Annotated in this window: 101 protein-coding genes (2 of these 101 running past the window's edge); 44 read left to right on the forward strand and 57 right to left on the reverse strand. The window is 64.7% G+C overall.

Translation table 11 applies throughout. From position 1 onward, the window contains the following. The 3 genes in view from hutG to hutU are tightly spaced (at most 25 nt apart) and all read right to left on the reverse strand, a layout consistent with a single transcriptional unit that may run on beyond the window. Positions 1-114, reverse strand: the 5' end (the start) of a protein-coding gene (hutG, locus tag R2669_RS09740) for a formimidoylglutamase (protein WP_316899847.1). It extends 864 nt beyond the left edge of the window; the window shows 114 of its 978 coding nt (coding positions 1-114); its start codon is at positions 112-114; its stop codon lies beyond the left edge, outside the window. A 2-nt stretch (positions 115-116) separates the two neighbouring features. Further along, entirely contained in the window at positions 117-1,673 is a 1,557-nt protein-coding gene (gene hutH, locus R2669_RS09745) for a histidine ammonia-lyase (RefSeq protein ID WP_316899849.1), read from the reverse strand. Between the two features lie 25 nt (positions 1,674-1,698). Then, a complete protein-coding gene (gene hutU / locus R2669_RS09750; RefSeq protein ID WP_316870143.1) occupies positions 1,699-3,417 on the reverse strand; it encodes a urocanate hydratase in 1,719 nt (572 codons plus the stop codon). 154 nt (positions 3,418-3,571) lie between these two features. Between hutU and hutC the strand changes: the two genes are divergently transcribed. After that, a complete protein-coding gene (gene hutC / locus R2669_RS09755; RefSeq protein ID WP_027680619.1) occupies positions 3,572-4,285 on the forward strand; it encodes a histidine utilization transcriptional repressor HutC in 714 nt (237 codons plus the stop codon). Positions 4,286-4,292: 7 nt separating this feature from the next. On the opposite strand, the gene R2669_RS09760 is transcribed toward hutC, so the two are convergent. The 4 genes from R2669_RS09760 to hrcA form a co-directional block, all read right to left on the reverse strand. Further along, the gene (locus tag R2669_RS09760; protein ID WP_316899850.1) at positions 4,293-5,162 is read right to left on the reverse strand and encodes an ABC transporter permease subunit; all 870 of its coding nucleotides are present in this window, start codon (positions 5,160-5,162) and stop codon (positions 4,293-4,295) included. After that, positions 5,159-5,950, reverse strand: coding sequence for a taurine ABC transporter ATP-binding protein (locus R2669_RS09765; protein ID WP_316899852.1), 792 nt, complete (start codon positions 5,948-5,950; stop codon positions 5,159-5,161). Before R2669_RS09765 ends, R2669_RS09760 begins: the two co-directional genes overlap by 4 nt. After that, positions 5,947-7,011 carry a taurine ABC transporter substrate-binding protein gene (tauA, locus tag R2669_RS09770; protein WP_316899853.1) on the reverse strand — a complete coding sequence of 355 codons (1,065 nt, stop codon included), beginning with the start codon at positions 7,009-7,011 and terminating at the stop codon, positions 5,947-5,949. Before tauA ends, R2669_RS09765 begins: the two co-directional genes overlap by 4 nt. Positions 7,012-7,135: 124 nt before the next feature. Further along, positions 7,136-8,194, reverse strand: coding sequence for a heat-inducible transcriptional repressor HrcA (hrcA, locus tag R2669_RS09775; protein WP_147214257.1), 1,059 nt, complete (start codon positions 8,192-8,194; stop codon positions 7,136-7,138). Between the two features lie 111 nt (positions 8,195-8,305). Between hrcA and R2669_RS09780 the strand changes: the two genes are divergently transcribed. From R2669_RS09780 to R2669_RS09800, 5 genes are all read left to right on the forward strand, one after another. Next, a complete protein-coding gene (locus R2669_RS09780; protein WP_147214258.1) occupies positions 8,306-9,244 on the forward strand; it encodes an NAD kinase in 939 nt (312 codons plus the stop codon). Between the two features lie 146 nt (positions 9,245-9,390). Further along, a complete protein-coding gene (recN, locus tag R2669_RS09785) occupies positions 9,391-11,097 on the forward strand; it encodes a DNA repair protein RecN (RefSeq protein WP_316899855.1) in 1,707 nt (568 codons plus the stop codon). Between the two features lie 93 nt (positions 11,098-11,190). Beyond that, complete coding sequence (locus R2669_RS09790) at positions 11,191-11,649, forward strand: hypothetical protein (RefSeq protein WP_428984274.1); 459 nt, start codon at positions 11,191-11,193, stop codon at positions 11,647-11,649. Positions 11,650-11,912: 263 nt separating this feature from the next. Beyond that, positions 11,913-13,556 carry a S8 family peptidase gene (locus R2669_RS09795; protein ID WP_316889986.1) on the forward strand — a complete coding sequence of 548 codons (1,644 nt, stop codon included), beginning with the start codon at positions 11,913-11,915 and terminating at the stop codon, positions 13,554-13,556. 211 nt (positions 13,557-13,767) lie between these two features. Next, a complete protein-coding gene (locus tag R2669_RS09800; protein ID WP_316899857.1) occupies positions 13,768-15,732 on the forward strand; it encodes a S8 family serine peptidase in 1,965 nt (654 codons plus the stop codon). A gap of 76 nt (positions 15,733-15,808) precedes the next feature. On the opposite strand, the gene rrtA is transcribed toward R2669_RS09800, so the two are convergent. Continuing rightward, on the reverse strand, positions 15,809-16,426 hold the full coding sequence (rrtA, locus tag R2669_RS09805) for a rhombosortase (protein WP_316899859.1): 618 nt from the start codon (positions 16,424-16,426) through the stop codon (positions 15,809-15,811). Then, positions 16,423-19,266, reverse strand: coding sequence for a bifunctional [glutamate--ammonia ligase]-adenylyl-L-tyrosine phosphorylase/[glutamate--ammonia-ligase] adenylyltransferase (gene glnE / locus R2669_RS09810; protein WP_316899861.1), 2,844 nt, complete (start codon positions 19,264-19,266; stop codon positions 16,423-16,425). The genes rrtA and glnE overlap by 4 nt, the downstream gene beginning before the upstream one ends. Positions 19,267-19,442: 176 nt before the next feature. Here glnE and R2669_RS09815 point away from each other — a divergent pair, with 176 nt between their 5' ends. Genes R2669_RS09815 through tldD form a run of 3 tightly spaced genes read left to right on the forward strand, consistent with a single transcriptional unit; the run spans position 19,443 to position 26,092 of the window. Then, positions 19,443-23,723, forward strand: coding sequence for a YhdP family protein (locus tag R2669_RS09815; protein WP_316899863.1), 4,281 nt, complete (start codon positions 19,443-19,445; stop codon positions 23,721-23,723). 5 nt (positions 23,724-23,728) lie between these two features. Then, on the forward strand, positions 23,729-24,598 hold the full coding sequence (locus R2669_RS09820) for a carbon-nitrogen hydrolase family protein (protein WP_316872857.1): 870 nt from the start codon (positions 23,729-23,731) through the stop codon (positions 24,596-24,598). A gap of 30 nt (positions 24,599-24,628) precedes the next feature. After that, entirely contained in the window at positions 24,629-26,092 is a 1,464-nt protein-coding gene (tldD, locus tag R2669_RS09825) for a metalloprotease TldD (protein WP_316899865.1), read from the forward strand. A 105-nt stretch (positions 26,093-26,197) separates the two neighbouring features. Here tldD and R2669_RS09830 read toward each other — a convergent pair whose 3' ends face one another. Continuing rightward, positions 26,198-26,422 carry a hypothetical protein gene (locus R2669_RS09830; RefSeq protein ID WP_316899867.1) on the reverse strand — a complete coding sequence of 75 codons (225 nt, stop codon included), beginning with the start codon at positions 26,420-26,422 and terminating at the stop codon, positions 26,198-26,200. A 57-nt stretch (positions 26,423-26,479) separates the two neighbouring features. Here R2669_RS09830 and aroG point away from each other — a divergent pair, with 57 nt between their 5' ends. Next, positions 26,480-27,559 carry a 3-deoxy-7-phosphoheptulonate synthase AroG gene (aroG, locus tag R2669_RS09835; RefSeq protein WP_316899869.1) on the forward strand — a complete coding sequence of 360 codons (1,080 nt, stop codon included), beginning with the start codon at positions 26,480-26,482 and terminating at the stop codon, positions 27,557-27,559. A 170-nt stretch (positions 27,560-27,729) separates the two neighbouring features. Beyond that, the gene (locus tag R2669_RS09840) at positions 27,730-28,632 is read left to right on the forward strand and encodes a mechanosensitive ion channel family protein (RefSeq protein WP_316899871.1); all 903 of its coding nucleotides are present in this window, start codon (positions 27,730-27,732) and stop codon (positions 28,630-28,632) included. Positions 28,633-28,710: 78 nt separating this feature from the next. Here R2669_RS09840 and R2669_RS09845 read toward each other — a convergent pair whose 3' ends face one another. Continuing rightward, positions 28,711-29,268: a cob(I)yrinic acid a,c-diamide adenosyltransferase gene (locus R2669_RS09845; protein ID WP_316889995.1), complete on the reverse strand. Its 558-nt coding sequence runs from the start codon at positions 29,266-29,268 to the stop codon at positions 28,711-28,713. 118 nt (positions 29,269-29,386) lie between these two features. Here R2669_RS09845 and R2669_RS09850 point away from each other — a divergent pair, with 118 nt between their 5' ends. The 11 genes from R2669_RS09850 (at position 29,387) to R2669_RS09900 (ending at position 40,072) form a co-directional block, all read left to right on the forward strand. Continuing rightward, a complete protein-coding gene (locus R2669_RS09850; RefSeq protein WP_316899873.1) occupies positions 29,387-30,805 on the forward strand; it encodes an FAD-binding oxidoreductase in 1,419 nt (472 codons plus the stop codon). After that, positions 30,805-31,695: a LysR substrate-binding domain-containing protein gene (locus tag R2669_RS09855; RefSeq protein WP_147214270.1), complete on the forward strand. Its 891-nt coding sequence runs from the start codon at positions 30,805-30,807 to the stop codon at positions 31,693-31,695. Before R2669_RS09850 ends, R2669_RS09855 begins: the two co-directional genes overlap by 1 nt. A gap of 493 nt (positions 31,696-32,188) precedes the next feature. Further along, positions 32,189-33,682 carry an FAD-linked oxidase C-terminal domain-containing protein gene (locus R2669_RS09860; protein WP_316899875.1) on the forward strand — a complete coding sequence of 498 codons (1,494 nt, stop codon included), beginning with the start codon at positions 32,189-32,191 and terminating at the stop codon, positions 33,680-33,682. Positions 33,683-33,693: 11 nt separating this feature from the next. Next, positions 33,694-34,632: an ion transporter gene (locus tag R2669_RS09865; RefSeq protein WP_316899877.1), complete on the forward strand. Its 939-nt coding sequence runs from the start codon at positions 33,694-33,696 to the stop codon at positions 34,630-34,632. A 22-nt stretch (positions 34,633-34,654) separates the two neighbouring features. Further along, positions 34,655-35,788 (forward strand): glycolate oxidase subunit GlcE, encoded by a 1,134-nt coding sequence (gene glcE, locus R2669_RS09870; protein ID WP_316899879.1) that lies wholly within the window; start codon positions 34,655-34,657, stop codon positions 35,786-35,788. A 26-nt stretch (positions 35,789-35,814) separates the two neighbouring features. Next, the gene (gene glcF / locus R2669_RS09875) at positions 35,815-37,059 is read left to right on the forward strand and encodes a glycolate oxidase subunit GlcF (RefSeq protein WP_316899881.1); all 1,245 of its coding nucleotides are present in this window, start codon (positions 35,815-35,817) and stop codon (positions 37,057-37,059) included. Positions 37,060-37,111: 52 nt separating this feature from the next. Continuing rightward, complete coding sequence (locus tag R2669_RS09880) at positions 37,112-37,489, forward strand: CidA/LrgA family protein (RefSeq protein WP_027680596.1); 378 nt, start codon at positions 37,112-37,114, stop codon at positions 37,487-37,489. Continuing rightward, positions 37,486-38,217: an LrgB family protein gene (locus R2669_RS09885; RefSeq protein ID WP_092972481.1), complete on the forward strand. Its 732-nt coding sequence runs from the start codon at positions 37,486-37,488 to the stop codon at positions 38,215-38,217. The genes R2669_RS09880 and R2669_RS09885 overlap by 4 nt, the downstream gene beginning before the upstream one ends. A gap of 170 nt (positions 38,218-38,387) precedes the next feature. Beyond that, the gene (locus tag R2669_RS09890) at positions 38,388-38,783 is read left to right on the forward strand and encodes a VOC family protein (protein WP_102066760.1); all 396 of its coding nucleotides are present in this window, start codon (positions 38,388-38,390) and stop codon (positions 38,781-38,783) included. A gap of 67 nt (positions 38,784-38,850) precedes the next feature. Beyond that, positions 38,851-39,330: a cupin domain-containing protein gene (locus R2669_RS09895; RefSeq protein ID WP_027680593.1), complete on the forward strand. Its 480-nt coding sequence runs from the start codon at positions 38,851-38,853 to the stop codon at positions 39,328-39,330. Between the two features lie 43 nt (positions 39,331-39,373). Then, positions 39,374-40,072 carry a helix-turn-helix transcriptional regulator gene (locus R2669_RS09900; protein WP_316872842.1) on the forward strand — a complete coding sequence of 233 codons (699 nt, stop codon included), beginning with the start codon at positions 39,374-39,376 and terminating at the stop codon, positions 40,070-40,072. A gap of 24 nt (positions 40,073-40,096) precedes the next feature. Here the strand turns inward: R2669_RS09900 and R2669_RS09905 are convergent, their stop codons facing one another. The 9 genes from R2669_RS09905 to R2669_RS09945 all read right to left on the reverse strand — a co-directional run bounded on the left by R2669_RS09905 (position 40,097) and on the right by R2669_RS09945 (position 49,652). After that, on the reverse strand, positions 40,097-40,594 hold the full coding sequence (locus R2669_RS09905) for a glutathione peroxidase (protein WP_147214279.1): 498 nt from the start codon (positions 40,592-40,594) through the stop codon (positions 40,097-40,099). Between the two features lie 92 nt (positions 40,595-40,686). Continuing rightward, the gene (locus R2669_RS09910) at positions 40,687-44,046 is read right to left on the reverse strand and encodes a pilus assembly protein (protein ID WP_316890007.1); all 3,360 of its coding nucleotides are present in this window, start codon (positions 44,044-44,046) and stop codon (positions 40,687-40,689) included. A 29-nt stretch (positions 44,047-44,075) separates the two neighbouring features. After that, positions 44,076-44,645, reverse strand: coding sequence for a pilus assembly PilX family protein (locus R2669_RS09915; RefSeq protein ID WP_316872837.1), 570 nt, complete (start codon positions 44,643-44,645; stop codon positions 44,076-44,078). 2 nt (positions 44,646-44,647) lie between these two features. Continuing rightward, entirely contained in the window at positions 44,648-45,691 is a 1,044-nt protein-coding gene (locus tag R2669_RS09920) for a PilW family protein (RefSeq protein ID WP_316899883.1), read from the reverse strand. Continuing rightward, complete coding sequence (locus tag R2669_RS09925) at positions 45,688-46,290, reverse strand: type IV pilus modification PilV family protein (protein WP_316899885.1); 603 nt, start codon at positions 46,288-46,290, stop codon at positions 45,688-45,690. The genes R2669_RS09920 and R2669_RS09925 overlap by 4 nt, the downstream gene beginning before the upstream one ends. After that, entirely contained in the window at positions 46,287-46,760 is a 474-nt protein-coding gene (locus R2669_RS09930; RefSeq protein WP_430708782.1) for a GspH/FimT family pseudopilin, read from the reverse strand. The genes R2669_RS09925 and R2669_RS09930 overlap by 4 nt, the downstream gene beginning before the upstream one ends. Before the next feature lie 8 nt (positions 46,761-46,768). Further along, a complete protein-coding gene (locus R2669_RS09935; RefSeq protein ID WP_316890012.1) occupies positions 46,769-47,206 on the reverse strand; it encodes a type IV pilin protein in 438 nt (145 codons plus the stop codon). A 196-nt stretch (positions 47,207-47,402) separates the two neighbouring features. Beyond that, entirely contained in the window at positions 47,403-48,542 is a 1,140-nt protein-coding gene (locus R2669_RS09940; protein WP_012762832.1) for a PilT/PilU family type 4a pilus ATPase, read from the reverse strand. A gap of 66 nt (positions 48,543-48,608) precedes the next feature. Further along, on the reverse strand, positions 48,609-49,652 hold the full coding sequence (locus R2669_RS09945; protein WP_004631600.1) for a type IV pilus twitching motility protein PilT: 1,044 nt from the start codon (positions 49,650-49,652) through the stop codon (positions 48,609-48,611). Positions 49,653-49,774: 122 nt separating this feature from the next. Here R2669_RS09945 and R2669_RS09950 point away from each other — a divergent pair, with 122 nt between their 5' ends. Continuing rightward, positions 49,775-50,491 carry a YggS family pyridoxal phosphate-dependent enzyme gene (locus tag R2669_RS09950; protein ID WP_147214284.1) on the forward strand — a complete coding sequence of 239 codons (717 nt, stop codon included), beginning with the start codon at positions 49,775-49,777 and terminating at the stop codon, positions 50,489-50,491. Between the two features lie 30 nt (positions 50,492-50,521). Further along, a complete protein-coding gene (gene proC / locus R2669_RS09955) occupies positions 50,522-51,346 on the forward strand; it encodes a pyrroline-5-carboxylate reductase (protein ID WP_147214285.1) in 825 nt (274 codons plus the stop codon). 529 nt (positions 51,347-51,875) lie between these two features. Here proC and ubiA read toward each other — a convergent pair. From ubiA to R2669_RS09980, 5 genes are all read right to left on the reverse strand, one after another. Beyond that, positions 51,876-52,751, reverse strand: a complete 876-nt coding sequence (gene ubiA / locus R2669_RS09960) for a 4-hydroxybenzoate octaprenyltransferase (RefSeq protein WP_316899886.1) — start codon at positions 52,749-52,751, stop codon at positions 51,876-51,878. A 67-nt stretch (positions 52,752-52,818) separates the two neighbouring features. Next, complete coding sequence (katG, locus tag R2669_RS09965) at positions 52,819-54,984, reverse strand: catalase/peroxidase HPI (protein WP_316872828.1); 2,166 nt, start codon at positions 54,982-54,984, stop codon at positions 52,819-52,821. 127 nt (positions 54,985-55,111) lie between these two features. Then, positions 55,112-55,612, reverse strand: coding sequence for a Dps family protein (locus tag R2669_RS09970; protein WP_316872827.1), 501 nt, complete (start codon positions 55,610-55,612; stop codon positions 55,112-55,114). 174 nt (positions 55,613-55,786) lie between these two features. Then, on the reverse strand, positions 55,787-56,029 hold the full coding sequence (locus tag R2669_RS09975) for a hypothetical protein (RefSeq protein WP_147216074.1): 243 nt from the start codon (positions 56,027-56,029) through the stop codon (positions 55,787-55,789). A 305-nt stretch (positions 56,030-56,334) separates the two neighbouring features. Beyond that, a complete protein-coding gene (locus R2669_RS09980; RefSeq protein WP_027680578.1) occupies positions 56,335-57,282 on the reverse strand; it encodes a LysR substrate-binding domain-containing protein in 948 nt (315 codons plus the stop codon). Positions 57,283-57,434: 152 nt separating this feature from the next. On the opposite strand from R2669_RS09980, the gene R2669_RS09985 reads away from it, so the two are divergent. Further along, positions 57,435-58,598 carry a metallophosphoesterase gene (locus R2669_RS09985; protein WP_316899889.1) on the forward strand — a complete coding sequence of 388 codons (1,164 nt, stop codon included), beginning with the start codon at positions 57,435-57,437 and terminating at the stop codon, positions 58,596-58,598. Between the two features lie 146 nt (positions 58,599-58,744). Here R2669_RS09985 and recG read toward each other — a convergent pair whose 3' ends face one another. Then, positions 58,745-60,892, reverse strand: a complete 2,148-nt coding sequence (recG, locus tag R2669_RS09990) for an ATP-dependent DNA helicase RecG (RefSeq protein WP_316899891.1) — start codon at positions 60,890-60,892, stop codon at positions 58,745-58,747. 132 nt (positions 60,893-61,024) lie between these two features. Between recG and queA the strand changes: the two genes are divergently transcribed. The 5 genes from queA to secF all read left to right on the forward strand — a co-directional run bounded on the left by queA (position 61,025) and on the right by secF (position 66,722). Beyond that, positions 61,025-62,077 carry a tRNA preQ1(34) S-adenosylmethionine ribosyltransferase-isomerase QueA gene (gene queA / locus R2669_RS09995; protein ID WP_316890030.1) on the forward strand — a complete coding sequence of 351 codons (1,053 nt, stop codon included), beginning with the start codon at positions 61,025-61,027 and terminating at the stop codon, positions 62,075-62,077. Between the two features lie 2 nt (positions 62,078-62,079). Beyond that, positions 62,080-63,231: a tRNA guanosine(34) transglycosylase Tgt gene (gene tgt / locus R2669_RS10000; RefSeq protein WP_316899892.1), complete on the forward strand. Its 1,152-nt coding sequence runs from the start codon at positions 62,080-62,082 to the stop codon at positions 63,229-63,231. A 105-nt stretch (positions 63,232-63,336) separates the two neighbouring features. Then, positions 63,337-63,669 carry a preprotein translocase subunit YajC gene (yajC, locus tag R2669_RS10005; protein WP_004632835.1) on the forward strand — a complete coding sequence of 111 codons (333 nt, stop codon included), beginning with the start codon at positions 63,337-63,339 and terminating at the stop codon, positions 63,667-63,669. 113 nt (positions 63,670-63,782) lie between these two features. After that, positions 63,783-65,672 (forward strand): protein translocase subunit SecD, encoded by a 1,890-nt coding sequence (gene secD, locus R2669_RS10010; RefSeq protein WP_316899893.1) that lies wholly within the window; start codon positions 63,783-63,785, stop codon positions 65,670-65,672. 78 nt (positions 65,673-65,750) lie between these two features. After that, complete coding sequence (gene secF / locus R2669_RS10015) at positions 65,751-66,722, forward strand: protein translocase subunit SecF (RefSeq protein WP_147216132.1); 972 nt, start codon at positions 65,751-65,753, stop codon at positions 66,720-66,722. Between the two features lie 99 nt (positions 66,723-66,821). On the opposite strand, the gene R2669_RS10020 is transcribed toward secF, so the two are convergent. The 4 genes from R2669_RS10020 to purB form a co-directional block, all read right to left on the reverse strand. Next, on the reverse strand, positions 66,822-67,418 hold the full coding sequence (locus R2669_RS10020; protein ID WP_147215983.1) for a YceI family protein: 597 nt from the start codon (positions 67,416-67,418) through the stop codon (positions 66,822-66,824). A 62-nt stretch (positions 67,419-67,480) separates the two neighbouring features. Further along, positions 67,481-68,053 carry a YceI family protein gene (locus R2669_RS10025; protein ID WP_316873693.1) on the reverse strand — a complete coding sequence of 191 codons (573 nt, stop codon included), beginning with the start codon at positions 68,051-68,053 and terminating at the stop codon, positions 67,481-67,483. Between the two features lie 98 nt (positions 68,054-68,151). Beyond that, positions 68,152-68,733 (reverse strand): cytochrome b, encoded by a 582-nt coding sequence (locus tag R2669_RS10030; RefSeq protein ID WP_316899896.1) that lies wholly within the window; start codon positions 68,731-68,733, stop codon positions 68,152-68,154. Between the two features lie 263 nt (positions 68,734-68,996). Continuing rightward, positions 68,997-70,370, reverse strand: a complete 1,374-nt coding sequence (purB, locus tag R2669_RS10035; RefSeq protein ID WP_316890035.1) for an adenylosuccinate lyase — start codon at positions 70,368-70,370, stop codon at positions 68,997-68,999. A 239-nt stretch (positions 70,371-70,609) separates the two neighbouring features. Here purB and R2669_RS10040 point away from each other — a divergent pair, with 239 nt between their 5' ends. After that, positions 70,610-71,218, forward strand: a complete 609-nt coding sequence (locus R2669_RS10040; RefSeq protein ID WP_316899897.1) for a glutathione S-transferase — start codon at positions 70,610-70,612, stop codon at positions 71,216-71,218. 20 nt (positions 71,219-71,238) lie between these two features. Here R2669_RS10040 and R2669_RS10045 read toward each other — a convergent pair whose 3' ends face one another. The 6 genes from R2669_RS10045 to R2669_RS10070 form a co-directional block, all read right to left on the reverse strand. Next, a complete protein-coding gene (locus R2669_RS10045; RefSeq protein ID WP_316872816.1) occupies positions 71,239-72,837 on the reverse strand; it encodes an FMN-binding glutamate synthase family protein in 1,599 nt (532 codons plus the stop codon). Positions 72,838-72,928: 91 nt separating this feature from the next. Further along, positions 72,929-74,041, reverse strand: coding sequence for a tRNA 2-thiouridine(34) synthase MnmA (mnmA, locus tag R2669_RS10050; protein ID WP_316899899.1), 1,113 nt, complete (start codon positions 74,039-74,041; stop codon positions 72,929-72,931). Next, positions 74,038-74,532, reverse strand: coding sequence for an NUDIX hydrolase (locus tag R2669_RS10055; protein ID WP_316899900.1), 495 nt, complete (start codon positions 74,530-74,532; stop codon positions 74,038-74,040). Before R2669_RS10055 ends, mnmA begins: the two co-directional genes overlap by 4 nt. A gap of 72 nt (positions 74,533-74,604) precedes the next feature. Next, a complete protein-coding gene (locus tag R2669_RS10060) occupies positions 74,605-75,027 on the reverse strand; it encodes an acetyltransferase domain-containing protein (RefSeq protein ID WP_316899902.1) in 423 nt (140 codons plus the stop codon). After that, complete coding sequence (locus tag R2669_RS10065; protein WP_316899904.1) at positions 74,981-75,754, reverse strand: acetyltransferase domain-containing protein; 774 nt, start codon at positions 75,752-75,754, stop codon at positions 74,981-74,983. The genes R2669_RS10060 and R2669_RS10065 overlap by 47 nt, the downstream gene beginning before the upstream one ends. Before the next feature lie 2 nt (positions 75,755-75,756). Then, on the reverse strand, positions 75,757-77,883 hold the full coding sequence (locus R2669_RS10070; protein ID WP_316899906.1) for a TonB-dependent siderophore receptor: 2,127 nt from the start codon (positions 77,881-77,883) through the stop codon (positions 75,757-75,759). Positions 77,884-78,117: 234 nt separating this feature from the next. Here R2669_RS10070 and R2669_RS10075 point away from each other — a divergent pair, with 234 nt between their 5' ends. The 9 genes from R2669_RS10075 (at position 78,118) to R2669_RS10115 (ending at position 88,386) form a co-directional block, all read left to right on the forward strand. Next, positions 78,118-79,257 (forward strand): Re/Si-specific NAD(P)(+) transhydrogenase subunit alpha, encoded by a 1,140-nt coding sequence (locus tag R2669_RS10075; protein ID WP_316899908.1) that lies wholly within the window; start codon positions 78,118-78,120, stop codon positions 79,255-79,257. 81 nt (positions 79,258-79,338) lie between these two features. After that, complete coding sequence (gene panD / locus R2669_RS10080; RefSeq protein WP_009241493.1) at positions 79,339-79,701, forward strand: aspartate 1-decarboxylase; 363 nt, start codon at positions 79,339-79,341, stop codon at positions 79,699-79,701. A gap of 70 nt (positions 79,702-79,771) precedes the next feature. Continuing rightward, complete coding sequence (locus R2669_RS10085) at positions 79,772-80,101, forward strand: NAD(P) transhydrogenase subunit alpha part 2 (RefSeq protein ID WP_024979075.1); 330 nt, start codon at positions 79,772-79,774, stop codon at positions 80,099-80,101. After that, the gene (locus R2669_RS10090; RefSeq protein ID WP_147215962.1) at positions 80,098-81,558 is read left to right on the forward strand and encodes an NAD(P)(+) transhydrogenase (Re/Si-specific) subunit beta; all 1,461 of its coding nucleotides are present in this window, start codon (positions 80,098-80,100) and stop codon (positions 81,556-81,558) included. The genes R2669_RS10085 and R2669_RS10090 overlap by 4 nt, the downstream gene beginning before the upstream one ends. Positions 81,559-81,720: 162 nt before the next feature. After that, a complete protein-coding gene (locus tag R2669_RS10095; RefSeq protein WP_147215960.1) occupies positions 81,721-82,758 on the forward strand; it encodes a response regulator in 1,038 nt (345 codons plus the stop codon). Positions 82,759-83,420: 662 nt separating this feature from the next. Beyond that, positions 83,421-84,833: a class I SAM-dependent methyltransferase PhcB gene (gene phcB / locus R2669_RS10100; RefSeq protein WP_316890045.1), complete on the forward strand. Its 1,413-nt coding sequence runs from the start codon at positions 83,421-83,423 to the stop codon at positions 84,831-84,833. Between the two features lie 20 nt (positions 84,834-84,853). Then, on the forward strand, positions 84,854-86,182 hold the full coding sequence (locus tag R2669_RS10105) for a sensor histidine kinase (RefSeq protein ID WP_147215956.1): 1,329 nt from the start codon (positions 84,854-84,856) through the stop codon (positions 86,180-86,182). Positions 86,183-86,189: 7 nt separating this feature from the next. Beyond that, entirely contained in the window at positions 86,190-87,296 is a 1,107-nt protein-coding gene (phcR, locus tag R2669_RS10110) for a two-component system hybrid sensor histidine kinase/response regulator PhcR (protein ID WP_316872808.1), read from the forward strand. 82 nt (positions 87,297-87,378) lie between these two features. Then, positions 87,379-88,386 carry a response regulator gene (locus tag R2669_RS10115; protein WP_147215952.1) on the forward strand — a complete coding sequence of 336 codons (1,008 nt, stop codon included), beginning with the start codon at positions 87,379-87,381 and terminating at the stop codon, positions 88,384-88,386. Positions 88,387-88,419: 33 nt separating this feature from the next. On the opposite strand, the gene R2669_RS10120 is transcribed toward R2669_RS10115, so the two are convergent. From R2669_RS10120 to R2669_RS10155, 8 genes are all read right to left on the reverse strand, one after another. Next, entirely contained in the window at positions 88,420-89,829 is a 1,410-nt protein-coding gene (locus R2669_RS10120) for a THUMP domain-containing class I SAM-dependent RNA methyltransferase (RefSeq protein ID WP_316899911.1), read from the reverse strand. Between the two features lie 17 nt (positions 89,830-89,846). Beyond that, complete coding sequence (locus R2669_RS10125) at positions 89,847-90,269, reverse strand: CopD family protein (RefSeq protein WP_027680553.1); 423 nt, start codon at positions 90,267-90,269, stop codon at positions 89,847-89,849. Between the two features lie 85 nt (positions 90,270-90,354). Next, positions 90,355-91,635 carry a glutamate-5-semialdehyde dehydrogenase gene (locus R2669_RS10130; RefSeq protein WP_027680552.1) on the reverse strand — a complete coding sequence of 427 codons (1,281 nt, stop codon included), beginning with the start codon at positions 91,633-91,635 and terminating at the stop codon, positions 90,355-90,357. Between the two features lie 74 nt (positions 91,636-91,709). Beyond that, positions 91,710-92,786 carry a DNA polymerase III subunit delta gene (gene holA, locus R2669_RS10135; protein WP_147215950.1) on the reverse strand — a complete coding sequence of 359 codons (1,077 nt, stop codon included), beginning with the start codon at positions 92,784-92,786 and terminating at the stop codon, positions 91,710-91,712. Between the two features lie 25 nt (positions 92,787-92,811). Next, positions 92,812-93,336, reverse strand: coding sequence for an LPS-assembly lipoprotein LptE (locus R2669_RS10140; protein ID WP_147215948.1), 525 nt, complete (start codon positions 93,334-93,336; stop codon positions 92,812-92,814). A 30-nt stretch (positions 93,337-93,366) separates the two neighbouring features. Next, a complete protein-coding gene (leuS, locus tag R2669_RS10145; RefSeq protein ID WP_316899913.1) occupies positions 93,367-96,000 on the reverse strand; it encodes a leucine--tRNA ligase in 2,634 nt (877 codons plus the stop codon). A 175-nt stretch (positions 96,001-96,175) separates the two neighbouring features. After that, complete coding sequence (gene dapB, locus R2669_RS10150) at positions 96,176-96,967, reverse strand: 4-hydroxy-tetrahydrodipicolinate reductase (RefSeq protein WP_316899915.1); 792 nt, start codon at positions 96,965-96,967, stop codon at positions 96,176-96,178. Positions 96,968-97,090: 123 nt separating this feature from the next. Further along, positions 97,091-97,747, reverse strand: coding sequence for an outer membrane protein assembly factor BamE (locus R2669_RS10155; RefSeq protein ID WP_316899917.1), 657 nt, complete (start codon positions 97,745-97,747; stop codon positions 97,091-97,093). Positions 97,748-97,896: 149 nt separating this feature from the next. On the opposite strand from R2669_RS10155, the gene fur reads away from it, so the two are divergent. Continuing rightward, positions 97,897-98,328 carry a ferric iron uptake transcriptional regulator gene (gene fur, locus R2669_RS10160; RefSeq protein WP_147215943.1) on the forward strand — a complete coding sequence of 144 codons (432 nt, stop codon included), beginning with the start codon at positions 97,897-97,899 and terminating at the stop codon, positions 98,326-98,328. Positions 98,329-98,400: 72 nt separating this feature from the next. Here fur and R2669_RS10165 read toward each other — a convergent pair whose 3' ends face one another. The 13 genes from R2669_RS10165 to R2669_RS10225 all read right to left on the reverse strand — a co-directional run bounded on the left by R2669_RS10165 (position 98,401) and on the right by R2669_RS10225 (position 113,290). Next, a complete protein-coding gene (locus tag R2669_RS10165; protein ID WP_147215941.1) occupies positions 98,401-99,444 on the reverse strand; it encodes a LysR family transcriptional regulator in 1,044 nt (347 codons plus the stop codon). Between the two features lie 315 nt (positions 99,445-99,759). After that, on the reverse strand, positions 99,760-100,758 hold the full coding sequence (gene gap / locus R2669_RS10170) for a type I glyceraldehyde-3-phosphate dehydrogenase (protein WP_009241512.1): 999 nt from the start codon (positions 100,756-100,758) through the stop codon (positions 99,760-99,762). An 86-nt stretch (positions 100,759-100,844) separates the two neighbouring features. Continuing rightward, positions 100,845-102,872, reverse strand: a complete 2,028-nt coding sequence (gene tkt, locus R2669_RS10175; RefSeq protein ID WP_316899919.1) for a transketolase — start codon at positions 102,870-102,872, stop codon at positions 100,845-100,847. 115 nt (positions 102,873-102,987) lie between these two features. Further along, a complete protein-coding gene (gene dgoD, locus R2669_RS10180) occupies positions 102,988-104,136 on the reverse strand; it encodes a galactonate dehydratase (protein WP_012762895.1) in 1,149 nt (382 codons plus the stop codon). A 20-nt stretch (positions 104,137-104,156) separates the two neighbouring features. Continuing rightward, a complete protein-coding gene (locus R2669_RS10185) occupies positions 104,157-104,783 on the reverse strand; it encodes a 2-dehydro-3-deoxy-6-phosphogalactonate aldolase (RefSeq protein ID WP_102066812.1) in 627 nt (208 codons plus the stop codon). Further along, entirely contained in the window at positions 104,780-105,586 is an 807-nt protein-coding gene (locus tag R2669_RS10190; RefSeq protein WP_147215937.1) for an SDR family oxidoreductase, read from the reverse strand. The genes R2669_RS10185 and R2669_RS10190 overlap by 4 nt, the downstream gene beginning before the upstream one ends. Beyond that, the gene (locus R2669_RS10195; protein WP_316899921.1) at positions 105,583-106,467 is read right to left on the reverse strand and encodes an aldose 1-epimerase; all 885 of its coding nucleotides are present in this window, start codon (positions 106,465-106,467) and stop codon (positions 105,583-105,585) included. Before R2669_RS10195 ends, R2669_RS10190 begins: the two co-directional genes overlap by 4 nt. After that, complete coding sequence (locus R2669_RS10200; protein ID WP_316899923.1) at positions 106,448-107,362, reverse strand: SMP-30/gluconolactonase/LRE family protein; 915 nt, start codon at positions 107,360-107,362, stop codon at positions 106,448-106,450. The genes R2669_RS10195 and R2669_RS10200 overlap by 20 nt, the downstream gene beginning before the upstream one ends. A gap of 10 nt (positions 107,363-107,372) precedes the next feature. Then, positions 107,373-108,320: an L-arabinose ABC transporter permease AraH gene (gene araH / locus R2669_RS10205; RefSeq protein WP_249262918.1), complete on the reverse strand. Its 948-nt coding sequence runs from the start codon at positions 108,318-108,320 to the stop codon at positions 107,373-107,375. A 77-nt stretch (positions 108,321-108,397) separates the two neighbouring features. After that, the gene (araG, locus tag R2669_RS10210) at positions 108,398-109,933 is read right to left on the reverse strand and encodes an L-arabinose ABC transporter ATP-binding protein AraG (protein ID WP_316890065.1); all 1,536 of its coding nucleotides are present in this window, start codon (positions 109,931-109,933) and stop codon (positions 108,398-108,400) included. A 33-nt stretch (positions 109,934-109,966) separates the two neighbouring features. Continuing rightward, positions 109,967-110,971, reverse strand: coding sequence for an arabinose ABC transporter substrate-binding protein (locus R2669_RS10215; RefSeq protein WP_147215933.1), 1,005 nt, complete (start codon positions 110,969-110,971; stop codon positions 109,967-109,969). Positions 110,972-111,047: 76 nt separating this feature from the next. Continuing rightward, entirely contained in the window at positions 111,048-112,061 is a 1,014-nt protein-coding gene (locus tag R2669_RS10220; RefSeq protein ID WP_147215931.1) for a 2-dehydro-3-deoxygalactonokinase, read from the reverse strand. Between the two features lie 164 nt (positions 112,062-112,225). Next, a complete protein-coding gene (locus R2669_RS10225) occupies positions 112,226-113,290 on the reverse strand; it encodes a porin (RefSeq protein ID WP_316899925.1) in 1,065 nt (354 codons plus the stop codon). 175 nt (positions 113,291-113,465) lie between these two features. On the opposite strand from R2669_RS10225, the gene gcvA reads away from it, so the two are divergent. The 3 genes from gcvA to R2669_RS10240 all read left to right on the forward strand — a co-directional run. Next, positions 113,466-114,392, forward strand: a complete 927-nt coding sequence (gene gcvA, locus R2669_RS10230; protein WP_316899926.1) for a transcriptional regulator GcvA — start codon at positions 113,466-113,468, stop codon at positions 114,390-114,392. 77 nt (positions 114,393-114,469) lie between these two features. Beyond that, complete coding sequence (locus tag R2669_RS10235) at positions 114,470-114,889, forward strand: VOC family protein (RefSeq protein ID WP_316899928.1); 420 nt, start codon at positions 114,470-114,472, stop codon at positions 114,887-114,889. A gap of 48 nt (positions 114,890-114,937) precedes the next feature. Further along, positions 114,938-115,343 carry the 5' portion of a 16S rRNA (uracil(1498)-N(3))-methyltransferase gene (locus tag R2669_RS10240; RefSeq protein ID WP_316899930.1) on the forward strand. Its footprint extends 344 nt past the window's final position, so only the first 406 of its 750 coding nucleotides appear in the window; the start codon lies at positions 114,938-114,940; its stop codon lies beyond the right edge, outside the window.

Below are 115,343 nucleotides of genomic sequence, written 5' to 3' on the forward strand. Positions count from 1 at the left end.
CAACGGCGTCGCTGCATCGATGCGGCGCACCGTCTGGTGCCAACGCAAGCCCAGCGGGCCTTCTTCCGCATCGACGCGGCCTTGCCAGACGTTCGGTTCGGCTTGGGCGAGCATGGTCAGACGAGTGCGAGTTCGCCGACGTGCGCGCGGCACGAATCGCCAAGGTCGCCATCGAGCACGAGGCGGCGGGCGGCTTCGATGTCGGGGGCGAACAGCCGATCTTCACCGTAGTAGGCCACGCGCGCGCGGATGCAGCCATGTGCCTTCTGCAGCGTGTCGGACGTCGCCAATGGCTTGTGGAAGTCGATGCCCTGCGCCGCCGCCAGCGCTTCGATGCCGACGATGGTGGCGGTGTTCTCTGCCATGTCCTGCAAACGGCGGCCCGCGAAGGTCGCCATGCTGACGTGGTCTTCCTGGTTGGCGGACGTCGGCAGGCTGTCGACGCTGGCTGGGTGGGCGAACGTCTTGTTTTCCGAGGCCAGCGCCGCGGCCGTGACGTGCGCGATCATGAAGCCCGAGTTCAGGCCCGGCTGCTCGACCAGGAACGGCGGCAGGCCAGACAGCGTGGAGTCGATCAGCAGCGCGATGCGGCGCTCCGACAGCGCACCAATCTCGGCAATCGCCAGCGCAAGCATGTCGGCAGCAAACGCCACCGGTTCGGCGTGGAAGTTGCCGCCCGAGATCACTTCACCGGCGTCGGCGTAGACCAGCGGGTTGTCGGTGACTGCGTTGGCTTCGGTGAGCAGCGTGGCGCCGGCCTGACGGATCAGGTCGAAACATGCGCCCATGACTTGCGGCTGGCAGCGCAGGCTGTACGGGTCTTGTACGCGCTTGTCGCCCACGAGGTGCGACTGGCGGATGGCGCTGCCGGCCAGCAGGTTGCGGTACACCGCGGCGGTGGCGATCTGGCCGGGCTGGCCGCGCACCGTGTGCACGCGCGGGTCAAACGGCGCATCGCTGCCCTTGGCGGCATCCACCGACAACGCACCCGACACGGTAGCGGCTTGCAGCAGTCGCTCGGCCAGGAACAGGCCGTTGAGCGCCAGCGCGGTCGACACCTGCGTGCCGTTGATGAGTGCCAGCCCTTCCTTGGCGGCCAGCGCAATCGGCTCGATGCCGGCGGCGGCCAAGGCGGCACGCGCCGGCGTGCGCACGCCATTCACGCGCACGTCGCCCTCGCCCAGCAGGGCCAGCGTCATGTGCGCGAGCGGCGCCAGATCGCCCGACGCGCCCACCGAACCCTTGGACGGAATGCACGGCACGATGCCGGCGTTCAGCAGTGCCAGCAGCGTGTCGATCACGACACGGCGCACGCCCGAATAGCCGCGCGCCAGGCTGGCGGCCTTCATCAGCAGCACCAGACGCGCGACGTTGTCGCTCAGGTCTTCACCCGTGCCGACGGCGTGCGAGAGGATGAGGTTGCGTTGCAGGCGCTCCAGCTCGTGCGTGGGGATCTGCGTCTTGGCCAGCAGGCCGAACCCGGTGTTGATGCCGTAGGCCGGGTCGCCTTTGGCAACGATGGCCTGCACGGTGGCCGCAGACGCTTCGATGGCGGCCGCGCAATCGCCCGACAGCGCAACAGGCGTCGGGGCGAGCCAGACGCGGCGCAAGTCGGCGAAGGACATTTCGCCCGGCTGCAACGTGATGATGGGGGGCGTGGTCATGGTGTTCATAGCAATGCGAGAGGATGTCTTTAACTTAGCCGATCATCGGCAGGTTCAAACCGTTGCGCTTGGCGCAGGCGATGGCGGTTTCGTACCCGGCATCGGCATGGCGCATGACGCCCGAGCCCGAGTCGTTGACGAGCACACGGCCCAGGCGCTTGGCCGCAGCGTCGGTGCCGTCGGCGACGATCACCACGCCCGAGTGCTGCGAATAGCCCATGCCGACACCGCCGCCATGGTGCAGCGACACCCACGTGGCACCCCCGGCCGTGTTGAGCAGCGCGTTGAGCAGCGGCCAGTCCGACACGGCGTCGGTGCCGTCTCGCATGGCTTCGGTTTCGCGGTTGGGGCTGGCGACCGAGCCCGTGTCGAGGTGGTCGCGGCCGATCACGATCGGCGCCTTCAGCTCGCCATTCTTGACCATCTCGTTGAACGCCAGGCCGGCCAGGTGACGCTCACCCAGGCCCAGCCAGCAGATGCGCGCGGGCAGGCCCTGGAAGGCGATGCGATCACGCGCCATGTCGAGCCAGCGATGCACGTGCGTGTTGTGCGGGAAGAGTTCCTTGATCTTGGCGTCGGTCTTGTAGATGTCTTCCGGATCGCCCGACAGCGCCACCCAGCGGAACGGGCCCTTGCCCTCGCAGAACAGCGGACGGATGTAGGCCGGCACGAAGCCCGGGAAGTCGAAGGCGTTCTTCACGCCCTGATCGAACGCGACCTGGCGGATGTTGTTGCCGTAGTCGACGGTCGGGATGCCCATGGCCTGGAAATCCAGCATGGCCTGCACGTGCACGGCGCAGGACTTGGCGGCCTCGTCGGTCAGGCGGGCGTGCTGCGACGGGTCGCGTTGAGCAGCACGCCATTGCTCGACCGTCCAGCCAATCGGCAGATAGCCGTTGACCAGATCATGCGCCGAGGTCTGGTCGGTCACCAGATCCGGCTTCAGGCCACCGGCGCGGGCACGCTTGACCAGCTCCGGCAGGATTTCCGCCGCATTGCCGAGCAGACCGATGGACACGGCCTCGCCGCGCTCGCAATGGTGGCGAATCAGGTTGAATGCGTCGTCGATGTCCTTGGCTTGCTTGTCGAGGTAGCGCGTACGCAGGCGGAAATCGATGCTCGATTGCTGGCACTCGATGTTCAGCGACACGGCGCCGGCCAGCGTGGCGGCCAGCGGCTGGGCGCCGCCCATGCCGCCCAGGCCGGCGGTCAGGATCCACTTGCCGGCCAGTTTGCCGTCGTAATGCTGGCGGCCGGCTTCGGCAAACGTCTCGTACGTGCCTTGCACGATGCCCTGGCTGCCGATATAGATCCAACTGCCGGCCGTCATCTGGCCGTACATGAACAGGCCCTTGCGATCCAGCTCGTTGAAGTGTTCCCAGTTCGCCCACTTGGGCACGAGGTTGGAGTTGGCGATCAGGACGCGCGGCGCATCGGGGTGGGTCTTGAACACGCCCACCGGCTTGCCCGATTGCACGAGCAGCGATTCGTCGTCGTTCAGCTCGCGCAGCGTTTCCAGGATCTTGTCGAAGCAGGCCCAGTCGCGCGCGGCGCGGCCGATGCCGCCATACACGACGAGGTGCTTGGGGTTCTCGGCCACATCCGGGTCGAGGTTGTTCTGCAGCATCCGGTAAGCCGCTTCGGTCAGCCAGCTCTTGCAGTGCAGCTCGGTGCCACGGGGGGCCCGGATTTCACGCGAGGCGTCGTAGCGCGGATCGTTGGTCAGGTGGGCAGCGTTGGTCGGGGCGTTCATGTGAGGTCTCCTGCGAACTCCTTTGTCATGGAGCGCATCTTATGTTGTATATACAACTTAGGCAAGAAAACTTTACAAGCTAAGAGCAAACCCTGATGATGACCGCCATCCGCACATCACATCCGCGGCCACCGCCGCACTGCAAGCCACGCCCATGTCACACGACCCGTCCGCCAGCACCCCCGCCTTCCAGCGCATCAAGGAAGACATCCTCACGCGCATTCGCAGCGGGGAGTGGCAGGAAGGGGAAATGATTCCGGGGGAGACGACGCTCGCGCAGACCTTTGGCGTGTCGCGCATGACGGTCAATCGCGCGCTGCGTGAGTTGACCGCCGAGCAGATCCTCACGCGCGTGCAAGGCTTGGGAACGTTCGTCGCGCAGCAGAAATACCAGGCGACGCTGGTGGCGATCCGCAATATCGCCGAGGAGATTGCAGCGCGCGGCCATCGGCACCGCGCCGAACTGCACAAGCTGGAACGCGCCCGCGCCAACGAGGCGATGGCAGCTTCGTTTGGCGTGCCCGCCGGCCGCGTGCTGTTTCATTCACTGATCGTGCACTTCGAAAACGACCTGCCGATCCAGGTGGAAGACCGTTGGGTCAACGCGGCGTTGGCGCCGGAATACATGGAGCAGGATTTCACGCAGACCACGCCAAACGCCTACCTGATGCGTGCCGCCCCGTTGCAGGGCGTGGATTACGGCATCGAGGCGCGCCTGCCCACCCGTGAGATCGCCGAAATGCTGCACATGGACGTGCGCGAGCCCTGCCTGATGCTGCGGCGAAAAACGTTGTCGCAGGGTCAGGTCGCGTCCGTGGCGACCATGTGGCATCCGGGCGGGCGTTATCAGTTCACGGGCAGCTTCTGAGTCTCGGTCAGCTGCGGCCCTTCCAGGGCACCACGCGCGCTTCGATGGCGCGCATGGCCAAGTCGAACGCCCATGCAATCGCGCCGATCAGCACGATGCCCATCACCACGAGGTCGGTGCGCAGAAAGCTCGACGCATTGAGCACCATCTGCCCCACGCCCACGGTGGCCGCCACCATTTCCGCCGCCACCAGCGTGGTCCAGCCGAAGCCGATGGCGATGCGCAAGCCGGTCAGGATCTCGGGCAGCGCCGCCGGCAGGATCACATGTCGCACCACCTGCGTGAAGCTCGCGCCAAGCGCATACGCGGCGTTGATCTGCTCAAGCGTGGCGCCGCGCACGCCGGCACGCGCGGCCATGGCAATCGGTGCGAAGCAGGCAAGATAGATGACGACAATCTTGGCGCGCTCGTCAATGCCCAGCCAGATGACCACGAGCGGCAGGTACGCCAGCGGCGGCAGCGGGCGATAGAACTCGATGGGCGGATCCAGCAAGCCGCGCGCGGTGCGGGAAACGCCCATCGCAAGGCCGATCGGTATGGCCGTCACGGCAGCCAGCGCAAACGCACCGAACACGCGCAACGCGCTCCAGCCCAGATGCGACGCCAGCGGCTGGCCGCCTTGAATATCGCCATGCCAGGCATCGATGAATGCGCGACCGACGGCCTGCGGTGAAGGCAGGAACAACGGCGGCACCCAATGGAAGGTGGTCGCCGCCCACCAAAGCAGGAGCAACGCCGTCACCGACAACACGCTGAGCCCCAATGCGCTGCCCTCGCCTGGCAGACGATAGCCGCGCAGCCTGCGCGCCGGCCTGCTGGAAGGCGGCGCTGCATCGACGGAGGCGCGCTGCAGCACGGGAGTTTCGAGCGCGCTCATGCGAGCAGCTCCTCGGGGGCATGGTGGATCAGCGCCAGTACACGCTCGCGCCAGGCAATGAATTCCGGCGACGATTTCACCGCGCGGGCGTCGCCGCCTGCCAGCGACTGCCGCGAGAACGGCAGATCGAATGTCTGCACGATGCGACCCGGCGATGGCGACATCACGATCAGGCGCGTTGCCAGGAACAGGGCCTCCTCCACGTCGTGCGTGATGAAGAAAACGGTCGTGCCGGTGCGTTGCCAGACATCGAGCACCAGCGTCTGCATGGTCTCGCGCGTGAACGCGTCGAGCGCGCCCATCGGTTCATCCATCAACAGCACGCGGGGCTCGGTCGCCAGCGCACGGGCAATGCCAACACGCTGCTGCATGCCGCCGGACAGGGCATAGACGGGCGATGCGGCATGCGCTTCAAGGCCGACCAGCCGGAGCAACTCCAGCGCACGTGCATGCCGCGTCCTGCGGTCGACACCGCGCAGCTTGAGGCCAAGCGCCACGTTGTCGCGCACGTTCAGCCACGGCATGAGCCCATAGCGCTGGAACACCACGCCGCGGTCTGCGCCCGGCCCATCGATTTCGCGGCCGTCCAGGAGAATCTGCCCCGACGTGGGCGCCACAAAACCCGCAAGACAGTTCAGCAGCGTGGTCTTGCCGCAGCCGGAGGCACCCAGGGCCACGACGAACTCGCCGGCGTTGATCGACAAATCCACTCCGGCCAGGGCGCGGGTGGTGCGGCCGTGCGCGTCGATGTAGTCGACGCCCAGGCCGCGCACATCGATGCGGCTCATCGCGCTGCGGTGGCGACGGCCTTGTTGCCCGCGTTGGCCGCACGCTGGACAAAGCGCGAGTCGATGGTGGCACCGTAATCCGGCAGCACCGTCTGGATCGTGCCCTGCGTCTTCAGAAACTGCGCCGTGGCCAGCAGCGATTGCGCTGCGCCCGACTGCGCGCCGCCGCCCAGCCAGCGCTTGGAAGCCTGCTCCGCCGCATCCGGGAAGGCATACAGCGCAAGACTTGCCGGCACATCCGCCGCCGTCGCGCCCGACGTCTTGGCCACGGCTGCCACCTGCGGCGAGGTCGCCGTCCACGCGGCCTTGTTGTCGCGATAGGCCGCATCGGCCTTGGCCAGCACTTCGACAAACTTGGCGATGAACTCGGCATGGTCGCGCGCAAACTTGCGGTCCGCCACGAAGCCATCAAAGGTCGACTTGCCGGTGGCGGCGGCGATCTTGCCGGAGGTGGTCAGCACGGTGCCGTTCTTCTTCACCTTGGCGAGCACCGGATCCCAGATGAAGGCGGCATCGACATCGCCCCGGTCCCACGCGGCCGACAACTCCTGCGGCCGCAGGTTGACGACCTTCACGTCGCGCGGCTCGAGCCCGGCTTGCTGCAGCGCCACCAGCGCATGGAAATGCGAAGTCGACACATACGGCACGCCCAAGGTCTTGCCCTTCAGATCAGCCACGCGCGACACGCCGCTGCCGTTGCGGGCAACCAGCGCTTCCGCATCATTGATGTTGTCGAGAATCCAGAACAGCGACAGGTCCACGCCCTGCGACACGCCGGCCGCAATCGGACTGGAGCCCGCTTCGCCGATCTGCACGGAACCCGACGCGATGGCGCGCACCACGTCGGCGCCGCTGGCGAGTTGGCGGTACGTCACCTTATAGCCGGTGGCACGCTCGACCTCGCCCGTCGCCTGGGCGTAGCGCCAGGGCAGCACCATGTCCTGATAAGCGATGACGACCTCGCGGTCCGCTGCGCGCGCAGGCGCCGCCCCAAGCAACGCGAACGAAATGGCCGCAGACATCGCTGCAGCCAGCAAACGGGAAAAGGAAGAACCAGCCATGAAAGACTCCGGCAGAAAAGATCGCGCACATGCGCCGGAGTCGATTGTGAGAGACGGCAGCGTGGGCTGTCGTCGAAGAAAATCGGCTGAGCTTATGCAGCTCGCAGACAGAACAACCGGGAGATCAATATTGGCTGAGCGTGCTGGACAGCAGCTTGGCCGTGATATCCACAATCGGGATCACGCGCTCATACGCCATGCGCATCGGCCCGATCACGCCGAGCGTGCCGACGATCTTGCCGTCCACCTCGTACGGCGCGGTGATGACCGCCATGTCTTCGTGCGGCACAAGGCTGCTTTCGCCGCCGATGAAGATCTGCACGCCCTCGGCGCGGCTCGATACGTCGAGCAGTTGCAGCAGGCCGGTCTTCTGCTCGAACACGGCAAAGAGCCGGCGCAGCTTGTCCATGGACGAAGACAGGTCTTCCACATCCAGCAGCTTGCGCTCGCCCGAGATGACGACCGGATCTTCTTCCGAGACGGCGCTGCTGCCCGCCTCCACGGCCGCCTGCATCAGCGCCGTCATGTCGGCCTGCAGCGCAGAGAGTTCACCCCGCAGGCTTTCGCGCACCGCGTCGAACGTCTGGCCGCCGTAGTGCGCGTTGATGTAGTTGGCCGCCTCCACCAGCTGCGACGGCGTGTACGGCGTATCGGTATGGATGATGCGGTTCTGCACATCGCCTTCGGGCGTGACGACGATCAGCAGGATGCGCGACTCCGACAGCCGCAGGAATTCTATCTGCCGGAACGCATGCGTGCGGCGCGGCGTCATCACGATGCCGGCAAACTGCGAGAGGTTGGACAAGGTTTGCGCCGCCGCCGCAATCACCCGCTGCGACGATTCCGACCCATGCGAGGCCAGCTGCGTGCGGACCTGCTCGGCAATCGCGCCCACCATCTGCTGCGCCATGCGGTCTTGCGTGCTCAGCACATCCAGCGGACTGGCCGTCAGCATCGTATCGACAAAGAGGCGGTAGCCGCGCGGCGTCGGCACGCGGCCAGCCGAGGTGTGCGGGCTGGCGATGAAGCCCATCTCCTCCAGGTCGGACATCACATTGCGGATGGTGGCCGGCGACAGATCGAGCCCCGAATACTTCGACAAGGTGCGCGAGCCCACGGGCTGGCCCTCGGCGATATACCGTTCGATCAGAGTCTTGAGGAGGATGGTGGCGCGTTTGTCCATGATTCTTCAATTTTACGCAAAATCGGCGCCCGGCTACGGGTGATGTCGACGTTTCTCCACGAAACACGCGCTGACGTGGCGACGGTCATATCGATATGGTGTAATGCGCGCATGTCGATTCCCCCGTCCGCCGTGGCCCCGCAAGCTCCCGCCGCCTCGTCCGTTTCGCCTTTCAAGACCGTTGCGCTGGTCGGCCGGTATTCGGCCGCCAACATTGCCGGCCCGCTCATGGAGCTGGCATCGTGCATTGCGGGGCGCGGGCATGACATTGTGTTCGAGCGCGAAACGGCGCTCAACATCGGCGTCCAGGACTACCCCGCCCTGCCGCCCGAAGAGATGGCGCGCCACGCCGATGTGGCCGTCGTGCTCGGCGGCGACGGCACGCTGCTCGGCATCGGGCGCCACCTGGCCGGCGCCAGCGTCCCCGTCATCGGCGTCAACCACGGGCGGCTCGGCTTCATGACCGACATCCCGTTCGACGACGTGCACACCGTGCTGCCCGACATGTTGGCGGGCCGCTACGAGGCCGAAACCCGCACGCTGCTGCAGGCCCAGGTCGTGCGCGACGACGAAATCATCTTCTCCGCCCTCGCCTTCAACGACGTGGTGGTCAACCGCTCGGGCACCTCGGGGATGGTGGAACTGGCCGTGTCGGTCGACGGCTTCTTCATGTACAACCAGCGTTCGGACGGCTTGATCGTTTCCACGCCGACGGGCTCGACGGCGTATGCGCTGTCCGCCGGCGGGCCGATCCTGCATCCGGCGCTCTCGGGTCTGGTGCTGGTGCCCATCGCGCCGCACTCGCTGTCGAATCGGCCGATCGTCATTCCGCACGACGCCGAGGTGGTCATCCAGGTCACCAGCGGGCGTGATGCCAGCGTCAACTTCGACATGCAGTCGCTCACGTCCCTGCTGCCCGGCGACCGCATCGTGGTGCGCCGCTCCGAGCGCACGGTGCGACTGCTGCACCCGATCGGCTACAACTACTACGCCACGCTGCGCAAGAAGCTGCACTGGCACGAGTACCCGACCGAAGACAACCGGCTCTAAGAACCTGCCCATGATCCTGCTGCGCGGCCCGAACTTGAACCTGCGATGCCCGCCGTACGCGTGTACGGGTGCGCTTCTCGCTTCAACCTCGAGCCGCTCGCTACGAATCATGAGCAGGTTCTAAAAACTTTTCGCTCACCGCTTCCATGCTGCGCAGCCTCACCATCCGCGATTTCGTCATCGTTCACGCGCTGGATCTCGATCTGGCCGACGGCTTTACCGTATTCACGGGCGAAACCGGCGCGGGCAAATCCATCCTGATCGATGCGCTCGCGCTCACGCTGGGCGAGCGCGCCGATGCTGCCGTCGTGCGCGAAGGCGCGCCGCGCGCCGACATCACGGCCGAGTTCGACGTGCATCCGCATGTGGCCGCGTGGCTCGAGGCGCATGAACTGCACGACGACGAGGGCGTGATCCTGCTGCGCCGCACGGTGGATGCCGCCGGCCGCAGCAAAGCCTTCATCAACGGGGCGGCCGTTACGCTGGCGCAGCTGCGCGAAGTGGGCGAGCAACTCGTCGACATCCACGGTCAGCACGCGCACCAACTGCTGCTCAAGACGGATGCCCAGCGCAGCCTGCTCGACGCCCACGCGGGCCTGGAAGGCGCCGTACGCGTAGTCGGCGAGCACTTCCGGGAATGGCACGCCGCGGTGCGCGCACGCGAAGCTGCCGAGCAGCAGTCGCGCGAAGTCCAGCTCGAACGCGAGCGCATCGAATGGCAGGTCAACGAATTGCACAAGCTCGCTCCGCAACCCGGCGAGTGGGAAGAGATACAGGCCGAGCATCACCGCCTGTCGCACGCGGCCAGCCTGATCGAAGGCACGCGCGCGGCGCTGGACGGTTTGTCTGAATCGGAAGGCGCGGTGATCACGCAACTGGGCGCGACGCTCCATACGCTGCGCGAACTGGCCGAGATCGACCCGGCGCTTGCCGATGTGCTGGCTGCGCTTGAGCCGGCCGAGGTGCAAATCCAGGAAGCCGTGCACACGCTCGCGCGCTATGCCGACCGCGCGGAGCTGGATCCGGATCGGCTGGCCGAAGTCGACGCGCGCATGCAGGCGCTGCACACCATGGCGCGCAAATACCGCGTCGCCCCGGAAACGCTGCCTGCTGAACTGGCTGAACGCCAGGCGCAACTGGCAGCGCTGCAAGCGGCATCCGACCTCGATGCGCTGCAGGCCCGGGAAGAGCAAACCCACGCCGCCTATATGGCGGTCGCGCAATCGCTGTCGCGCGACCGCGCCAAGGCCGCACGCGAGCTGGCCGACGCGGTGACGGGCGCCATGCAGGGCCTGTCGATGGCCGGCGGGCGCTTCGACATCGCGCTGCACGCGTTGGAGCATGGCGGCGCGGCGGGACTGGAGCAGGTCGAATTCCTCGTTGCCGGGCACGCGGGCGTATCACCGCGGCCGTTGGCGAAGGTCGCTTCGGGCGGCGAACTGGCGCGGATCAGCCTGGCCATCTCGGTGATCGCCAGCGAGGCCAGCCCAACGCCCACGCTGATCTTCGACGAAGTGGATTCCGGCATCGGCGGTGCGGTGGCGGAAGTCGTGGGCCGACGCCTGCGTGAACTCGGCATGCGCCGCCAGGTGCTGTGCGTCACGCACCTGCCGCAAGTAGCCGCACTCGCCAACCACCACATTCAAGTCGCCAAGCAGACGGTGGCGGGCAGCACGCGGTCCGACCTCGTGGTGCTGGACGCCACCGGCCGCGTGGACGAGATCGCCCGCATGCTCGGCGGCGCGTCGCTGACCGATACCACGCGACGCCATGCAGACGAGATGCTCGCCGCGGGCCGTGCGCAATCGGCGCAGGGACCCTCTGCGCGGAAATCGCGCCGCGCGGCACAGTGATCGCCTATACCGGAACCACTGCTGCCGCGGTTGGCGCCGAGGTTCCGGCTGCACAAGTCTCAGATACCCTCTACCGAATCCAAGGAGAACTTCATGGTTCGCATGGCCCAATCATTGACTGCCCGCCCTCGATCCCTGCTGTCGTCCGGCAAGCCTGCGCTGGCGATGGCCCTCGGCCTGTGCCTGCTGGCCGCGTGCAAGTCCGTGCCGGCCGTTGATCCTGGCAAGCCACCCGCCATGGACCCCACCTCGACCAACACCCAGCCGCCGGCCGCCGTGTCGGCTGCACACAATCTCGGCGACGTCATCATCGGCCTGAGCACGCCGACCACCTCGTCTGCCACCGTGCAAGGTCTGCTGGATGCTGCAGGCGCGCGCGCAACGCCACGGCTGGCTTTTGCGGTAGTACGGCCGATGTCAGGTGGATTCTGGGTGGTGCGCGCCAGCTCGGGCGATGCATCGGCCACGCTGGATGGCGCGGTGACAGCGTTGCGCGGCACGCCCGGCATCGCTTCGGCCGACCCGGATCGCATCATGAAAATCCAGCGCTGAACCGCCGCAACGCCCTTCACACTGTGAATATCGGGCGCCGTCTGGCGTCCGGTTTCCCCCTCATATTCGCGCCCCGCAGGCCCGTATCCTGCTGTGGCCGCATCGCACAGACCGGCTTTTTTCCCTCGCAAACGTGATCGGCCATCGCCGCCACATCAAGCGGGCGAGTCGCGTGCTACCTTTGGTTTTTGTGTAACGGTCTGTCAACGATCACATCGTGACGACGTTTCTGATGACAACGAGACACCACGGAGCACGCGCTGATGACCCCCTCCCTCTTCCGGTTGAAGTCTTGGCTCCGCGCAGGCGCCAGCCTTGCCTGTCTTGCCTGGGTGATGGGCAGCCAAGCCGCCACCGCTGCCACGCCGCAGCCGCAATACACCGGTGACCTGATCATCAAATGGCGCGACGACACGAGCGGTACGCGCAAGACACTGTCGGCCAGCGAGGCGACCAACCGCTTGCTGTCGGTAGCGCAGGCGGCGGGCAGCACGCTGCAGGTCAAGCGCACGCTGGCCACCAATGCGCAGCTCTTGCGCACCGGCCTGACGGATGCCGCCAGCATCCAGGCCACCGTCGAAAAGATCGCCAAGGACGCCCGCGTGGCTTACGTGGTGCCCGATCGCATCCTGCGGCCCAACACCATTCCGAACGACCCGCTGTTCGCCACGCAAAACAACCTGGCTTCGCCGACACTGGTGCCGGGCGGCATCAACGCGGCTTCGGCGTGGAGCATCACGCAGGGCTCGACGGGCATCGTGGTGGCGGTGGTGGATACCGGCTATACCGATCATCCCGATCTGTCGGCCAAGATCCTGCCGGGCTACAACTTCATTTCGGACCCGGCTCGTGCCGGGAATACCTTTGGGCGCGGGACGGATGCACATGACCTGGGCGACGGCGTAACGAGCACGGATGTCGCCAACATTCCCGGCTGCACCAGCAGCGACATCGCAAATAGCAGTTGGCACGGCACCGAGGTCAGCAGCGTGCTCGCCGCCCAGACGAACAACGGCGTCGATATCGCAGGGGTCGGTTGGAATACGCCCATTGTGCCGGTACGCGTGTCCGGTAAATGCGGCGCGCTGCTGTCCGACACGGTGGACGGCATGTTGTGGGCAGGCGGCATCAACGTGTCTGGCGTGCCGACCAACGCCAACCCGGCACGTGTGGTGAACGTGAGCCTCGGCAGCACCACGCAGTGCTCCGCGGCAGAACAGGACGCGGTGAACCAGTTGGCCGCACGCGGCGCCATCGTGGTGGCAGCCGCCGGCAACGAAGCCGCACAGACCGTGGACGCGCCCGCCAATTGCACAGGCGCCATCGCCGTCACCGCGCACGTCGACAGCGGCGAGAACGCAAGCTACGCGAACGTCGGGCCGCAAGTGGCGCTGTCAGCGCCAGGCGGCGGCTGCGGCAACTCGAAGGTCATCACGACTACGACTCCGGCGACTTGCGCGGAGCCCGTCTCCGTTATCAGGGCCGACTCCAACGATGGCACGCAAACTGTCGGCAACCCCACGGTCAAGTCCGTGGCTGGTACGAGCTTCTCGACGCCGGAAACAGCGGCCACCGTCGCGCTGATGCTGAGCGTGCAACCGCAGTTGTCGAATGCGCAGGTATTGGCGGGCCTGAAACAGACCGCGCGGCCGCACCCGGGCGGCACATTTTGCGCGGTGAACACAGGCATCTGCGGCGCGGGCCTGCTGGATACCGCTGGTGCTGTCAGTTATGCACAGAACACGGCGCCGGCCGGCGCGGGCAGCGGCACGGGGTCGGGCGGATCCACCGGGGGCACTACCAGCAGCGGTGGTGGCGGCGGCGGCGGGGCCGTGCCGCTGGTTGGGGCGGCGTTGCTGCTGGCGGCTGGCATGTACAGCGGTCGCCGTCGCCTGAAGACGCATTGACCGCACGCACGCCTAAAAGGCCCTTCCGCTTTTCCCGTGCAACGCTGGGCGGGACGCGGCTCTGGGCTGGGGACGCCAATTGACCGTACCGTATGCGTGAGTTGAGCTGATATAAAAATTACTAAACAACGCTGTTAGCCTGTTTAACGGAGGAAACGCGCGATTCTTGTGATAATTGCGCCTCCGTTTCCTACAACAACAGGTTCATTACATGAAATTGATTGCCCAGGGGGGTATTGTCCGCGCGCTCGTCGCGCTCGGACTGGTCTCGTATCACGCTGTCCCGGCTCTAGCCGTAGGTCAACCAGCAAACGTTGGCGCTCAAGTGCAATGGGTATCGCAGTTGATCGTCAAGGAAAAGAGCGGCGGAAGCAGCACATCCCAGCTGCAGTCCGCCGAGACAGCAACGCACGTGAACGTTGCGACGGTGCAACGCTGGTCCGCCGCCGCCCAATTGCCGATGACGTACAAGCGCGCAATGTCAGGCGGTGCGCATGTGGTCATGTTGCCGCAAACCATGTCGGTAGCAGACGCGCAGGCCGTGGCCCAGCGCATGGAAGCCAGCGGTCAATTTGAATATGTCTCTCCAGACCGGATCTGGCACGCGGCTTCCACGCCGTCGGATCAGTACTTCCCGCTCCAATGGAACCTGCTGCCCAAGACCGGCACGGTCAGCAGTGTCGTAACGGTCAGCGGCCCTGCATCCGCCAATGGCGCGCCAACCGTCGGCGGTGCCAACGTGACCACCGCGTGGGACACGACCAAAGGGTCGAGCAGCGTCAGCGTTGCTGTGCTGGATACCGGCATTCTTCCCGGTCACCCCGACTTGTCTGGGGCGCACATCAACCAGGGTTACGACTTCATCACCAACCCCGTTGTGAGTAACAAGGGCGGCGCCGGCCGCAGCAGCGACCCGACCGATCCGGGCGACTGGGTCACCAGCACGGATATCAGCACCTATCCGACTATCTGCGGCGGCCTCACGCAGTCCGATAGTTCCTGGCACGGCACCTTTGTCACCGGGCAGCTCGTCGCGCAACACAACAGCATTGGCGTCGCCGGCATCGCCCCGGGCGTCAGCCTGTTGATGGCACGCGTGCTCGGCAAATGCGGCGGTTCAAGCTCTGACATCATCGATGCACTGACGTGGGCAACTGGCGGCACCGTCACCGGCGTCAGCACGGTCAATACGGCCCCGGCCAAGGTCGTCAACATGAGCTTGGGCGGCGTCGGTAGTTGCGATACCCCCACGCAAAACGCCATCTCGGCCGCACGCGCCCGCGGCGCTGCCATCGTGGTGGCAACTGGCAATGACGGCAACACGACGACCATTGGTACTCCCGCCAACTGCACGGGGACCATTGCTGTCACGGCGCATACCTTCGAAGGCGACAGGGCCAGTTATGCGAACGTGGGCACAGGCACGACGCTGAGTGCACCTGGCGGTGGCAATGGTTCGGTAGTCACCGGCCTAGGAGCGCTGGTAGCGTCGCTGACGAACACGGGCACGACCACGGCCACCACGGATACTTACACCGGGGAAGGCGGCACCTCGATGGCCACGCCGCACGTGGCAGGCGTCGCCGCGCTGATGCTCTCGGTCAACAGCTCGCTGACACCTGATCAGATTGCCACCGTCCTCCAGCAGTCGGCTCGACCGTTCCCGGCGGGCACATACTGCGCAACGCATACGGGCGTCTGCGGCGCCGGCATGCTGGATGCGGGTGCGGCCGTTGCGCTGGCGAAGGGCAATCCGACCGTGCACGCTTCAACGTCGGCAAGCACAGTGGTCGCAAACAATGCGGTCACGCTCACAGCGAGCGGCAATGCCGGCCTCGTCAATACCATCGCGAGTGTGCAATGGGCGCAGACTTCCGGGCCGTCCGTCAGCCTCACCACTGCCGGCCCCGATAGCAACGGCAATTACACCGCCACATTCACGCCGTCGGCCGAGGGCACCTACGCCTTCACGGTAACGCTGACGAACAACTCTGGCGCGACCGCCACCGATACCGCTAACGTGACAGTCACTGCTGCAGCAAGCACCGGAACCGGCACCACTACCCCGCCTGCGACGACGTCCAGCAGCGGCGGTGGCGGCGGCGCTATCGGTCTTGGCGGCGCAGCATTGTTGCTGGCTGCGGGCTTGGCCGGCCGTCGGCGGCGCGTGAAGTAAGTCTAGTAGGCCTTTTGGCCCGCGCCTTCATTGGCGCGGGCATTCCTCCCTCGCCCCTCCTCCCGCTTTTCGCTGCTCACCGATGCAGCCGATTTCCGCGGAGGCGCCACTCCCCCAGCACCCAAATCAGCAACCCGCTCGCCGCGCCAAAGGCGTGCGCAATGCGCACCACGCCAAACCCCCAGCGCGGGTCATAGGCGATCGGCGACAGCCACGATTGCTCGAGCCACACCTTCACCAGCACGCCCACACAGAGCGCCACGCCAATCCAGCGTGAGAAGCGATCCTCGGCGCCGTCGGCGGACGGCTTCAGCAGCCGCAGCCCGCCCCACGCCGCCAGGCCATGCAGCGCGCCGGACAGCCCGCCGTACCACTGCACCGCCGGCTGATTGAGCAGGGCGATCTGCACGAGCACCCCGCACACCACCAGCGCTCCAACAATGACCTGCGGCCGCAACACGCGCGCCAGCAGCAGGATGAGCCCAGCCGCTGCCATTGCATCGCCCAGCCAATGCCATGTGTCCAGATGCACCCACATGGCGGTCACGATGCGCCACCACTGCCCTGCGCGCACGGCGTCGCGTTGATACAGCCCAACCGCGTACAACCACGGCACGAACGAGAACGCCGCTGACAGCGCAGCCACACCGGCGCACGCGCCCCACGTGCGCAACGCCTCTCGATGCGCCGTCATTGCGCAGGCCCGAACACCTGCTCCCACAACGCACGCACCTGGGCTGCCTCGTGCGCGCAGGTTTCAATCGGTACGCGTGCGGTGGATTGCCCGTCGAGCCGCAACTTGTGCTGGCGCGCGCGGAAATCTCTGTAGGCGTCAGCGACCTGCGAGGCTGCCGTTGCGTCAATCAAGCCCAGTTCGCCGGCCATGTGCAGCAGTGCGATGTTGCCCTTGTTGCGGGTCAGCTCGGCGTGCGCCGCGCTATGCAAAAGCACCAGGAACTGCACGGTGAACTCGATGTCGACCATGCCACCGCGATCGTGCTTGAGATCAAACAGCCCAGTCGGGTTCGCATGGCCTTCGGCCACGCGCTCGCGCATCGCCACGATTTCGTCGCGCAGCGGGCCCGGCTCGCGCGGCTGTCGCAACACGGCGGTGCGCAGCGCCTCGAAGCGCTCGCCGATTTCGGCATCGCCCGCGCAGAAGCGCGCACGCGTGAGCGCCTGGTGCTCCCACACCCACGCCGCGTTGTCGCCCTCGCGCATCTGATAGCGGCGGAAGGCCTCGAAGTGCGTGACCATCAAGCCCGCCGCACCGTTCGGCCGCAAACGCGTATCAACGTCGAACAGCGTGCCGGCGGCGGTATGGCTGGTCAGCCAGGTAATGAGCTTGCGCGCGAATGACGCGTACACGTCCGGCGCGCGCTCGTCATCGTCGTCGTAGAGGAAGATGATGTCGAGGTCCGAGGCATAGCCGAGTTCCTTGCCGCCCAGCCGCCCGTAGGCAACCACGGCAAAGCGCGGCACCTCCCGGTGGCGCGTGGCGACCTGCTTCCAGACCGTTTCCAGCGTGAGGTCAAGCACGGCATCGGCCAGATCGGACAGCCGGTCGCTGATGTGCTCGACGCTCAGCATGCCCTGCAGGTCCTGCAGCAGCACGCGGAAGGTTTCCGCATGGTGCTCCTGGCGCAGGATGTCCATCTGCAACTCGACATGGTCGGACGCGGCCTCCAGGCGTTCGCGCACGCGCGCCCGGAACGCCGGCCAGTCGGGTTCGGCTGACAGCGCTTCCACGTCGAGCAGTTCGTCGAGCAGTTGCGGATGGCGCGTGAGGTAGTCCGCCGCCCAGCGCGATGCGTGCAGCGTGTGGGCCACGCGCTCCATGGCCTGCGGGTATTCGCTCAGCAGCGACAGGTACGAGGACCGCCGGCTGATCGCATCAAAGAAATCGAGAAACCGCGCGATGGTGACATCGGCATCGGTCTGCCGCGAAGCCTGATCCAGCGCGCGGTTGATCAACAGGTCGAAACGCTGGCGGCTGACTTCGGACAACGCCCGGTAACGCGGCGAATTGCGCGTCGCACGCAGGCGCTCCAGCACACTTTCGGGATTCGCATAGCCGAGTTCAGCCAGCTGTACGCGAGCGGTTTCCGTGTGCTCGTCGTCGAGCAGATCTGCGTGCCAGACGGCGGCGCACGGCGGCTGGCTGTCCTGCTTGTCGGAGAAGGTCTGTTCGAAATGCTGGGCGACTTCGTCCTGATACGCCTCCAGCTTGGTGACGAGCGCCGCATAGGTGTCAAAGCCCATCATGCGCGCCACGCGCAACTGGTCTTCCGGCGAGCCCGGCAGGTTGTGCGTCTGCGCATCTTCGATGTACTGCAGGCGATGTTCCAGCTGGCGCAGGAAGCGATAGGCCTCGGTCAGGCGTGCCACAGCCTCGGCCTCGATCAGGCCCCGCTCCGACGCCGCCCGAAGCACCTCCAGAGTCGGCCGCACGCGCAGCCCGAAATCCTGCCCGCCGCGAATGAGCTGAAACACCTGCGCGACGAATTCGATCTCGCGAATGCCGCCGCGCCCCAGCTTGATGTTGGGCGAGCGCGCCTGCACGTGGCCCGCGTCATCGCGCTGCTGGTTGGCGCCATTGCTGCGCTTGGCCGCCTCGTTGCGGATCTGCGCATGCAGCGCGCGAATGGCGGAGATCACGCCGTAATCGAGATAGCGCCGGAACACGAACGGCCCCGTCACGCGCTCCAGTTGCTGAATCACGCGGCCGGCATACGGACTGGTCGGGTCGGTGATGACGCGGCCCTTGATCCAGGCGTAGCGCTCCCACTCCCGGCCCTGCACGACGAAGTACTCTTCGAGCATGCCCAGGCTGCAGGCGAGCGGTCCCGCATCGCCGTTCGGGCGCAGGCGCATGTCGACGCGGAAGACGTAGCCGTCCTCCGTCACATCGGCCAGCGCGTTGATCAGCCGCTTGCCAAGCTTCGTGAAATATTCATGATTGGAGAGCGGGCGCGGGCCACCGTGGGTGTCGCCGTCGTCGTCGTACAGAAAGATCAGGTCGATGTCGGACGAGACGTTCAACTCGCGCCCGCCCAGCTTGCCCATGCCGACCACCACCAGTTCCTGCACCTCGCCGGTGGATTGCCCGATCGGCTGGCCATGCAGTGCGCTCAGCTCCTGGCCGATCACGGAAATGGCCGTGCGCACGGCAAACTCGGCCAGGTCGGTCATCGTGCCGGTTACCTCGTCGAGCGTCGCGACGCCGGACAGATCGCGCTCCGCCAATGCGCCGAAGACTTCCTTGCGCAACAGGCGCAACGCGCGCTTGAGCGCGGCTTCGACCTCCACGGCCTTCGCGTCGAACAGCTCAGTAAAGCGCGCCGACAGCCACGCCACGTCAACGGGACGGTCGACACTGGCTTGCACGCGCTCGGCCCAGCCTTCGCGCGCTTGCGCCTGTCGCTGGAGGTAGCGTGAATACGCGAGCGCAAAAGGCAGCGCAGCAGCGGGAGCGTCCGGCGCGCGGGCCGGAACTTGCAGAAATGGCTGGGCGGACAAGGCGGAGTCAGTCATGCGAACCCATCGGGCATTGGTGGAATGCATCCATTCTCGCTGAAATGCATGCAAAGCCGGCCAGCGGCCAGCAGCTTCGCGGGCATTGGGTGTGCTAGCCCGTGCTTGCCGCTCACCAGGCGCGGCGTCGGGCTCGAAATGTGGCGCCGCCTCCTGAATATCGGATAATCCGCATCATGCCCCGCCCGTCCCAGCCCCCAGAATCGCCGAAGTCCGATGGTGGACACGCCAGCACCCTGTCCACACGCGGGGTGGGCCGGCCCACGGCGTGGGCGTGGCTGGTACGACGCGTCAGCCGAGTCGGCGCGGGCATCGGGGCTGTTTTACGGGCCCCGATCTGGCGCAAGTTGTGGCGCGTGCTCTGGAAGACGGCGGCTGCGCTGGCCGTGCTGGCTGTCGTCGGCATGCTGGCGGTGCGCTTCATCCTGTGGCCGCGTGCGAGCGTCGCCCGCGAATGGATGGAGCGCGAGGCGTCCAGCGCACTGCACGCCACGGTCGCCATCGGCTCGCTCGAAACCTACTGGGAAGGTTGGCACCCGGCTTTCCGCGCGCAGCGCATCGACGCGCACGACCCCGCCGGCCGCCGCACCTTCGCGGTGCAGGACGTGCAGGCGCGACTGTCCTGGCGCTCGTTGCTGCGCATGCAGATCACGTTTGCCGCGCTGCACGCCAGCCAGGCCGACCTGCTGGTACGGCGCGATACGCGAGGCGCGCTCTTCGTCGCCGGCATGCCGCTCAGCCCCGACGCCGGCGGCGACAGCAATTTCCTTGACCAGTTGCTCTCGCAGGGCGACATCGATTTCCAGCAAGGTGCCGTCCGCTGGCTCGACGAACAGCAAAAGCTGCCTGAGGTGGCGCTGGGCAACGTGCGCGTGCAGCTGCGCAGCGGACCGACGCGCCACCGGCTGGAGGCCAGCGGCACCTCCCCCACGCTGTTCAGCGGCCCGATCAAGCTGCATGCCGATTTCCGTCATGACCTGCTCGCCCGCCCCGGCGACTGGCACCACTGGCATGGCCAGGCGTCCTGGCAGGTCGACACGCTGCAGTTGGCCTCCGCGCAACGCTACGTGCCGGTACTGGCCGCCGCCAAGAGCGGCACGCTCACGTCCGACGGCTCGGTGGAGTTTGCCGACGGCGTGTTCACGCGCAGCCAGGCACGCCTGACCGGGCAGCAGCTCGATGTGCAAGTCCGCAAGGATCTCGACCCGCTGCAACTGCGCAGCCTCCAGGCGCTGGCCACGCATCAGCGCAATGCGCGCGGCGAGCACACCTTGCGCGTCGACACGCTGCTCTGGCAGCCGTTGAACCCGCCTGCCCAACCGCCGTCCGTACCCGAGCTGGCAGGCCCCGGCATCCCGGCGCCTGCCAACCTGGCGGGCACGCCGCGCGGCTTGCGCAATGTCACCGTGGGCTGGGCGCTGGACTCGCGCGACGCCTTGCGCAGCCTGCAAGTCAAGGCCACGACACTGGATTTGGCCGACCTGCGCAACATCGCCACCGCGCTGCCGCTGCCCAGCGGCGTGCTGGAACCCCTGCGCACAAAGCAACCGTCAGGCCGCATCGACGATCTGGACATCAACTGGCAGCGCGATGTCTCCCGCTGGCGGCCCAATACGCCTGCGCCCGTGCACTTCACTGGCCGCGCCACGATGCGCCAGGTGTCGTTCGGCCCGGGCGCGTTGCCCGCGGTGCCGCCCGGCCAGCATCCCGAGCCGGCCGTGCCGGGCGTTGAGAACCTCTCCGGCAACGCCGTCTTCTCCAACGACAAGGGCACGCTGCGCATCGAGTCCAACGACTCCGCCCTGCTGCTGCCCGGCACCTTTGCCGACGCCCGCGTGCCGCTGGACCGGCTGCAGGGCACGTTCAACTGGACGTATCGCAAACAGGAACTGGTTGTCACCAGCGACAACCTTGCGTTCTCCAACGACGACCTGTCGGCGCGCATCACGGGCAGCTACCGTCACGCGCCAGATACCAGCCATCTCGGCACCATCGACTTGAAGGGCACGCTGGAACGCGCCAACGTTCCGCGTGTGCCCCGTTATCTGCCGCTCTCGATCGGACAGCATCTGCGCGACTACCTTGGCGGTGCGCTGCAAGCGGGCACGGCCAATAACGTCGATTTCGCACTGGCTGGCGATCTGCACGACTTTCCGTTCCGTCCGCCGCACAAGGGCGTCTTCCGCGTGGAAGTGCCGATCCAGGATGTGACATACCAAGCGGCGCCTCCGGAAGCCGCGCACAACCCGCCGGGGCGCGTGCCCACGCACCCGGGCGACTGGCCGGCGTTCACCAACATCGACGGCACGGTGATCTTCGATCGAGCATCCCTGGCGTTCAAGGTGGCGCGCGCCAAGGTGATGGGCGTGAATCTGCAGGACGTGAATGGCAGCCTGCCCGACATGGGCGACCACAACCCGCTGCTCACCATCGAGGGCCGGGGCGACGGGGCCACGCAAAACTTCCTGCAATACGTGGAGGCCAGCCCCATCGGCCAGTGGATCGGCCACTTCACCAAGGACGCGCGCGCCCAGGGCAACGCCACGCTGGCGCTGAAGCTGGACCTGCCGCTGCACGAGATGCACTCGACGCGCGCCCAGGGCAGCGTCACGTTCCTGCGCAATGACGTCACGCTGGTTCCGCAGGCGCCACCACTCACCGATGTCAATGGCGCGCTGACCTTCACGCAAAAGGGCATCGGTTTCGACAACTTGCGCGCGCGCTTTGCCGGCGGCGAGATCCGCCCCACGGGCGGCACCGCGCCCGACGGCACGATCCGCATCCAGGTCGCGGGCACCGCGTCGGCGCAAGGCTTGCGTGAGACGACGCCCGAGAACAGCCCGGTGGCCGCCGTCGCCCGCTCGCTGGAAGGGAGCGCGCCGTACAGCGCGACCATCAGCGTCAAGCAGCATCGCCCGCTCATCCAGGTGCAGTCGGATCTCACGCCGATGACGGTGCGTCTGCCGGCACCGCTGAACAAGGCGGCCGGGCAGCCGCTGCCGGTGCGTTTCGAGATGCAGCCGCTGGCCTCCAACACTGCCGTCGACGAAATCGTTTTGCAGGTCGGCAATGTCGTGAGCGCGCGCTACGAACAGCGCAACACGGGCAACGGCGTCGAGGTGCTGCGCGGCGGCATCGGCGTGCGGCAGCCGGTGCCGCAACCGCAGGAAGGCGTGCAGGCCAACCTGGCGCTGGATCAGCTGGACATCGACGCCTGGCGCCATGTCTTTGCCACGCCCGCTCCTGAGAAGAGCGCCAGCCAGATCGCTGCCGAACACGCGCCCAATGCCATCAACGCTGCCGACAGCCACAGTGCCTACCTGCCCAGCCGCCTGAGTGCCCGCGCGCAAACGCTGCGCATCCTGGGCCGCGACTTCAACGCCGTGCGCATCGACGCCACGCGCGACGGCGCCAACTGGCAATCGACGATCGATTCGCGCGAAATTGCCGGCAGTGCGCGCTGGCACGCCGAAAGCGCAGCCGTGCCCTTCGGCGAGCTGACGATGCGCCTGTCGCGCATGAGCATCCCAGACGCGAAGGAAGAGACGGCGCTCACCGAATCGCTGGCCAGCAGCTCGCAGGAAATTCCCTCCGTCGACCTCGTCGCCGACAAATTCGACCTGCGCGGCAAGGCGCTCGGCAAGCTGGAAATCAAGGCGCGCAGCCAGATCACCGAAGGCGCGCCGGTATGGACACTCGAAACGCTGAAGATCGAGCAGCCCGCCGCCACGCTGACGGCGCACGGCACGTGGCGCATCCCGCGACGCCTGCGCGGCGGCGGCGATGATCCGGAGCGCCGGACGCTGCTCGACTTCAACCTCGACCTGCGCGACACCGGCGACCTGCTGCAGAAGATGGGCTTCGCCAAGGTGATCGACGGTGCCAAGGGCAAGCTGGAAGGCCGCGTGGTGTGGCGCGGCTCGCCCATGTCGATCGACTACCCGACGCTCAATGGCCGCATGGCGCTGAACCTGGAGCGCGGCCAGTTCCTCCCGGTAGATCCGGGCCTGGCCAAACTGGCCGGTGTGCTGAGCCTGCAGGGGCTGCTGCATTTCGCGACCGACCTGCGCAGCGCCACCGGGCGCGGCACGCCGTTTGAGAGCGTGGCAGCCACCGGCACCATCGCCAGCGGCATCGCCCACACCGAAGATTTCGCCGTGAAAGGCCCGCAGTTCCAGGTGGCCATGCAGGGCTCGGCCAACATCCTCGATGAAACGCAGGACCTGCGCGTGAAGGTCACGCCCAAGGTGGACGCCACGTCGGCCTCGCTGGCGGCGGCGTTCATCAATCCGGCCATCGGGCTGGGCACGTTGGCCGCGCAACTGGTCCTGGGCGATCAGTTGTCGAAGGCCTTCGTCACGCAATACCACGTGACCGGCAGCTGGGCCGATCCGAAGATCGAGAAAGTCGCCTCCAACGGTAATTCGGGCAGCCAATCGCAAACCTCGGCAAAATAGGCGCCATGACTTCGACCACCGTTGCTCCGGCCCCCGTCGCATCCGGTATGGATGCGCCTTTCGATGCACCTTTTCGCGTCGCCGCCATCCAGACCGTGACGGCCATCGACGTGGACGCCAACCTGGCGCGGGCAGATGCCCTGCTCGCCGAGGCCGCCGCCCAAGGTGCCCAGCTCGCGTTGCTGCCCGAGTATTTCTGCATGATGGGCCGAAAGGACAGCGACAAGGTTGCCATCCGCGAGAGCGACGAAGACGGCCCGATCCAGACTTTCCTTGCCGATGCCGCGCGGCGCCACAAGCTGTGGCTCATCGGCGGCACGTTGCCGATGTGGTGCGAAGACGAACAGCGCGTGCGCAATACGTCGCTCGCATTCAACCCGGCCGGATTGCGCGTCGCGCGCTACGACAAGATCCACCTGTTCAACTTCGTGCGAGGCGAAGAACGCTACGATGAGGCCCGCACCATCGAACCCGGCGCCACGCCGGTCGCCTTCGATGCGCCTTGCGGCCGCGTGGGCATGTCGGTGTGCTACGACCTGCGCTTTCCAGAGCTGTACCGGGCGTTGGCGGCACAGGGCAACCTGAACTTGATTCTGATGCCGGCGGCCTTCACCTATGTGACGGGCGCCGCCCACTGGGAAATCCTGCTGCGCGCCCGCGCCATCGAAAACCAGTGCTACGTGCTCGCCGCCGCGCAGGGCGGGCGCCATGAAAACGGCCGCCGCACGTGGGGCCACTCCATGCTGGTCGATCCGTGGGGCGAGATCATTGCCTCCGTGCCCGAGGGCGAAGGCGTTGCCATCGGCGACATGGACCCCGCACGCATCGCACAAGTGCGCCGGGACCTGCCCGCGCTCAAGCACCGCGTGATGTAAGCCAACCGAATTTTTCTACGAGAACCGATCATGAACGCAGGCGACATCGCCATCCAGAATCTGTCCATCGCGCGCCGCGTGCTGCTCGATCCGTACGGCCTTGATGAAGCGCACCTGCAGCGCGCGCTGGCCGACATCTTCACGCACCGCGTGAACTACGCCGACCTCTACTTCCAGTACACCCGCAACGAGGCGTGGAGCCTGGAGGAAGGCATCGTCAAATCCGGCAGCTTCAGCATCGACCAGGGCGTGGGCGTGCGTGCCGTGTCGGGCGACCGCACGGCGTTCGCGTATTCCGACGACATCAGCCTGCCCGCGCTGATGCAGGCTGCCGGTGCCACGCGCACGATCGGCAAAGCAGGCGCCGGCCGCGTGAAGGTCGCCAGCAGCCTGGCGAGCACGCCGGGCAGCCACTCGCTGTATGCACCGAACGACCCGCTCGATTCGATGACGGCCTCCGAAAAGGTTGCCCTGCTCGAGCGGATCGAAAAGCTCTCCCGCGCCAAAGACCCGCGCGTGGTGCAGGTGATGGCCGGTCTGGCCGGCGAATACGACGTGATGCTCGTTGCGCGCAGCGACGGCGTGATCGCCGCGGACGTGCGCCCTCTGGTGCGGATCTCCGTCACGGTCATTGCCGAGCAGAACGGTCGCCGCGAAATGGGCAGCTCCGGCGGCGGCGGCCGCTATGCCTACGGCTATTTCACCGACGAACTGCTGCGCGAATACGTGGACGAGGCGGTCTCTTCCGCACTCGTCAACCTGGAAGCCAAGCCGGCACCGGCCGGCACGATGACGGTGGTGCTCGGGCCGGGCTGGCCCGGCGTGCTGCTGCACGAAGCCATCGGCCATGGCCTGGAGGGCGACTTCAACCGCAAGGGCTCGTCGGCGTTTTCCGGCCGCATGGGGGAGCGTGTGGCCGCCAAGGGCGTCACCGTGGTGGATGACGGCACGCTGGCCAACCGCCGCGGCTCGCTGAACCTCGACGACGAAGGCAACCCCACGCAGTGCAACACGCTCATCGAAGACGGCATCCTGACCGGCTACATGCAGGACACGCTCAACGCGCGCCTGATGAAGATGCCCGTGACCGGCAACGCCCGCCGCGAGAGCTACGCCGCCCTGCCGATGCCGCGCATGACCAACACGTACATGCTCGGCGGCGACAAAGACCCGCAAGAGATCATCGCCAGCGTCAAGAAAGGCCTGTATGCGGTCAACTTTGGCGGCGGCCAGGTGGACATCACCAACGGCAAGTTCGTGTTCTCCGCCAGCGAGGCCTACCTGATCGAAGACGGCAAGATCACCGCACCGGTCAAGGGCGCGACGCTGGTCGGCAGCGGCCCGGAATCGCTCAAGCACGTGACCATGATCGGCAACGACATGCGCCTCGACTCAGGTATCGGCGTATGTGGCAAGGAAGGCCAGAGCGTGCCGGTGGGCGTCGGCCAACCGACGCTGCGCATGGAGAACATGACGGTGGGCGGCACGGTTTGATTGCCCTGAAACCGTCGTTTTGACGCCGCAGGCCCGGAAAATCCGCGCTTGCGGCCCTCAAAAAAAGGGTTTATAAAGACGGTTCGATTGGTGCGGCGCAGTAGTTCAAGTCACCAGCGCGCCACAATTTTTACTGCATTGCCTGCTTTTCCTCTCATGTCCTTCGCCAAGTTTTTTTACTTTTACTTTTGGCATCTCGCACCGCTGGCGGAAGGAGAGGGGCGCTTGCAGCAAAAATAAAGCACCCAGCAGATACCGAAAACCGCCAGCGACCCTGGCGGTTTTTTTTCGCCCAGTCACCTGCCCCACCCCGGCACCGACGCGAAACATGATCCGAACACAGTAGACGTTTCCAATAGAACTCAAGACACATCCCCGGAGCTTTCCATGCCGAAGAACACCGACGACTTGCGCATTCGCGAACTCAAAGAGCTGACGCCGCCGTCGCATCTGATCCGCGAATTCCCGTGCAGCGACACCGTGTCCGATCTGATCTACCAGAGCCGCAACGCGATGCACCGCATCCTGCACGGCATGGACGACCGCCTGATCGTCATCATCGGCCCCTGCTCCATCCACGACACCAAGGCGGCCATGGACTACGCCCGCCGTCTGGTCGAGCAGCGCAAGCGCTTCAAGAACGAGCTGGAAATCGTGATGCGCGTGTACTTCGAGAAGCCGCGCACCACGGTCGGCTGGAAGGGCCTGATCAACGATCCGCACATGGACGGCAGCTTCAAGATCAACGACGGCCTGCGCACCGCGCGCGAGCTGCTGATGAACATCAACGAACTGGGCCTGCCCGCCGGCACCGAATACCTCGACGTGATCAGCCCGCAGTACATCGCCGACCTGGTGAGCTGGGGCGCCATCGGCGCGCGCACCACCGAAAGCCAGGTGCACCGCGAGCTGGCTTCCGGCCTGTCGTGCCCGGTCGGCTTCAAGAACGGCACCGACGGCAACGTGAAGATCGCCGTGGACGCCATCAAGGCCGCATCGCAGCCGCACCACTTCCTGTCGGTCACCAAGGGCGGCCACTCGGCCATCGTGTCGACGGCCGGCAACGAGGACTGCCACATCATCCTGCGCGGCGGCAAGGCGCCCAACTACGATGCGGCCAGCGTGCAGGAAGCCTGCGACGCCATCTCCAAGTCGGGCCTGGCCGCGCGCCTGATGATCGACGCCTCGCACGCCAACAGCAGCAAGAAGCACGAGAACCAGATTCCGGTGTGCGAAGACATCGCCCGCCAGATGGCTGCCGGCGACAACCGCATCGTCGGGGTGATGGTGGAATCGCACATCAACGCCGGCCGGCAGGATCACGTCCAAGGCACGCCGGTGTCCGACCTGGCCTACGGCCAAAGCGTGACCGACGCCTGCATCGGCTGGGACGATTCGGTGAAGGTGCTGGAAACGCTGGCCGACGCCGTGCGCAAGCGCCGTCTCGTGCCGGGCAGCGGCAACTAAGACGCCATCAGCGTGATTTGGGACGGACGCCTGCGGGCGTCCTTTTTCTTTGCGCGCGCATCAACGCGCAGATCTATAACAAATGTGAGCGAAACGTATCAAAGTCACACAAGTGCGTTGCCTTTGACATATCGTAGGTGGGTTCCCCCCCTGCTCTCCCGGAGGCATCCATGGCAGACAACCTGGCGGACACCGCCGTCAACACCGCAAGCAAGTACCAGGCAATCGTGGCGCAGTACGCCACCGACGTCGGCATGAAGATCCTCGCTGCCATCGTCTTCTGGGTGGTCGGCCGCTGGCTGATCCATCTGGCGGTGCGCATGGTGGAAGGCTCGCTAAGTCGACAGAAGGTCGATCCGACCGTGCTGCGCTATGTCGGCTCCATCATCACCGTCACGCTGAATGTGCTGCTGGTGATCGGCATCCTCGGCTATTTCGGCATCCAGACGACGACGTTCGCGGCGCTGATTGCCGCAGCCGGTGTGGCGATCGGCATGGCGTGGTCGGGCCTGCTGTCCAACTTTGCGGCAGGCGCATTCCTGATCGTGCTGCGGCCGTTCAAGGTGGGCGACTTCGTGACGGCCGGCGGTGTGACGGGCACGATCAAGGAGATCGGCCTGTTTGCCACGACCATCAATACGCCCGACAACGTGGTCACGATGGTCGGCAACGGCAAGATCTTCGCCGACACGATCCAGAACTACACCTCCAACCCTTACCGCCGCGTCGAGCTGAAGGCGCAACTGGCCGGCAGCACCGATCACCGCGCCGCCATCGCGCTGCTCAAGGAGAAGGTGGCCGCCATTCCGAACGTGCTGACCGATCCGGCGGTCGATGTTGAGATCCTGGAGTTCAACCTGGTCGGGCCTGTGCTGGCGGTACGCCCGTACACGCACAACGACAACTACTGGCAGGTCTATTTCGACACCAACCGGACGATCAAGGAAGCGCTGGCCGAGGGCGGCTTCCCGGCACCCACGCCATCGCAGGCGCTGACGATCACCACGCCGGGGCAATTGGCGGGGCTGGCCGCCGTGGCGCAAAGCACGACAACGCCGACCGTCGTGAACTGATCCAGCGCGCTGCAAAAACAAACGGCCCGACGAGGTAACGTCACCTCGCCGGGCCGTTTTGTTTGACGCGGATGGCGATTACGCCGGCTTGTGCTCGTCGCGTTTCCAGAGAACGTCCGTGCCGCCGTCTGCGCGATTCAGCACGCGCGCCAGCACGAACAGCAGGTCCGACAGGCGGTTGACGTATTGGCGCGGCGCCTCGCCGATGGCCTCTGCGCGGCCGAGTGCGACGATGCTGCGCTCGGCACGGCGCGCGACGGTGCGGCAGACATGCGCCTGTGCCGCGGCGCGGCTGCCGCCCGGCAGGATGAATTCGGCCAGCCGCGGAAGATCGGCGTTGTAATCGGCCAGCCATTGGTCGAGCCGCAGCACGTGCGCGGTCGTCACCATCGTGTAGCCGGGAATGCAGAGTTCGCCACCCAGATCGAACAGGTCGTGCTGGATGGCGGTGAGCGCCGCGCGCACGCCGTCGGGCAGCGTTTCCGTCAGCAGCACGCCGATGTGCGAGTTCAACTCGTCGACGTCGCCGATGGCAGCGATGCGCAGGCTGTCCTTGGCCGTGCGGCTGCCGTCGCCGAGGCCGGTGGTGCCGTCGTCGCCGGTGCGGGTGGCGATTTTGGATAGGCGATTGCCCACGGTGCGTCTCCCTGTATCGCGTCAATATTGGTGGCGCCATTATCGCAAGGGCGGCAAGACCCCGGCGTTAGAATGACAGCCCGAGCCGGCTTCAGACCGCCGCCCCACGCGAGACGCCATGAACCATCCAGCCCTGCCCTCCCAGATCATCCGCAAGCCGATTCCGCCGGCCATGCTCGACGCGCTGCGCGCGCGCTTCGGCGACCGCGTCTCCACCACCGAAGCCGTGCGCGCCCACCACGGCCGCGATGAATCCGCCTACGACCCGATGCTGCCCGACGCCGTCGTCTTCGCGCAGACCACCGAGGAAGTCGCCGCCGTGGCCAAGCTGTGCTTCGAGCACGAGATTCCGCTGATCCCGTATGGCGCCGGCTCGTCGCTCGAAGGCCATCTGCTGGCCGTGGCCGGCGGCGTGAGCCTCGATCTCTCGCAGATGAACCACGTGCTGTCGGTGCACCCGGAAGACCTGACGGTGACGGTGGAGCCGGGCGTCACGCGCAAGCAGCTCAATATCGAGATCCGCGATACCGGTCTGTTCTTCCCGATCGACCCCGGCGCGGATGCGTCCATCGGCGGCATGTGCGCGACGCGCGCGTCCGGCACCAACGCCGTGCGCTACGGCACGATGCGGGAGAACGTGCTGAACCTGACGGTCGTCACCGCCGACGGCCGCATCATCAAGACGGCCAACCGTGCGCGCAAATCGTCGGCGGGGTATGACCTCACGCGCCTCTTCATCGGCAGCGAAGGCACGCTGGGCATCATCACCGAGATCACGCTGAAGCTGTATCCGCAGCCGGAAGCCGTGTCGGCCGCGGTGTGCGCCTTCCCGAGCATGGGCGACGCGGTGTCCGCCGTGATCGACACCATCCAGATGGGCGTGCCGATTGCGCGCGTGGAGTTTGTCGACGCGCTGGCCATCCGCGCGATCAACCAATACGACAAGCTGACGCTGCCCGAGATGCCGACGCTGTTCTTCGAGTTTCACGGCTCCGAGCACGGCGTGCAGGAGCAGGCCGAGACCGTCCAGCAGATCGCTGCCGAACATAAAGGCCAAGGCTTCGAATGGGCGACGCGCCCCGAAGACCGCAGCCGCCTGTGGAACGCCCGCCACAACGCCTACTTCGCCTTCCTGCAGCTCAAGCCGGGCTGCCGCGCCGTCACCACCGACGTGTGCGTGCCGATCTCGCGCCTGGCCGAGTGCGTGGTGGAAACGGAAAAGGACCTGCTGGCCAGCGCGCTGCAACTGCCCGCCCCCATCGTCGGCCACGTGGGCGACGGCAACTTCCACGTCGCGCTGCTGATCGACCCGAACAAGCCGGAAGAACTGGAAGAAGCCGAGCGCATCAACCAGCGCATCGTCGCGCGGGCGATTGCCATGGATGGCACTTGCACGGGCGAGCATGGCGTTGGGCTGCACAAGATGGACTTCCTCATCGCCGAACACGGCAACGATGCGATCGACCTGATGCGCAGCGTCAAGCAGGCGCTGGACCCGAAGCACATCCTCAACCCCGGCAAGATCTTCCACCTGTAATGGCCTCCGTCTTCAAGCGCGTTCCTCCGCTGCATCTGCTGATTGCCTTCGAGGCGGGGGCACGCCATGCGAGCTTCGCGCGCGCGGCCGAAGAACTGTCCGTCACGCCCAGCGCGGTATCGCACCGCATCAAGAACCTCGAAGAGCTGTGGGGCGAAGACCTCTTCGTGCGCACCGGCACGGCGCTGCGGCTGACGGCTGCCGGCACGCGCTACCTGCGCAGCGTGCAAGTCGCGCTCGACACGCTGCACGAACTGGCGCGGCCCGAGTTCAGCAAGCAGCGCGCGCGGCTGCGCGTGGCGATTCCGCCGACGTTCGGGCGCCAGCACCTGGTGCCGCGACTGCCGGAGTTCAACGCGCTGTACCCGCACATCGACCTGGAACTGCATCTGTCCATCCCGTTCCTCGACGTGAAGGCCGAAGACACCGACGTCGAAATCCGCTACGGCACTGGCCGCTATCCGGACCTGAAGACCACGCTGCTGCTCAACGAGCCGGTCTTTCCGGCGTGCGGGCGTGGCTACTTCGAGCAGATCAGCGGCAACACGATCACCGAAGCGTCGCAGTTGCTGAACCTCACGCTGCTGCGCAGCCCGCTGGAGCCGTGGCGCCCGTGGTTCGAGGCGGCCGGGCTGGACGCAGTGGAGCCCGCGACCGGTTCGCTGTTCAACGACATCGGCCTGATGCTGGAAGCGGTGGCCTCCAACCAGGGCGTGGCGCTGGTGCGGCAAGCCATGGCGCGCAACTGGCTCGCTTCAGGTCAGATCGTCCGGCTGCTGGACATCGAATCGGCGTCGCCACATGCTTACTACATCGTCCAGCGTGAGCAGGCGCCGATGAAGCCCGAGGCGCGCCAGTTTGTGGACTGGTTGCTTGGGCTGGATTGGTAAACCGGTCAGCCGTGGGCCGCCAAGCCTCGTAACCGGACCTCAAACCACCGGATTCGAAACTTTTAGTATCGACGTTGAGGCTCCGAAGCCTCAGCGTTGATGAAAAAAGCAGCAACGTCGGAGCAAAAAGGGTCATGCGCCGAGCCTCCGGGCCTCGAAGTCGACGTTCTGAACCGCATCGATGCTGCTTTTTTCATCAACGCTGACTGTATTTGCCTCACGCGTGAGGTACCGGAACTCCGGATTCGAAACTTTTAGTGTGAAGCTCGGTGATCGGAGGTCCATCGTCGACGGTCGGAGGCTCGATCATGAAGGTCTGACCTCCACGAACGAGCGGTAAAACCTTGCCGCAACGCGATGAACCGCATTGGCCACCTCGGCGAGCCAAATTCATCGCCGCAAAAGTCCTTAACACGCCGCATGGCGCGGCGGCCGGGCTATAGTGCCTCCCACCCCGGCCACCGCTGCCGGGCACAACGATGAGAGACACCTCATGAACGCGCCGCTGCCCGCCACCGCCCGCGATCAATCTGCCCTGCAGGCCGAGTTGACCGCCGCGCTGTCCCAGATCGTGTCCGACGACGCGCTGCTCTGGGAGCGCGAAGACACCACCCCGTATGAATGCGATGGCCTTGCCGCCTACCGGCAGGTGCCGCTGGCCGTGGTGCTGCCGGATACCGAAGCGCAGGTCGTCGACATCCTGCGGGTGTGCCACCGCATGGGCGTGCCCGTGGTGCCGCGCGGCGCGGGAACGAGCCTGTCGGGCGGCGCGATGCCGACGCCGGGCGGGCTGGTGCTGTCGCTGGCCAAGTTCAAACGCATCATCAAGGTCGACCCCTACACGCGCACGGCCGTGGTCCAGCCTGGCGTGCGCAACCTCGCCATTTCGGAAGCCGCCAACCCGCACGGGCTGTACTACGCGCCCGATCCGTCGTCGCAGATCGCCTGCACCATCGGCGGCAACGTCAATGAAAACTCGGGCGGCGTGCACTGCCTGAAATACGGCCTGACCGTGCACAACGTGCTGCGCGTGCGTGCCGTGATGATGGACGGCGAGGTCGTCGAATTCGGCAGTGAAGCGCCCGACGCCCCCGGCCTCGACCTGCTGGCCACGGTGATCGGCTCCGAAGGCATGCTGGCCGTGGTGACCGAAGTGACCGTGCGCCTGATCCCCAAGCCGCAACTGGCGCAGGTGATCATGGCGAGCTTCGACGATGTGGAATCGGGCGGCAACGCCGTCGCCGATGTGATTGCCGCGGGCATCATCCCGGCCGGGCTGGAGATGATGGACAAGCCCGCCACCGCCGCCGTGGAGGAATTCGTCTGCGCCGGCTACGACCTGGACGCGGCCGCCATCCTGCTGTGCGAATCCGACGGCACGCCCGAAGAAGTGGCCGAAGAAATCGCGCGAATGAGCGAAGTGCTGCGCGCCTCGGGTGCCACGCGGATCCAGGTCTCGCAAAGCGAGGCCGAGCGCCTGAAGTTCTGGAGCGGACGCAAGAACGCGTTCCCCGCAGCCGGCCGCATCTCGCCGGACTACTACTGCATGGACGGCACCATCCCCCGCAAGCACATCGGCACGCTGCTGCGACGCATCCAGCAAATGGAGCAGAAGTACGCCCTGCGCTGCATCAACGTGTTCCACGCCGGCGACGGCAACATGCACCCGCTCATCCTCTTCAACGGCGAAGACCAGGACGAATGGCACCGCGCCGAACTGTTCGGCTCCGACATCCTCGAGACCTGCGTGGAGTTGGGCGGCACCGTGACGGGCGAACACGGCGTGGGCGTGGAAAAGCTCAGTTCGATGTGCGTGCAGTTCTCGGCCGAAGAACGTGACGCCTTTCTGCGCGTCAAGGCGGCCTTTGACCCGGCACGGTTGCTGAACCCCGACAAGGCCATCCCCACGCTCGCGCGCTGCGCCGAATACGGCAAGCTCCACGTGCGCAACGGCCTGCTGCCGCATCCGGATCTCCCGCGCTTCTGAAGCCCGCAGCCATGAAGAATCCGCCCCGTACCGCCCGGAACCGCTGGCACGCCCACAACGCGCGCCTTGGCGAATATCTCGGCAAACCCGAGAGCGGCTGGCGCGCGCGTTGGTACACCATCATCTTTGAAGCCGAGACGCGCGCCGGCAGGCTGTTCGACCTGACCCTGCTGGGGGCCATCCTGGCCAGCGTGCTGGTGGTGATGCTCGACAGCCTGCCCAGCGTAAGCGGCCGCGCGGGCACGCTCTTCACGGTGCTCGAGTGGCTCTTCACGCTGCTGTTTACGGCGGAATACGTCATGCGCATCCTCGTGGTGCGCAAGCCCTGGCGCTATGTGCTGAGCTTTTACGGCGTCATCGATTTCATCTCAATCCTGCCGACGTGGCTGGCCATCTTTGTGCCCGAACTGGCCTACCTGCTCGATGTGCGGCTGCTGCGCCTGCTGCGGATCTTCCGGATCCTGAAGATCACGGTGTACTTTGAAGAAGCGCAGATTCTGCTGCGTGCGCTGCTGAACGCGCGGCACAAGATCTTCGTGTTCCTGGGCACCGTCTTCATCATCACCATCATCCTGGGCACGGTGATGTACGTGGTGGAGGGGCCGCAGCATGGCTTCACCAGCATTCCGGTCAGCATGTACTGGGCGGTCGTCACGCTCACCACCACGGGCTTCGGTGACTTGGTGCCCCGCACGCCGCTGGGCCAGTTCATCACGTCGATGACCATCCTGCTCGGCTACAGCATCATCGCGTTTCCCACCGGCATCATCGGCGCGGAACTGGTGAACACCATGCGCGACGGGTCCTCCCCCACGCCGAATTCAACCCCGCCATCGACGCGCGCCTGCACAGGCTGCACATTCGACCGTCACGACATCGACGCCGCATTCTGCAAGCGCTGCGGCACCCGGCTTCCGCTTCACCCCACCGAGACCGCGCCCAGCCAGTGAGCTGCGCACCCGAAGGTTCGCCATGCCAAGCACGCCAGACACCGCCCTTTCGCCCACGCTCGCACGTTTTCGCGACGCCATCGCGCACGCGGCCGACAGCCACACGCCGCTGACCTTGCGCGGCGGCGGCACGAAAGATTTCTACGGCCGCGCGCCGCAGCCCAACGGCGCCGTGCTGGACACACGCGAATGGTCCGGCATCGTCGACTACGACTGTGCTGAACTCGTCGTCACCGCGCGCAGCGGTACGCCGCTCGTCGAGATCGAAGCCGCACTGGCCGAGCACAAGCAGATGCTGGCGTTCGAGCCGCCGCACTTTGCTGCGAATGGCCAACAGGCGACCGTGGGCGGTGCGTTTGCATCGGGCCTGTCCGGGCCGCGCCGGCAATCGGTGGGCGCATTGCGCGACTTCGTGCTCGGCGCCGTCGTCATGGATGGCCGCGGCGACATGCTCAACTTTGGCGGCCAGGTCATGAAGAACGTGGCCGGCTACGACGTTTCGCGCCTGATGGCCGGCGCGCTCGGCACGCTGGGCCTGATCGTGCAGGTGTCGCTGAAGGTGCTGCCGATGCCGTTCTGCGATGCGACGCTGCGCTTTGCCATGGCGCAAGGCGAGGCCATCGATACCCTCAACCGCTGGGGCGGTCAGCCGCTGCCGATTGCGGCGTCTGCGTGGATCGACGGTGCGCTGTGGGTGCGCCTGAGCGGTGCCGATGCAGCCGTGCGTGCGGCCATCGCCAAGCTTGGCGGCGAGCGTGTTGACGACGCAGAAGCGGCGGCGTTCTGGCGCGACCTGCGCGAGCAATCGCATGCGTTTTTCGCGCGCGCCGTGCAAGGCAGCCTCCCGCTGTGGCGCATCGCCCTGCCGCCGGCCACGCCGCCGCTGGCACTTGGGGCAGCGTCGGCCGATGAGCAACTCGTCGAATGGGGCGGCGGACAGCGCTGGTGGATCGACACCGCCAACACCTCCGCCGACGTCATCCGCGATGCCGCACGCAAGGCCGGCGGCCACGCCACGCTGTTCCGCAACGGCGACCGCGGCAGCGACGTCTTCACGCCCGTAGCCGCGCCATTGATGGCGGTGCACAAACGCCTGAAAGACAGCTTCGATCCGCACGGCGTCTTCAACCCGGGCCGCCTGTATTCAGCGTTCTGACTGCCGACTTCTAACGCAAGCCCATCATGCAAATCACGCTCGCGGCGTTCCTGCGCAACACCCCACAGGGCGAAGAAGCCCAAAGCATCGTGCAGAAGTGCGTGCACTGCGGTTTCTGCACGGCCACCTGTCCGACCTACCAACTGCTCGGCGACGAGCTGGACGGCCCGCGCGGACGCATCTACCTGATGAAGCAGGTGCTGGAGGGCCAGCCCGCTGGCGAGGCCACGCGCCTGCACCTGGACCGCTGCCTGACCTGCCGCAACTGCGAATCGACCTGCCCGTCCGGCGTGACCTACGGGCGCCTGGTCGAGATCGGCCGCAAGATCGTCGATGACCAGCTCGACGCGAAAGGAGAGTCGCGCCCCCTTGGCGAACGCGCCATACGCTGGGCGCTGCGGGAGGGCCTGACGCGGCCGGCGCTGTTCGGCTCCGCGCTCAGGCTCGGGCAGGCGGTGCGGCCGATGTTGCCGCCGGTGCTGCGCAACAAGGTTCCGGCGAAGCAACCCCACGCCGGCGTGCGGCCAAACAACGCGCACGCACGCAAGATGCTGCTGCTCGAAGGCTGCGTGCAACCCGCCATGTCGCCCAACATCAACGCGGCCACGGCGCGTGTCTTCGACAAGCTGGGCGTGCAACTCATCAGCGCAGACCGCGCGGGCTGCTGCGGGGCCATCCGCTATCACATGAACGACCATGCCGGCGGCCTCGGCAACATGCGCGCCAACATCGACGCATGGTGGCCGCATATCGAGGCCGGCGCCGAGGCTATCGTCATGACGGCGTCCGGCTGTGGCGCGATGGTCAAGGAATACGGCCACCTGCTGCGCGATGACCCGGCCTATGCCGAGCGTGCGGCGCGCGTGTCCGCCATGACGCGCGATCTGTGCGAGGTGCTGCCTGCGTTTTCGCAGCAGCTTCTGCAGAAGGCCAAACCCGAAGCGCAACGCCCGCGCGTGGCGTGGCACCCGCCCTGCACGCTGCAACACGGTCAGCAGATCCGCGGCGCGGTGGAAACACTGCTCGGCTCGCTGGGTGTGGACGTCAAGCTCTGCGCCGACAGCCATCTGTGCTGCGGCTCGGCGGGGACGTATTCGGTGCTGCAACCGGAACTCGCCTATCGGCTGCGCGACGACAAGCTCGCCAAGCTGCAGGCAACGCAGCCCGAGCGCATCGTCACCGCCAACATCGGCTGCGTCACGCATCTGCAAAGCGGCACCGACACGCCGGTCGAACACTGGATCGAGCTGGTCGACCGCATGCTGGCCTGAAACGAACGCAGCCCGGTTCTATACTTGGCGCTTCGTTTTACCCGGAGGCCCCATGCTGCAAACCTTCGCGATCCTGCTGACGTTCCAGTCGGTGGGTGAGCTGCTGACGTATTCGATGCACCTGCCGGTGCCCGGTCCGGTGATCGGCATGGTGCTGCTGGTCATCTACCTGCTGGTGGACAAGGGCCGCGTGCTCGAAGTCATGCAGGGCACCGTCAGCGAATTGCTGCGGCACCTGACCATCCTGTTCGTACCGGCCGGCGTGGGCGTCATGACGCAACTGAACCGCATCGGGCAGGAATGGCTGCCGATCGTGGTGGCGACCGTCGTGTCGACGTGGCTGTCCATTGCCGCCGGTGCGCTCGTCACCCGCGCGCTGATGCGCCGGATGGGTGACCACGGCGAAGCCCACGAGGAGCTGGCCCCATGAACGCAATGGCTCCGAACCTGCATCAACTCTGGGTCTACCTGGCCGCCAGCCCGCTGCTGGGCCTGACCGCCACGCTCATCGCCTACCTGATCGGCGTGCGCCTGCATGAGCGCAGCCGCTTCAACCCGATGGTCAATCCGCTGCTGATTGCGGTCGTCATCCTCGGCACGCTCCTGACGCTCACGGGCACGCCGTACAAGACGTACTTCGACGGCGCGCAGTTCGTGCACTTCCTGTTGGGGCCGGCCACGGTGGCGCTGGCGGTACCGCTGTTTCAGCAATGGGCGAAGCTGCGCCGCCACGCGCTGCCGCTGATGGGCGGGCTCCTTGCGGGGTCCGTCGTGGCGGTGGTGTCGGCGGTGGGCATCGCGTGGCTGTTGGGCGCATCGCCGGAAACGCTGCGCTCGATGGCGCCGAAATCGGTGACGATTCCGATCGCCATGGGCATCTCGGAGAAGATCGGCGGCGCGCCGACCATCACGGCGGTGCTGGTGCTCATTACCGGCATTGTCGGTGCGACCACCACGACGCGGCTGCTGAACCTGCTGCGCGTGCGCGAGTACAGCGTGCGTGGTTTTGCCACCGGCATTGCGGCGCACGGCATTGGCACCGCGCGCGCGTTTCAGGTCAATCCGGAAGCCGGCGCATTCTCGGCGCTGGGCATGGGCCTGAACGGCGTGCTGACAGCGGTGCTGGTGCCGCTGCTGGCGGGCTGGATTCCACACTGAACTGCTTTTCCCTCCGCCCGGCATTCACTGCCTGGGCAACCTGCAACACGCTCGGCCATCCTCCTGAATGCTCCTGACAGAACGCTGTCAGGAGCCCCCCGCCAGAATCGCTCCACCTCAACCGGCAACGGCACTCCCAACCGCCTGAGCCACCTACCGGAGCGAACACCATGGCAAGCGTCATCAACTGGTTTGAAATCCCCGCCAACGATTTCCCGCGCGCGGTGAAGTTTTACGAGAACGTCTTCGACACGCAGCTCAAGCAGGAAGACATGGGCGACATGACCATGGGCGTGTTTCCGGCGGGTGAGACGACCATCCACGGCGCGCTGGTCAAGGGCGAGGGCTTTGCGCCGTCCGACAAGGGCAGCGTGGTCTACCTGAACGCGCCCAACCTGGATGCCGTGCTCGAGCGCGTGAACGGCAGCGGTGGTCAATGCGTATTCGGCCCGATGACGCTGCCCGACCACATGGGTCGCATCGCCCACATCGTCGACACCGAAGGCAACCGCGTCGGCCTGCACGAGCCGGATGCCAAGACGCAGGCGTACCTGCTGCAGCAGTAACGGCAGCAACGCTCCCCAAGGCCGGTGCGCGGGCGCCGGCCTTCACCATGAGACAGAGAAGAACACCATGCCGAGCCAATCCCCGTATCTCATGCGTGCCGCGGATGTCACCGCGCGCACGCAGTCGTTTTCGCACCCCTGGAACAGCCTGTCGGAAATTCACGGCACGATGATGGGCCGGCTGCTCGGGCTCAAGCGCACCGGCGTGAACTTCGCGCGCGTGCCGCCGGGCAAGGAGTCGTTCGTCTATCACTCGCACCAGCGCGAAGAGGAATGGATCTACATCCTTTCCGGCGAAGCGCAGGCCGAGATCGACGACAACATCTTCACCGTGCGCAGCGGCGATTTCATGGCCTTCCCCACAGGCGTCGCGCACCACCTGCGCAACTGCGGCAAGGAAGATCTCGTCTACCTGTGCGGCGGCGAACATCTCAACATCGAGATTGCCGATTTCCCGCGACTGGGCAAGCGCATGCTGCGCCGTGGCGAGCAGGTCGACATCGTCGATATCCACCCGCAGCGCGAGCTGACGCCCTTCGGCGCGTAGGGGAAAGATTGTGCGGATTGCGCGCGGCAAGAAGCCCACTACAATGCCGCGCATGACCCGTCGCGCCGACCGCCTGTTCCAGATTGCCCAGATCCTGCGAGGCCGCCGTTTGACCACGGCGGCGATGCTGGCCGACCGCCTCGGCGTATCGGAGCGCACGGTGTATCGCGATATCCGCGATCTGTCTGTCTCGGGCGTGCCGATCGAGGGAGAAGCCGGCATCGGCTACCGCATGCGCGCGGGGTTCGACCTGGCGCCGCTCATGTTCACCGCCGATGAAGTCGAAGCGCTGGTGGCCGGCGCGCGGATGATCAAGGCGTGGAGCGGCGGCACCATGGCCGACTCGGTGGAAGCGGCGCTGGAAAAGCTGATGGGCGCCCTGCCCGCCGAGCGCCGCGCCGAAGCCGAGACCACACGCATCTTCGCGCCCGGCTACGGCATGGGCAGCGAGGTCAAGCAGGTCTTTGACACGCTGCATGCCGCGCTGGGCCGCCACGCCGTTGCGCGGCTGTCTTACCGCGACGCGCAGGGCCAGTTGACCGAACGCTGCATCCAGCCGCTCGGCCTGTTCTTCTGGGGGCAAGTCTGGCTGGTGGCCGCCTGGTGCGAGCACCGTCAGGACTACCGCACCTTCCGCCTCGACCGCTGCGTCAAGGTCGAGATTCTGGAGCGCCACTTTGCCGAATCCGCCGAGCGCTCGCTGGCGGACTTCATGCGCAAGGTGCGAGGCTCGTCGGATTAACGACCGTAACCGACGAATGCAACGTCAGGCGGGATCCGGCTCCGCAAGCAGCCGCTCGATATCGCCGGCAATCTCTTCCGGCTTGGTCATCGGCGCGTAGCGCTTGTACACCGTGCCGTCGCGGCGCAGCAGGAACTTGGTGAAGTTCCATTTGATGGCTCCGATGCCGAGCACGCCGGGCTTTTCCGAGGTCAGCCACTTGTAGAGCGGATGCGCGTTGGAGCCGTTCACGTCGATCTTGCCGAACATCGGGAAGGAAACGCCGTAGTTTTTTTCGCAGAACGCGCCGATTTCGTCTTCGCCGCCCGGTTCCTGCTTGCCGAACTGGTTGCACGGAAAGCCGAGCACTTCCAGCCCCTTGTCGTGCAGCCGCTTGTACACCGCCTCCAGCCCCGCGTATTGCGGCGTGAATCCGCACTTGCTGGCCGTGTTCACGATCAGCAGGACCTTGCCCTTGTACTGCGACAGCGGCACGCGCTGGCCGGTCAGCGAATCGGCCTCGAATGCATAAACGTCAGTCATGGCTACTCTCCGGATGGTTGCGGGAACGGGAATGTTCCGGCATCTGGCCGGAATTTTAACGGCCCGCGCTGGGGGGGCCGTTGGGGCAGAAGTTAGGGCTTCTTGTCGGTTTCGGAGAACCAGAATGTGCGCTTGCGTTTGCCGAGGCCTTTAGGTGTCACCTGGACGGGGGCCAGCGCGGAGCCGCCTCCACCGGTGCCCGTCTGGTTGCCACAGCCGAAGCACACCGGCACCGGCGTCGTACCCCCATTGCCGTTATTCACCAGCACCACGCCATAGACTGAAGAGGGCGGGAAACCGCCACCATCCAGCACCACCGAACGATTCGGGTTCTGTCCAGCGCCCGTCAGGAAGCTGACCGAATACGTGCGCGCCCTGCCGAGGTTGGGGTAGCACATGCCGGCGGTAGGAATGGCCGGGGTATTGGTGCCGAAGGTTGTGTACCCGGCTACCGTCAACGGTGCGTTCACGACCTTTTCACCGGGGTTGGGAAGCGTGATGTAAAAACCTGAGCCCGAACCGTTGTAGGCCACCGAAGTTGCATCGACAAGATTGGCCTCAGTCAGCGGCGTCCAGCCTGCCGGCATGGCACCGATATTCGGGTCCTTGAGCATGTAGAAGCGGTTGACCACGTTGTATGCCGTACCCGGAGTAACGGATGCCGAATACAGCGGGTGCTCGCGGTCTCCGGTGCCAGCCATGACAGCATTGAAGCTGGCGGTGGGCACTACATCAGGCGCATAGAAGAACTTGCGTGCGTTATTGGTGTTGCTCGCACCACCCAGCTTGGCGAACAGCGTCAAGGTCCAGTTAGCTGGCGAACTGCCTCCAGTGGGTTGGAAATCCACGCGCCAGATGTTGCCTCCCACATCACCCACATAGGCCATCTGGATATAGCCGCTGCCGGTGCGGTCCACCGCGGTGACGTCCGAGGCGATCGAACGCGTCAGGCTGGTGTTCGTCATACATACGCCAGCGACGCCGGAGCAATTGGCTAGTGCACTCCACACTGGTACGCCTGTGTAAGCGTCCAGCACGACGATGCCCCGGCCCATGGTATCGGTGCCCGGCGCGGGATCAGCGTCTTCGGAGGCGGCATCGTAGCCTGCACCCATAATCAGCACCGGATTGGAGTAACCGGTCACACGCATCAGGCGTGGCTTGGACCACGTCTGGCCAAGTTCCGGAATATCACTATTGCTTCGAGACCATACGTAGCGGGGGTTCACCGGGTCGGTCACGTCCAGCGCATAGATCAGGTTGCCGCCGCGCCGCGCCGTTAGATAAAGAATCGTGCGCGGACTTGAACTGTTGCGCTGGTCCTGCATCACGGTGGTGCTGCCATCGAAGAAGTCATCGCGCGGCGTCGGTGTGGGTGTGATACCGCTAGGTGTGGACGAAAGCTTCACTTCTGGAGAGTTTGCATACAGACGACTCAGCTTGCCGATGAACTCTGGCGGGATAAAACCCCACAGCTCGCCGCCCGGGCGTACACCGTTGATCCCCGCCGTCTGGTTGCCATTGATGGCGTGGAAGACCCCATCGTTGGTACCGTAGTACACGACAACATTGGGCGTGGTTGACGTGCCATAGTTGACGACCACTGGCCGCGAGTGCAGTACGTCGCCATGAATCGACGGACGGATCGTGACCGGCGATCCCGGCCCGGTCTCAGCCTCCTGGCCGGCACCGGTGGTGGAAACACCTGCGGTAACCGAGCCATCGAACGCGTAGACATCACGACCGCGCACCCAGTTGATGAAGTAGTTTTGCTGGCTCGCGGTAATAGCGGGGGCACCATTAGTGCCTTTGTAGGAGTTGATGGCGCTCAGTCCTTGCGTGCCCGTCAGCCAGCTATTTGACGTATCGAAAGTCGGCATAGCCTTGTTGCTGGGACAACTGCCAATGCCGTTGCATGTCAGCAGAATGCGCTTACTCTGATCGGTCAGAAATTGGGCGCGCAGCATCTCGCCGGCACCACCTTTTTCAACGATCTCGCCGTCCGGAGAATCGAGCTTCCACCCCTTGCTAGACGGGCTGTTCTTCCAAAAACCGTTAGTAGGCCAATTCGCTACGCTACTGGTCCCATAACCGCCCACGCCGTAGGTCAATGGTGGCTCCGCGGTCCAGAAGCTAACGGCATTGGGGGAGATAAAGCCGGTACCCGCACTGCTCAGCGCAGGCTGACCAACTGAATCCAGAAGTTGAAGGTTACCGTTGGCGTCATAGCCGACTTGATATTGCTTGAGGTTGCCCATCCACCGCGGCGCAGCGCTGGCATCCGGCCTGAACATGCCGATGTACACCTGGTTCAAGAACTGGCCCTGCGCATTGACAGCAGCCGGCAAGCTGACCGAAGCAAACACGCTGTTGACCGCCTGGATCTCGTTCAGGATCGAAAGCAATGCATCTTGCAAACCTTGCACATCGCCCAGTTGAACGGTGTAGTTTTTACCACCGCCATTGGTGGCCATGCTGTTATTGAACGCGATGTAATCGGGGTTTGCGTAGATGACATTGGTGGGCGTGCTCTTCCTATCGAGCGCAGCCACCGATATCGTGTAGGTGATGATGTTCTGGGGATTGCCGTTGTTGTTGCCGTTGCTGGCGTTCGCACCATTCGACAAGTCGGTCTGATACATGTATCGCGCCCACTCATCTCCGTAGTCGTTGATGGTGGACTGCGTTGCCCCGGGAATCGGAATCTCCGTCACCGTCGGTCCCGGCGGGGTTGGCCAGGTGGCCCAAGTCGCCTTTGGCGCGGCGGGGTCGTTCGTGTTGGTCAATGCATCCCCTGCGGCACCGCCCTGATCTCCAGGGTGGCCGCTCGTGGTCGCATTGCCGATATAGATGACGTAGTTGCGCTGACAAGGGTTAGCAATCGGTGAGGTGTAATTGGCGTTGGGGTACGGCTTGACGAAAGACAGACCCTGATGCCCACTGTAAAAAGCCCACGCCTCTTGCATTGCGCCGGCAACCTGCACGCCGTTCCCATTGAGTTGCGTAGGGAAAGTGTTTTGTATGTACGACAAGAAGCTGTTGACACCCGCGCTATCCATCAGCATGAGCGTCTGATTGGGTGGCGTGGACGCGTAAGGAAACCTGAACACGCCGCCCGGGCTGTTGGGGTCGAACATCATGAACCCCAGGTTGAGATTGCCCAGCAGCGCAGGGTTTTGCGCGATCGACTGTGCAGCTCCATACAACGCGCATTGTTCGGCACCAGAACTTTTGTTGGGATTGGCGACCGTCAAGACATTGCAGTTGAATGTTGCGGCCGCATCAGAATTCGAGCCGTCGTCAAAGATGATCACCACATTCGGTTTGCCGGCCTGAGGTGTGAAACCAGTATAGAGATCAATGTCTTCTGCGCCGGCCGGCCGAGCACCTAGGAGAGCAAGTGCCAGGGCAGCTGAGATAGTCAGAGCAAATCGTTGGGCAAATGAGCGCATATGGGTTCTTCCTGGCTTTGCGCGTTGGCTTACGGACACGCCGCGCCGGTCAGCACGCGAACCGCAACGCCTTGATGCAGCGTGGTGTTCACGGCCGTGCCGTTGGCATCGTTGACGGTGGCGGCAACATCCCACTGCGTCGCACTGCAATTCGACATGCCGCCCGGTGTACCGGCGGCAGTCAGGATGCCGGTGTCGGAGTTGTTGTTCACGCCGCTGAAGCAGGACGAGTCAGCGGCAAAGTTGGGGCTGGTCGTATCTGTCGTCAGCTGTGTATTGGCGATGGGCTTGGTTGCCACGCAAGCGGGTGCAGCAACCTGCGCGGTGTAGTCGGCCTTGCCATCGCCGTTCACATCGACCGGCACGCTGGTGGCGACCGGGTTGGAGGTGAAATCCACGCTGATGACCTGTTCGATGCCCTGCTGCGCCGCGCTGCGTGCTTCGAGGCCGTACTGCTGGTTGGCAGCGATCTTGGTGTTGATCACGCCCGAATTCATCATCATCACGACGATGCCCATGAAGATCGCCAGGAAGATCAGCGTGACGACAAGCGTCACGCCCGACTGACGTGCCGATTGGCGAACCGAAAAGCGCCGCATGGCTACTCCCGAGGGCCGGCTACATTGGCGACGCGCGCGAGCTCTGCGTAGACGTGCCGTTTGTAGCCATCGTTGAAAGGGGCGGTGAGCGTGCTGCGGCCCATGTCGTAAGACCGCGTGTCGATCCAGCCGGGTGACACGCCCAGGGTGCGCGCAAGCACGTTGATGCGCACGGCGGTCACGTTGCTCCAGTTGGTCGCGGCGGACGCGAGCCAGTTGTAGCCGCTCACGGTGGTGCACGCGGCGCTGTTATCGATGCCTGGATTGGCGACGTAGCAATCGGGCGAACCGTTGCCGTCCATATCGACGCCATAGATGAAATGCACGTCGTCGATGCCCTGGGCGATCGAGTTGGGCGGTTGCATTGCACCGCTGGAAAACTCGACCATCTTGAGCGTCGGAATGCTGTCGCCGCCCGTGCCGCAACGGTCGCACGTGGCGAGGTAGAACGCTCGCACGCTGACCTGGCGAAGGTCGGCGAAATTGGTGCAGGTCTTGTCCTTGAGGGTGAAGTCCGTTGCGGTGGCGCTGAACACAAAGGGCGACGTGTCAGTGCTGCAGAACGAGTCCTGCAGATAGGCCTGCCCTGCCGCGACGGCACTCGCCGAGGTGACGGTGCTGGACACGCGCCGCACCACCAGGATCTCGGAGTTGGGCGACAGGTTCGGCAGGCATGGCGCCGCATTTGCACCGGGCACGTAACCGTAGATGGCCACCGGCACGGTCGCCGGGCTGTTGCTGAAGCCGAGCGCATTCGTGGCGGCGGCGCAGACATCGGGCGTAGCGATGGCAGAGGTGCCCAGCAGATTCAGGTCACCCAGAAAGCCGCCCAGTCCGACTTCCTGGCTGATGATGTCGAGCGCATAGCGGCCGTTCTCGATCTGCGTAGCGCTGTTGCCCAGCTGCACGCGCGATTGCGACGTCGATGCATACAAGCTCGCCAGCGCGGTCAGCAGCAGCAACCCCAGTGCCATGCCGACCATCAGTTCGATCAGCGACATCCCGCGCTGCAGACGCCGCGTGCGATGTGTACGAGGCATCGTCATGACAGCACCCCCATGCGCACCTGCACGCTGATGGCGCGCCGATAGGCGTCGTTACCGTAATTGCCGCTGCCGCTGCCACAGGGCAACGCCGGCGCCACGGTCTGCACCAGGCCTTGCCATGCGACGGTTACGCGATAGATCTGGTTGACCGTGTCGATGGCTTCGATACAGCCGCGCGCACCGATCATGGCGCCCAGGGCAACGGTGCCGCTGGCGGCAGTCTCCGTATTGCCGAGCAGCGCATTGTTCCAAGCCGCGAGATCGGTTGTGACGGTGGCTTGCTGTGCGGCCGTGCCGGTCGTGCAACTGGGCGCCGAGACACCGCCCGTGCCTACCGTGGTGATGGCACCGGCCACCGCGTAGCAGGACGCCACCTGGCGATTGGCATTGAGCCGCGCGGCCATGTCCTGCAACAGCGTCAGGGCCTGCACGCGCTGGTAAGACTCCATCTCGGTCTGGTTCGAGCGGACCATCATTCCGGCCGCGCCCAGCAGCGCGACCAGCAAAATCACGACCGAAATCAGGATCTCGATCAGCGTCGTGCCACGCTGCGCGCGCTTGCCGAGCCGGCGATGGGACAAACGTGCAATGGCGCTCATGAGCACGTCCCCGAAACCACGGCGACGCGGCCGCTGCCGCCCACCTGCACGCAGCTGGGCGAGACCGATTGCGACGCGCTCGTCGGCGATACCTGGAACGTGACGCCACCTGCAGTCGGCCGTCCATCGTTGCCGAAGGAGAGCGTGTTGCCGCTGCTCGCCGCAATGGTGACGCCGCTGTACGGCCCGAACGTGCGCACCACCGTGGCAGGTGTGCCCACCGTCAGCGTCCAGCCACTCGCCCAGGTGCTCGTGGTCGAAACGGTGGCGATGGCGTTCTGCTTGACCGCCTCCGCACGCGCCAACGACACGGCGGACGACAGGTCGAACGATGCGTTGCGTGTGGCCTGGGTCGCGATCATGCCCGAGAACGACGGCACCGCAATCGTGACGAGGATGGCGAGCACGGCCAGCGTGACCATCAGCTCGGTCAGCGTGAAACCTTGGGTGGGCTTGCGCAGGATATTCACGGCTCGCCTCACTTCCAGCAGTTCGAGGCGCCCGTGGACGCCGTCTTGGCACCGGTGTTCGTCAGCGTCAGCGTGCCGCACGCGCTGTCGTTCACCCGCTGCGAACCCTGCGGAGTCGCCGCCAGTTGGTAAGACGGCGGCACGCTGCTGGCGCTCAGCGTGAAGGTGTAGTTTGGCGAAACGTTGGCCGGCACGTTGCTGGCGTATTGCAACGCGGCCAGATTCGGCGCATAGGCGCGGTTGTCGAGCAGGAAGCGCTCCTGCGCGCCCGCCACCTCCTGCATGAAGGATTCCGCCGCTGCCCGATTGGAGCGGACGATGTACTGGACGTAGCTGGGATACGCAATGATCGCCAGGATGCCGACAATGGCCACTGTGATCATGAGCTCAATCAGCGTAAAACCCCGCGCCGCCCGCGCGCGCTGACACCTCGGCTTGCTTGCCACGTTTTCACCCACCCGGATTTGCTGTTGCTTTTATCGTTTTGATGCGTGCCCGCCGATGACTGGCAGCCCCGCTCACCGCTTAAACGGCAATTCTCAGCAAATATTAAGGAAAGATCATGAGGACCGGGTGGACTTCGGGGCGGCGCAAACGTTATGCGCCGCAAATTACCTCAAATGATGTAGCTCCGAAGCCACATCAAACGACGTTCAGATGCTCAGTGCCGGCAGACAGATCGGTTTGCCCGCCGCGCTTGCTGTGCAGCTTGATCTGCAGGCGCAGATCGTTGAGCGAGTCCGCGTTGCGCAGCGCATCTTCGTACGTGATCTTGTTTTGTTCGTACAACTCGAACAGCGCCTGGTCGAACGAGATCATCCCCTGCTCGCGGGATTTCTTCATGACCTCCTTCAGTTCGTGCACCTCGCCCTTGAAGATGAGGTCTTGCACCAGCGGGGTCGCCAGCATGATTTCGACGGCCGGCACGCGCCCCTTCTTGCCCTGACGCGGCAGCAGGCGCTGCGCGATCATTGCGCGCAGGTTCAGCGACAGGTCGATCAGCAGCTGCTGGCGCTTCTCTTCCGGGAAGAAGTTGATGATCCGGTCGATGGCCTGGTTCGAGCTGTTGGCGTGCAGCGTGGCGAGGCACAGGTGGCCCGTTTCCGCGTACTGGATCGCGTATTCCATCGTGTCGCGATCCCGGATTTCGCCGATCAGGATCACGTCCGGCGCCTGGCGCAGCGTGTTCTTCAGCGCCACGTGCCACGACTCGGTATCCACACCCACCTCGCGCTGCGTCACCACGCAGTTCTGGTGCGCATGCACGTATTCCACCGGGTCTTCAATGGTGATGATGTGGCCGTACGAATTCGCATTGCGATAGCCCACCATCGCCGCGAGCGAGGTCGACTTGCCCGAGCCCGTGGCGCCCACGACGATCACGAGGCCGCGCTTGCTCATCACAATCTCGTTGAGGATCGGCGGCAGGTCCAGCTCGCCCAGCGTCGGGATCTTCGTATTGATGGTCCGCAGCACCATGCCGGCACGGCCCTGCTGCATGAACGCCGACACGCGGAAACGCCCGGCACCCGGCGCCGTGATGGCGAAGTTGCATTCCGAGCTGTCTTCGTACTCGCGCAGCTGCTTCTCGTTCATGATCGACTTGACCAGACCGAGGGCCTGCTGGGCATTCAGCGGCTGCTGGGAGATCGGCGTGACCTTGCCGTCCACTTTGATCGCGGGCGGAAATTCTGCCGTGATGAACAAGTCCGAGCCACGGCTGTTCACCATCAACTGCAAGAGTTCGTGGATGTATTTGGTGGCGGCTTCGCGGTCCAGCATGGCGTGCCCCTCCTGGAAAGAATTGGAAAGCGCGCTGACGTATCGGTCAGCGCATCAGTTGGCGCATCAGCTGACGAACGCGTCGGGGTTCTTGGCGATGGCGCGCGCGTCTGCGTAGTTGATCGCCGAGCGCTTGATCAGCTCCGACAGGCACTGGTCGAGCGTCTGCATGCCCATGCCGCTGCTGGTCTGCATCATCGAGTACATCTGCGAGATCTTGTTCTCGCGGATCAAGTGACGGATGGCCGGCGTGGCAATCATGATTTCGTGCGCCGCAATCCGGCCCGAACCGTCGCGCGTCTTGAGCAGCGTCTGCGAGATCACCGCCTCCAGCGATTCGGAAAGCATGGTCCGGACCATCTCCTTTTCGTCGGACGGAAACACGTCGACGACCCGGTCGATGGTCTTGGCTGCGGAGCTGGTGTGCAGCGTGCCGAACACCAAGTGGCCGGTTTCTGCAGCGGTCAGCGCCAGGCGAATGGTTTCAAGGTCACGCAATTCGCCGACGAGCACCACGTCGGGATCTTCACGCAGTGCCGACTTCAACGCATTGGCGAACGAGTGCGTATGGGGCCCGAGTTCACGCTGGTTGATCAGGCTCTTCTTCGATTCGTGCACGAATTCGATCGGGTCCTCCACCGTGAGGATGTGGCCCATGTCGTTTTCGTTGCGGTGGTTGACCATCGCGGCCAGGGTGGTCGACTTGCCCGAGCCGGTCGGGCCCGTGACGAGCACCAGGCCGCGCGGTTTCATCGCCAGGTCGGCAAACACGGCCGGCGCCTTGAGGTCATCCAGCGAGAGCACCTTCGAAGGAATCGTCCGGAACACCGCCGAAGCGCCGCGGTTCTGGTTGAACGCGTTGACCCGGAAACGCGAGAGGCCGGGGATCTCGAACGAGAAGTCGACTTCCAGGTTTTCTTCGTAGACCTTGCGCTGCCCGTCGCTCATGATGTCGTACACCATGGAGTGCACGTCCTGATGCGTGAGCGGAGGCACGTTGATCCGGCGCATGTCGCCGTGGATCCGGATCATCGGCGGCAGTCCGGCCGACAGGTGCAAGTCCGACGCCTTGTTCTTGGCGGAAAACGCCAAAAGCTGCGCGATGTCCATCTTATAATGACCCCCGACTTTTTTATGTCGCCCGGGCGTCGCAAAGGCGCCTCCAGACGCGCTCCGAGCCGTTGTTTTGACGTGCCGGAACCTTGTTTATTTGTAACAAACGTCGCCGGATTATGTCTGTAATCGCCGCCAACTTGCAAGCCGTGCGTCAACGGATCACAACGGCCTGCACACTGGCTTCGCGCGATGCTGCGGGTGTCACATTGCTGGCAGTTTCCAAGACGTTCGACGCCGATGCGGTGCGCGCCGCGCATGCCGCCGGGCAACGCCTCTTCGGCGAAAACTACGTGCAGGAAGGCATCGCCAAGATCGACGCGCTGGCCGACCTGCGCACGGGCCCCGATCCCATCCATTGGCACTTCATCGGCCCCCTGCAGAGCAACAAGACGCGCGCCGTGGCCGAACAATTCGACTGGGTGCACAGCGTCGATCGCCTGAAGATCGCCGAGCGCCTGTCGGCCCAGCGTCCGGACACCTTGCCGCCGCTGCAGGTCTGTCTCGAGGTCAACATCAGCCGCCAGGCCAGCAAACATGGCCTGTTGCCCGATTTCGATGACGTGCTTGCCGTGGCACAAGCCGTCTCGTCCCTGCCCCGCCTGCAGCTGCGCGGCCTGATGGCCGTGCCCGAACCGAGCGATGACCCCGTGGCGCAGCGCAAGCCGTTTGCTGATCTGCGTGCCCTGGCCGCTCAACTGCGCGAGGCCGGCATCCCGCTTGATACCTTGTCGATGGGCATGTCCGCCGACCTGGAAGATGCGATTGCCGAAGGCGCCACGATTGTGCGCGTCGGCAGCGCCATCTTCGGCGCGCGGCATTACGCCAACGCCTGAATTCCTGTTTTCTTTCACACCACCACTCTCATGCTCGACACTCTGAAACTCGGCTTCATCGGCGGCGGCAACATGGCGGCGGCCCTCATCGGCGGCCTGATCGCCAAGGGCGCGCACGGCGGCAACATCGTGGTGGTAGACCCGACCGAACCCGCCCGCAGCCGCGCCGAGCAGACCTGGGGCGCCCGCACAGCCGCTGCTCCGGGCGCAGAACTGGCTGACCGCGACGTGATCGTCCTGGCGGTCAAGCCGCAGCAGATGCGCGAGGTCTGTGCGCAACTGGCACCGCATCTGCGCGACAGCCTGGTGCTGTCGGTGGCGGCGGGCATCCGGATCCAGGATCTGTCGCGCTGGCTGAATGGCCACGCGCGTGTGGTTCGGGCGATGCCGAATACGCCTGCGCTCTCCGGTCTGGGTATGACGGGCCTGGCCGCCAACGCTGGCTTGTCCGACGCCGACCGAGCGACCGCCAGCGCCATCGCCAATGCCGTCGGCAAGAGCGTTTGGGTGCCCGCCGAAGCGCAGATTGATGCGGTGACCGCCATCTCGGGCAGCGGCCCTGCCTACGTGTTCTATTTCATCGAAGCGATGCAGCAGGCGGCGCAGGAGCTGGGTCTTTCGGCGGAGGATGGGCGCACGTTGGCGGTCGAGACGTTTATCGGCGCGGCCACGCTGGCGGGCCAATCGACTGAGCCGGTTGAGGTGTTGCGCGAGCGTGTGACTTCCAAAGGTGGGACGACCTATGCGGCGCTGACTTCAATGGAAGGGGCCGATATCAAGGCTGCTTTTGTGCGGGCGATGCATGCTGCGGCGGCTCGGGGGAAGGAGATGGGGGAGGAGTTTGGGAGGGATTGAAGCCTTGGTGGTCCATCCCTTTTTCGTTCCCTGCCGGGACCGACTTACTTTTCTTTGTCTTGCCAAAGAAAAGTAAGCAAAAGAAAGGCGCGCCCGAGATGGCGACCCATCCCTTGAATTTGTGTGACCGTGCGGGGAACGAGGCAAACTCGCTGCGCTCAGACAGCCTCCTTCCTTGATCCGCCCGCTCACAAAAATTCAAGGCGCCATCAAGGGCTCAACGTCAAAAGAAAAAGGCCAACCCATCGTGCGGTTGGCCTTTGTCGTTTGGGCTGGCGCCGCGGAGGTTTGGCTGTTGTCCTTTGACTTGCCCTGCCCTATGCGGCGCCTTGAATTTCTGTTGCAAGGAGGAAAAAGGAAGGGAAACTGTCTGAGCGAAGCGAGTTTTTCCCTTCCCCTCCTTGCGACATAAATTCAAGGAGTCTTTCGCCGCATCGGGCGCGCCTTTCTTTGCTTACTTTCTTTGGCAAGACAAAGAAAGTGAGTCGCCCCCGGCAGGGGGTGAAACAAGGGATGCACCACCAAGCCCTTAGCGCAGCAAATACCCCGCAACCACTCCAGCAAACAAACAAGCCCCCAACCAATTGTTATGCCGGAAAACAAAAAAACACTTCATCCGATCCCGCGTCTGCAGCATCGGGTAATACCAAAGCGACAACGCCACGGCGGCGGCAAATCCAATCCAGTACGCCACGCCTAGCGCCATCACATGGCCAGCCCAGGCCATGATCCCGAAGAAGCCGACGTAGCACAGCATGATCGCCGCGACGTCGTAGCGTCCGAACGTAATGGCCGACGTTTTGATGCCGATGAGCAAATCGTCATCGCGGTCGACCATCGCATACGCGGTGTCGTAGGCAACGGCCCAGAACACATTGCCGGCCAGCATCAGCCACGCCAGCATCGGCGCCTGATCCTGCACCGCCGCGTACGCCATCGGAATCCCGAACCCGAACGCAATGCCGAGGTACGCCTGCGGAATCGCGAAGAACCGCTTGAAGAACGGATACGTGCCGGCAATCACGATGGCGGCCACCGACATCCACTTCGTCAGCGCGTTGAGCGGCAGGATCAGTGCGAAGGCGATGAGCGACAGGACCGCCGCAACCGCCAGCGCCTCCCACGGGGCGATCAGGCCCGCGGTGATCGGCCGCTCCTTGGTGCGTTTGACGTGCTTGTCGAAGTCGCGATCGGCCCAGTCGTTGACCGCGCAGCCGGCCGAGCGCATCAGGAACGTGCCGACCGTGAAAATCACCACCAGCGACAGCGGCGGATGGCCGTCAGCCGCCATCCACAGCGCCCACAGCGTCGGCCACAGCAGCAGCAGCGTGCCGATCGGTTTGTCCATCCGCATCAGGCGCGCATAGAGCACGAGGCGGCTGGGTTGGGCAGCGGAGGATTGCATGGAAATCACCAAAGAAAAATGGCGCCTGCACGAGGCAAGGCGCCATTTTAGTCCCGCCGAAAGCAGCTTAGGCGGCGGCCAGATCGAAGCGGTCGAGATTCATCACCTTGACCCACGCGGCCACGAACTCGCTGATGAAGCGCTCCTTACCGTCGGCACTGCCGAACACCTCGGCCAGCGCACGCAGGATCGAATTGGAGCCGAACACCAGATCGACGCGCGTGCCGGTCCACTTGCGCTCGCCCGTCTTGCGGTCATAGCCCTCGTAGATGTCGCCGGCAGGCTTCCACTCGGTGTTCATGTCGAGCAGGTTGACGAAGAAGTCGTTCGTCAGCGCGCCGGGCCTGCTGGTAAAGACGCCGTGCTGGCTGCCATCTGCGTTGATGTTGATGGCGCGCAGGCCACCGATCAGCACGGTCAGCTCCGGCGCCGTCAGCGTCAGCAGTTGAGCCTTGTCCAGGAGCAGCACTTCGGCCGGCACCGCAAACTGCGTCTTCTGGTAATTGCGGAAGCCGTCGGCCACGGGCTCGAGCACCGAGAAGGACGCGGCATCGGTCTGCTCGGCCGTCGCATCGACGCGGCCCGGCGTGAACGGCACGGTGATCGTCGTGCCGGCTGCCTTGGCAGCCAGCTCGATACCGACGCTGCCTGCCAGCACAATCACATCCGCCAGCGAAGCCTTGCCCGAGGCGCGTTGAATTTCCTCCAGCTTGGCCAGCGTGCCGGCCACCGGCTGGTTGACCGCCCAATCGTTCTGCGGCGCCAGGCGAATGCGCGCGCCGTTGGCGCCGCCGCGCTTGTCGGACCCGCGGAAGGTCGAGGCAGACGCCCACGCCACGGCAACCAGTTCGGATGCCGACAGGCCAGAAGCGGCAATCTTTGCCTTGAGGTCGGCGATATCGGCTTCGGTCGGCTTGTGCGTGGCCGCCGGCAGCGGGTCTTGCCAGATCAGGTCTTCACGCGGCACTTCGGGGCCGAGGTAACGCGACTTCGGGCCGAGGTCACGGTGCGTGAGCTTGAACCACGCACGGGCAAAGGCTTCGGCAAACGCCTGCGGGTTGTCCAGGAAGCGGCGCGAAATCTTTTCGTATGCCGGATCGAAACGCAGCGACAGGTCGGTCGTCAGCATCGTCGGCTTACGCTTGGGCGAGTCGGGCGTCGGGCCCGGAATGATCGCCTCGGCGTCTTTGGCGACCCATTGCAGCGCGCCGGCGGGGCTCTTTTCCTGCACCCATTCGTACTTGAACAGGTTCTCGAAGAAGTAGTTGCTCCATTGCGCGGGCGTCTGCGTCCAGGTGACTTCAAGCCCGCTGGTGATCGCATCCGCGCCCTTGCCGGTGCCAAAGGTACTGGCCCAGCCCAGGCCTTGCGCTTCCAGCGGCGCGGCTTCGACATCGGCGCCAACGTGGCTTGCCGCACCGGCACCGTGGGTCTTGCCGAAGGTGTGACCACCGGCGATCAGCGCGACGGTTTCTTCGTCGTCCATCGCCATGCGGGCGAAGGTTTCGCGGATGTCCTTGGCAGCAGCCAGCGGATCGCCATGGGCGTGTTCCGGGCCTTCCGGGTTCACGTAGATCAGGCCCATCTGTACGGCGGCGAGCGGGTTCGCGAGGTTGCGTTCGCCCGAATAGCGCGTGGCTTCCAGCCACTTGGTCTCGTTGCCCCAATAGACGTCGTTGTCCGGTTCCCACGTGTCTTCACGGCCCGCGGCAAAGCCGAACGTGCGGAAGCCCATGGTTTCAAGCGCAACGTTGCCGGTCAGGATCAGCAGGTCGGCCCAGGAGATGGCCTGGCCGTATTTCTGCTTGATCGGCCACAGCAGGCGGCGCGACTTGTCGATGTTGACGTTGTCAGGCCAGGAGTTAAGGGGGGCAAAACGTTGCTGGCCACGCCCGGCACCGCCACGGCCATCGCCGGTGCGGTATGTGCCGGCGGCGTGCCATGCCATGCGGATGAACTGCGGGCCGTAGTGGCCGAAGTCTGCCGGCCACCAGTCTTGCGAATCCGTCATCAGACGGCGCAGATCGGCCTTGAGCGCGTCGTAGTCGATCGCATTGAACGACTTGCGGTAGTTGAAGCTCGACCCGAGCGGATCGGACTTTTCGGAATGCTGGTTCAGCAGATCAACGCGCAGTTGATTGGGCCACCAGTCCTTGTTGGACGTACCGCCACCGAAGGCGTGGGAAGCAGCGGGAGCATGGCCGGAAAACGGGCATTTAGCTTCAGTCGTCATGATTCTCTCGTTTAGGTCATGGGGTTGATGCCGCCCCACCCGCAACGCAACGGGCTCGCGGGAGGGGCGCAATTCGCTGCTGTCGAAACGCCTGTCGCAAACGTGGCGAACGGCCGTCAAGCCAGCCTTAAGCCAGGAGCGATCGCAGCATCCACGCGGTCTTTTCGTGAATGTCCATACGTTGCGTCAGCAGATCGGCGGTCGGTTCGTCGGCGGCCTTGTCGACGTCGGGGAACAGGCTGCGGGCGGTGCGCGTCACGGCTTCGTGGCCGGCCACCAGCTCACGCACCATGTCCATCGCCTCGGGAATGCCCTTCGATTCCGGAATCGACGACAGCTTGGCGAACTCCGAATACGAGCCCGGTGCCGGATAGCCCAGGGCGCGGATGCGTTCGGCCACGGGGTCAACGGCATTCCACAGTTCGTTGTACTGCGTCTCGAACATCAGATGCAGCGTGTTGAACATCGGGCCGGTGACGTTCCAGTGGAAGTAATGCGTCTTCAGATAGAGCGAGTAGGTATCGGCCAGCAGGCGCGACAGGCCGTCGGCGATCTTCTTGCGGTCCTTGTCAGCAATGCCGATGTTGATCTGGGCTGCGGCAGGCGCGCCGTTGTTCTTCTTTGCCATCTAGATTCCCCTATGAAGTGGTGTGCAAAAACGCGATGCCGTTCCGCTCATTCAGCGTCGGGCCACGCGTGGTTCGAGCCTTCTTTCGGTTGCCGTTCGCACAGCAAGTTCCGATCGTCGCATCGTCCTGTGACGAAACGCAGAACGGATGACAACCGAAGATCAGGCCGATCATCAGACCATGAGCTGCACCATACCGTGCAGGAGCACGATCATAGCGCCGGCTGTCACGATGGTTAGACCGATCTGCTTGCGCACCCACTTCCGTTGCAGGCGGGCGGATTCTGCGACACGCGCAACGCGGCCGCCGGCTGCACTACCTGGCATGCCCGACAGCATCGGGACCTCTGCCTGCGAGGCGCGCACCGTGCCCGCAAATCCCTGCCACTCCGAAACGAACATCCGCACCATTGCCATGTTTTCTTCTCCTTGCGACCCTGCGCCTTCCTGATGCCCACACCATTCGCGCGAGCGACTTCGTGCATCCGTCAGGTCAGTGCGATTCACCATAGGCAGCCAGCCATTCCAGCACGGTCGCAACGGTGTTCGAGGCAAGCGACAAGGACATGACGGGCTCCACGGTGATCGGCAGTGAGCGATGCGCTCACCATGGAACACAGTCTACCTTTACGCTATTGAATCGTATATTTGATTGTTTTTATCTATCAATTAGACGTGCGCTATGGCCGTCATGGGGTGACGGCCTGCTCAGAGTTCGGGGATCAGTGAATCAGCGGCGTGGGCGGCAACAGCTTGATGCCGGGCAGGTCGCATTGCGCGACCGCCTTGGCCACCGCTTCGATCGCGGCGATGCGGGTGAAACTCTTGCGCCAGGCCAGCACAACGCGGCGGTCGGGCACCGGCTCCTGAAATGGCACGTACGTCAGCAGATCATTGGCGGCGGGCTGCATGTTCGGCACCGACGTACGCGGCAGCACGGTAATGCCCACGCCGCTGGCCACCATATGCCGGATCGTTTCCAGCGACGAACCCTCGAAGGTTTTCTGGATGCCGTCTGCGTTCTGCGAGAAGCGCGACAGCTCCGGGCACACGCCCAGCACGTGGTCGCGGAAGCAATGGCCGTTGCCGAGCAGCAGCATGGTCTGCTGCTTGAGCGCCTCCGGGTCTACCGACGACGCCTTCGCCAGCTCGTGGCCGCGCGGCACCGCCACGACAAAGGGTTCGTCGTACAGCGGCACCGTCATCAGGCCGGCTTCGGGAAACGGCTCGGCCATGATGGCGCAGTCGATCTCGCCCTGCTTGAGCAGCTCCACCAGCCGCACAGTGAAGTTCTCCTGCAGCATCAGCGGCATCTGCGGGACGGTGTCGATCATCTGCTTGACCAGCGCGGGCAGCAAGTACGGGCCGATCGTATAAATCACCCCGAGCCGCAGCGGCCCGGCCAGCGGGTCCATCCCCTGCTTGGCGATCTCGCGGATCGCCATCGTCTGCTCGAGCACGCGCTGCGCCTGCGTGACGATCTGCTCGCCGACGGGCGTGACGCTCACTTCCGACGCGCCGCGCTCGAAGATCTGCACGGCCAGTTCGTCTTCCAGCTTCTTGATGGCGACCGACAGCGTCGGTTGCGAGACGAAGCAGGCCTCGGCGGCACGCCCAAAGTGGCGTTCCCGCGCGACGGCGACGATGTATTTGAGTTCGGTGAGCGTCATGGCGATCAATCGGCTTGGGGATATCGATAGATTTTACCAAGGGACGTGCGATGTTGCTTGCGCTTTGAACGGGTGCCCGGCATTGACAACGCTGCCAGTCACCCCATCTTCCGTGGACACGTCTCACCAAGACCCAAAGGAGCCGCCCCAGCATGCGTGACGAACCTAACGGCAGCCGATCCCTGCCCCGCGGCAGGCGCCGCTTTCTGACGACGGTCGTGGCGCTGATGGCAGCGCTGCATCTCTACATCGGATGGCGGCTGCTGCCGGATCTGGGCTGGAATGGCGCGGGCTGGGCTGCGAGCATCATCTTCCTGCTCGTATCGACGGTGATGATTCCCACCGGGATGGCGGCGCGCTTCGTGATCCGGCCCATCTCGCTGGCGGATCGCGTGACGTGGTTCGGGGCGTTGCTGATGGGCCTGTTCTCATCGCTGCTGGTGCTGACGCTGCTGCGCGACATCGCGCTGATCGTGCTTCCACACGCCTATCGCCACGATTCGGCCCTGCTTGTCGTCGGCCTCACCGTGCTGGTGACCGTGATCGGCTATATCAACGCGCGCCGCATTCCGCGCGTGGCGCGGGTGACGGTGCCCATCGCAGGCCTGCCGGCGGCGCTGCACGGTTTCACCATCGCGCAGATCACCGATCTGCACGTCGGGCCGACCATCAAACGCGCCTATGTGGCTGGCGTGGTCGAACGGCTCAATGCATTGCAGCCCGATGTGATTGCCGTGACGGGCGACCTGGTGGACGGCGAGGTGGAGGTGCTGCGTCCACACATCGCGCCGCTTGCCGGCATGTCGGCAAGGCACGGCGTTTTTGCGGTGACCGGCAATCACGAGTACTACTCCGGCGTCGGACCCTGGGTGTCGGAGTTCGAGCGGCTCGGCATGCGGGTCTTGATGAACGAGCATGCGGTGCTGGAACACGACGGCGCGCCGCTGGTGATTGCGGGCGTGACCGATTTCAGCGCAGGCAAGTTCGACGCTGCGCACACGAGCGATCCGGCCCGGGCGCTGGCCGGGTCGCCGCCTGGGGTGACCCCGACCGTCCTGCTCGCGCATCAACCACGCACCGCTCCCGCCGCTGCGGAGGCCGGCTTCGACCTGCAGCTTTCTGGGCACACGCATGGCGGCCAGTTCTGGCCGTGGAGCCTCTTTGTCCCGCTGCAGCAGCCTTTTACGGCGGGATTGCACAGGCTGGGACGCCTGTGGATCTACACCAGCCGCGGCACCGGATATTGGGGCCCGCCCAAGCGATTCGGTGCGCCGTCGGAAATCACGCTGCTGCGTCTGGAGCCGGCCGTCGGCTAAACCTGAGAACTGATATCCGACGAAGAAAACGTTCAGTTGACGGAGGTCCCCGCACTGATGGACCAGGCCGATCGTGCGATGTATACCGCCAAGCGCTTACGCAAGCAGGCTCGGCTAGCGGACTAAAAAGCCGTGCGCCGCCGGGCTTAGACGCGCAGGTAGTGCTCGCGCTCGCCCAACCAGCGCTTGAGGTGGGTGTCCACGGCTTCAGGAAAGCGCGCGAGCATCTCGTCCGCAGCGCCCTGCGCAAATTCGACGAGCCACGCATCGTGATTCAGATCGGCAAAACGCAGCATCGCTTCGCCTGATTGCCGCGCGCCGAGGAATTCACCGGGCCCGCGGATCTCCAGGTCGCGCCGGGCGATTTCGAAACCATCGGTGGTCTCGCGCATGGTTTGCAGGCGCTGCTTGGCCGTCGGCGACAGCGGCGCCTGATACAGCAGCACACAGACCGATTCCGCAGTGCCGCGTCCCACCCGCCCGCGTAGCTGGTGCAGCTGCGCAAGGCCAAAGCGCTCGGCGTGCTCGATCACCATCAGCGAGGCATTGGGCACATCCACACCCACTTCGATGACGGTGGTGGCGACCAGCACGTGCAGGTCGCCGCCGGCGAAGGCGCTCATCACGGCGGCCTTCTCGGCGGATGGCAGGCGTCCGTGTACAAGGCCCACTTTTAGGCCTTGCAGACTTTGCGAAAGCGTCTCGAAGGTTTCAACGGCGGTCTGCAGTTGCAGCGCTTCGCTTTCCTCGATCAGCGGGCAAACCCAGTAGACCTGTCGCCCCTCGCGTGCGGCGGCGTAGATGCGTTCAATCACCTCGTCGCGGCGCGCATCGTTGACCAAGCGCGTCACGATGGGCGTGCGGCCGGGCGGCAACTCGTCGATGGCGGAGACGTCGAGGTCGGCGTAGTACGTCATTGCGAGCGTGCGCGGGATCGGCGTGGCGGACATCATCAGCTGGTGCGGCACCTGGGCGTTGGCGGCAGGTGCATCGCCGTTGCTTGCCTTGCCGCGCAAAGCCAGCCGCTGCGCGACGCCAAAGCGATGCTGCTCATCCACCACCGCCAGGCCTAGCCGCGCGAACGTGACCGCATCCTGGATCAGCGCGTGCGTGCCGATCACGAGTTGCGCGGTGCCGGCGGCCACGCGCGCGGCCGCCTCGTCCTTCTGCTTGCGCTTGAGGCTGCCGGCCAGCCAGACGATGTCCACGCCCAGCGGTTCGAGCCACGCAGAAAGCTTGCGATAGTGCTGCTCGGCCAGCAGTTCCGTCGGCGCCATCAGCGCAGCCTGCCAGCCGGCATCGATGGCCTGGCAGGCGGCCAGCGCGGCGATGACGGTCTTGCCGCTACCAACGTCGCCCTGCAGCAACCGCTGCATCGGGTACGGGTGCGCGAGGTCGGCGCGAATCTCTTCCCACACGCGGGCCTGGGCGCCGGTCAGCTTGAACGGCAGCGCTTTCATGAAGCGGGCGAGCAGCCCATCCTTGCCGCTGTCGCGCAGGACGGGCGCGTTGCGCATGCGGCGCGCGGCCTGCGCACGCTTGAGCGAGAGCTGCTGGGAGAGCAGCTCATCAAACTTGATGCGCAGCCACGCCGGGTGCGTGCGTTCGACGAGGCTGTGTTCGTCGACATCGGGCGTCGGCTGATGCAGCAGGCGCACGGCATCGGCCGGCGTCATCAGCTTGAGCGGCGCGAGCGGGCCGGTGATGAGGCTGTTCGGCAGCGTTTCCGGCAGCGGCGTGCGCGTGAGCGCGTTCAGGATCGCTTTGCGCAGATAAGCCTGTGCGACGCCCGCCGTGCTCGGATAGACCGGCGTCAGGCGATCGGGCAGCGGTTCGTCGTCCGCCACGGCGCGCACGGTCGGGTGCACCATCTCGGCGCCAAAGAAGCCGCCGCGCACTTCGCCGCGCACGCGCAGGCGCACGCCTTCGGCCATCTGCTTGACCTGGCTGCCGTAAAAGTTGAGAAAGCGCAGAACCAGTTCGCCCGAGTCATCGGCGATATGCACGACCAGCTGCCGGCGCGGCCGGAACGCCACTTCATTGCGCGTGACCGTGCCCTCGACCTGCGCAGCCCAGCCGGTGTTGGCGCGGGCCGTGGCCTCGGCAATGGTCAGCAGCGTGGTTTCATCCTCGTAGCGCATCGGCAGATGCAGGACGAGATCGACGTCGCGGTGCAGGCCAAGCTTGGCGAGTTTGTCTGCGGGGCGGGCCGTCTTGGCCGCTGCCTTGGCAGGCTGGTCCGTCGCGGTTGCGCGTTTTGGCTTCGGCGCCGGCGCAGTATCAGCGTCGGGCATAGGAGCAGCATCAGTGGCGGAACGGGCGCGAGGCGGCACAGGGCGTTTACAATGGCGAACTTTGCGGTTTCGCCCGATTGTACCGGCGCCCGCGACCATCACTTGGCGCAATCCACGTCTGCGCCACTTTTCATGCTGACGCTGTCCGATTTCGATTTCGATCTGCCGCCCGAGCTGATCGCGCAAACCGCCCTGCCCGACCGCACCGCGAGCCGCCTGCTGGCCGTACGTCGTGCGGAAGATGGCGTGCATTTTGAAGACCGCCAATTTGCCGACCTGGTCGACTACCTGCGCCCCGGCGACCTGCTGGTCTTCAACGACACGCGCGTCATCAAGGCACGCTTTTTTGGTCACAAAGCCAGCGGCGGCAAGGTGGAAGTGCTCGTCGAGCGCCTGCTGGACGAACACACGGTGCTGGCACAGATCCGCTCCAGCAAGTCGCCCGTCGAGGGCACCACGCTGCGCCTGGCCGACGCCTTTGACGTGACGGTCGGACCGCGTGCCGAGCCGTTCTTCACGCTGCGCTTCCCGCAGCCAGCGCTGGATCTGATCGAGCAATACGGCCGCCTGCCGCTGCCGCCCTACATCGAGCACGACCCGGACAGCTTTGACGAGACGCGCTACCAGACTGTCTATGCGCGCAACCCGGGCGCCGTCGCGGCACCCACAGCGGGCCTGCACTTCGACGATGCGCTGTTCGCAAAGCTTGACGCCATGGGCATTCGGCGCGGCTTTCTCACGCTGCACGTCGGTGCGGGCACGTTCCAGCCGGTGCGCGTGGAAAACATCGCCGAGCACCGCATGCACAGCGAGTGGTACGAAATTACGGCTGAACTGGCCGAAGCCATCCGCGCCACGCGCGCGGCCGGCGGCCGCATCATCGCGGTCGGCACCACATCGATGCGGGCGCTGGAGTCGGCCGCGCAGCCGGACGGCACGCTCAATGCCTGCAGCGGCGAGACCGACATCTTCATCACCCCCGGCTACCGTTTCCGCGCCGTCGACCTGCTGGTGACGAACTTCCACCTGCCCAAGTCGACCTTGCTGATGCTGGTATCGGCGTTTGCCGGCATGAGCGCCATCCGTGAGGCGTATCGGCACGCCATCGCCCAGCGCTACCGCTTCTTCAGTTACGGCGACGCCATGCTGCTCACCCGCGCTGAACCAGACTCCATTTCCGCCTGACCATGCTCAAGTACGAACTGCTCACCACCGATGGCCTCGCCCGACGCGGCCGCATGACCCTGAACCACGGCGTGGTTGAAACGCCCATCTTCATGCCGGTGGGCACCTATGGTGCGGTCAAGGCGATGTCGCCGGCGGAGCTGAAGGACATCGGCGCACAGATCATCCTGGGCAACACGTTCCACCTGTGGCTGCGCCCGGGTCTGGAAGTGATGGACGCGCACAAGGGCCTGCACGGTTTCAATGGCTGGGATAAGCCCATCCTGACCGATTCCGGCGGCTTTCAGGTGTTTTCGTTGGGCGATCTGCGCAAGATCACCGAAGAAGGCGTGACGTTTGCATCGCCCATCAATGGCGACAAGCTGTTCCTCTCGCCCGAAATCTCGATGCAGATCCAGCGCCGGCTGAATTCCGACATCGTCATGCAGTTCGACGAATGCACGCCGTACAAAATCGGCGATCGCCCGGCCACCGAGGCGGAAGCCGCGGCCTCCATGCGCATGAGCCTGCGCTGGGCGCAACGCTCCCGCAACGAGTTCGAGCGTGAGAACAACCCGAACGCGCTGTTCGCCATCGTCCAGGGCGGCATGTTCGAGAACCTGCGCGATGAATCGCTGGCCGGCTTGCAAGCCATTGACGCCGATGCGGGCGGCGAGGGTTTCGGCGGCTATGCCATCGGCGGCCTGTCGGTCGGCGAGCCGAAGGAAGACATGATGCGCGTGCTGCAGCACGTGGCGCCGCGCCTGCCGGCCAACAAGCCGCATTACCTGATGGGCGTCGGTACGCCGGAAGATCTGGTGGCGGGCGTCGCGGCTGGCGTCGACATGTTCGACTGCGTGATGCCGACCCGCAACGCGCGCAACGGCTGGCTCTTCACCCGCTTTGGCGACATCAAGATCAAGAACGCGGTACACCGCAACGATCCGCGCCCGCTGGACGAGACCTGCGGCTGCTACACCTGTAGCAATTTCTCGCGCGCCTACCTGCACCACCTGCAGCGCGTCGGCGAGATCCTGGGTGCCCGCCTGAACACCATCCACAATCTCTATTACTACCTGGAATTGATGGCCGAAATGCGCGCTGCCATTGAATCCCACGGTTTTGCCGCCTTCCAGGTGCGCTTCGCCGCAGACCGCGCGCGCGGGGCCCTGTAAGCCGCCTTCGCAGGGCGCCGGGCGCGCCCATTTGCCGCAGCATCGCAATGGTAGAATGTCCGGTCCGATTTTTGACCGATTGACGAACCATTACGGAGTTCTGACGTGTTCCTGATTTCCGACGCTTACGCGCAAACTGCACCGGCAGCTGGTGGTGCCGCGGGTGGCCTGATGAGCTTCCTGCCGATCATCCTGATGTTCGTGGTGCTGTGGTTCATCATGATCCGCCCGCAAATGAAGCGCCAGAAAGAAACCAAGGCGATGCTCGAAGCCTTGGCGAAGGGCGACGAAGTCGTCACCGCCGGCGGCATTCTCGGCAAGGTCAGCAAGGTGGCTGAGCAGTACGTCACCGTGGAAATCGCTGCCAACACCGAAATCACTGTCCAGAAGAGCGCCGTGACCACCGTGCTGCCCAAGGGCACGCTCAAGGCGCTGTAATCGGCCCCTCCCGGCGCCGCCGCGCACAATTGCGCCGGCGCCGGAACCCCAGGCAGCGCCTATTCTAAGAATCCGCGCCCGCGCCCCTAGGCGTCGCCTCTCTGCATTCCAAGATGAATCGCTATCCGCTCTGGAAATACATTGTGATCCTGGTGGCGCTTGCCATTGGGTTCCTCTATACGCTGCCGAACTTCTTCGGCGAGGCGCCTGCCGTGCAGGTGTCTTCCGGCAAGGCCACCGTCAAGGTCGATCTGAACGTGCAAAAGCAGGTCGAGAGCCTGCTGGCTGCGGCCAGCATTCGCCCCGACGGCGTGTTCTTCGACAACAACGGCACCTCCGCCAGCGTGCGCGTGCGCTTTGCCGACACCGACACGCAGCTCAAGGCCAAGGACGTGCTGGCCCGGGGCCTGAACACCGATCAGGCCGACCCGACCTACATCGTGGCGCTGAACCTGCTTCCCGGTTCGCCGCGCTGGTTGAGCGGCGCACCGTTCTTTGCCAAACCGATGTTCCTGGGCCTGGATTTGCGCGGTGGCGTGCACTTCCTGCTGCAGGTCGACATGAACGGCGCCGTGACGAAAAAGCTCGACTCGCTGGCTGGCGACATCCGCACGCAGTTGCGTGACAAGGGCATCCGCCACAGCGGCATCGACCGTAACAACAACACAATCACGATCAAGTTCGCCAACCCGGACGACGCCGATCGCGCACGCGGGCTGCTGGCCGACTCCACGCGCGAACTGGCCTACACCGTGGACAAGAGCGCGGACGGCGCCACGCTCACCGGCACCTTCACCGCGGCTGCGATGAAGGAAGTGCAGGACAACGCGGTGAAGCAGAACATCGTTACGCTGCACAACCGCGTGAACGAACTGGGCGTGGCTGAGCCGGTGATCCAGCAACAGGGCCCGGACCGCATCGTCGTGCAATTGCCGGGCGTGCAGGACACGGCCAAGGCGAAGGACATCATCGGCCGCACGGCAACGCTGGAAGCGCGCTTGGCCGATCCGAACGCGCCGCTCGTGCCGCGTGCCGGCGATCCGGTACCGCTGGGCGACGAGCTGTTCACGCAAGGGCGCAGCGCGCCCGTCCTGCTGCAGAAGCAGGTGATCTTCACGGGTGACCGCATCACCAGCGCCTCGGCGGGCTTCGACCAGAACCACAATTCGTCGGTCGACATCACGCTCGACGGCCAGGGTGGCCGCATGCTGCGCGATGTCTCGCGTGACAACATCGGCAAACGCATGGGCATCGTGCTCTTTGAAAAGGGCAAGGGCGAAGTGCTGACGGTGGCGACCATCCAGTCCGAATTGGGCTCGCGCTTCCAGATCACCGGCATGGGCTCCACCGAGGCAGCTTCCGACCTGGCGCTGCTGCTGCGTGCGGGCTCGCTGGCCGCGCCGATGGAGATCATCGAAGAACGCACCATCGGCCCGTCGCTGGGTGCCGACAACATCAGGAAGGGCTTCGATTCGGCGCTGTACGGCTTCCTCGCCATCTCGGTGTTCATGGTGCTGTACTACATGCTGTTCGGCGCGTTCTCGGTGGCAGCGCTGGGCGTCAACGTGTTCCTGCTGATCGCGCTGCTCTCCATGCTGCAGGCCACGCTCACGCTGCCCGGTATTGCAGCTATCGCACTGGCGCTCGGTATGGCCATTGACGCGAACGTGCTGATCAACGAGCGCGTGCGTGAAGAGCTGCGCAACGGCGCATCGGCACAGATGGCCATCTCCGCCGGCTTTGACCGCGCCTGGGCGACCATCCTCGATTCGAACGTGACGACGCTCATCGCCGGTCTGGCGCTGATTGCCTTCGGCTCGGGCCCCGTGCGCGGCTTTGCAATCGTGCACTGCCTGGGGATCGGCACGTCCATGTTCTCGGCGGTGTTCTTCAACCGCGGTCTCGTGAACCTCTGGTACGGCCGCAAGAAGAAGCTGCAGAGCGTCGCCATCGGCCAAGTGTGGAAGCCGGGCAATACGAACACGGAATCGCCCGCCAAGTAATCACGCCTCCCACAACGAATCTCGCATAGAACCGGCGCTGCCCCGACACGAAGGGGCGGTCGCCACAAAGGGCAGACCATGGAGTTTTTCCGCATCCGCCGCGACATTCCGTTCATGAAGCACGCGTTGATCCTCAACGCGCTGTCGTTCCTGACGTTTATCGCTGCTGTCTTCTTCCTGTTCCACAAGGGGCTGCACCTGTCGGTGGAGTTCACCGGCGGTACGGTGATGGAAGTCGCTTACACCCAGGCCGCCGATCTGCCGAAGATCCGCGGCGACGTTGAGAAGCTCGGCTATGCCGACGCCCAGGTGCAGAACTTCGGCACCTCGCGCGACGTGATGATCCGCCTGCCGCTCAAGAACGGTCCGGACGGCAAACCCATCGCCTCGGCAGTCCAGAGCCAACAGGTGATGACGGCGCTGACCGCCGTGAACCCCGACGCCAAGCTCCAGCGCGTTGAGTTCGTCGGCCCGCAGGTCGGCAAGGAACTGGCCACGGATGGCCTGCTGGCGCTGCTGTTCGTGGTGATCGGCATCGTGATCTACCTGTCGATCCGCTTCGAATGGAAGTTTGCCGTGGCCGGCGTGATCGCCAACCTGCACGACGTCGTGATCATCCTGGGCTTCTTCGCCTTCTTCCAGTGGGAGTTCTCGCTGTCGGTGCTGGCAGGGGTGCTCGCGGTGCTGGGCTATTCGGTCAACGAATCCGTGGTGATTTTCGACCGGATCCGCGAAGCGTTCCGCAAGTACCGCAAGATGAACACGCACGAGGTGATTGATCACGCGATTACCAGCACCATCTCGCGCACGATCATCACCCACGGCTCGACCGAAATGATGGTGGTGTCGATGCTGGTGTTCGGCGGTCCGACGCTGCACTACTTCGCCCTGGCGCTGACGATCGGTATTCTGTTCGGCATCTACTCGTCGGTGTTCGTGGCCGCTGCGCTGTGCATGTGGCTGGGCGTCAAACGCGAAGATCTGGTCAAGGCCGACAAAAAGGCCGGTGGCCCGAAGGAAGACGACCCGAACTTCGGCGCGCAGGTCTAAAGATCCTGCTCCGCGCTGCCCGGACGACTCCGTTCTTCGGGCAACAAAAAAGCCCCGCAATTGCGGGGCTTTTTCTTTGGCAGAGGCGTGCCGCCTGGCTTACTGCTGTGCGACGTTGGCGTCTTGCTTGACACCTTCCACCTGAATCTTCAGCTTGGTTTCCATGTTGAAACCGTAGGCCTTGCCGTAGTCGACACCGAAGTCATCGCGCTTGAACTTCATCTCGGCGTCCGCGCCACAGACTTCACGCTTGAGCATCGGGTGCTGCATGCACTTGAACGCGTCGATTTCCAGCTTGGCCGGCTTGGTCACGCCGTGCAGCGTCAACTGGCCCTCGGCCTCGGTCGGCACGTCGCCCTTGAACTTCGTGAAGTTGCCCTTGAACGTGGCGGTCGGGTACTTGGCCACGTCGAAAATTTCGGCGCTCTTGGCGTGCTCGTTCATCTTGGCGTGACCGAAGTCGATGCTGTCGGTCTGCACGGTCACATCGATGCTGCCGGTCTTGGCGGCGCGATCCAGCGTCACGGTGCCGCTGGACTTTTCAAACTTGCCGCGCCACTTCGACAGGCCACCCATGTGGTCGGCTTCGAAGCTCGGGTAAGTGTGGTTCGGATCGAGCTGGTACGTGACCGGTGCAGCGAAAGCGGCAGTGGCAGCAATGGCCGACAGTGCGGCAACGAGGGTACGCAATTTCATGAGAACTCCTGCGGATAAAAGCGGCACACGAGGGCCGAAAAACGTTGGGGTGAGACTTCCGATTACTTCTTGGCGATGACGACGCGGAACTTGATCGTCACGTCATCCGAGACGACCGACGTATCCTTCCACTCGCCGTCACCCACCTTGAATGCGTTGCGCTTGACCGGCAAAGCGCCTTCAAAGACCTGATTGGCACCTTCCTGCTTGAACGTGACGGGTGCAGTCACATCCTGCGTGATGCCCTTGATGGTCAGCTTGCCGACCACGTCCACCTTGCCGCCCGCGCCCGGCTTGAACGCCGACGAGACGAACGTTGCCTTCGGATACTTGGCCGTGTCGAACCAGTCCTTCTTCTTCAGTTCGTCGTTGTATTCCTTGCTGCCAACGTCGACGCTGGTGACATCGATGTCCACCTTGGCAGTCGATGCAGCCACGTTGGCCGGGTTGTAATTGACGACGGCGTCGAACTTGCCGAACTTGATGTCCATCGGCACGCCGAGCTGCTTGCCGGTGGCGGTGACGCTGCTCTTGGCGGCGTCCACCTGGGCGATGGCCGATACCGATACGGCAGCAATCGACAGCGCGCCGGCGGCGACCAGGGCAATGGCACGGGGGCGCACAAAACGTTTCATCATCAGACTCCTTCGGTCAGGCCGGTCGTGCCGGCAGTCTTGGTGAAGATGGCGAGGCAGGAGCGCCGACACGCCATGTGCATCGGCGCGTTTGGAAATCAGCGGAGGAAAGGCACCATGCGGCGCAGCGTGCCGTCTCGATCGACGACGTGGTGCTTGAGCGCTGCCAGGATGTGCACCACAACGATGGCCGCCATGGTCCAGTTGAGCCATTCGTGCGCCATGCTGAAGACGTCTTTCAGCGCGTCGCTCTTGTCGAACGGCATCGGCAGCTCCCACAGGCCAAGGTAGACGACCTTGACGCCGGCCGCGACGCTCAGGAGATAGCCGGTGAGCGGCACCGCCAGAATCAGCAGATACAGCCCGACGTGTGCGGCTTCCGCGGCGGCGTGCTGCCACTTCGGCATGCCCGGCACGGGCGCCGGCGCCGGATGCGTCAGGCGCCACAGCACACGCAGCACGGCAAAGATCAGCACCGTGATGCCAATCCACTTGTGATACGAGAACAGTTTCAGCTTGGTCGGCGTAAAGCCTGGGATATCGGTCATGTACAGACCAAGCCCGAAGGCCGCGAAGATCAGCAGCGCGACGATCCAGTGCATCGCAATCGCAGGCTTGGCATAGGCGCCGTGGTCAGCGGCGCCGCGCATGGCGAGATTCGAGTGGGCGGCTTGTGACATCGGTTCCCTCGGTATGTTGTAGCGCTCGGTAGGCGGCGCCTGTGGGTAAGACCACGACGCCAAACGATTGTGCATTATTTGCGCGATCCGACCTGCCAAGGCAAGCTGAAGTTCACCAAGCGATTCAAATTTTTTGATTGACTAGGCATGCTCATATCAGCGGCGCGTAGAACGGTTCTACAGCGCACACCAAGCAAAACGGCCCGCCCTCGGATTCGAGAACGGGCCGTTCTTCAGACGGCACCACCAAATTTTTGCAACAATCAGGCGATACGGCGCGCCAGTTCTTCAGCCTTGCCGATGTAGCTGCCGGGCGTCATGTCGAGCAGCAGCTTGCGGGCATCCTCCGGAATGGCAAGCGTGCCGATGAACTCACGCAGCGCCTCGCGCGAAATGCCCTTGCCGCGCGTCAGTTCCTTGAGCTGCTCGTACGGATTGGCAATGCCATAGCGGCGCATCACGGTCTGGACCGGCTCGGCCAGCACTTCCCAGCAGTTGTCCAAGTCTTCGGCCAGGCGGGCCGGGTTGGTTTCGAGCTTGCCCAGGCCGCGCAAGCAGGCGTCGTACGCCAGCAGGCTGTAGCCGAACGCCACGCCGATGTTGCGCAGCACGGTCGAATCCGTCAGGTCACGCTGCCAGCGCGACACGGGCAGCTTTTCCGACAGATGGCGCAGCACCGCGTTGGCCAGACCGACGTTGCCTTCCGAATTTTCAAAGTCGATCGGGTTGACCTTGTGCGGCATGGTCGACGAGCCGATCTCGCCGGCCTTGGTCTTCTGCTTGAAGTAGCCCTGCGAGATGTAGCCCCAGACATCGCGGTCCAGATCCAGGATGATCGTGTTGGCGCGCGCCACGGCGTCGAACAGCTCGGCCATGTAGTCGTGCGGCTCAATCTGGATGGTGTACGGATTGAACGTCAGGCCCAGGCGCGTCTCGATCACGTTCTTCGAGAAGGCCTCCCAGTCCAGCGACGGATACGCTGACAGGTGCGCGTTGTAGTTGCCCACCGCACCGTTCATCTTGCCCAGCAGCTCAACGGCTTCGATGCGGCGGATGGCGCGATCCAGGCGGGCGGCCACGTTGGCCATTTCCTTGCCCAGCGTCGTCGGGCTGGCCGGCTGGCCGTGCGTGCGCGAAAGCATCGGGACGTCGGCGTTGGCATGGGCCAGCTCCACCAGGCGCGCCTGAACGCGGCGCAGCGTCGGCACGATGACCGTGTCGCGCGCGCCCTTGAGCATCATCCCGTGCGAGGTGTTGTTGATGTCTTCCGACGTGCAGGCGAAGTGAATGAATTCGCTGGCGGCTTCCAGCTCGGCGTTGCCCTTCACGCGCTCCTTCATCCAGTATTCGACGGCCTTCACGTCGTGGTTGGTGACGGCTTCGATCTCTTTGATGCGGGCGGCGTCTGCCTCGGCAAAGTTCTCGACCAGCGTCAGTAGTGCGCCTTCGGCGGCGGCCGAGAAACGCGGGATCTCCGCCAGCCCGGCCTGCGACAGCGCGATCAGCCAATGCACCTCCACCTTCACGCGATTGCGCATGAAAGCGGCTTCCGACAGCCACTCGCGCAGCGGATCGGCCTTGGCAGCGTAGCGGCCATCGATGGGAGACAGAGCGGTCAGGGCAGAAAGCGACGACATGGCAGGCGGGAAAAAATGTGAAGGGAATCTCAATCCGGACAACCCGGACGCGGCGTTGCGCGTTGAACCAAGGTGCATACGCGCACCCAGGCGAGCCCGCGATTTTACCACCCGGCACCTGTCTTTCACGGCCAATCCGGCCTAAAGCAAGCCTCCGTTTGGTTGAGTTGGGTTCAGGCGCCGCCCAGCGCACTCGAGAAAGTGCGCAGCTATACTTCCGCCTCCAACATGACATGCCTATGAAACTGATCGGATCGCACGCCAGCCCGTACACCCGCAAGGTGCGCGTGGTCCTGGCTGAAAAGAAAATCGACTACCAGTTCGTGCTGGAAGACGTGTGGAGCGCAGACACGCAGATCCACCAGTTCAACCCGCTGGGCAAGGTGCCCTGCCTGGTGATGGACGACGGCGGCGCCCTGTTCGACTCGCGCGTGATTGCCGAATACGCCGATACGCTGTCGCCGGTGGCGCGCCTCATTCCGCCATCGAGCCGGGAGCGCGTGGAAGTGCGCTGCTGGGAAGCGCTGGCCGACGGCCTGCTCGACGCCGCGCTCATGCTGCGCATCGAACATACGCAGCGCACACCGGAGCAGCGCAGCGAAACGTGGCTCGCGCGCCAGAGCCACAAGATCGACCAAGCGCTGCAAGCCATGTCGCAAGGCCTGGCCGACAAGACCTGGTGCAACGGCAACCACCTCACGCTGGCGGACATTGCCGTCGGCTGCGCGCTTGCCTATCTGGATTTCCGCCAGCCGCAGATCGACTGGCGCGAACGTCACGCGAACCTCGCCACGTTCTACGCGCGCATGGAAAAGCGGCCGAGCTTCATGGAAACCCAGCCGCAGTAATCCATGGCAATGGTCGAGCGTTACACGGCCACCGGATCAAACCGTTCGGCCTGGGCCATCGGCCAGTAGCGTTCATACAGTTGGTAACGGTACCGCCCGGCCAGCAGATCGCCGGGTTCCAGGTACTTGAGCAGCGTCGAGAGCAACTGCACCTCGTTGCCCGACACGCGCCGCACGATGTGGTGCGCGCGGAAATCCGCCGGATGCTGCAGGCCCGCGGCCTGCGTCAGCTCCAGCAGCGCATGCAGCGTGTGCGCGTGATATTGATGCACTCGCTCGGCCTTGTCCGGCACCACCAGCGCCTTCTGACGAGACGGGTCCTGTGTCGCTACGCCGGTCGGGCAGCGGTCGGTGTGGCACTTCTGCGCCTGGATGCAGCCCAGCGCAAACATGAAGCCACGCGCAGCGTTGCACCAGTCGGCACCCATGGCCAGCGTGCGAGCGACGTCGAACGCCGTGACGATCTTGCCCGACGCGCCAATCTTGATCTTGTCGCGCAGGTTGGTCCCGACCAGCGTGTTATGCACCAGCAGCAGCCCTTCCTGCAGCGGCGTGCCGACGTGGTCGGTAAATTCCAGCGGCGCGGCGCCGGTGCCGCCTTCCGCGCCGTCAACGACGATAAAGTCCGGGAGGATGCCGGACTCGAGCATCGCCTTGACGATGCCAAAGAACTCCCACGGATGCCCGATGCAGAGCTTGAAGCCGGTCGGCTTGCCGCCCGACAGCGTACGCAGGCGATCCACAAACTGCAGCAAACCCAGCGGCGAGTTGAATTCCGAATGCGCGGCCGGCGAGATGCAATCCTTGCCGATCTGGATGCCGCGCGTGGCGGCAATCTCGGGCGTCACCTTGGCCGCAGGCAAGACGCCACCGTGCCCCGGCTTGGCACCCTGCGACAACTTCACCTCGATCATCTTCACCTGCGGGCTGCGCGCCTGTTCGGCAAAGCGGTCCGGATCAAAGCGGCCATTGGCATCGCGGCAGCCGAAGTAGCCTGAGGCGATTTCCCAGATCAGGTCACCACCCTCTTCGCGGTGGTACGGCGAGATCGAACCCTCGCCCGTGTCATGGATGAAGTTGCCGAGCTTGGCACCGCGGTTGAGTGCGCGAATGGCATTGCCCGACAGCGCCCCGAAGCTCATCGCCGAGATGTTGAACACCGACATCGAATACGGCTTGGCGCGCCCCTCGCCCACCATCACGCGAAAGTCCGAGGAGGCAATGCGCGACGGTGCCAGCGAGTGGCCGATCCATTCGTGCCCGGCCACCTTCACATCGACTTCGGTGCCGAACGGACGGCTGTCGACTTCACCTTTGGCACGCTGATAAACGATGCTGCGCTGGGCGCGCGAGAAGGGCTTTTCGTCGGTGTCGTCTTCAACGAAATACTGGCGGATTTCCGGACGAATGAACTCGAACAGGAAGCGGAAATGGCCCCAGAGCGGGTAGTTGCGCAACACCGAGTGGCGCGTCTGCGTGATGTCGTGCACGCCGAGGATGACGAACATGCCCGGAATGACCGCGCACACCCAATGCAGACGCCCCGCTACCGCAAACCCCGCGGTAACGGCAAACAACAGCACAACGCCCGCAAAGGCCCAGTAGCGACGTGGCAGCATGACCAACCCTGTTTGAAGACAAATCAGGGCGCAAGCTTAAACGAGTGCAGCAGCAGTCGCAGCCGACACAACGCAGTGTTGCAAAAACCGATTAGGCGACCGCCTTTTCAACGATAGCCGGCTCAGCTGCGGAAATAATGCCGCCGCCCAGGCAGATCTCACCGTCGTACAGCACAGCGGATTGACCCGGCGTAACCGCCCACTGCGCCTCCGGAAAAGTCAGCGTGAGCGCGCCGTCGGCCGCGCGTGCGACCGTGCAAGGCGCATCGGCCTGGCGATAACGCGTCTTGGCGCCAAGGTGCGTGCCTTCGGCGGGTGCGTGGCCGGCAACCCAGCTCAGATCGTCGGCGTGCACGGTGTGCGCCAGCAGCCACGGGTGGTCGTGCCCCTGCACCACGTACAACGTGTTGGCCGCCATGTCCTTGCGGGCCACGTACCAGGCATCGCCGTTGCCATCGCGGCTGCCGCCGATGCCGATGCCCTTGCGCTGTCCCAACGTGTAGAACGCCAGGCCGATGTGCTCGCCGATGGTCTTGCCGTCCGGCGTCTTGATCGGGCCGGGCTTGGTCGGCAGGTAGCGATTCAGGAAATCGCGAAACGGCCGCTCGCCGATAAAGCAGATGCCGGTGGAATCCTTCTTCTTGGCGTTGGGCAGACCGATCTCGGCGGCGATTTCACGCACCTTCGTCTTCGGCATTTCGCCCAGCGGGAAGAGCGTGCGCGACAGCTGCGCCTGGTTCAGCCGGTGCAGGAAGTAGCTCTGATCCTTCGTGTGGTCGAACGCCTTGAGCAGTTCGAATCGGCCATCGACCTCGCGCACGCGGGCGTAGTGCCCGGTCGCGATCGTGTCGGCGCCAAGCGCCATCGCGTGGTCGAGGAAGGCCTTGAACTTGATCTCGGCGTTGCACAGCACGTCGGGATTGGGCGTGCGGCCGGCGGAGTATTCGCGCAGGAAATCCGCAAACACGCGGTCTTTGTACTCGGCGGCAAAGTTGACAGCTTCCACGTCGACGCCGATCAGATCGGCCACCGACACCACGTCAATCCAGTCCTGCCGGGTCGAGCAGTATTCGCTGTCGTCATCGTCTTCCCAGTTCTTCATGAACAGGCCGACGACGTCGTAGCCTTGCTGTTTGAGCAGCCAGGCAGTGACGGACGAATCCACGCCGCCAGACATCCCGACGACAATGCGCTTCTTGCTCATGACTGCGCTCCCAGGCCGTACACGCTCGCATGTGTGTGGATGACATCGAGCGGATACCGCTTGCCGGCCAGGTAGTCCTCCACGCAGGCGAGCAGCAGCGGGCTGCGATGGCGCTCGCGGCTGGCGCGGATTTCATCTGCCGTCATCCAGACAGTGCGGACAATGCCGTCGTCCAGCGTGCGGCGCGGATCTTGGGGGCCAAGCTCGCCGGTAAATGCCATCCGCACATAGGTGACCGGATCCCCTTGCGGCGGCTGGAACTGCGCCATGTAGCAGCCGAGAAAGGCAGTCGGTACAAAGCTGTGCGCGGTTTCTTCCAGCGCCTCGCGCGCGACGGCGTCGACCAGGCTTTCGTCCGGGTCGAGATGGCCGGCGGGCTGGTTCAGGCGCAAGCCGACATCGGTGTGCTCCTCCACCAGCAGAAAGCGCCCGTCCTGTTCAATGACGGCGGCAACGGTAACGCTGGGTTTCCAGCGGACAGCTTGGCTCATGGCAAAAAGGCAACAAAAACAAGGCGTTATTGTAGCCCCGCAAGGCAACATCCGCTTGTGATCGCGGCCGCTTCACAAATAGCGCATCCACCGATGGCGCCCGGTGGAGCGCTGTCTTGCAAACCAGCGTGTCGGCCAATACAGCAACGCGATCGTGACTGGCCACGCCGCCCACAGTTGCCATACCGCGTTGAAGCCGAAGCGCTCGCCATGGTTTGCGCCCAACGCCTGTAACGCCGCCAGATACGCGACGTGCAGCGCATATAAATGCAGCAGATAGAAGAACATCGGCGCGGTGCCCAGCGTCTGGAGCATGTCGGCTGCGCGTGCGGGCAGGCGGTCCAGCCACGCCAGCGCGCACAGCCCCAAGCCCAGTGTCATCAGCAGAAAATCGAGCGACGGCGGGTATTTGGTGAGATTGACGAACGACACGGCGGTGGTCAGCGCATCAGGATCGAGCACCCAGGGTTGCGGCTCGCCATAGCCGTTGAGCATGCGCAGCACCGCCAAGCCGGTCAGGCTTGCAGCGCCGAGCCGCCAGCACAACGCACCCCGGGCCCCGGGCCCCGGGCGAACGCCGCGCATACGCCGGCGCAAAGGCATAACCCAGACCGATCACGCCGATCCACGCAAGCACCGGATACGACGTGCGCAGCCGCAGCCCATCGGCCAACACAATCCAGTCACGCTGATGCAGCACCGCCCACAGTGCATGCCACGATGAATCCGGCGCCACCTGCGCATCCGTGAGCAGGTTATGCCCCGCCACGATCATCAGCGAGACCGCCAGCAGACCGCCACGCGGCAGCCAGATCAGCCCCGCCAGCGCGATCATCGATAACCCGATCGCCCAGATGACTTGCAGATAGACCGTTGTGGGCGGAAACGTGAACGTCCAGGCAAAGTTCACGACGGTCAGTTCCAGAGCCACGAGAAACAGCCCGCGCTTGAAGAGATGTGCCGACACTCCGCGCCGATCCCCGCCCTGCTTTTGCCCGGACAGCCATGCCGACATGCCCGCCAAAAACACGAACACCGGCGCGCAGGGGTGGCTTGCGAAGCGCGTGAGCGCCAGTGCCGTCGGCGTAACGGCCAGATTGACAGGATCGGCCACCTGCGCGTGCAGGAAGAAGAACTCCCGCAGATGGTCGACCACCATCAGCATCATGACCAGGCCGCGCAACGCATCCACTGCGGCAAGCCGCGAAGAAGTGGGCGCCATCGTCAGAATTTGTAGTTGGCGGCCAGTGTGATTTGCCGCTCTGCACCGGGGGCCACCCACAGCTCGTTGTACGAACTGGCGTAATAGCGCTTGTCGAACAGGTTGTCGATCGTGAGCGAGAGACGCAGCGCGCGCGTCGGCTGCACATAGCCATGCAGGCGCACGGTGGTGTAGGCGGGAAGCTTGAAGCCGTTGTTGACGCTGTTGCCGGCGCGCTCGCCTACGTAGACCACGCCGCCACCCGCGCCGGCCCTGCCCAACGCGCCCGCGCCAAACTCATACAGGCCGAGCACGCTGGCGCTATGACGCGGAATGTTCGACAGCGGCGCGCCCGGCGGCAGCACCGTATCGGCGGTGACATGGGCATCGGTATAGGCATACGTGGCCAGCATCTTGACGTTCTTCGTTACCTGCCCCGACACATCGAGCTCGACACCGCGGCTTCGCACCGCACCCGCCGTGCGCTGAAATGTCGGATCGCGCGGATCGCCCGTCAGTACATTCGTCGTGTCGATGGAGTACAGCGCCAGCGTGCCGCCGAGCCGCCCATCGGCGGTTTCCAGCTTGGCGCCCACTTCGTAGCCGCGCCCCCGCTCCGGCGCGAACGCGTTGCCCTGCGCGCCCACTCCCGTGTTGGGCCGGAACGACCGCGATGTATTGGCATACAGCGACAGCGTCTGCACGGGCTGATACACGATGCCGATGCGCGGGCTATAGGCGGTCTGCTGCTGCGCCACGCGCGTGCCGGTCAGGCGGTTGTCGGCGTGCTGCAGGAAGCGGTCCATGCGCACGCCGGCCAGCAGCTTCCATTGCGGGGACAGCGTCACCTGGTCCTGCACGAAGGTGCCGAAACCGCGCTGGAACTCGCGCGTGCTGATGCTCGGCCGCATGCTCGGGCGCGGTTGGCCGTAGACGGGATCAAAGATGTCGATGGCATACGGCGCGCCGGCGCTCGGGTTGGCGCGATACAGCACCGGGTCGTAGCGGAAGTTGTAGAAATCCGCACCCGCGACGAGCGTATGTTTGACCGCTCCGGTATGCACGTCGCCCTGCACGTCGACACGGCCGGCGAGGTCATTGGCGTGGTAGTCGCGTTCACGGGCCTGGCGCCACAGGGTGCGGCCGTCCGCCTGCAGGCTCGCGGCGTCCGACGACTTGCCGAACAATTGCGATGATCGATACTGCAACCCGCCATTGAGTTTCCAGCCTCTGTTCAATTGGTGCTCGACGGTTAACTGATGGCTTTGCGTGCGCACAGTCGTATCGCCATCGCCAGGCTCACCCAGAAAGCGCGAAGGCGGCAACGCGCCCAGCTGCTTGTTAATGGCGACGATGCCCCGGTCGAACGGCGTGTTCAGCTGCGCCGCTTCAAACGCATAGGTGACCACGGTGTCGTCCGCCGCCAACCACGTGAGCGACGGCGCGACGACGTATCGCCGAGTCGACGAGAAATCGCGAAAGCTCTGGTTGCTTTCCGCCGCCACGCCCAGTCGATAGGCAAAGCGCTCGGACAGCGGGCCGGTCATCTCTGTCGCGAGCCGGTATCGATCGGGGTTGCCCACCGCCAGCGTCACCTCGCGCGACGGTTTGAACTGCGGCGTACGCGTGACGATGTTGACGATGCCGCCCGGGTCGCTGCGCCCATACAGCGCCGCCGATGGCCCCTTGAGCACATCGATGCGCCCAATGTTGATGGCGTCCACCGGCACGCTGTTGGCGCGATTGGCCGAAAAGCCATTGACGAGGTAATCCGCGCCCGTGTTGAGGTCGCCCGCAAAGCCGCGGATGGCGAAGTTGTCGGCCATGCCGCCCAGATTGTTCTGCCGACTGATCCCGCTGACCCAGTCAAGCGCAGTGTCCAAACGTGTTGCGCCAAAGTCATCGAGCGCGCCGCGCGTCACGACGCCCACCGCCTGCGGCACGTCTTTGAGCGGCGTGTCGGTCAGCGTGGCGGAACTCGCGCGCCGCACACGCAAACGTTCGTCGCCCGCCGAGCCCCTGACAATGGATTCATCCAGCGCAAACGTTGGGACCGGCTCGGCGTTGCATATATTTGATGCGCTGCACAAAACCGCTCCAAGAAGGCTCCATCTGGTTTGCGAGGGGATGGACCGTCGTCTACGCTGCATGGCAATAATTGGCACATGGAAAACAGCCACGCTAACGTAATTGCAATTCAGTTGCAATAAAAGGAGAGCCGCGCGCGACATTCCGGCGCGTGTCGCTAAGCCAATGCTCATGTTCGAGCAGCGTTTCAGGAGCGGTCCGCCTGCCAAAAAGTTCGGGTAAGCTCCACATCGTTCAACAAAAACCGACCCAGCGCGCCATTCCGCACGCGCGGGCACCATGACGAGGAGAACACGATGCACATCGGCATCCCGCAGGAGACGCGGGCGGACGAGACGCGCGTTGCCGCGACCCCGGAAACGGTGAAGAAGTACGTGGCGCTTGGCCATCAGGTGACGGTGCAATCGGGTGCCGGTGTCGCCGCTGCCCAGCCAGACGACGCATATGTCGCGGCCGGAGCCAAGATCGGCACCGCGGCCGAGGCGCTGGGCGCGCAGATCGTGCTGAAGGTGCGCTCGCCGGAAGCGGCCGAACTGGCGCAGATGCAGCCGGGCGCCGTGCTGGTCGGCATGCTCAACCCGTTCGATGACGAGAACACGGCCCGCCTCGCCGCCGCCAACGTCACCGCGTTCGCACTGGAAGCCGCGCCGCGCACCACGCGCGCGCAAAGCATGGACGTGCTCTCCTCCCAGGCCAACATCGCCGGGTATAAGGCGGTGATGGTCGCTGCCAACCATTACCAGCGCTTCATGCCGATGCTGATGACCGCAGCCGGCACCGTGAAAGCCGCGCGCGTGCTGATCCTCGGCGCCGGTGTGGCCGGCCTACAGGCCATCGCCACGGCCAAGCGCCTGGGTGCCGTCATTGAGGCATCCGACGTGCGGCCGGCGGTGAAAGAGCAGATCGAATCGCTGGGTGCCAAATTTCTCGACGTGCCGTTCCTGACCGACGAAGAGCGCGAAATCGCCCAGGGCGTCGGCGGCTATGCCCGCCCGATGCCGCCCGACTGGATGCGCCGCCAGGCTGAACTCGTGCACGCGCGCGCAACCCAGGCCGACATCGTCATCACGACGGCGCTGATCCCGGGCCGCCGCGCGCCGACGCTGCTGTCGGAAGCCACCGTGCAGGCCATGAAGCCCGGCTCGGTGGTCGTCGATCTGGCGGCGGCGCAAGGCGGCAACTGCCCGCTGACCGAAGCCGACCGCGTGGTCGTCAAGCACGGCGTCACGCTGGTGGGCTACACCAACCTCGCGTCGATGGTGGCGGCCGATGCCTCTGCCCTCTACGCCCGCAACGTGCTCGATTTCCTCAAGCTGATCATCGACAAGGATGGCGGCCTGAACATCAACCGCGAAGACGACATCGTGGCCGCCTGCCTGCTCAGCCAGGCCGGCCAGGTGGTGCGCGCTCCCGCAGCCACGAGCGCCGCCAAATAAGAACGGAGACGGCGGCCTGCCGGGCGTCACAACCCGGCGCGGTCGCCAGTGGCGATTTCATTTCTGTTTCAAGGAAGCTTCATGCAACGCAACATGCTTCGCGCCAAGCTGCACCGCGCGACGGTCACCCAGGCCGATCTGGACTACGAAGGTTCGTGCGGCATCGACGAGGACCTTCTCGACGCCGCCGACATGCGCGAATACGAAAAGATCGAGCTGTACAACGTCAACAACGGCGAGCGTTTCTCCACCTACATCATCAAGGGCAAGCGCGGCTCGGGCGAAATCTCGCTCAACGGTGCCGCAGCGCGCCGTGCGCACGTGGGTGATCTGCTGATCATCTGCACCTATGCCCCGATGAACGAAGAAGAAGTCGCCAGCTACAAGCCCAAGGTCGTGCTGCTGGGCGAGGGCAACAAGATCAAGGCCATCAAGGAAACCTGACGCGCCGGGCGGCCAGGCCTGAACGGTCTGGCCGCTTCGCACATCGACCAAGAAGCGAGGAGGAGCACTCATGGAGCTGGTCAATCACACGGTGATCAACCTGATCATCTTCGTGCTGGCGATCTACGTCGGCTACCACGTGGTGTGGACGGTCACGCCGGCGCTGCATACGCCGCTGATGGCCGTGACGAATGCCATCTCGGCCATCATCATCGTCGGCGCCATGCTGGCGGCCGGCCTCACGCAAACGGGCCTGGGCCGCACCATGGGTGTGGTGGCGGTGGCACTGGCGGCGGTGAATGTGTTTGGCGGCTTCCTGGTCACCCAGCGCATGCTGGAGATGTTCAAGAAGAAAGAGCCGAAGGCCAAGGGCGGCCAGAGCGAGGGAGCCAAGCAATGAGCATGAACCTCGTCACCCTGCTGTATCTGCTGGCTTCGGTCTGCTTCATCCAGGCGCTCAAGGGGCTCTCCCACCCGACGACGGCGCGGCGCGGCAACGCGTTCGGCATGACGGGTATGGCGATTGCCGCCGTCACGACCGTCGCACTCATCTACAAGCTCAAGGCCGAGATGTTTGCGGGTACCGAGAGCGGCGCCTCCACGGGTTTCATCCTGATCTTCGCGGGCCTGGTGGTCGGCGGCGGTATCGGCGCCTATGTGGCGCGCACGGTCGAGATGACCAAGATGCCGGAGCTGGTGGCCGCCATGCACTCGCTGATCGGTCTGGCTGCAGTGTGTATTGCCGTTGCTGCGGTGGCCGAACCGTCGGCCTTCGGCATCACCGTGGCGGGCGACAACGTGCTGCCGCTGGGCAACCGCGTGGAGCTGTTCATCGGCACCTTCGTCGGCGCCATCACGTTTTCGGGCTCGGTCATCGCCTTCGGCAAGCTGTCGGGCAAATACAAGTTCCGCCTGTTCCAGGGCGCGCCGGTGCAGTTTGCCGGCCAGCACATGCTGAACCTGCTGCTGGCGGTGGCCATGCTGGGCTTCGGCATCCTGTTCTTCCTGAGCCAGAGCTGGCTGCCGTTCATCATCATGACGGCCATCGCGTTTGTGCTGGGCGTGCTGATCATCATCCCGATCGGCGGGGCAGACATGCCTGTGGTGGTGTCGATGCTGAACTCGTACTCGGGCTGGGCGGCGGCCGGCATCGGCTTTTCGCTCAACAACCCGATGCTGATCATCGCCGGCTCGCTGGTCGGTTCATCCGGTGCAATTCTGTCTTACATCATGTGCAAGGCGATGAACCGGTCGTTCTTCAACGTGATCCTGGGCGGCTTTGGTTCCGAAGCGTCCGCCGGAGCGGCAGCGGGTGGCGGCGGACAGCAGCGGCCGGTCAAATCGGGTTCGCCCGATGATGCGGCCTTCCTCATGGGCAACGCCGAGACGGTCATCATCGTCCCCGGCTACGGTCTAGCAGTGGCGCGCGCGCAGCACGCCCTGAAGGAGCTGACCGAAAAGCTGTCGGACAAGGGCGTGACCGTCAAATACGCGATCCACCCCGTCGCCGGCCGCATGCCGGGCCACATGAACGTGCTGCTGGCCGAAGCGGAAGTGCCTTACGACCAGGTCTTCGAAATGGAAGACATCAACGGCGAGTTCGGCCAGGCCGACGTGGTGCTGGTGCTGGGCGCCAACGACGTGGTCAACCCGGCGGCCAAGAACGATCCGAAGTCACCCATTGCCGGCATGCCGATCCTGGAAGCCTACAAGGCCAAGACGATCATCGTGAACAAGCGCTCGATGAATGCCGGGTACGCCGGGCTGGACAACGAGCTGTTCTACATGGACAAGACGATGATGGTGTTTGGCGACGCCAAGAAGGTCGTCGAGGACATGGTGAAATCCGTCGAGTAAAGCGGCGCGCTGACGGCGCCACTGACGGCCGTCAACGGTCCGTCAGGTCAGACCGGTTCCGCTTGCTCCCGGCGGCGGCAGACAGTAACGTAGTGGAAACGGGCAGCGCTGGCCACACCAGCCGTGCGCTGCACCCAGCCCTCTTCCGACTCTTCCCGACGTATGCAACAGGACAGCGCCCTGCCGGTCTATTTCCACCCGACCCTGACGGTGGTGGTCGACGACAGCCAATCGTTCGTGGAAAGCCTTGGGTTCCAGATGGACCCTTCGCGTGCGCTGTTGGCCTTCAATGACCCGGAAGAGGCGCTGGCGTGGCTGCGCCAGTGGCATTCGCTACGCATGCCGGGTTTTCTTCCGGTGCGCGTCACCCACGATGATCTGACGTTCTCGACCGAGCGCCGCACGATCCAGCTCGACGTCGACCGCGTCTACCGCCAGATTCACGAGGTCAACCGCTTCCTGCAGCCCTCCGTCATCGTGGTGGATTACTCGATGCCGCGCATGAACGGGCTGGAATTCTGCGCCAAGCTCAAGGACCTGCCCTGCATGACGATCCTGCTCACCGGCATGGCCGACGAGAACATCGCCGTGCAGGGTTTCAACGACGGCCTGATCGACCGTTACATCAAGAAAGACAATCCGGCGATGGCCGAGCGGCTCAGCTCGGAAATCGAAGCGCTGCAGGTGCGCTACTTCAGCAACCTGTCGAGCACACTGCGCGATCTGCTGTCGCGCCACTCGTTCAGTTTTCTCTCAGACCCGGCGATCACACGGCTCGTGCGCGAGCTGTCCGCGCGCTACCGCTTCATCGAGTACTACCTGTATCCGCACCCCGCCGGCGTGCTGCTGCTCACCGCTGATGGTCGGGCGACGCTCATGGTCATCGAGACCAACGCGAGCATGCTCACGCACCTGGAAAACGCCGAGGCCTACAACGCGCCCGACGCGCTACTCAAGGGGCTGCACGACAAGCAGATCGTCCCGTTCTTCTGGCCTGGCGACGGCATGTACACCCCGGCCTGTGTGGAGTGGGAACAATATTGCCTGCCCGCCGAGGTATGCCAGGGCCGCGAGCCGTACTACTACGCACTGTTCGACATGCCGAGCCACCTGCTGCCGGCGCAGGTCTACAGCTATACCCAGTTTCTCACCAACTACAAGCAGGATCCGGACGCGCTCACCGGCCGCAAATCACGCTGAGGTGGTGTTTCCGCTTTGCTCTGCACTGCGGGTTTCCGCATTGTGTGGGTCACATTGGGCAAGTACAATCGATTGCGTCATCCGGCAGCCACGACGTCAGAGCGTGGCCCGGCTGAATCGCCCTGATGCGTGCGTGGCATAGCTGCGGCATCATGGCGAACGCGGGTGCCGGCACGCAACATTCGATACGGCGCCTGGAGTTCATTACTGTGCGGGATTCTCCTTGAGAGACGATTTGGGATGCAGCAGCGGGCCGCGCGTTCAAGCAGCGCGCGTTGCGGATGTCAGGGGAGTGCATCGTTCCAATCTGGTCATGGTTCACGGTTGCACGATTCCCGTTGCCACGCTGTTGATCGGCGAGCAGTACAGGTAAGGGTGCCGCAGTAGGGATACTGAAGGCGCCGGCTGCAGTCGGTCATCTTCCCCGATCTTTTCGGAGCGGGTTTGGGCGAGAGACGCCCGGGCTGGCGCGTATTGCGCACGGCCAGCGGACGGCTTCAAGCACGCTTTCACGACTGATGCGGCGGCATGCCCAGCGGTGTCGGCGGGGCGCGCCGTGTTCGCGGTGCCCGGATTCGCAGTGCGACTCCGAGTGCGCGGTTGTTGGAGTGAGCGTCCCGCTTGGCAGACGTTTTCCCTGAAGTCTCCGGCAAATTCGCACCGTGTACTCACCCAACCAAATCGATCCCGCGGTCAGCTTCCGCAACTCACAGGGTCAGCAGGTCCGCGGCACCATCATCACGCTGCAGCGGCGTGCCCTGGTGATGGAGATCTACAACCCCTATTCGATCGTGCAGGTGAGCGAGGTGCTGTCCGAGCTCGCCATCAAGATGGGGACGCGGCAGGCCTATCTCGGCAAAGCGGTGGTGATCAGCCTGGTGAACACAGGCCTGACCGCCGTCGTCTCGCTCACGCTGATCGACGAATGGCGCGAGCTGTCGGAAGTGGCCGACACGCCTGCTTCGGTGGGCGAAGAAGCGCGAACGTTCGTGCAGGAATGGCAGGAGCGCTTCCGCATCCACCGCGACTATCAGATCGTCGTCAACGAGATGCGTGCGTTCCTGGCCGAAGTGTCGCGCTGGGTGGAACAGGTGGATCTGTCGAAGACATTGCCGCGCGAGGACAACAAGCTGCGCATGGATGTCTTCCAGGAGCTGGCCGAGCCGATCATGCTCAAGCTCAAGGGCTACATGGAAGGCCTGGAATCGGAAGCCGGCAAGGTCGAGGCGGAACTTGCACCCGCGCACCGCACGTTTGCGCAAGCGGCGCTGCATCCGCTGCTGTTGCGCGCGCCGTTCATCTATCGCACGTACACCAAGCCGCTCGGCTACGCAGGCGATTATGAGATGGTCAACCAGATCCTCTCCGACCCGCGCGAAGGGCCAAACACGTACTTCCAGATCGTCAACGCCGCCTTCCTGCGCACCGACGTGGCCGAGGCGCACCGTAACCGCATCGACATTCTTGTGCAGTATCTGAGCGACCTGGCTGCACAGGCGAAGGCGGCAGGCCGGACCTTCAAGGTGCTGAACGTGGGCTGCGGGCCGGCGGTGGAAATCCAGCGCTTCATTCAGCAGCATCCCGAACCGTCGCTGCTGTCGTTCGAGCTGGTGGACTTCAGCGAAGAGACGCTCAACTACACCCGCGAGCAGATGCGCCGTGCGATGGACCGCGCGCGTAAGACCGTTACCGTCGATTTCGTGCATGAATCGGTGCATCAACTGCTCAAGCGGCGCATCACGGCCGACAGCCCGCAAGCCGGCGATTGCGATGCCGTGTACTGCGCCGGCCTGTTCGACTATCTGTCCAACAAGGTCTGCCAGCGACTGCTCTCCTACTTCGCTGCGCGCACGCGCCAAGGCGGCGCCATTCTTGCGACCAACGTGCACGGCAACAACCCGATGCGCTTCGTGATGGAACACGTGCTCGAGTGGTACCTCGTCTATCGCGATGAACCGCTGATGGCCGAGCTGCTGCCTGAGGGCTCGCACGACGTGCGCGTCTATACCGACGTGACCGGCGTCAACGTATTCGCCCAGGCCAGCGTGGCTGGGCCCGCCACACCCGCCGCTTAATCCGCAGCCCAGGAACACGCATGGAGCCCATTACACATCGCGGATACCAGGCCGAGCTCAAGCAGTTCCGGCTCGTCTTCAGCCGCATGGCGGCCATTACCGGCATCGTGCTGGTGCTGGCCGGTGTCGGGCTGGACTACGGCATGTATGTGGACAAGCTCTGGCTGTTCGCGTCGCTGCGCGTCATCACGTCGCTCATCATGTTCGGCGCCCTGCTGGTGCTGTACACGCGCTGGGGCGAAGAACATGTGCAGAGTCTCACGTTCTTCTGGCTGATCTGCCCGCAGATCATGATCTCGTGGATGATCTACGACACCGAGGGCGCCAGTTCACCGTATTACTCTGGGCTGAACCTGGCGATCTACGCGGTGGGCATGGTGATGCCGATCGGCTTTCTGCAGGCCGTGCTGTTCGGCACCTGCACATACATCTTCTGGGTGATCGCATGCACGCTGCACCCGGGCGGGATCCAGTCGCGCGAGATCTTCATCGTGCATTCGCTGTTCATCCTGTTCTCGATTGCGACGAGCACGCTGTACACGTACTTCAACGAGCGTGGGCGCTTCCAGCTCTTCCGGCTCAAGGAAGAGGTGGCGCAGAAGAACGAGCAGTTGGCGCAGACCAACCAGAACCTCACCGACATCAAGGGCCAGCTTCTGCAGCAGGAAAAGATGGCCGCTATCGGCACACTGTCTGCCGGACTGCTGCATGAGATCAACAACCCGGTCAACTTCTGCCTGATGGCCATCGCCGTGGCGCAGGAAGACCCGATCGCCAAGGGCAGCCCGATGCTGCTCGAATGCCTGGCCGATGCCAAGGAAGGCATGCAGCGCGTGCAGCACATCGTGTCAGACCTGAAGACCTTCGCCTACCGCAGCCCCGAGAAGGGCGAGGCCGATGCGCCATTCCTGGTGGAGAAGGCCATCGACTCGGCCGTCCGGCTGACGAGCCACGAGTTGCGCGGCGTGGCGCTCGAACGCAAGCTGCCGCCGGATACGCTGGTGCGCGGCGACGAGGCGGCCATCATCGGCGTGCTGATCAACCTGCTGTCGAACGCCGCGCTTGCCATGCAAAAGGTGCAGCGCGAGAACCCACGCATCGAAATTACCGGCGAGTGGATCGACAACCGCCTGCATGTGGTGGTGACCGACAACGGCCCCGGCATCTCGGAGAAGAACCTGTCGCGCGTGTTCGAGCCGTTCTTCACCACGCGCGATGTCGGCAAGGGCCTGGGACTGGGGCTGTCGATCAGCTACAGCGTGATCCAGCGCCACGGCGGCACCCTGGCGGTGACGAGCAAGGAAGGCGAATGGGCGCGCTTCACGTTTGATCTGCCGCGCTCGGAGTAGACGCATCATGGACACCACGCCGGACACCGTCACCATCCTCTACGTCGACGACGAAGTGCAGGCCTGCAAATGGTTTGCACGCACGATCGGCGCCGGCTATGAGGTGCTGACAGCCAACAGCGTCGAAGAGGCCAAGGCCGTGCTGCGCGATTCCCACGAGCGCATCAGCGTGGTGTTGACCGACTTCCGCATGCCGGGCGGCGACGGCACCGAACTGCTGCGCTTCATCGACGCGGAATACGGCGACATTGCCACCATCCTCGTCACCGCATATGCCGACAAGGACCTGCTGATTCAGGCCGTGAACACCGGACGCGTGTTCAAGATCCTGGAGAAGCCCTATCAGCCCGAAGACGTGCGTCGCTCGCTGCAGGAGGCGCTGGCCCTGCGCCAGGATCGCCTCTTGCGTACCCAGCGCCTCATGGCAATCGACGAAACGCTGGCTTTTCTTGCGCATGAGCTGAACACGCCGCTGGCCGCCATCTCGAACTTTGCGCGCGGCATCCGCATGCGCGTGGATCAGACGGAGCCCACGCCCGGCGCCCTTCCAGAAATTGGCCGCGCCGCCGACCGCGTGCAGGACAACGCGCGCTACTGCCTCTCGGTCATCGCCACGTTCCTGAATTCCGTGCGCAATACCTACGGCAAGCCCGGCACGGCAGCCACGCCCAACAGTGCGGGCGGCTTGATCCGCGCATTGTTCGACACGTACCCATTCACGAACGCGCAGCGCGAATGGGTGTCGTACCGCGTGGAAGACGATTTTCCGATCCAGACGCTGCCCAACTGCGTGATGCTGGTGCTCTCGTCGCTCACGAGCAATGCGTTGCAGGCACTGCGGCAGACCGATGCGCCGAAGCTCGAAATCATCGCCAGCCGCGCTCCGGATGCGGGCAACGCCCAGCACATGATCCGCATCGAAGACAACGGCCCAGGCATCGCGCCGGACGTTCTTGCGCGGCTGACCATCGACCCCGTGACCACGCGCGCCGAAGAAGGCGGCAACGGCATGGGCATGATTTTTTGTACGCGGATCATGCAATCGTTCGGGGGAGCGATTGCGATTGATTCTGCACCCAGCGCAGGCACGCGCGTGACTCTGACGTTCCCATGACAAGACCATCAACACTACGAACCACGCCGCACGTGATCCGCGCGTTCGCCGTATTGGCTGCATTTGCTATGAGGAGTGACGGATGACCAATCCCGGGGGCAACGAGCCCAAGATCCTGTACGTGGACGACGAGACATTGGCGCTGACTTACTTCGGCCGTGCCATCGGTTCACTGGCGCCGGTCGTCACCGCCACCTCCGTCGAAGAAGGCAAGCGCATGCTCGACCAGCACGCCGCCACGCTCGGCGTGCTCGTGTCGGACCAGCGCATGCCCGGTGAACTCGGCAACGAATTGCTGCGCTATGCACGCGAGCGCTATCCGCACCTGGTGCGCATCCTGACGACCGCCTACTCCGAAATCGAAGATACGGTGGAGGCCGTCAACCAGGGGCAGATTCACCGCTACATCAAGAAGCCGTGGGACATCACGGCGCTGCGCGTGGAACTGAAGCAGGCGTTGGAATTCTCTGACTTGCGCCGTGAGCGTGACGCGCTGCTGCGCGAGAAGATGACCGTGCGCCAAAGCCAGACGCTCACGCACCGCATCGGCGCGCTGCAGACGCTGTACCTCGCGGTGTCGGGCCTGTCGTCGTTCAGCGCCGTCAACGATTACCTGCGAGCCGCTGCCGCGGTGGGGCTGCAATCGCTTGCGCAGCCGGACTGGGCGATGAAGGACTACACCGAGCTGGTCGGCGAAGAAAGCCTGCGCACCGGCGAGTTCAGCCACGCTGTGCGCCAGGCCTATCTCGACTTGTCGTCACGCTTTGACAGCAAGCCGGCAGCCCAGGCGTTGGAGGTGCTGGCCGAGGTGCTGCACGGCAAGGTCTCGCCGTCAGGCAGCGATGCTGCGGCGGTGGTGGATCTCACCACGCTGACGGAATTCCTGGAAGCCGCGTCCACGCACAAGGTGTCGGACGCGCATGCCAAATGGCTGGCGTTCCTGCTGTGGCTCGACGGAAAAGGCTGGTCGCTCACGGCCGAGCGCGACGGCGCGACCGTCAAGCTGCGCCTGCTCGACAACCAGACGCAGCTCACGCCGGAACAACTCACGGCGTGGATGGAGCATTTCCAGGATCTGCAGGCCGCCTGAACCGGGCCCGCCGTTGGCACACAACGCCGATGCTTATGCGTCGGCGTTGTCGTTTGAGGCATCGCCTTTTACAGGCCGCTCCGGGCGATCGCGCATACCGCCCTTCACCATGTCGAAGCGGAACAGACGGCATTCGATGTTGCCGTTGTACAGCGGCGTGCGCTGCGACTCCTTCAGCCGCATCCGACGCGGCATCGAGAGATCGCCCGTGAAGACGAACGCCTTCCAGCCGGCGAATTCACGCTTGAGCGTGCCGGCAAAGGCGTGCGCAAATTCGTTGGCGGCGGCCTCTTCCTCGGGGTCGATCGGGGGCGGCGGCTCCGGCTGACGCAGTTCGCGCATCGGACGGCGGCCATCGTCGCGCGGGGCACCCATGGCACGGCTGGCGCGCTCGAACACGGTGCCATCCTCATCACCCTGGCCTTCCGGCCGGCGGCGGCGCGAGCCGTGTGCACCGCGCACGGCGATACGCTCGCCGTAAGGCGGGTTCATCAACAACACGCCGGCGGCCTCGAACGGCGGCTTGCCGAAGCGCGCATCGACCTGCTTGAGCACCGGCTCGCCGGGCAGACCGGCACGCTGCCAGTTGGCGGCGGCATAAGCGAGCATGTCGGTGGAAATGTCGGCGCCCGCCACCAGCGGCGGTGCCCGGCGCATGGATGCGGCGGCCGCGTCGGCAGCGGCTTCGCGCAGGCGCTTGAAGCATTTGGCATCGTGGTCCTGCAACCATTCGCAGGCGAAGGCGCGTTGACCGCCCGGCGCAATGCCGAGCGCACGCTGCGCCGCTTCAACGAGGAACGTGCCGCTGCCGCACATCGGATCGTAGAACGGCATGCCATGTGCGCCCGTCCAGCCCGTCAGGCGCAGAATGCCGGCGGCGAGGTTTTCCTTCAGCGGCGCCTCGCCCTTTTCCTGACGCCAGCCGCGCTTGAAGAGCGGCTCGCCGGTGGTGTCGAGATAGATCGTGCAGTCGGTCTCGGTCAGGTACGCGTAGATGCGCACGTCGGGCGAGACGGTATCGACGCTGGGCCGCGCGCCCATGCGTTGGCGGAAGCGGTCGCACACCCCGTCCTTCACACGCAGGCCGACAAACTTCAGGCTCTGCAACGGCGATTTGTGCGCGGTCACGTCCACGCGGATCATCTCGTCGGGCGTGAAATAGTCTTCCCAGCGCTGCGCGGCGGCCAGCGCGTAGATGTCGTCTTCCGAGCGATACCCGCGCGAAGCCAGGCGCATCAGCACCCGGCTGGCAATGCGGCTGTGCAGGTTGACGGCATACGCCGCGCCCTGCGTGCCGAAGAAATGCACGCCGCCCGGCACGGTGCGGCCCACCTCGAACGCGGCCAGCTCATCGACCTCGGGACGAATGGCGATTTCGGCCAGTTCATCGGCCAGCGCCTGTTCCAGCCCTCGGGGGCATGGCGCGAAGTAAGCAGTTGCCATCGGAAAACCAGAAAAAATCAGAACGGCTTCACGACCACCAGGATCGTAATCGCCAGCAACAACAGCACCGGCAGTTCATTGAACCAGCGGTAGAACTTGTGGGAACGCTTGTTGGCGCCCGCCTCGAACTTGCGCAGCAGCACGCCGCAGCCATGGTGGTAGCCGATCGTCACGAGCACCAGCGCGAGCTTCGCGTGCATCCAGCCATTGGGCGGATACAGCCCGATGCGATATCCCAGGAACAGCCACAACCCCAGCAGGATCGCGACAATCGCCAGCATGGTCGTGAAGCGGAACAGCTTGCGGGCCATGATCAGCAGGCGCGTGATAGCCGCGCGCTCGGTTTCCATTGCCAAGTTGACGAAGATGCGCGGCAGATAGAACAGCCCGGCAAACCACGACGCAATGAAGACGATGTGAAAGGCTTTGACCCAGAGCATGCGAAGCGTCCCGTGAATGGTGTGAAGCGCGATCGGTAAAAACAGCGCGCCGCTCATGGCGGCGCTCAATGTGCAGCAAGCGATATCAGGTGCGGATCTCGCCGTGCCCGAACACGACGTATTTCAGCGAGGTCAGCCCCTCTAGCCCCACCGGCCCACGCGCGTGCAGCTTGTCGTTGGAGATGCCGATCTCGGCGCCCAGGCCGTACTCGAACCCATCGGCAAAGCGCGTGGACGCGTTGATCATCACGCTGGCCGAATCGACCTCGCGCAGGAAGCGCATGCCGGTCGAGTAGTTCTCGGTGATGATCGAATCGGTGTGCGCCGAGCCGTAGGTGTTGATGTGCTCGATGGCATCGTCCAGGCCGTCGACGGTGCGGATCGACAGGATCGGGGCGAGATATTCGGTGTGCCAGTCGGCCTCGACGGCGTCTTTCAGATTGCCGAAGCCGGCGGCTTCAAGCGTCGCACGCGTGGCCGGGCACACGCGCAGTTCCACGCCCTTGTCCTGGTAGATCTTTGCCAGCGGCGGCAGCGCGCGCGCAGCCACATCGCGCGACACGAGCAGCGTTTCCATCGTATTGCACGGTGCGTAGCGCTGCGTCTTGGCGTTGTCGCACACGCGCACGGCCTTCTCGATGTCGGCGTCGACGTCGATGTAGACGTGACAGATGCCGTCCAGATGCTTGATCATCGGCACCCGCGCTTCTTCGATCAGTCGCGCGATCAGGCTCTTGCCGCCGCGGGGGACGATCACATCGACGTACTCCGTCATGGTGATGAGCTTGCCGACCGCCGCGCGATCCGTGGTGGCCACCACCTGCACGGCGTTGGCAGGCAGGCCAGCATCGGCCAGCCCTTCCTCGATGAGCGCCGCCAGCGCGCCGTTCGATTCGATCGCTTCGGAGCCGCCGCGCAGAATGGTCGCGTTGCCAGACTTGATGCACAGCGCCGCGGCATCCACCGTCACGTTCGGCCGCGACTCATAGATGATGCCGATCACGCCAAGCGGCACGCGCATCTGGCCGACCTGGATGCCGGTCGGGCGGAACTTCATGTTGCTGATCTCGCCGATCGGGTCGGGCAGCGCGGCGATCTGCTCCAGGCCGGCGGCCATGGTCTCGATGGCACGATCAGTCAGCGTAAGGCGGTCGATGAAGGCGGCGTCCTGGCCGTTGGCGCGAGCACGTTCGACGTCGCGGGCATTGACCTCTTTGAGCTTGGCGGCATCGCGACGGACGGCGGCGGCAATGTGCAACAACGCGCGGTTCTTCTGCGCGGTGCCGGCCCGGGCCATGCCACGCGAGGCGGTGCGCGCCTGACGGCCGACCAGGGCCATGTATTCGTTCACGTCGAGCTGCTTCATGATGATCGCGACCGGCGAGCTGCCGGCAAATTCAGTGTGAGGACAATTCGGAGACTTGCGGCCGATGGTGTGGATCAGGCCGGCACCGGAAGACTGCCCGGCCGCGCGATGCGCATCGCCAGTTGCAGCAGGCCATCCCATGGCTCGGCCGGCAGCGACGGCTCGCGCAAGCCCTTGACCTGCCGATCCAGCTTGGCGGCCATGGAGAGCGCACCCTCCAGCTCGCGCTGTGACAGCCGCTGCGCCGCCTGCGGCACCAGCCGCTCGCGTGGCCCCCACACCCGGAGTTCTCGCAGCATGGACGCCACCGGCTTGCCTTGGGCCGCGCCCGAAGCGATTTTTGATAATACGCGAATTTCTTCCGTCAACGTCCAGAGGACCAGGACCGTAGCTTCGCCCTCGCCGCGCAGGCCTTCGAGCATGCGCACCAGACGCGGCACATCGCCCGCCAGCATGGCTTCGGATAGCTTGAACACGTCGTAGCGCGCCACGTTGAGGACCGCATCGTGCACATCGTCGAACGTCAGCACACCGGGCGGATGCAGCAAGCCGAGTTTCTGGATTTCCTGATGCGCGGCGAGCAGATTGCCCTCCACACGGTCGGCAATGAACTGCAGCGCGCGGCGGCCAGGCTCACCGGGCTCCACACGCTGCTGCTGACGCGCGAGACGCTCGCCAATCCAGCCGGGCAGCTTGGTGCGGTCCACCGAATCGACCTTGATCGACACACCCGCGCCTTCGAGCGCCGCGAACCACGCCGACTTGGCAGTCGCAAAATCCAGACGCGGCAGCGTGATCAGCGTGACGGTGTCGGTGGCCGGCCCGGACGGCGTGCCCGCAGCCAATGCGCGCAGTGCTTCGCCGCCATCCTTGCCGGGCTTGCCCGACGGAATACGCAGCTCGACGATCTTGCGATCTCCGAACAGCGACATCGACTGCTGGGCCTCGGTCACGCGCGACCACGAGAAGCCACGCTCGACGCTCATCACGTCGCGCTCGGTAAAGCCCTGCGCGCGCGCGGCCTGCCGCAGCGCATCGACCGCCTCAAGTGCGAGCAGGTGCTCGTCGCCATGCACCACGTACAGCGGCGCGAGCCCCTTGGCAGAAGCCTGCTTCAGATGACCTTCGAGCGCGTCGAGCCGCAATTGCATGGCAAACCTTGCCCTGATCCGCCGCTTACGACGGCAGCTTCACGGCGCCCAGGCGCCGCACGAGCTGGTTGATCGTATCGCCCTGCATGTCTCGGTAGAGCGCCGCTTCTTCGTAGTCCTTGGCGAGCACCTGCGTCTCGTTGTACGAGAGATCGCGGAACTGCGTGATTTCCGACGGCGGGATCAGCAGGTTGTCGTGCGCATCGCGCAGCTGGAAGCGGAAGCGATACGTGATGCGGTACTCGCGCACCACACCCTGCGGCGTGAGCGACGAGATGGTTTTCACACGGTCTTCGGCCAACACGTCGAGCAGCGCATCGGCGTCTTTCTTATCCGACACGATGACGGTGTCGGAGCCGTTGTCGATCAGCCGGCGCAACTGCGCGCGCATCTGCGAGTTCTGCGGCAAATTGATGTACAGCCGCTTGAACGCGAAGTCGGTATTGCCCCGCATGTGGAAGCCGCAGGCGGACAGCGCCGGCAGCGCAATCCCCAGGGCAATGACAGAGCGACCAAAGCGGCGGCGGGACAAACCTCGGGACAACGACATAACCATGCGTTCCTTGAGTGGGATGGCCGATCAGGCCACCACGTTCACCAGACGGCCCGGCACCACGATGATCTTCTTGGGCGGCTTGCCTTCAGCAAATTTCTGGACCGCTTCATCCTTGGCGGCAATCGCTTCGATGGCGGCGCGATCGGCGTCGGCCGGCACGACGATGCTGCCGCGCACCTTACCGTTGACCTGCAGCACGAGTTCGATCTCGCTCTGCACCAGCGCGCCTTCGTCGACCTGCGGCCACGGTGCGTCGAGCAGGTCGCCATATGCACCGGCGTAGCCCAGTTCCGTCCAGAGCACGTGCGTGATGTGCGGCACGACCGGGTACAGCACGCGCAGCAGCAACCCCAAGCCTTCGCGGCGCGCATCGGCACCGGCGTCCTTGGCGCCTTCCAGCGCGTTGAGCATCTTCATCGTCGCCGAGACGACGGTGTTGTACTGCAGGCGCTCGTAGTCGTAGTTCGCTTGCTTGAGCACGGTGTACAGCTCGCGGCGCAGCGCGCGATCGGCATCCGTTGCACCCGCCACAACGCCATTGCCGTGACCGGCGCGAATGGCGTCGGCATGGGCCACGCCAAAATTCCACAGACGGCGCAGGAAACGCGAGGCGCCCTCCACACCGGCGTCGTTCCACTCGAGCTGTTGCTCGGGCGGCGCAGCAAACATCGTGAACAGGCGCGCCGTGTCGGCACCGTATTGATCGATCAGCGCTTGCGGGTCGATGCCGTTGTTCTTCGACTTCGACATCTTTTCGACGCCGCCGATCACCACCGGCTGGCCGTCGGCCTTGAGCGTGGCACCCACGGGGCGGCCACGTTCGTCGGTCTGCACGTCGACGTCGGCGGGGTTGATCCACTGCTTCTTGCCTGCGGCATCTTCCCGGTAGTACGTCTCGTTAAGCACCATGCCCTGCGTGAGCAGGTTGGTGAACGGCTCATCGAATTTGACGAGGCCCAGGTCACGCATGACCTTGGTCCAGAAGCGCGCATACAGCAGGTGCAGGATCGCGTGCTCGATGCCGCCGATGTACTGGTCCATCGGCATCCAGTAATCGTTGCGGGCATCGACCATGGTCTCGCCGTCCGGGCACGTATAGCGCATGTAGTACCAGCACGAATCGATGAAGGTATCCATCGTGTCGGTCTCGCGGCGCGCGGGCTTGCCGCACGACGGGCACGTGCAATTCAGGAAGCGGGGATCCTTGGCGAGCGGGTTGCCCGTGCCATCCGGAACGAGATCTTCGGGCAGGCGCACCGGCAGGTCCTGCTCGGGCACGGGCACGACGCCACAGCTCTCGCAGTGGATCAGCGGGATCGGCGTGCCCCAGTAGCGCTGGCGCGAAATGCCCCAGTCGCGCAGGCGCCAGGTGGTCTTCTTCTCGCCCAGGCCTTGTGCGGCCAGATCGGCAGCCACGGCGTCGACGGCCTGCTGATAGTTCAGGCCATCGTACTTGCCGCTGTGGAACAGCACGCCGTGTTCCTTGTCGCCGTACCAGTCGGCCCAGGTGGTCGTGTCGTACCGCTGACCCTTCACGTCGATCACCTGCTTGATGGGCAGGTGGTACTTGTTCGCGAAGGCAAAATCGCGCTCGTCGTGCGCGGGCACGCCCATCACGGCGCCGTCGCCGTAGGTCATCAGCACGTAGTTGCCGACCCACACCGGCACGGATTCGCCGGTAAGCGGGTGCGTGACCGTCAGGCCAGTCGGCATGCCCTTCTTTTCCATGGTCGCCATGTCGGCTTCCATGACGCTGCCGTGCTTGCACTCTTCGATGAACGCGGCGAGCGCCGGGTTGCCCTGCGCGGCATGCGCGGCAATCGGATGCTCCGCGGCCACGGCGCAGAACGTCACGCCCATGATCGTGTCGGCACGCGTGGTGAAGACGTACAGCTTGCCGTCGTTGATCAGCTTGCCGTCGTCAGCGGCAATGTTGTGCGGGAATGCAAAGCGCACACCCTCGCTCTTGCCGATCCAGTTCTGCTGCATCAGCTTGACGCGCTCGGGCCAGCCCAGCGGGTCAAGGTCGGAGAGCAGCTCCTGCGCATACTTGGTGATGCCCAGGTAGTACATCGGGATCTCGCGCTTTTCCACCACCGCGCCCGAGCGCCAGCCGCGCCCGTCGATCACCTGCTCGTTGGCGAGCACGGTCTGGTCGACCGGGTCCCAGTTCACGGTGCCGGTCTTGCGGTAGGCGATGCCCTTTTCGAGCATCTTCAGGAACAGCCACTGGTTCCAGCGGTAGTAGTCGGGGCTGCAGGTCGCCACTTCGCGCGACCAGTCGATCGCCAGGCCCATCGACTGCATCTGCTTCTTCATGTAAGCGATGTTGTCGTAGGTCCATGCAGCGGGTGCCACGCCGTTGTTGAGCGCCGCGTTTTCCGCCGGCATGCCGAAGGCGTCCCAGCCCATCGGCATCAGCACGTTGTATCCCTTCATGCGCAGCTGACGCGTCATCACGTCGTTGATCGTGTAGTTGCGCACGTGGCCCATGTGCAGCTTGCCCGACGGATACGGCAGCATCGAGCAGGCGTAGAACTTGGGCTTGTCCGAGCCGTCAGCAGCGCGCGCGTGTTCGGTCACGCGGTAGGCATCCAGTGCCTGCCAGTGTTGCTGCGCTCGCTGTTCGACGTCGGACGGGGAATATTTGTCTTGCATGGTGATGGGTCGCCCGGATGCCCCGGCGATTGCAGCCGCGCCGCCAACGGGCGCAGCCGGATTGAATAACGGAAAAGGCCCGATTATACCGTCGCCATCCGCCCCATCCGGGCGATCGCGAGCGGTGAAAAAAGGCGCCGGACAGGCCTGCCAGCGCCCTCTGCCGTCAGCCTGATTACAGGCCGAGCACGTCGTTCATGTCGTACAGACCCTTCTTGCCGGCCACGTAGACCGCAGCGCGCACGGCGCCTTCGGCATACGACTGGCGGGTGTTGGAGCGATGCGTGATTTCGATGCGCTCGCCGTCGCCCGCAAACAGCACGGTGTGGTCGCCGACGATGTCCCCGCCGCGCACGGTGGCAAAGCCGATGGTGCCAAGCTCGCGCGGGCCGGTCTCGCCTTCGCGCGCATAGACCGCGCGATCGGCCAGCTTGGTGCCCTGCGCCTCGGCCACGATCTCGCCCATCTTGAGCGCGGTGCCCGACGGGGCGTCGATCTTGTGCTTGTGATGCGCCTCGATGATCTCGACGTCGTAGCCCTGCGCCAGGATCTTGGCGGCGACTTCGATCAGCTTGAACGTCGCGTTCACGCCCACGCTCATGTTCGGAGCCCAGACCACGCCGATCGATTCGCCGTAAGTCTTGAAGCTGGCTTTCTGCTCGGCCGTGAAACCGGTCGTACCGATCACCACGGCGGTCCCGACCTCACGCGCAATATTGAGGTGATTGAGCGTCGCATCAGGACGCGTGAAATCGATCAGTACGTCCGCGTTCGAGAGCCCCGCCCGCACGTCGTCGGTCACGATGACACCGGTGGTTTTGCCAAGCTTGGCGCCGGCGTCCTGTCCCACGGCATCGCTGCCCGCGCGGTCCAGCGCGGCGCCCAGCGTCACGCCCGGCGTGCGCAGTACGGTATCGATCAGCATCTGGCCCATGCGGCCCGAGGCGCCTGCAATCGCAATTTTCATGTCGGTGAGAGCGAAAAGCTGCAAAAGAGAAAACGGTCTGTAAAACGCACAAGCGGCGGAACCCGTCCGCCGCTCGCTCGAAGTCGTGATGCCGGCGCGCTGGCTATGCGCGCTTCACGGCGTTCACTGCGATTGGGTGGCCGGCGGCGGAACGCTGGTGTCAGTACCACCACCGCCAGTGCGGCGCTCCGGCAGCGTCACGTCAACGTTGTTTTTGGAGCCTGCGGTCGACTGCACGCGGTCCGTCACTTCAGCCGACGGAATCGACGGTGCACGTGCAGCGGGTGCCGCGCCCGCGGCAGCAGCGGCCTGCGCGGCGTCCTTCTTCGGACGTTTGATGCCGTCGATTTCCGAGATCAGCTCCGCTTCGGACGGCAGTTCATCAGCGCCCACCCACTTGGCGAGGCGATCGCCGTCAAACCACACGGTCAGCTTGCGTTCCTGCACAACAGCCGTATTGCCACGCTTGAACGAGAAAATATAGTCCCAGCGGTTGGCGTGGAACATATCCGTCAACAGCGGCGTGCCGAGTACGAAGCGCACCTGGTCGCGGGTCATGCCTTCCTTGAGCTGCGCCGCCTGTTCGCGCGACACGAAGTTGCCTTGCACGATGTCGATGCGATACGGCGTGACGGCATTGGCGATCTTGCGCGTGGTGCTGTCATAGGTGCCGCATCCGGCCAGCAACGCCGACGCAGCGAGCATGGCACCCATCAACAGGCCGCCGCGACGGGCGACGTGGGCAAAACGGACAGGACTGCGCGCAAAGGAAAAGGTCATGAGCGATCGGCCTTCAAACGGTTCCGGGTGTGCCGGTACGGGAGGAATCGGCGACGGCCAGGCACATTGTGCAGGCCCGTCAATAGGACTTTTGCCGCCAAAACCCTTATGATTGGAATCCGAACATTGTACTCTAGGGAGCCTGGCGCATGCCGAGTCCTGCAGACCTCAAGAACATCGGTCTGAAAGCCACGGTGCCGCGGTTGAAGATCCTCGAGATCTTTCAGACCAGCGAAGAGCGCCACATGAGCGCCGAAGACGTGTACCGCATCCTGCTCGCCGAGCAGATGGACATTGGCCTGGCCACGGTCTATCGCGTACTGACGCAATTCGAACAGGCGGGGCTGCTGTCACGCAACAACTTCGAATCGGGCAAGGCCATCTACGAACTCAACGAGGGCAAGCACCACGATCACCTGGTGTGCCTCGATTGCGGCCGCGTCGAAGAGTTTTTTGATGCCGAGATCGAACAGCGCCAGCAGAGCATCGCCCGTGCGCGCGGCTTTGCGCTGCAGGAGCACGCGCTGTCGCTTTATGGCAATTGCACGAAGGAAGCCTGCCCGCACCGGCCAAAGCGCTGAAGCATCGTCGCCAAAAGGAAACGGCCGCATCGTCTGCGGCCGTTTTTCATTGGAGCGGCGAGATGGCGGATGTCAGGCGGACAGCCGCGTCTCACCCTCCTTTTCTGCGTCGCCTTGACCACCCTTCTCGGCCTTGCCGTGTTCCTTGGCCTGCACGGGCGGATGGGCCGGCGCGCCGGACGCCTGCCCGGTGTATTCGGCCACGACCTGCTTGAAGAGCTGACGCGCCCACACCAGCATCGGGTGCGTGTTGCGGCTGCGGTGCCACAGCATGTTCAGGCCCAGCACAGTTTCCAGCTCGGTCGGCAGCGGGAATGCGTTGAGGTCGTACATCTTGCAGACCATATCCTTCATCAGCGAATTGACCGTGAAGATCATGTCGGTCTGGGCCGCCACTTCGCCCTGGGTGCGCCAGCTGTGCACCGTCATGGTCGAGTTGCGCTTGAGGCCGCGCTGCTGCAAGGCGTAGTCCAGCGGAATGAGCGACGGCGCGACACGGCTGCCCGGGCTGCCCTGCGCGATGAAGATATGCTCGCAGTCGAGGTATTGCTCCAGCGTGCAGCGATCGCCGAGGATCGGGTGGTCCTTGCGCGCGCAGACCCACATGTTGAAGGAGGTCACGACCTCTTCCATGATCTCGGGGTGGCGCGTGGGGAACGGAGAGAAGGCCAGATCCAGCTCGTTGGCGCGCATGGCCGCCACATCGGCTTCCCACGAAGACGATTCGGTCAGGCGCACCTGCAATGCCGGCGCCAGGCGCTTGATGCGCAGCAGGAAGCGGTCGAACAGCGCATCGCCCAGCGTGCCGGCAAAGCTGACGTTGAACGTGCCGGTGGCTTCGGCGGGGTCGAACGTGGCGATATCGCCCTCGTTGATGGCCGCCCACAGGTCGAGCATCTCGCGCACCTTCGGGCCCAGCTCAAGCGCCTTGGGCGTAGGCGTCAGGCCGTGCGGCACGCGAATGAAGAGGGGATCGTCAAATATCTCACGCAGACGGCCCAGCGAATGCGAAACAGCCGGTGCGGTCATGTGCATCTTTTCGGCCACGTAGGTGGCGTTGCGCTTGCTGAGCAGCTCAACAAAAATCACCAGCAGCTTGGTATCGACGTTGACCATGGGACGCCTTGGCTCGAACACGTTGGAAAACTGGAAAGGCAACCATTGCCAAGGCAATGGGCCGGATGCGACGTAAAAGCCCGCCACATCACAATGTAGTATTTGTTCAGTGTACGGACTGCAACCCAATTTTCAAAGCGAATTCCTGTAGCCCGAATTCGAAATTTGCTAATCCGCAAACGTTTTCTTTTCAGTCCATAACAAACGCCGATCTGCGCCCAACCCGCAGCGTTTTAGTGAGATCGGCTCGCCCTAGACCCACGTGCCCATGAAAAAAACGCGCCCGAAGGCGCGTTCTCTTGGCAGCAAGGTGGATTACTTGCCCACCACACGTGCCATTTCCAGGCACTTGTTCGAGTAGCCCCACTCGTTGTCGTACCAGCTCACGACCTTGATGAAGGTGCCATCCAGTGCGATGCCGGCTTCGGCGTCGAAGATCGAGGTGCGTGCATCGCCGCGGAAATCCGTAGCGACGACCTTGTCTTCGGTGTAGCCCAGCACGCCCTTCAGCGCGCCTTCGCTCTGCGCCTTCATTTCGGCGCAGATTTCAGCGTACGTGGCGGCGCTTTCCAGCTCGACGGTCAGGTCGACCACCGACACATCCGAGGTCGGCACGCGGAACGACATGCCGGTCAGCTTCTTGTTCAGTTGCGGGATCACCACGCCGACGGCCTTGGCAGCGCCGGTCGACGACGGGATGATGTTTTCCAGGATGCCGCGGCCGCCGCGCCAGTCCTTGTTAGACGGGCCGTCAACGGTTTTCTGCGTGGCGGTGGCAGCGTGCACGGTCGTCATCAGGCCGCGCTTGATGCCCCACTTGTCGTTCAGTACCTTGGCAACCGGTGCCAGGCAGTTGGTCGTGCACGAAGCGTTGGAGATGATCGCCTCGCCCTTGTACGTTTCGTGGTTCACGCCGTACACGAACATCGGGGTGTCGTCCTTCGACGGAGCCGACATGATCACCTTCTTGGCGCCCGCGTCGATGTGCTTTTGCGCGCCTTCCTTGGTCAGGAAGATGCCGGTCGATTCGATCACCACGTCGGCGCCGACTTCGCCCCACTTCAGCTCGGACGGGTCCTTCACGGCGGTCAGGCGGATCTTCTTGCCGTTGACGACGAGCGTGTTGCCGTCGACCGACACTTCACCGTCGAAGCGGCCGTGCACCGAGTCGTACTTCAGCATGTACGCCAGGTAGTCGGGCTCCAGCAGGTCGTTGATGGCAACAACTTCGATGTCCTTGAAGTTGGCGGCGGCAGCGCGGAACACCATGCGTCCGATGCGGCCGAAGCCGTTGATGCCGATCTTGATGGTCATGGTCAGTCTCCTGATAGCAGAAAAGAAATCGACGATGCGATAAAAACCAGCGCGGCACCTCGTGGGTGCCGCGTACGCAAATTCAGTTAAGCAATGACGCTCTTGGCGGTGTTCACCACGTTCTCGACGGTGAAGCCGAAGTGCTTGAACAGCACGCCCGCCGGGGCCGATTCACCGAACGTGTCGATACCGACCACGGCTTGTACTTGGTACTTCCACCAGAAATCGGTCACGCCCGCTTCCACGGCGATGCGCGGCACGCCGGCCGGCAGCACGCTCGCCTTGTAGGCCGGATCCTGCTTGTCGAACACGGTCGTGGCCGGCACCGAAACCACGCGCGCGTGGATGCCCTCGGCGGCGAGCTGGTCTGCTGCACCGACCGCCAGGCCAACTTCCGAGCCCGTCGCGATGATGACCACGTCAGGCTTGCCGTTGGCGGCCGCATTTGCCCCATCCCGCAGCACGTAGCCGCCGCGGGCGATCGCCTCGCGCGTGGCCGGATTGCGCGCCTGGAACGGCAGGTTCTGGCGGCTGAAGATCAGGCAGCTCGGGCCGTTCTGGCGCGCGATGGCGGCGGCCCAGGCGACGGCGGTTTCGGTGGTGTCGGCAGTACGCCAGACGTCCATGTTCGGAATGAGGCGCAGGCTGGCGACGTGCTCGATCGACTGGTGCGTCGGGCCGTCTTCGCCCAGGCCGATGGAATCGTGCGTGAAGACGAAGATCGAGCGGATCTTCATCAGCGCGGCCATGCGCAGCGCGTTGCGGCTGTAGTCGGAGAACGTCAGGAACGTGCCGCCGTACGGAATGTAGCCGCCGTGCAACGCGATGCCGTTCATGATGGCGCTCATGCCGAACTCTCGCACGCCGTAGTTGATGTGGTTGCCCCAGGCATCCACGCGCACGGCCTTGCTGCCGCTCCAGTTGGTCAGGTTCGAGCCGGTCAGGTCGGCCGAGCCGCCCAGCAGCTCGCCCAGCACCGGGCCATAGGCTTCCAGCGTGTTCTGGCTGGCCTTGCGCGTGGCGATGGTCTCGGCCTTTTGCTCGCACTTCTCGATGAACTCGGCGACGGCCTTGTCGAAGGTTTCCGGCAGTTCGCCACGCATGCGGCGCTCGAACTGCGCGGCCTCGGCCGGGTAACGCTCCGAATACGCATCGAACAGCGCGTTCCAGGCCTTTTCCAGTGCTTGCCCCTGGCCCTTGGCATCCCACGCGTCGTACACGGCTTGCGGAATTTCGAACGGTGCGTGCGGCCAGGCCAGCGCTTCGCGCGCGGCAGCGATTTCCACGCCGCCCAGCGGCGCGCCGTGCACGTCGTGACCGCCTTCCTTGTTGGGCGCGCCCTTGCCGATGAGCGTGCGGCAGCAGATCAGCGTCGGCTTGTCCGACTTCTTGGCTTCTGCAATCGCGGCTTCGACGGCGGCAACGTTATGGCCGTCGACGGCGCGGATCACGTTCCAGCCGTAGGCTTCGAAGCGCTTCGGCGTGTCGTCGTTGAACCAGTGGACGACGTCGCCGTCGATCGAGATGCCGTTGTCGTCCCACAGCGCGATCAGCTTGTTCAGGCCCAGCGTGCCGGCCAGCGAGCAGGCTTCGTGGCTGATGCCTTCCATCAGGCAGCCGTCGCCCAGGAAGACGTAGGTGTGATGATTGACGATGTCAAAGCCCGGGCGATTGAATTCCTGGCCCAGCAGACGCTCAGCAAGGGCCATGCCGACGGCGTTGGTGATGCCCTGGCCCAGCGGGCCGGTGGTGGTTTCGACGCCGGGGGTGATGCCGTATTCGGGGTGGCCGGCGGTCTTGCTGTGCAGCTGGCGGAAATTCTTCAGCTCCGACATCGGCAGGTCATAGCCCGTCAGGTGCAGCAGCGCGTAGATCAGCATCGAGCCGTGACCGTTGGACAGCACGAAGCGGTCACGGTCGGGCCAGCGGGGGTTGAGCGGGTTGTGACGCAGGTGGCGGCTCCACAATGCCACGGCGATATCCGCCATGCCCATCGGCGCGCCGGGGTGGCCGGAATTGGCTTGCTGGACGGCGTCCATGGCAAGCACGCGAATGGCGCTGGCCATCAACTGGGTAGGCTGGGTGGTATTCGAGTGGAGGGCGGGGGCGGTCATGCGAACCTGCGGCAGGAGATAGGCGGGAAAACCGCGATTTTACCAGACGGGAATGACCCGGCTGGGGTGATCGCGGTCAGTAAAACGCGCTACGACGTCCCCTCCCCCGCCCGGCTTACCACTCCGCCACAGAACCGTCGGCGTGGCGCCACACCGGGTTGCGCCAGTCGGGGGCTTCCTTGCTCCGTTCGATGACCAGCGCCTCGTCGATGTCCACGCCCAGGCCGGGCAGGCGCGGCGGGCGGATATAGCCGCCTTCCAGCGCAAAATCGGCCTTGTTCCGCACGTAATCGAGCAGTTCGGCGCCCTTGTTGTAATGGATGCCCATGCTCTGTTCCTGCAACGTGGCGTTCCAACTGACGAAATCCACGTGCAGGCAGGCCGCCAGCGCGATGGGGCCAAGCGGGCAATGCGGCGCCAACGCCACATCGTAAGCCTCGGCCATGGCGGCGATTTTCACGCATTCGGTAATGCCGCCGGCGTGAGACAGGTCCGGCTGCAGGATCGACACCCCGCCTGCCTCCAGCACGCGCTTGAAGTCGAAGCGCGAGAACATGCGCTCGCCGGCGGCAATTGGCAGATGGGTGTGGGCGGCCAGGCGGGCATAGGTTTCGGCCTGCTCGGCCAGCACGGGCTCTTCGATAAAGAGCGGGCGATACGGCTCCAGCTCCTTGATCAGCACCTTGGCCATCGGCGCAGAAACGCGGCCGTGAAAATCCAGCCCGAATTCGACGGTGTTGCCGAACGCCGAGCGAATCTCAGCAACCTTGGCGACCGCAGCATCCACCGCGCGGGACGTGTCGATGATGCCCATCTCTTCGCAGCCGTTGAGCTTGAAGTGATCGAAGCCGCCGGCCTGCAGCGCCTTCATGCCGGCAATCACGTCGGCCGGGCGGTCGCCGCCGACCCAGCTGTAGGTGCGCATCTTGTCGCGCACGAGGCCGCCGAGCAGTTCGTACACCGGCACGCCCAGCACCTTGCCCTTGATGTCCCACAGCGCCTGGTCGATGCCGGCGATGGCGCTCATCAGGATCGGGCCGCCGCGGTAGAAGCCGGCGCGATACATGGTCTGCCACAGGTCGTTGATGCGGCTCGGGTCCTGGCCGATGAGGTAGTCGGACAGCTCGTGCACCGCTGCTTCCACCGTGCGCGCACGGCCTTCGATGACGGGTTCGCCCCAGCCGGTGACGCCCTCGTCGGTCTCGACTTTCAGGAACATCCAGCGCGGGGGCAGGCGGTACGTGGTCAGGCGGGTGATTTTCATGGATCGAATCGAAGGTGCGTTCAGGTGCGGACAGATTGGACGGCGCGGTAGGCGGTGACGAAGGCGCGCGCCCGTTCGGCGGTGCGCTCGACGGGCTGGCCCGGGCGATACAGGTCGCTGCCGAGGCCGGCGCCGATGCAGCCGGCGGCAAGGTAATCGGCAAGGTTCTCCGGCGTGATGCCGCCGACGGCAAATACCGGCACGTCAGCGGGCAGCACGGCCTTGAGCGCGCGGACATAACCGGTCCCGAGATTGCCGGCCGGGAAGATCTTCAGCGCCTGCGCGCCCGCGTCAAGCGCGGCAAAAGCCTCGGTGGCGGTCATGCAGCCGATGCAGGTGACGAGGCCGGCGTGGACGGCAGCGCGGATCACCGGCGTATGCGTGTTGGGCGTGACGACCAGCTTGCCGCCCGCCGCGACCATCAGGTCAACGTCTTCGGCGCGCAGGACGGTGCCCGCGCCGATCAGCGCGCGGTCGCCAAAGGAACGCGCGGCGAGCTGCACGCTCTGCGCCCAGTCGGGCGAGTTCAGCGGAATTTCGATGGCATCGAAGCCGGCATCGACAAGCGCCTGCGTATGCGCGAGCACCTCGTCAGGGCGGATGCCGCGCAGGATGGCGATCAGCGGAAGGTGGGTTGTCCAGGTCATTCGTGATAGAGCTGCGAGCGGCCGCCATCGATGAGGATGTCGGTCGCGTTGATGAAGCGCGCCTCGTCGGAGGCGAGGAACAGCGCGGTGTAGGCCACCTCTTCGGGCTCGCCGATGCGCTTGCACGGCAGCAGTTCGGCCTGCCGGCGGCGTTCGGCCTCCGGATCGGGAGCGGCGGCAAAGCCGGCCTCGGCAATCGGCGTGAGGATCAGCCCCGGCGAAATCGAATTGACGCGGATTCCGCGCGCTGCATATTCAATGCCCAGCGCTCGCGTGAGCCCGATCAGCCCATGCTTGGCCACCGGATAGGGAAACGCGCCCGGAATGATTTTGTGCCCATGCACCGACGCGATGTTCACGATGCTGCCCGCCCCGCGCGCCAGCATGTGCGGCAGCACGGCGCGCGCGCAGTGCCACGCGCCTTCCAGATCGACGGAAAGGCAGCGCGCCCAGTCGTCCTCGCTCAACTCGAGCGGATCGGAAAACACGTTGATGCCGGCGTTGTTGACCAGCACGTCGATCCCGCCAAAGCGCTCGACGCCGGCAGCGACCATTGCGTCGATCTGGGCGCGGTCGCGCACGTCGGCTTGCACGAGGAGGATGTTGTCGTTGCCAACGCTGTTGCCAATTTCGGCGGCAAAGGCTTCGGCGCGCGCGTCACGCATCAGCGCGTTGACGATCACGCGCGCGCCGTGCTGCGCGAACAGCTTGGCAATCGCGCCGCCAATGCCTTGCGTGGCGCCTGTCACCAAGGCGACCTTGCCGGCAAGACGCGGCGGAAAAGACATCGGAGAAGCAGTCATGCGTCAGTTCGATTCACGGTGAATTGATAGCTGCGCCGCAGGCTCTGGCCGGCGCCGAGAATCGTCAGCCCGTGGTCTTGCGGCAGGCCAGGTAAGTTGTGCGCGTTGATGGCGTGGTCGACGGGCTCGAAGCAGAAGAAGTCGTAGCCGGCTGGGGTGTACAGGACATAGCGCGACGTGTCGGCCGCGATCTGCACAGACACGCGGCGGCTGGGCCAGACGATCTCAGCGCGGCCATCCCAGCCTTCAAAGCTGTGATTGATGGCGGCGTTGGCTTCGAGCTTCCGGAGCTTGCGAAAGTCTGCATCTGCATGCGGCGCCTGCAGAACCGTCGGCAGATGGTCCGATGCGGATTCCCACATGGCCGTGGCGCTGGCGAGCAACCGAACATCCGGCGTGCGCGGAAAGAACGGATGCACGCCCAGCCCGAACGGCAGCGGCGCACCTTCGTTGCGTACCGTCAGCGAAATTTCCAGCGTGTTGCCCGCGAGCGTGTAGCGCTGCGTCGTCACGTAGTGGAAGGGGCGGCCCTGGTCGACCGTTGCGGCGAGTTCGACCGACGAGTCTGTTTGTGAGAGCACCTCCCACGGCATCAGCCAGCCGTGGCCGTGCAGCGGATACGCTTCGTCGTCTCGCGTGCCCGGCACGTCGATGGTCCGCCCCTGGAACTGGAAGCGCCCGCCGCCGATGCGGTTGGACCACGGCACCAGCGGAAAGCAGGCCAGCGCTCTCGGATCGTGCAGCGCGGCTTCTGCTGTCCCCGGCCGGAAGATCGGCGCGACATCGCCGTCACGCAGCAGATCGAAACGCAGCAAGCCGCCACCGGCTTCGGGCAATACCTCGGCGCGTAGCGTGCCGTTTTCAAGCTGCAACGTAGGCATGGCCGAACCGGCCCTCCGGCAATCCGCGTACGTCCGGCACGGCAAGCTGCAACGTCGCGCCGGCATTCACGTCTTCTGCCAGGCGGTGCGCCGACAAGCCATCGCGCGCCGTCGTCAGATACAGCGTGTCGAGCGCCGCGCCGCCAAAGGCCGGGCATGTCGGCTGCGATGCCGGCACGGAAACGCGCGCGAGCACGCGGCCATCCGGTGCGTAGCGCGTCAGGCGGTTGCCGCCCCACTCGGCATTCCACAGGCAGCCGTCTGCGTCGACGGTGGAGCCATCGGGCGACCCCTTGTGCGCGCCATCGGCATCCTGGTCACGCAGATCGGCGAAGACGCGAATATTGGCGACTGCGCCGGTCTGCCCGTCGTAACCGCAGGCGTGGATGCGCCGGCTGTTGGTATCGCACCAATACATGGTCTCGCCGTCGGGGCTGAAGGCGATGCTGTTGGCGATGGCGATGTGCGGCAGCGCCAGGCGTTGCAACGTGCCCATCGGCGTGAAGCGATAGAAGCTGCCGGTGGGTTCCGGGCCGCCTTCGTGCAGCGTGCCGAAGACGTAGTTGCCGGAGCGGTCTGCGCGGCCGTCATTGACGCGCGTGGTCGGGTTGTCGGATTCGACGTCAGCCAGCAGCGTGAGCGCGCCGGTGCGCGTGTCGAAGCGGGCGATGTTCTTGGCAAGGCCGAGGATCAGCACGCCGGGCTCGTCCGTCAGCACGAAAGAGCCGACGCGTTGCGGCAGCGGCCATTGACGCTCCTGCCCCGTCGCCGGATCGTGCTGCCACAGCAGCGATTCCTGGATGTCGGTCCACCAGAGCACGCGCAGGGCGCCGTCCCAGACGATGCCTTCGCCCAGCGTGCAGCGCAGATCGGACAGCGTGGTTGCGGTTGTCATCTGCACGGCCTCACTCACGACCGCCGCGGTTCTTCAACTGGTCGACCAACACCGCCGCCAGCAGAATCGCGCCGCGCACGAGGTACTGATAGAACGCGTCGATGTTCAGCAGGTTCATCGCGTTCTGCACGGTGCCCATGATCAGCACGCCGACCAGCACCCCGCTGATGGTCGCGCGGCCGCCGAGCAGCGACACGCCGCCCAGCACGCAGGCCGAGATCACGTTCAGCTCAAAGCCTTGCGCCGCATTCGGCTGGCCGCTGGTGATGCGCGCCGCCAGGATCACGCCGGCCAGCGCGGCAATCACGCCCTGGATCAGGAAGATCACGATGCGCGTCATGTTGACGTTCACGCCGGCCAGCCGGGCCGCTTCCGGATTGCCGCCAATCGCCAGCGTATTGCGGCCGTAGATCGTCTTGTTGAGCAGCACGCCAAACACGACAAAGCACAGCGCCGCCACCCACACCGGCGTCGGCACACCAAAAAAGATCGTGTTGCCGAGGTCGAAGAAATCCATGTCGGACACGCCCACCGCCTGCCCATGCGAGGCGATGAAAGCGAGGCCCCGCACGATTTCCATCGTGGCCAGCGTTGTGATCAGCGCATTGATCTTCAGCTTGGCGATCACGAAACCATTGATGCCGCCGATGATCGCGCCCGCCACCAGGCTCGCGCCAATGCCGAGTGCAATGCTGCCGGTGGCGTTGATGATCATGGCGCACAACACGCCGGCAAACGCCACCGTGGAGCCGATCGACAGATCGAAATCACGCGACGCCAGACAGAACATCATCGTGCAGGCAACCATGCCGATCTGCGAGACGGACAACGCAAGGCCGACCATGTTCTGCCACGAGAAGAAATACTCGACGGAGAACGACAGCGCGGCAAAGAGAATGGCGAAGATCAGCGGCAGGCTGAAATCGTCCAGCAGGCGAAGCAGGCGCGTCTTGTTCATGGCAGAGCGTGCCGATGCGGCCAGCGCATCGGAATGTTGCAGGGGTTGAGACTGGGACATCTTGGACTCCGGGGTTCTCATGCCGCCAGCGGCGGCAAAGGTGCGGACGGCAACGGCGCGGACTCTGGCCGCAGCGCGAGCTTGAGCACGGCTTGCTCGTTGGCCTGTTCGCGCGGCAATTCGCCGGCGATGCGGCCTTCGCTCATCACCAGCACGCGGTCGGCCACACCGAGTATTTCCGGCAGCTCGCTGGAAATCATCAGCACGGCCACGCCGCGTTCGGCCAGCTCGTACAGCACCTGGTAGATCTCGTTCTTGGCACCGACATCGATGCCGCGCGTGGGCTCGTCGATGATCAACACGCGCATGTCGTCTTCGGCCAGCCAGCGCGCCAGGATGGCCTTCTGCTGATTGCCGCCCGACAGCAGGCGGATCGGCTGCTCGCGGTTGGGCGTCTTGATGCGCAGGCGCGTGATGTAGTGATCGGCCGTCTTCGCTTCCTGCCGGTCATTGACGAACAGGCCGAAGCGGCGCTGGTTGCGCCGGCAGCTGATGTTGATGTTTTCCGACACCGACCGGCAGCCGATGATGCCCTCCTCCTTGCGGTCTTCCGGGCACAGGACGATGCCCTGGCGGATGGCGTCGGCCACATCCCGGATGCGGATCGGCGCGCCATCGAGCGTGATGCTGCCCGCCGTCTTGCGATCGGCCCCGTAGATCAATCGCGCCAGCTCCGAGCGCCCTGCGCCCACCAGCCCGAAAAGGCCGACGATTTCGCCGCGGCGTACGGACAGGCTTGCCGGCTCGGCCAGCTTCGGGCCCATCAGGCCATCCACCTGCAAGCGCACCTCGCCCAGCGGCCGCGCGCGGTAGTCGAAGATGTCGTCGATCTGGCGGCCGACCATCTGCGCCACCAGCTCGTCACGCGTGACGTTGGCCATCGACGGGAAATCCGCCACCTTGCGGCCGTCGCGGAAGATCGTGCAGCCATCGCACAGCTCGAAAATCTCATCGAGCCGGTGCGAGATGTAGATCAGCGCACGGCCCTGCGCGCGCAGGTCTTTCACGAGGCGGAACAGGATGTCGGTCTCCCGGATCGACAAGGAACTCGTCGGCTCGTCCAGCGCAATCACGCGCGCATCGCGCAGGATCGCCTTGCAGATCTCGACCATCTGGCGCTGGCCGATCGACAGATGTTTCAGCTTGGCGCGCGGGTCCAGGTCGACGCCGATGCGGCCGAGCTGCTCGCGCGTCCAGGCCATCGCCTCGCGCTGGCGGATGAACCCGCCGCTGGCCGGCAGGTGGCCGAGCAGCAGGTTGTCCATCACCGTCAGCTCGGGCACCGTCTGCAATTCCTGGTGGATGACGGCAATACCGGCGTCCAGCGCCGCGCGCGTGGTCGGAAACGTCGTCGGCTTTCCCTCGACGACGATCTGCCCGCCATCGGGCTGATAGTCGCCGCCCAGAATCTTCAACAGCGTCGACTTGCCCGCGCCGTTCTCGCCCAGCAAGCCGTGCACGCGACCGCATTCGATGCCGAACGACACATCGGACAGCGCCCGCACACCCGGAAACACCTTGCTGATGCCACGAAACTCAAGAAACGCCGACATGGCAAGTCTCCTTCAACAACGTCATCCGCAAAATCACAGACCCATCTCTTGGCGGACGGCCTTTTCGTTGTCGCGCGTCATCAGGCGGCCGCTGGTCAGGATGAGCGGATCCGGCGCCTTGTTGTTCTTGATCCACTCGTACATGTTCACCGAGGTCTCGTAGCCGTGACGCTTCGGGCTGATCAGCACGGTGCCGAAGAAGCCGGTCTTCTCGGGCTTGGCGAACTCGTTGAGCGCCGACTGGCTGCCGCCGATGCCCACGCCGATGATGTCGGCCGGCTTCACGCCGTGGCCTTCCGCTGCGCGCACGGCGCCCAGCACGGCTTCGTCATTGAGGCCGAAGGCGATCCAGTGCTTGAACTTCGGGTTCTTCGTCAGCGTGATGTTGGCGGCGTTGAAGGCGGCCTCGGTATCCGTCTTGGCCTGCGGGCTGGTCAACACGTTGGCGGCCGGGAAGCCCGCCTTGGTGAGCGCGGCGACTGCGCCGTCGGTGCGTTCCTTGGCGGTCGGCAGCTGGTCATAGGCAATGCGGATGGCACCCACCTCCGACAGGTTCCAGCCGCGCTTCTTCATCTCCTGCGCGATGGCGTCGCCCACCTGTTCGCCGATCTTCGTGGCCGAGATGCCCATGTGCGGCACCGACTCGATCGGCTTGCCTGCGCCATCGACCAAGCGGTCATCCACCGTCATCAGCTTGAGGTTGTTCTGCTTGGCCTTGGCCACGACCGCCGGCCCGAGCTTCACGTCGGGCACGCAAATCACGAAACCCTGCGCGTGCTGCGCGCCCAGGTTGTCGATGGCGGTCAGGACTTCGCCGCCGCTGGGCACGCCGATCTTCACCAGCTTGAAGCCCTTTTCCTTGGCGGCCTGATCTGCGAACTTCCATTCGTCCTGGAACCACGGCTCTTCGGGCTGCTTGACCAGGAAGCCGATCTTCACGTCATCGGCTGCATGGGCAAACACCGAAAGGCCGCCGGCCATGGCGAACAGCGTGGCGGCCGCAATGGCCTTGAATGTCCCGCGTCGTTGTTGTTGCATATTGTCTCCTTGCGACGCCGTCTTTGCGGCATCTGTTCTGGGTTGGATGAAAGATGGAATGGCGTGCGCGCCCGGCTTACGCCACCTTCAAGGTTTTGACCAGGCCGCGCTCGCGTGCGATGGCGATCGCGCCGCTGCCGGCCAGGTGTTCCTGCTGTTCACTGCTGGTGACGGTGACCTTGCCCGAGAAGAAATCGTCGTCCGACACCAGCACGGCCAGCGCCTCGCGCAACAGCGGCTTGCCAGTGATGACGAACTGCGTGCCCGGGTTCATGCGGATCGCGCTGCTGTTCTTGAGCGTGAGCAGATCCGCGCCCAGCACGGCGCCCAGCAGGAAGTTGGCCCGCGCATTGCGCTCGTAGATCGTGAACTGCCCCAGCGTGCGCACCATGAAGCAGGCGCGCCCCAGACCGATGCTGCTGGCACTGCGCGCGCCCGCGAGCAACATTTCCGGATCGACCTCGGTGGCGAAGTCGGAGTCGAGCGCGTCGGCCAGGATGGTGTTGTGCGTGATCACGTGGAGCAGCTCGCCGGCCAGCGTGGTCACACAGCCGGTGATGCGCTGGTCGGCGTCCAGATGCACGAACTTCGAGTGCGAGCCCGGCAGCACGATCACCGCCGGTTCGGTGATGCCAAGGCGCGAGACCAAACCCATGGTCTCGACCTCTTCGCCGCGCATCATGTCCATCGACTCGATGTTGTGCAGGCCGAGGTTGTCCACCGGATTGCGCACGCCCGGCACGAACCAGATCGGCTGGGGGCACACCTCGGGGATGCTCGCCTGCACCATCCCGGCCGCCAGGTCGCGCAGGCCAGCCGGTGCCATCAGGTGCGGGACTTCGTGCAGCCCGACGTTGGAGGTGATCATGCCGGACGCCAGCACCAAGTCGACCTGGCTCATGCCAAACCCGGCCTTCTGCAGCGCAGCTTCGATCGTGTCTTGCACGCCGCGCTGCAGCGTCGTCCGGTTGCCGGTGATGGCGGTATCGCGCACGCCAACCTGGCGCGCAGCCTGGCAAAGCGCAACGTCATCGCGCCAGACCGTGACGCGTGTGTTGGTGGTACCGGTATCGATGGTGAGGATGTTCATGCGTGGCATTGCTTGGTGTGACGTGGGACGGGGCCCGAGGCGAAAAACCGTTTCATGATCCCGCAGCAAGCGGCCCGAGGTTGACCCGGAAAGCGCCGCCATCGCTGAAGACAGCGGCGCGCGCAGTGAAGTTCGGGGCGCACAGCGGGATCATGAGCGGTTTTTTAGAACGAGTGAACGATACCCGTATAGGCACCCAGCTGGTTCTTGCCCGGGGCCGGGTTGTTGTTGGTCGCTTCCACTGAGAAATTGGCGGTGGAGCTGTTCTGCACCGTGCCCACGCTCGCGTACAGCATCGTGCGCTTGGACAGGTTGTAGTTCGCGCCGGCCATGAACAGGTTGGCGTTGCCGCCGCCGTGGTTGACGTTGACGCGGTAGGCCGCGCCGATCAGCGTCAGCGCCGGCGTGACTTCGTAGTTGATGCCCAGCCAGTAGTGGTTCGCCTTGGTCGGGGCACCCGCCGCGGCATCCGGCGCCGACAGGTTTTCATACGCGGCAAACAGCTTCGCCTTGCCGATGGTGTACGTGCCGCCGATCGTCGCTTCCTTCGAGAAGTTGAAGATGTCGCTGAACTTGCCGTTGCCGTCGCGGATCACGTCGTAGATCGCGCGTACTTCCAGCGGGCCCGTCTTGTAGACGGCCGATACGCCATCGCGGCGGCTGTTGGTGAAGGAGCCCGGCTGCTCGCCCAAGCCCGTCTGCAGGCCGATCTGGAAGCCGCCCCAGGTCGGGCTTTGATATTCGACGATGTTGTTGGCGCCCGGCCAGTTGCGCCCGCGCACCAGCGTGGCCGAGCCGATGAACTGCTGGCCGGTCGGGTCGAGGAACCAGACGTCGTTGCTGATGAAGAGGTTCTTACCGGCCGTCAACGTGCCCCAGGTCGGGCTGGACAGGCCGACGTACGAACGGCGGTTGAAGAGCGCATCGCCGTTGGTCCGGCCTTGCGCCGCGCCAAAGCCGGATTCGAGCCGGAAGAGCGCCTGCAGGCCACCGCCCAGATCTTCCTTGCCCATGAACCCGAACATGCTGGTCCCCCACTGGTTGTCGGCCGCGCGCCAGAGGCTGCCGCCCGGCGAGGTCGCGGTGGGGGCGACGTTGTTCTGGTAGTCGATGCCGCTGGCGACGCGGCCGTACAGCGTGACGTTGGTTTGTGCGAGGGCGGGAGCGGTCCAGCCAGCGAGCGCAAGGCCGCACGCCAGCATCCCGCGAACAGCGGTGGTTCGATTCATGACGTCTCCTGAAATGTTTTTGTAGGCGGGGTCCGGTGCGGCGCGCGGTTTGAGATCGCTGGAGGCACACACCAGGCATCGTCACCGTCCCCAGGCGCATTTGTAGTCGGGGCCGCCTTAACGTGGCAAACTACAAATTCTTCGTTAGACGTTAAATTTTTCTTAACGAGAACGCATGCCACGGCGCCTTCCTCCCCTTAATGCGTTGCGCGTCTTTGAAGTCGCGGGCCGACACCTGAGTTTCAGCCGGGCCGCCGACGAGCTTTGCGTGACGAATGCGGCCGTCAGCCACCAGATCAAACAGCTCGAAGATCATCTGGGGAAAAAGCTCTTCGCGCGCCGCAACAACCAGCTCACGCTCACAGACGCCGGCGAAAACTACCTGCCCCGCGTGCGCGACGCGCTGCGTGCGCTCGAACAAGCCACCGACCTCTTGATGGACACCGCCGACGCGCCCCTGCGCGTGGCCGTGCCGCCAACCTTCGGCGCCAAGTGGCTGGTGCCGCGGCTGTACCGCTTCTTCAACCAGCATCCGCATGTGCGCGTCGAGGTCTCCACCGCCGATGTGCAGGACCACGGCCAGTTCGATCTATGCATCGACGACCGGCAAGTCAATGCGCCCAACCTTCGCGTCGAGTGGTTCACCTCCACCGATTTCTTCCCCGTGTGCAACGCCACGCTGCAGGCCGCCATCCGCATGCCGCAGGACCTGGCCACGCAGACGCTGCTGCACGAGCGCGGCGGACGCCATCTCGCGCACCATCCGACGTGGCGGCAATGGCTTGACGAGGTGGGTGTTCCCCACATCGACGCCACGCGCGGGCCGGCGTTTTCCGAGGCGCTGATGGCCCTGCAGGCCGCCATTGACGGCCAAGGCGTGGCGCTCGGCCAGGGCATCCTCGTCGAATACGACATCGCCGCCGGACGCCTGATGCGGCCGCTTGCGACCGAAGCCTCGCTGCGTCTGTCGTACTACCTGATCTATCCGCACCAGGCCGCCGAACACGCAGGCTTTGCACTGTTTCGCCAATGGCTCGTCGACGAAGTTGCCCGCAGCGGTGGGCGCGCCCGCAATGAACTCGCGCCAGGCGAGGTGTTTTGATTTCTTTTTGATTGTGGTGCGGCCGGCGCTCTACACTACTCGTCCCTGGTTGCATCGCGCCGAAGAAGGAGCCCGCCATGAGCTTCCCCCGCCCCGCCAACACGCCGTGGCTCGTCCCGTACCTGACCGTGCGCGACGCCTCGGCCGCCATCGCCTTCTATCGCAACGCGTTCGGTTTCGGTGTGCAGGATGAGGTGCACGACCATGGCCGCCCGATCCACGTCGAGATGACGTACCAGGGCCAGCTCATGCTGATGTTTGCGCCCGAAGGCGCCTTCGGCTCCACCGCCAAAGCCCCGGCCGGCGCCGGCTTTGAATGCCCGCAGAACTTCCACCTCTATTGCGACGACGTCGACACCGTGTACCAGCACGCGCTCGACCAAGGCGCCGCGTCCATCATGGCGCCGCACGACGCCTTCTGGGGCGAACGCTACGCCGCCGTGCGCGATCCCGATGGCTACCGCTGGGGCCTTGCCTGCCGCCCTGCCACAGCCTGATCGCTCATCGCCGGATCGCCTGACCGATTCACAACAAGGATTGCAGTAATGGGGCTTCCCCGTTTTTTCGTCGATACGCCGCTCGCCCCCAATACCACCGTCACGCTGGACGAGTCCGTCACGCGCCACATCCACGTACTGCGCCTGGCCGCTGGCGATGACGTCTGCCTGTTCAATGGCTCCGGCCACGAATTCCGTGCGCGGCTCGACGCCATCAACAAGCGCGATGCCACTGCCAGCCTTGCCGACGCCACGCAGCCTGACACCGAAACGCGCTACGCCATCACGCTTGCGCAAGGCATTGCCGGCGGCGACAAGATGGATTGGCTCATCGAAAAGGCCGTCGAACTGGGCGTCAATGCCGTCGCGCCGCTGCAGACCGAACGCGGCGTGGTGCGACTCTCCGGCGAGCGTGCCGCCAAGCGCGTGCAGCACTGGCAAGCACTGGTGCAGG

The sequence above is a fragment of the Ralstonia edaphi genome (genome assembly GCF_958350185.1).
GTDB lineage: Bacteria > Pseudomonadota > Gammaproteobacteria > Burkholderiales > Burkholderiaceae > Ralstonia > Ralstonia edaphi.

What these genes read in the sequence shown, in the direction of transcription:
- R2669_RS10140 (WP_147215948.1), bottom strand. Translation starts at nt 93,336, where the DNA reads ATGTCGTTGTCCCGAGGTTTGTCCCGCCGCCGCTTTGGTCGCTCTGTC.
- R2669_RS09850 (WP_316899873.1), top strand. Translation starts at nt 29,387, where the DNA reads ATGAACCATCCAGCCCTGCCCTCCCAGATCATCCGCAAGCCGATTCCG.
- dgoD (WP_012762895.1), bottom strand. Translation starts at nt 104,136, where the DNA reads ATGAAAATCACCCGCCTGACCACGTACCGCCTGCCCCCGCGCTGGATG.
- ubiA (WP_316899886.1), bottom strand. Translation starts at nt 52,751, where the DNA reads ATGCAATCCTCCGCTGCCCAACCCAGCCGCCTCGTGCTCTATGCGCGC.
- holA (WP_147215950.1), bottom strand. Translation starts at nt 92,786, where the DNA reads ATGCAATTGCGGCTCGACGCGCTCGAAGGTCATCTGAAGCAGGCTTCT.
- mnmA (WP_316899899.1), bottom strand. Translation starts at nt 74,041, where the DNA reads ATGAGCAAGAAGCGCATTGTCGTCGGGATGTCTGGCGGCGTGGATTCG.
- R2669_RS10195 (WP_316899921.1), bottom strand. Translation starts at nt 106,467, where the DNA reads ATGCCTACGTTGCAGCTTGAAAACGGCACGCTACGCGCCGAGGTATTG.
- panD (WP_009241493.1), top strand. Translation starts at nt 79,339, where the DNA reads ATGCAACGCAACATGCTTCGCGCCAAGCTGCACCGCGCGACGGTCACC.
- hutU (WP_316870143.1), bottom strand. Translation starts at nt 3,417, where the DNA reads ATGAACGCCCCGACCAACGCTGCCCACCTGACCAACGATCCGCGCTAC.
- R2669_RS09945 (WP_004631600.1), bottom strand. Translation starts at nt 49,652, where the DNA reads ATGGACATCGCGCAGCTTTTGGCGTTTTCCGCCAAGAACAAGGCGTCG.
- hrcA (WP_147214257.1), bottom strand. Translation starts at nt 8,194, where the DNA reads ATGGACAAACGCGCCACCATCCTCCTCAAGACTCTGATCGAACGGTAT.
- R2669_RS09925 (WP_316899885.1), bottom strand. Translation starts at nt 46,290, where the DNA reads ATGAGCGCCATTGCACGTTTGTCCCATCGCCGGCTCGGCAAGCGCGCG.
- R2669_RS10235 (WP_316899928.1), top strand. Translation starts at nt 114,470, where the DNA reads ATGAGCTTCCCCCGCCCCGCCAACACGCCGTGGCTCGTCCCGTACCTG.
- R2669_RS10115 (WP_147215952.1), top strand. Translation starts at nt 87,379, where the DNA reads ATGACCAATCCCGGGGGCAACGAGCCCAAGATCCTGTACGTGGACGAC.
- R2669_RS10090 (WP_147215962.1), top strand. Translation starts at nt 80,098, where the DNA reads ATGAGCATGAACCTCGTCACCCTGCTGTATCTGCTGGCTTCGGTCTGC.
- recG (WP_316899891.1), bottom strand. Translation starts at nt 60,892, where the DNA reads ATGCCCGACGCTGATACTGCGCCGGCGCCGAAGCCAAAACGCGCAACC.
- R2669_RS09905 (WP_147214279.1), bottom strand. Translation starts at nt 40,594, where the DNA reads ATGACTGACGTTTATGCATTCGAGGCCGATTCGCTGACCGGCCAGCGC.
- secF (WP_147216132.1), top strand. Translation starts at nt 65,751, where the DNA reads ATGGAGTTTTTCCGCATCCGCCGCGACATTCCGTTCATGAAGCACGCG.
- R2669_RS10030 (WP_316899896.1), bottom strand. Translation starts at nt 68,733, where the DNA reads ATGTCACAAGCCGCCCACTCGAATCTCGCCATGCGCGGCGCCGCTGAC.
- R2669_RS09885 (WP_092972481.1), top strand. Translation starts at nt 37,486, where the DNA reads ATGAACGCAATGGCTCCGAACCTGCATCAACTCTGGGTCTACCTGGCC.
- rrtA (WP_316899859.1), bottom strand. Translation starts at nt 16,426, where the DNA reads ATGACGGCGCATCGAGAGGCGTTGCGCACGTGGGGCGCGTGCGCCGGT.
- R2669_RS09795 (WP_316889986.1), top strand. Translation starts at nt 11,913, where the DNA reads ATGACCCCCTCCCTCTTCCGGTTGAAGTCTTGGCTCCGCGCAGGCGCC.
- tldD (WP_316899865.1), top strand. Translation starts at nt 24,629, where the DNA reads ATGAACGCAGGCGACATCGCCATCCAGAATCTGTCCATCGCGCGCCGC.
- R2669_RS10070 (WP_316899906.1), bottom strand. Translation starts at nt 77,883, where the DNA reads ATGCAGCGTAGACGACGGTCCATCCCCTCGCAAACCAGATGGAGCCTT.
- R2669_RS10220 (WP_147215931.1), bottom strand. Translation starts at nt 112,061, where the DNA reads ATGAACATCCTCACCATCGATACCGGTACCACCAACACACGCGTCACG.
- R2669_RS10105 (WP_147215956.1), top strand. Translation starts at nt 84,854, where the DNA reads ATGGAGCCCATTACACATCGCGGATACCAGGCCGAGCTCAAGCAGTTC.
- tauA (WP_316899853.1), bottom strand. Translation starts at nt 7,011, where the DNA reads ATGGCTGGTTCTTCCTTTTCCCGTTTGCTGGCTGCAGCGATGTCTGCG.
- R2669_RS09940 (WP_012762832.1), bottom strand. Translation starts at nt 48,542, where the DNA reads ATGCTGGACCGCGAAGCCGCCACCAAATACATCCACGAACTCTTGCAG.
- R2669_RS10020 (WP_147215983.1), bottom strand. Translation starts at nt 67,418, where the DNA reads ATGAAATTGCGTACCCTCGTTGCCGCACTGTCGGCCATTGCTGCCACT.
- R2669_RS09790 (WP_428984274.1), top strand. Translation starts at nt 11,191, where the DNA reads ATGGTTCGCATGGCCCAATCATTGACTGCCCGCCCTCGATCCCTGCTG.
- katG (WP_316872828.1), bottom strand. Translation starts at nt 54,984, where the DNA reads ATGACGACTGAAGCTAAATGCCCGTTTTCCGGCCATGCTCCCGCTGCT.
- R2669_RS09860 (WP_316899875.1), top strand. Translation starts at nt 32,189, where the DNA reads ATGAACGCGCCGCTGCCCGCCACCGCCCGCGATCAATCTGCCCTGCAG.
- R2669_RS10130 (WP_027680552.1), bottom strand. Translation starts at nt 91,635, where the DNA reads ATGAAGCAGCTCGACGTGAACGAATACATGGCCCTGGTCGGCCGTCAG.
- glcE (WP_316899879.1), top strand. Translation starts at nt 34,655, where the DNA reads ATGCCAAGCACGCCAGACACCGCCCTTTCGCCCACGCTCGCACGTTTT.
- R2669_RS09765 (WP_316899852.1), bottom strand. Translation starts at nt 5,950, where the DNA reads ATGAGCCGCATCGATGTGCGCGGCCTGGGCGTCGACTACATCGACGCG.
- R2669_RS10215 (WP_147215933.1), bottom strand. Translation starts at nt 110,971, where the DNA reads ATGCAACAACAACGACGCGGGACATTCAAGGCCATTGCGGCCGCCACG.
- fur (WP_147215943.1), top strand. Translation starts at nt 97,897, where the DNA reads ATGCCGAGTCCTGCAGACCTCAAGAACATCGGTCTGAAAGCCACGGTG.
- R2669_RS09910 (WP_316890007.1), bottom strand. Translation starts at nt 44,046, where the DNA reads ATGCGCTCATTTGCCCAACGATTTGCTCTGACTATCTCAGCTGCCCTG.
- R2669_RS09840 (WP_316899871.1), top strand. Translation starts at nt 27,730, where the DNA reads ATGGCAGACAACCTGGCGGACACCGCCGTCAACACCGCAAGCAAGTAC.
- R2669_RS09830 (WP_316899867.1), bottom strand. Translation starts at nt 26,422, where the DNA reads ATGTTTCGCGTCGGTGCCGGGGTGGGGCAGGTGACTGGGCGAAAAAAA.
- R2669_RS09760 (WP_316899850.1), bottom strand. Translation starts at nt 5,162, where the DNA reads ATGAGCGCGCTCGAAACTCCCGTGCTGCAGCGCGCCTCCGTCGATGCA.
- R2669_RS09890 (WP_102066760.1), top strand. Translation starts at nt 38,388, where the DNA reads ATGGCAAGCGTCATCAACTGGTTTGAAATCCCCGCCAACGATTTCCCG.
- R2669_RS10120 (WP_316899911.1), bottom strand. Translation starts at nt 89,829, where the DNA reads ATGGCAACTGCTTACTTCGCGCCATGCCCCCGAGGGCTGGAACAGGCG.
- R2669_RS10200 (WP_316899923.1), bottom strand. Translation starts at nt 107,362, where the DNA reads ATGACAACCGCAACCACGCTGTCCGATCTGCGCTGCACGCTGGGCGAA.
- tkt (WP_316899919.1), bottom strand. Translation starts at nt 102,872, where the DNA reads ATGACCGCCCCCGCCCTCCACTCGAATACCACCCAGCCTACCCAGTTG.
- aroG (WP_316899869.1), top strand. Translation starts at nt 26,480, where the DNA reads ATGCCGAAGAACACCGACGACTTGCGCATTCGCGAACTCAAAGAGCTG.
- hutC (WP_027680619.1), top strand. Translation starts at nt 3,572, where the DNA reads ATGTCACACGACCCGTCCGCCAGCACCCCCGCCTTCCAGCGCATCAAG.
- tgt (WP_316899892.1), top strand. Translation starts at nt 62,080, where the DNA reads ATGCTCAAGTACGAACTGCTCACCACCGATGGCCTCGCCCGACGCGGC.
- R2669_RS10095 (WP_147215960.1), top strand. Translation starts at nt 81,721, where the DNA reads ATGCAACAGGACAGCGCCCTGCCGGTCTATTTCCACCCGACCCTGACG.
- R2669_RS10075 (WP_316899908.1), top strand. Translation starts at nt 78,118, where the DNA reads ATGCACATCGGCATCCCGCAGGAGACGCGGGCGGACGAGACGCGCGTT.
- R2669_RS10225 (WP_316899925.1), bottom strand. Translation starts at nt 113,290, where the DNA reads ATGAATCGAACCACCGCTGTTCGCGGGATGCTGGCGTGCGGCCTTGCG.
- R2669_RS10040 (WP_316899897.1), top strand. Translation starts at nt 70,610, where the DNA reads ATGAAACTGATCGGATCGCACGCCAGCCCGTACACCCGCAAGGTGCGC.
- R2669_RS09820 (WP_316872857.1), top strand. Translation starts at nt 23,729, where the DNA reads ATGACTTCGACCACCGTTGCTCCGGCCCCCGTCGCATCCGGTATGGAT.
- purB (WP_316890035.1), bottom strand. Translation starts at nt 70,370, where the DNA reads ATGTCGTCGCTTTCTGCCCTGACCGCTCTGTCTCCCATCGATGGCCGC.
- R2669_RS09880 (WP_027680596.1), top strand. Translation starts at nt 37,112, where the DNA reads ATGCTGCAAACCTTCGCGATCCTGCTGACGTTCCAGTCGGTGGGTGAG.
- R2669_RS10165 (WP_147215941.1), bottom strand. Translation starts at nt 99,444, where the DNA reads ATGGTCAACGTCGATACCAAGCTGCTGGTGATTTTTGTTGAGCTGCTC.
- araG (WP_316890065.1), bottom strand. Translation starts at nt 109,933, where the DNA reads ATGTCGGCGTTTCTTGAGTTTCGTGGCATCAGCAAGGTGTTTCCGGGT.
- queA (WP_316890030.1), top strand. Translation starts at nt 61,025, where the DNA reads ATGCTGACGCTGTCCGATTTCGATTTCGATCTGCCGCCCGAGCTGATC.
- R2669_RS09865 (WP_316899877.1), top strand. Translation starts at nt 33,694, where the DNA reads ATGAAGAATCCGCCCCGTACCGCCCGGAACCGCTGGCACGCCCACAAC.
- glcF (WP_316899881.1), top strand. Translation starts at nt 35,815, where the DNA reads ATGCAAATCACGCTCGCGGCGTTCCTGCGCAACACCCCACAGGGCGAA.
- R2669_RS09980 (WP_027680578.1), bottom strand. Translation starts at nt 57,282, where the DNA reads ATGACGCTCACCGAACTCAAATACATCGTCGCCGTCGCGCGGGAACGC.
- phcR (WP_316872808.1), top strand. Translation starts at nt 86,190, where the DNA reads ATGGACACCACGCCGGACACCGTCACCATCCTCTACGTCGACGACGAA.
- R2669_RS09970 (WP_316872827.1), bottom strand. Translation starts at nt 55,612, where the DNA reads ATGGCAAAGAAGAACAACGGCGCGCCTGCCGCAGCCCAGATCAACATC.
- R2669_RS10045 (WP_316872816.1), bottom strand. Translation starts at nt 72,837, where the DNA reads ATGCTGCCACGTCGCTACTGGGCCTTTGCGGGCGTTGTGCTGTTGTTT.
- R2669_RS09815 (WP_316899863.1), top strand. Translation starts at nt 19,443, where the DNA reads ATGCCCCGCCCGTCCCAGCCCCCAGAATCGCCGAAGTCCGATGGTGGA.
- R2669_RS10025 (WP_316873693.1), bottom strand. Translation starts at nt 68,053, where the DNA reads ATGAAACGTTTTGTGCGCCCCCGTGCCATTGCCCTGGTCGCCGCCGGC.
- araH (WP_249262918.1), bottom strand. Translation starts at nt 108,320, where the DNA reads ATGAACAAGACGCGCCTGCTTCGCCTGCTGGACGATTTCAGCCTGCCG.
- R2669_RS10055 (WP_316899900.1), bottom strand. Translation starts at nt 74,532, where the DNA reads ATGAGCCAAGCTGTCCGCTGGAAACCCAGCGTTACCGTTGCCGCCGTC.
- R2669_RS09915 (WP_316872837.1), bottom strand. Translation starts at nt 44,645, where the DNA reads ATGCGGCGCTTTTCGGTTCGCCAATCGGCACGTCAGTCGGGCGTGACG.
- R2669_RS09855 (WP_147214270.1), top strand. Translation starts at nt 30,805, where the DNA reads ATGGCCTCCGTCTTCAAGCGCGTTCCTCCGCTGCATCTGCTGATTGCC.
- leuS (WP_316899913.1), bottom strand. Translation starts at nt 96,000, where the DNA reads ATGCAAGACAAATATTCCCCGTCCGACGTCGAACAGCGAGCGCAGCAA.
- secD (WP_316899893.1), top strand. Translation starts at nt 63,783, where the DNA reads ATGAATCGCTATCCGCTCTGGAAATACATTGTGATCCTGGTGGCGCTT.
- R2669_RS10190 (WP_147215937.1), bottom strand. Translation starts at nt 105,586, where the DNA reads ATGACTGCTTCTCCGATGTCTTTTCCGCCGCGTCTTGCCGGCAAGGTC.
- R2669_RS09985 (WP_316899889.1), top strand. Translation starts at nt 57,435, where the DNA reads ATGCGTGACGAACCTAACGGCAGCCGATCCCTGCCCCGCGGCAGGCGC.
- R2669_RS10125 (WP_027680553.1), bottom strand. Translation starts at nt 90,269, where the DNA reads ATGCTCTGGGTCAAAGCCTTTCACATCGTCTTCATTGCGTCGTGGTTT.
- R2669_RS10060 (WP_316899902.1), bottom strand. Translation starts at nt 75,027, where the DNA reads ATGCTCAACGGCTATGGCGAGCCGCAACCCTGGGTGCTCGATCCTGAT.
- R2669_RS10185 (WP_102066812.1), bottom strand. Translation starts at nt 104,783, where the DNA reads ATGACCTGGACAACCCACCTTCCGCTGATCGCCATCCTGCGCGGCATC.
- glnE (WP_316899861.1), bottom strand. Translation starts at nt 19,266, where the DNA reads ATGACTGACTCCGCCTTGTCCGCCCAGCCATTTCTGCAAGTTCCGGCC.
- R2669_RS09920 (WP_316899883.1), bottom strand. Translation starts at nt 45,691, where the DNA reads ATGACGATGCCTCGTACACATCGCACGCGGCGTCTGCAGCGCGGGATG.
- gcvA (WP_316899926.1), top strand. Translation starts at nt 113,466, where the DNA reads ATGCCACGGCGCCTTCCTCCCCTTAATGCGTTGCGCGTCTTTGAAGTC.
- R2669_RS09780 (WP_147214258.1), top strand. Translation starts at nt 8,306, where the DNA reads ATGTCGATTCCCCCGTCCGCCGTGGCCCCGCAAGCTCCCGCCGCCTCG.
- hutH (WP_316899849.1), bottom strand. Translation starts at nt 1,673, where the DNA reads ATGAACACCATGACCACGCCCCCCATCATCACGTTGCAGCCGGGCGAA.
- R2669_RS10085 (WP_024979075.1), top strand. Translation starts at nt 79,772, where the DNA reads ATGGAGCTGGTCAATCACACGGTGATCAACCTGATCATCTTCGTGCTG.
- R2669_RS10065 (WP_316899904.1), bottom strand. Translation starts at nt 75,754, where the DNA reads ATGGCGCCCACTTCTTCGCGGCTTGCCGCAGTGGATGCGTTGCGCGGC.
- proC (WP_147214285.1), top strand. Translation starts at nt 50,522, where the DNA reads ATGCTCGACACTCTGAAACTCGGCTTCATCGGCGGCGGCAACATGGCG.
- R2669_RS10155 (WP_316899917.1), bottom strand. Translation starts at nt 97,747, where the DNA reads ATGACCTTTTCCTTTGCGCGCAGTCCTGTCCGTTTTGCCCACGTCGCC.
- R2669_RS09900 (WP_316872842.1), top strand. Translation starts at nt 39,374, where the DNA reads ATGCCGCGCATGACCCGTCGCGCCGACCGCCTGTTCCAGATTGCCCAG.
- dapB (WP_316899915.1), bottom strand. Translation starts at nt 96,967, where the DNA reads ATGAAAATTGCGATTGCAGGCGCCTCGGGCCGCATGGGCCAGATGCTG.
- R2669_RS09895 (WP_027680593.1), top strand. Translation starts at nt 38,851, where the DNA reads ATGCCGAGCCAATCCCCGTATCTCATGCGTGCCGCGGATGTCACCGCG.
- recN (WP_316899855.1), top strand. Translation starts at nt 9,391, where the DNA reads ATGCTGCGCAGCCTCACCATCCGCGATTTCGTCATCGTTCACGCGCTG.
- R2669_RS09800 (WP_316899857.1), top strand. Translation starts at nt 13,768, where the DNA reads ATGAAATTGATTGCCCAGGGGGGTATTGTCCGCGCGCTCGTCGCGCTC.
- R2669_RS09950 (WP_147214284.1), top strand. Translation starts at nt 49,775, where the DNA reads ATGTCTGTAATCGCCGCCAACTTGCAAGCCGTGCGTCAACGGATCACA.
- R2669_RS09975 (WP_147216074.1), bottom strand. Translation starts at nt 56,029, where the DNA reads ATGGCAATGGTGCGGATGTTCGTTTCGGAGTGGCAGGGATTTGCGGGC.
- gap (WP_009241512.1), bottom strand. Translation starts at nt 100,758, where the DNA reads ATGACCATCAAGATCGGCATCAACGGCTTCGGCCGCATCGGACGCATG.